The sequence below is a fragment of the Laspinema palackyanum D2c genome (genome assembly GCF_025370875.1).
In the GTDB taxonomy this organism is placed as follows: Bacteria; Cyanobacteriota; Cyanobacteriia; order Cyanobacteriales; family Laspinemataceae; genus Laspinema; species Laspinema palackyanum.
The window spans coordinates 421,889-537,231 of record NZ_JAMXFD010000002.1; the positions used below are offsets into that span (position 1 = coordinate 421,889).

A 115,343-nucleotide genomic window follows, 5' to 3' on the forward strand; every position below is an offset into this window, starting at 1 on the left:
GGATACGGCGGAGGAAGGCTTGGTCTAAGGAACTTTTGAGGTTGGTGGTGAGGATGGCTAATCCTCGATAGGCTTCCATGCGTTGCAGGAGGTAGGCGACTTCGATGTTGGCATGGCGATCGTGGGAGTCTTTGACTTCGCTGCGTTTGCCAAATAAGGCGTCGGCTTCGTCGAAGAGGAGGATGGACCCGCCTGCTTCGGCGGAGTCGAAGACTCGGCGCAGGTTTTTCTCGGTTTCTCCGATATATTTACTGATGATGGAACTGAGGTCGATGCGATACAGATCGAGGTGCAGTTCTTGGGCGATAATATCAGCAGCCATTGTTTTCCCCGTACCGCTGGCACCGGCAAACAGGGCGGTGATGCCTAATCCTCGGCCACTTTTGCCGCCAAATCCCCAGGTTTCGTAAACTTTGGCCCGTTGTCGCACATGGGCGATGATTTCTCGGAGGGTGTCTCGTTGGATGTCGGGGAGTACGAGGTCCTCCCACTGGCTACCGGATTCGATGCGTTGGGCGAGGTCTTCCATGCGCGATCGCGCCTGAATCCGACAAGTCTGCCACAGTTGGCTGCCAAAGTCGTTGCTGTTGTCGGTGGCAATCTGGTTGGTTCCTTTGGTTTTGAGGCAGGCAGCACGGATGGCGGGAGCGCTCAGGCTAAAATGGGAGACTAAGGTTTCAATGTGACCGTTTAACTGGGCAGCGTCTGCACCGAGGGTATTGACCCAGAGTTCCCGTTGTTCCTGGGATGAGGGTTGTTCGACTTCAAAGGTGATTAAGGGACGTTGCCGGGGATGGCGGCGATCGCGGCTGGTAATTAGTAAGGGATTATCGTAGTTTTCGATAATGCGGGCGATCGCACTTTCTCGGGCGACATCATTACTGTCCACTTCATCGCAGTCTAATAGCAAGGCACTGTTATTTAAAAATGCCTCTCTCTCCCATAACCGCATCAACTCGGTGATTTCCCCCAAGGCGATGGGGATGACATCCCCTGCCATGACGTGCAAGTTCCAACCGATCGCACTACAAACTGCCGAGGCGATCGCCCGCTTACTGGCGACATCACTGCCACATAATTGCACAATCGGCACCTTCCCCAACTCTTCACTCACCAGCATTCCCGCCACCTGTTCCGCCAACTGGCGATGGGAACCACATAAACGGTCCATTTCCCCCACTTGGATGGGGATGCGGGTGACTGCTGCAACCAATCGTTCATCGGGATGTTCAATTCCGACTAAATAATGCAACACCCGTTCATCAATTCTCAGGGGACTCTGGGTGAGGGCGTTGCCCGTCCCAATCTCAATCAATCGCCACCGGCGCAATGCTCCCACCGGCGTCAGTGCCATCCAATTCGGTGAAGGTAAGACATCCAAAGCCAGAGTAAAGGTGGGATATTGAGCTTGAGCATCCCCTTGAGCAGTGGCACAGAGGGTTCCCCAAGTGCCATCCAGTTCCATCCCGGCGCATAACAGCAGGATATCTCGCTCAAAAGCTGATAATCCAAAGCGATCGCCCAGTTCATTTAAACTCGGAGGCGTCTCCAAATGCCAACCGATTGCCTGTTCCTTAAGCGAAAAGAATTCGGCTGTATCAAATTCCGCCTCTGGATTCAGGCGTTGGAGGTGAATCTGTAAATAGGAACGAACCCGGGCGATCTCCGCCATCAAATACTCTTGATTGGCGATCAACCAAGTTTTAGTCGGACTCATATTGACTCCAGACATTTAGCCACCAATTTCTTTAATCAAATTTTCAAAATAACTCTGAGCTTCCTGGGGAGTCATCATCAATGCTTCTCCTTTCCGCAAAATTTCATACTTCCCCCCCCGATATCCATGACCCACAATCAACCCCATTTTAACCGCTCGATTCCCTAACTCATTTAACTGATTGATACTCATCATATCAACCTCTTGATTCAGCCGTTTTTTCAACTCTTCTTCATTCATAATGGGAATTTTTTCCGTTGTTTGTAGTGACGACTTCAGTCGTCGTCCGGGCATTTTGTTGATAAGAAACGACTAAAGTCGTTACTACGAACGTTTGTCCTTGGTCATTGGTCATAATCATCTCACCCCATCCAATTCATCCTCCCCCTCTCTTCCGTGAACATCAATGAAATCAGTGGTTCCTAATCCCCTCACCGAATCACCATCTTAGGCTCAGTATAACGATTAAAATTAGGACTGTTTGGATCCGAATCCACATTCAGAATACTTTCCGCCCCATCCACCTGTAACCGCAGCAAATACTCACCCGGTTTCACATTTTTAACGGGAATTGTCACTACCATCCCATCGCGATGACGGTTGGGGGCTTCAAACATATAGGCAGCCGGATTCTGGGTGGATTTTTCATTCAAAACTAATACAATCCGCTGCTGTTTACCCAGAGTCAAATTGACCCGGACCTTAATCTGAGCCGATCGCACATCTTCGTCTTTTCCTTCTAATTTAGAAACCGTCACTTTGGTTACCAGGGGACGTAAAATAAACGGAATGGCATTCGATTCTAAACTTTGGGAGAATACTGTCGGTTTGGATAAGGTTTGGGTCGCAGTTTCTTGAGTGTATTCTCCCCGCCATCCGTTGCCATTGTCTCCCCGAGATTCAGTAGAGACATGATGAATGACTTGTAGACTTTGTACCCCTGCTTTTAACGAATGTTCTGGGGTTAAGGAAAGGGGAACAACTAACTCAGTTTCACTAACGGATTGGGGGGTGATTTCTACCCCACTAATCCGCACCGTTGTCTGTTTATTGTTCAGGTTTTTACCCCGAATTAGGAGGGTACTATTGGCTAGAATAGGCTCAAATTTTCCCGAACGAGAGACCACTTGTTCTACCAAGGGGCGATTAAAAAAGGGAATAACGCCACTGAGGGCGCGTTCGCGCACGGGTAACGCTCGGTAAGCGGATTCTTCTCCTTCAATCATCACCACCGTTGCTTTATATACCAAGGAAATACTATAAGGCGTTTGAAAAAATACCGACCAAACTTTGGATAAATCTTCCAAGGATAAATCCATCGGACTAAAGCATATTTCTTCGGTTTGGTCTGCTAAATTGGAATCGGTTAAATAGGGATAGCTAGAATCAGCGAGAGTTTCGTAAATGGTTTCTCGGGTCAAGGTGGTGCGATCGCTCAAAATTTTCACCACACTGCCTAACAGTCGTTGCGGTTCTAATTCCGTTTCATTGCCGTAGAAACTGAAAATATAATGCAAATCTAATGCGGTCCGGGATTTTTTCGCCCCCGCATCCCGGGTACTCCGCATCCGGACTTCTGCATTCTTTTGCCACACAGGATTGAGAGAGACTTGGTACATATAGAGGTTAACCCCTTTTTCAGGAGTCCCGCTGCCTAAATTATTGGGGCGAACGGTGGTGACTCTTGCACCATCTAAATCTAATTGAACAGAAGACTGTAACATCCGTTGTAAACAGGCAGTCACGGTGGCAATAGCTAGATAATTGCTCATATTATTATGCACTCTGGGCTGATACTAAAATGAGGATTGAGACTAAACCGATTGTAGCTGCCAATTTTCAAGTTCGAGCGGTTTGAGCGCGATTGGGGGAATCAGGCTAAACTCATGAGATTGAGTTTAACACAACCTCTGGGTAGATTTTTGAGGAAAATAAGGCAGGAATTTTCTAAAGATAACCGATTCAGAGGCCGAGGCGGACAAAACTTAAGCAAAGTTTAAATTTTGTCCATCCTGGGAAAATTGAGGTAAACTTTTCAGGGATACGGAGGTGTCAGATCCGCTGAGAAAAATGTGCCAATCGAGAGGCGATCGCCCCGGGGTAGTCTCAGATTAAACCCAGTAAGTTGTTGCAGATTTAATCTATACCTTGACGAGGAGGTAGTTCCTCCAATTTCTGCATTCCCTGGGTAACTCAGGGAACGAAGACTGAATCAGGAACACCCCAGAGGAGGCGATCGCACCCCGTTCACCCGACCGTTGATCCACAGACTTTAAACTTGATAACCCAATGACATCGGCAAATCCAAACCACCCGACTGCTTCAGTGCCAGTGATCACGGACCCTGATGTACTCTTGCAAGCGATGCTGACCAGTTTTAACCAAAGACTGGAAACCGTGGGCGAACTAATTATGCCCGCAGTCCCAGCAATGGGAGAGTATTACCGCCATCGAATTGGTTCCCTATTCGATAGTTTGGCGATTCCGTTCCAAGAAGCGGAACGAAATCAACTCTATCAAATTTTGGACAAAAAGTTAGAAGAGGGATTTGCCTTATCTCCCCATGCGCGCCTCAGACTCAAGTACCATCCGGCAGAACCCCCAAAAACCGGATTAACCTTTGAATTTTCCATCTCTGTCTTATCGGATATGGAGGAATATCAGGAGTGGATGAACCAGAATGAACAGCCCTGGTTTGGCATGACTCCCGATGGGAAAGTTCTGGATATTGCTGAGTTAATAGAAGACCCGAGGACTGCCTCAGTTTTGGATATCGGGGCCGCAACTGGACGGAATACCTTGGCCCTGGCACAACGGGGTCATCCCGTGGATGCCTTGGAATTAGTGCCTCCCTATTGCGATCGCCTCCAACAGATTGCCGAACAAACTGGATTACCCATCACCGTGACTACGGGAGATATCTTCAATCCCCTGGTCCGAATGCCCTTGGGACAGTATCAACTGGCGATCGCCACCGAAACCCTCCCCCTGTTTTGCTTCGATCGCGATCGCCTACGCCTGTTCCTCGTCAAAATCTGTGATGTCCTCCAGACCGGCGGTTCAGTCCTATTTAGCCTCTTTCTCGCAGCCGTTGACTACGAACCCGATTTAGTCACCCGCCAGATGTCGCAAGTCAACTGGTCCTGCCTGTTCACGCGATCGGACCTCGCCAATGCAATGGCCGGATTGCCCCTAGAACTAATCTCCGATGAGTCCTGGGTCAACTATGAACAAACCCATCGCCCCGAAGAAACATGGCCTCCCCATGAATCCTTTGTCAACTGGGCAACCGGACGGGAATTATTACTCACCCCCCCAGACCAAACCGCAATGGAATTGCGCTGGATACTCTGCAAACGCTTGTAACACCCCATCCCATCCTCTATTCTCACCCCATAATAGTTCTTTCCCAACCCAGATCCAGTCCGATGGATACTGTCCAAACCCTTGTAAATCCCCCTGCCATCATGTATTCCAACCCCGTAATAGATTCTTCCACCCCTGAAAACCAACCATTAACCGACCCACCCACCCTGCAACCGGGACCCCTTGCCCAACTCCAGCATCGATTTCAAGGGCGCGGTCAAATCGTCATGCCTTGTATCCCCGCCCTCTTGGAACATTACCTCAACTCCATTGCCCAACTGTTGAACGCCCTCGGGCAAAACCTGGACCATGACGGGGTGACTCACCTCTCCCAAAGTCTGTGGCGTAAACTTCAAGAGGGATTTGAAACCTCCCCTCATGCCAAAATCGTCCTCACCTACGAACCCCAACCATACGACAGTTCCCAGTTAAAATTCCAAGTCTCATTGTTGACCCCTTCCCTAGCGGAAGAATATCAAAAATGGGTCAAAACCAAAGAACCGCCACTGTTTGGGGCCTATCCTGATGCCAAGGCGACTGCCATTGCCGCCCAATTTGACAATCCCGCTAATGCCCCCATCGTAGACATCGGTGCCGGGACGGGTCGCAATAGCATTCCCCTAGCCCAACGGGGTCATCCTGTGGATGCCGTAGAACTCGCCCCCGTCTTTATCCAGGACCTACAGGCAACCGCCCATCACCAAAACTTACCCCTGCGAGTCATCCCGGGGAACATCCTCGATCGCCCCCTGAAACTGCCCCCCGCCTATTACCAACTGGCGATCGTCTCCGAAGTCCTCTCCCATTTTCGCGACCCCTCCGAACTGCGACTCCTACTCGCCAAACTCAGTGATGCCGTACTTCCCGGGGGATTCATCTTATTCAACCTCTTCCTCCCCCTCCAAGACTACCAACCCGATCGCCTCGTCGTAGAACTCTCCCAATCCTCCTGGTGTACCCTCTTTACCCGGGACGAACTGACCACCGCAATGGAAAACCTCCCCCTGCAACTCTTATCCGACGAATCCGCGTTTGAATACGAACGGGACCATCTCCCCGCCTCCGCATGGCCCCCCACCAGTTGGTATCCCACCTGGTCCCAAGGCCGAAATATGTTCCATCTCCCCAACGCCTTTCCCCCCCTAGAATTGCGTTGGATTCTCTGCCGCCGTTTGTAACCCCTCCACCCCCTAACCCTGATGTTCCCTACCAAAACCCCATCTTCTCCCGTTACCCGCGAACCCCTACCCCACCCCCCCATTCACGAGAAACACTTCCAACACCTGCAAAGCCAGTTTCAAGCCCGAGGCGAAATCCTGTTCCCCTGTGTTCCTGAGTTGTTGCAACTGTATCTGCAACAGATCACCGCCTTGTTGAGCAGTTTCAACAGCGTCATCGAACCCTCCACCCTCGCCAAACTGCCGAAAGAACTGGAAAAACAGTTAATCTCTGGATTTGCCACCTCTCCCCATTCCAAATTAATTCTCGCCTATGAACCGAGCCCCCAGGGGGTGACCCTGCAACTCAAACCGTTTATTTCCTCCGTCGCCGATCAGTACCAGGATTGGGTAAAACAACGCGAACCCCCCTTATTTGGCACCCATCCCGATGCCAAAGTCATGGCAATAGCGGCCCAATTTACCGATCCAGCCGATTCCCCGATCTTAGATATCGGGGCTGGAACAGGTCGAAATACCCTACCCTTAGCCCAACAAGGTTATCCTGTGGATGCCGTGGAGTTAACCCCGGCCTTTGTCGAACAAATCCAAGAGGCGGCCCAAAAACAGAAATTGCCGGTCCGAGGGATTCTCGGGGATATCCTCGATCGCCAAGTCAAGCTACAACCCGCCTATTATCAAGGGGTGATACTCTGTGAAGTGATTGCCTCCCATTTTGGGTCCGTCGATCCCCTCCGCCAGTTGTTAGCCCGAATTTGCGATACCTTACGTCCGGGGGGTTTATTATTATTTAGTCTGTTCTTAGCCGTGGATGACTATGAACCGGACAACCTCACCCGAGAACTATCCCAGGTCACCTGGTCCTGTATTTTTACCCGGTCAGAACTCGCCGCAGCGATGGAGAGATTGCCCCTAACGGTCTTATCCGATGAGTCCGTTGTAGAGTACGAACGGGAACATCTCCCGACTGCCGCATGGCCCCCAACCGGATGGTTTATCAAATGGTGTCAGGGTGAAAATTTATTTCCCTTAAACAACCAAGGGAAACCCCCGATGGAGTTGCGGTGGATTTTATGTCAACGGCGGTAATTGTCCGGGAATGCCTATAAACCGGGGGTTAGAAAGTATTTAAAAACCCGAGTTTCTCACCCTATACCTAGCCCAGATTTAGGCAAGAAACCCGGTTTCTGAATTATTCCAGGGGAGATTAACTGGCAACTAAACCGACTTTTAATGCTTTGACAATCGCCTGAGTTCGACTGCTGACACCGAGTTTTTCAAAAATAGCGGTTAAGTGGGCTTTAATTGTTGCAACCGTAACGTAAAGGTGACCTGCGATTTCCTCATTGGAAGCCCCTTTGACTAACCATTCTAACACTTCCCGTTCGCGATCAGTTAAACGGATATTTTTACACCCTTGCAGAGAATGACCGGAATAAAAATGAAAGATGCGGAAAAAACTCGTTGCTACCTCGGGGGCTAAATAGACTTCATCCTTCATCACTGTAGTCATGGCATCCCAGAGTTGTTTCGCCACAGACTCTTTAAACACATACCCCCGCGCCCCCGCTTGCATGGCCCGAAAGACGGCTTCATCTTCATGATGGGCGGATAAGACAATCGCCTTCCCTTGAAAAGATTGTTCTCGCAATCGTAGCAATGCCTCTATACCATCGGTTTGAGCTAATTCTAAATCCAGTAATATTAAAGCGGGATGTTGTTGAGAAGCCACCTTTAAGGCTTGATCGACTGAAGGTGCTTCTCCAACCACATCCATCCTAAATAAACCGTTATTATTGTAAAAACTGATCAGGGTTTTTAATCCCTGACGAAATATCGGATCGTCATCGACGAGTAGAATAGAGACTAACTGAGGGGTGTTCATGGTTTTACGGGGTAGGGTTGAAAAATGATGGACAAAATATTAAAAATAAAGGAATTTACTGGGGGTATCGACAGGCTTTACAATCCTTGGAAAACAGGGTTAACTGAAATGAAAAACCATAGAATAAATCCTCTTTTTTTAAGTTTAAAATGCACCCCAAATTTCGCACCTCTCATCGGATGAAAATGGCTAATCCGATTGAGGATAACGGGGCAGGGTAAAAGAAAAGAGCGCCCCACCTTCGGGATGATTTTGGACCCAAATGCTGCCCTGATGGTCCAGGATAATTTTTTTGGCAATGGGTAACCCCAATCCAGTTCCCCCAGGTCGTCGGGTATAAAAGGGGGTAAATGCCTGTTGCAGGTCTTCTCGGGAAAGGCCCAAACCCTGATCCCTCACGGAGACCAGCACCTCATTATAAAAAACTCGCCACTCGCAAGTAATCCGACTGCCGAGGGGAGTAAAGGCGATCGCATTATTCAAGAGATTCTCAAACACCTGTTTGATTTGCCATCGATCTAGGGGGAGCATCACGGAAGTTTTAGAAGCCTCAACCTTGATATCTTTTTCCTGGAATCTGGGTTGCATGAATTTGAGAGTTTCCTCGACAATCTGGCATAAATCATGGCGATGTTCCGGCAATTTCTGAGCCGGTTTTCCGCAATTGAGTAAGGTGGTTAAGTTAGCACTGAGTTCACTGACCGATTCCCGAATCACTGTAGCTTGTTCTTGAAAGGGACCCGTTGGTAATCCCAGACAAAGGGTTTCAGCATAAAGGCTAATCAGAGCCAGAGAATTCCGCAATTGATGTTCCGCCTTATGGAGAGATTGCCGCAGTAATTGAAGTTCTTCAGATTGGCAGTTCGAGGTAAGAGCACCCCGGAGATAATGGTGGAGCATGGGCATCTGTTGTTCGACAAATTCTACCTGTAAGGGCGACAGAGATTGAGCAGCCCATAACAGGAGATAGGAACAGCTTGGAGCGAGTTCAGAAGAGGGATGATTCTCACCGTGGGCTGTGGTCTCTACAGATTCAGCGCGATCGCCCTGGGGAACAATCCCCGTGGAGAGGCACTCTGATAACCCACCCAAATCGGAGTCTATCTTCCGGAGACACTTGCTGGAAGCCCCATCAACCAAGGGAGGGAGGGGGTAAACATAATAGGCATTGAGTTGAGACAGACGAGCTAACGGCAACTCAGGGGGTAACCAAACCTCAGACTTTAGGTAAGATAACTCCGCCTCATTAAATTCCGGGCGATCGGCCCTCGCTTCACCCACCCAACGTCGAAGTTGTCCCTCCTCAAAATCCGGGTAAACAATCCAGGCACCGACCAAAGGCAGATAGCCGAGGATCTGCTGAATCTGCTGGTGACAGACTGACTCAATGGCTAGGGATTGCGATCGCGAAGGAGTGGGGTTTCTCACGGGTCTGGTCTCTCCCAAGGAGAATTCCGCGATAGCGGAGGTAAAAAGCATTTCAGAGCCAGACAAAAACGTTCCAAGACTCAACGGTTCCATACCTACTCTTCTTTATAGTCGGTTCTTTTTGGGGATAGTCTTATAAATCCCCATAGAAGGACAGTCCAACCTACCTTAACCTCAGATTCTCAAAAATATTAAAATTCCACACAAATTTTAAAATTTCGACCAAAGTCTAATAACCAGACTCCATCAATCTCATTAATCTATAACCTGTAGCTGCCTAATCACCCCGGTTTATGATTCCTGCTGTTGCTCAGACCTTAGCAGAAATCCTGGCAGGCGGGACCTCATCGGTCAGTATGGAGCAAATTGATTTCAATTCTCCAACTCCCGAGCTGAACAATCAGGCTCCGAGGCTCAACCTCTACTGCTACGACGTTCGGGAAAACCCCCAAATGCAACCCTCCCATCAACAGACCGACGCCTCAACCCTTTGGTTTGATGTCTCGTTTCTGCTCACGGCTTGGGATGTGACCGCCCTAGGGGAGCAGCACCTGTTGTCAGAAGCATTGACTGTGCTCATCCAGCACCGTTGTTTACCGTCCGAACGTTTAGCTCCAGCCTTGCGAGGCAAGGGAACTTTACCGATGAGGATTTCTGCGGATAGGCTGAGTGAAATTGCAGCAATTTGGACTGCATTAGGCGTACCACTACGTCCGGGTTTGTATCTAACTGTAACTGTTCCGTTCACCAGCCAAACTGAACCCGCTATGAAGGAAATTGCTTTTACCTCAATTCAATAACAGGCGTTAGCGAACTAACCGTGTTTTGGCGGAGGCTCGAACCGACCCGAAGCACACCTGTTGGCTAACCATTGTAGATCTAACTATCTATTAATTGGAGAACAACCACTCATGCCCTTGGATTATTTTGCTCCTGGCGTCTACGTTGAAGAAGTAGACCGAGGTAGTCGCCCGATCGAAGGCGTCAGTCTCAGCGTTCCTGGCTTTATCGGCTTTACCGAAGATGTCCGTGGTGATGCCGAAGTCTTTCAACCCATGATGGTCACCACCTGGGATCAATACCTAGAGTATTTTGGCAAACCCGGTTCTGATGGGTTTACCGACTTCGATGCGTACCTCCCCTTTGCTGTTTACGGATGGTTCTTGAATGGCGGCGGTCGCTGTTGGGTGAGCAGTATTGGGACCAAACTCCCCGGTTCTGAACCCGCACCGCCGGAAAAAACTGCCACGAAATTGCTCACCTCCTCCGGTCGTCCCGCCCTATTATTCAACCTCAAAGGAGCCGCAGGGGAAACCGAAGATGGGGACGCGCCAGCACTTCCGGCAGCAACCGGACGGGTGACGGTCAAAGTGGAAAGCAGCACCCCGAAGCCCCCAGAAGATGAAGATGCCGAGCCCCCCATTGATGATGGTCAATTCTTCAAGGTTACCGTCAGACGAGGGGATACGGTACTGGAGACCTACGAGAACCTGACCATGAAAGAAGATGTAGAGGCCGAGTTAGGCACCTATGTCTTGACCGCATTGCAGGAATCTGAAGCGATCGATGTCAGCATCCCCGAAGGTCTAGGAGCCATCTCGCCCCTCTCCAAGCGTCCCGGCAATGGCACCTACGAAGTTGCCCCCCCACCCCCCTTCATTCAAGACCCCGATCGCCTACCCCGAGAACTCCAAGGCAAACGCGACGATCGCACCGGCGTCCAAGGGATCTTTGAAATTGACGACGTAGCCATGATCGCCTGTCCTGACCTGATGCGCGTCTATCAAGAAGGACTCATGGACATCGACCAAGTACATGGTGTGATGGAAATGATGGTGAGTATGTGTGAAAACTCTGCTCCCAGTCCCCCGTTCCGCATGGTTGTTCTCGACCCACCCCCGATCAAACCCGGAAAAAATGAGAACCGCGCCGTTGCTCCCGAACAGCAAAAACCCCAAGATGTAGCCAAATGGTTACGCGAAGGATTTAACCGCCGGTCCATGTTTGCCGCCCTTTACTATCCCTGGATCAAAGTCGCCAACCCCCGCAACGGCGGTCGTCCTATCGCCATTCCCCCCTGCGGTCACATGATGGGCGTTTGGTGTCGCACCGATGAAACCCGGGGTCTGTTCAAAGCTCCCGCCAACGATACTCCCCGGGGTGTGATTGGTCTAGCTTACGAAACCAACTTCCGCGAACAAGAACTATTGAACCCCCTGGGGATCAACTGTATCCGTAACTTCTCAAACTACAATCGCGGCATCAAAATCTGGGGCGCACGCACCCTAGCCGAACCCGATAACATCCAATGGCGTTACATTCCCGTGCGTCGGATGATGAGCTATATCGAGAAATCCATTGAAATCGGCACTCAGTGGGTCGTATTTGAACCCAACGATTCCACCCTCTGGGGACGAGTCACCCGCACTGTTTCCAGCTTCCTAGAAGGTCTCTGGCGTCAGGGCGCATTGGTGGGCGGTACTGCAGGAGAATCCTTCTTTGTCAAGTGCGACGGCGAACTCAACACCGCCGACACCATGATGATGGGTCGTCTGTACATCGAAGTCGGAGTCGCTCCTGTGCGACCCGCCGAATTCGTGATCTTCCGCATCAGCCAATGGGCACCGGGCCAATAAATTGGTCATTGGTCTTATGTCATTAGTCATTGGTCGTTAGTCGTTGGTCATTGAGGACTAATGACAAAGGACTAATGACAAAGGACCAACAACAGTCATGGCTAAGGATGACTGAAACCCAACTGTTCTCACTCAGTTTCAAGCTTCAAGGAGTAAAAAAATGGCAGATCTGTTTGTAATTTCCTCGAATAGGTTTTCATTTACTTACGGAGGAAAAGAATTTCCACTACTTAAAATTAGTGGCATTGATGTCCAAGCCAAAACCGCAGGACATAAATCCCCCATCGCCTCGGGGAAAAATGCTCAAATGTCCCGGCAAACTGTTTCAACTGGCTACTATAACAACCAAAATGTTACCATTGAAGCAGTCCTCCAAGATGGCGTTAAAACCCTTTACGACATTTTTAAAAAAGGAATGCCTGCCACTTACGGAGGGGATGGAAAATGGAGCGGTAATTTTTCCGATGCGGCGATTACTATCTTCGATCCCGATGCGAAAGCAGTCTTAACCTATAACCTCAAAAGCTGTCAGATAGTCAGCTATGAAGTCAGTGAATTTAATGTCAGTGGCGATCAATTTCTGACAGAAAAATTTGAACTGAATGTAGAAAGTGTCGAACGGAAGCAGTAGATTTCTAATTTTTGGTAGAATCCAGCCCAATTTTTTTGTAGAAATAGACGCCTTGTTTTGGGAAAGTAATTAGGGAAAGAAAAAAGGAGTAGAACAATGCCAGTCGATAAGGAACCACTTTCTCAGGCTAGATTTGAATTTGCCGCCGATGGGTTGGGCAAAGATCTATTGGTGGAATCGGTTTCGGGAGTGAAAATGACCATTCCCGTGACCAATGCCGATGGTGCATTTGGGGTAAAAACTGGAAGTAAGGTCAATCGTCAAGCTGCACCGTCCGCTGTAGAATCGAGCGATGTCACCGTGACGTTTGTGACCTCTAGTAAAGACCCTAAAGCGGTTTCCAAGTGGTTTTACGATTCCCACTCAACGCCAGACTTGGGCGGTGCGACGGGAACCAAAGGGAAAACCGATCAGGCAACCTTGACGGTGTTCAAGCAAGATGGATCACCCTCCGCAACCTGGACCTTTAAAGGGGTGATGCCGATGACTTATAAAATGTCGGAGTTAGATGCGGCGGGAAATCAGTCCCTCAAAGAAACGATCACGTTTTGTTATGAGTATGTGGAACGCACGAAATAAGCGCGTTTCATGAAAGAGGGATGGACAGTCAACGGAGTGGGATTGCCCCTCCCTCGAAGAGGGAAGACCCCTCCTGACTCCATTGGCGATCGCCCCGAATCAATGCACCCATCGGATCCGCTCACCGCGATGCAACTTGTTTGCCGGAGATTAAACCGTGCCTGAATTTCCTGAATTACTTGCAACTTCGCGATTTTACCTAGAACTTCACCTAGCCGATAGTGTCGATGCGATCGATGCCTACTTTATGGAGTGTAAAGGGTTTAAAACTAGCCAGGAAATCATTGAAATCTGCGAAGTCACCCCCCAAATGTGGGGCAAAGATGGTAAATCCCGAGGGCGGATGATCCGGACTAAAATTCCGGGGAATATCAGCTATACCAATTTAACCCTGCGTCGCGGTCTAACCGTGTCCATGACCGTCTGGAATTGGTTGGAAGCAATTCAAGAAGGATCTTGGGCCGTACAGCGGCGAGATGGCTCCTTAACCCTTTATGATCAAGGAGCACAGGCTCAGGTTAGATTTGAGTTTAAACGGGCATGGCCGGTGAGCTATTCTATTTCTGATGTCAGTGTCAGTAGCGGTGACTTGGAAATAGAAGAACTAGAAGTGGCTGTGGAAGAGTTAAAACGGGTTAAGGTGGTGTAATGGTAGGGCCAAGTCAGGATGATTCAGACCGAGTTTGAGTTTACGTTACCCAAAGGGTATCTCGATAGCTCCGGCAACTTGCACCGCCAAGGGGTGATGCGTTTATCCCGGGCGATCGATGAGATTGCTCCCCTGCGAGACCCTCGGGTCAAATCGAATCCGGCATACGCCACGGTGATTATTTTATCTCGGGTGATTACCCGGTTGGGTGCTTTAGAACAGGTGACTCCCTTGGCGATCGAGAATCTATTTGCCGTAGACTTGAATTATCTTCAAACCTTTTATCGTCAAATTAACGAACTCGAAAATCAGGGGGATCCAAACTCAGAACCCCTGTCACCCCCAGCCCTCCCGGGACCCTCCTACTCATGAGTGAGGTGATGCCATGAATCGGGAAACGATACCTCATACTGAGTTTACATTTACCCTCCCCGTGGGAGTGGTGGATGGGGAGGGCAGTCTGCATCGACAAGGGGGGATGCGAAGGGCGACGGGTCATGATGAAATATGGGTGAGCAAAGACCTTCGGACTCAAGAAAATCCCGCTTATAAAATCATCTTTCTCCTCTCTCGGGTGATTACCCATCTAGGAGGGTTTTCATCGGTGACGCCGGAGTTATTAGAACAACTGTTTTTAACGGATTTTATTTATTTACGAGAGTTTTATACCCAAATAAACCCGTCTGAAGTGGAGGGGATACCTTTGGGGGAGTTCTGGGCTACCCCTTGGAGCAGCTGTACCAAGAGGTAGCGACGATCGCCTTTCACTTTCACTGGTCCTTAGATGAAATTCTCCGTCTCGAACATGGAGAACGACGGCGTTGGATTGCGACGATCGCCCAATTGAAGCGGATGCCGTGACGGGAAGATGGAACAGTAGGGGAAATAACTTGTCAAGGGAGGAGAGGAAGCCGAGTAAAACCGGATGAAACCCAGGGTGATCAAGAATCTAACTAAAAATGACAGCGGTGCGATCATGACTCAAAAAAGCGCGATCGCCCTTTAGTCGCTCAATATTGAGAATCAGTCCCGGAAAATCCGCGTCATTTTCAATTGACACTCCACTGCTTGTTTCACATCACATCCGTTTCTCAGAATTCGGAAGTATGATAGCGGTAGAGCACAATCTGAGCTAAACTGTCAATTTTTCCCGATTCTTTTCCACGTTTATTATCTTGTTTTTACAGGCTCATCCTTCTTCAATTGTTGATGCGGAGGTTTTACTATCATGCGATCGCCCAAACTGATTCACTTAATGAGTATCCTGGCAGTGGTCCTGTCTCCGGCTTTGGTCACCCTTTCGGGATTCTCCCCCGTCCGCGCCCAATCTCAGCCGGGGCAACTCCTCGCCCTCAACTTCCCTTCTGCACCCCGCAACATCGGTGGTCCCCGCAGTAGCGCCGGGGGAGGAGTTCGAGGCAATGGGAATGACACTTGCATCGAGGGTGAATCCCCCTTGACCCCCTTAATGCCCACCCATGATATCGTCAAAACCGTCACGCCCAACCCGGAATTTTTCATGTTTGTCCCCAAAAATAGCGCAGATTCGGGAGAATTTGTGATTGTTGATGGGAATGGCAATGACGTTTATCTCTCTACCTTCCAGCTATCCGAGGCCCCGGGCGTCGTCAAGGTCAGCCTCCCTGCCAATACCGACCTGGAAATTGGCAAAGTCTATGATTGGCAGTTTAGCCTAATCTGCGATCCGGGAGACCGCCAAGCCGATGTATTCGTGCAGGGTCAAATCGAACCCACCGAACTGACCGAGGAAATGCAAGCTCAATTAGACCAGGCACAGCCCCTGGATCAGGTGCAACTGTATGTTGACCAAAGCTTATGGAACGAAGCGGTTAGTCTGCTTGCCCAATTCCGTAATTCTAATCCCACGGAGTGGCAAGGACTGTTAAAATATGTCGGCTTAGAAAGCATTGCTTCGGAACCTCTGCCGATCCAAACTATTGGAACATCGCAGAATTAAATAAATAAGGAATAAGCCGTGATGTGGAATCAATTAAAACGGCAAGTTTGGGAATGGCGCGGGGTCTGGATTGCTGCTCCTTCAGTAACGGTAGCGGTAATCCTCCTGCGTTTTACTGGTGTATTACAGCCTTGGGAATGGGCCGTCTACGATCTGTATATGAGGGCGCGACCCTCGGAACCTCCAGATAACCGAATTGCCATTGTTGGGATTAATGAAGCCGATGTGCGCGAATTAGGACAAGCCATTATTCCCGATCGCGTTTATGCGGCAGTGATCGAAAATCTCAAAGCCATGAATCCTCGGGCGATCGGCTTAGATGTCTATCGGGATCAACCCGTTGAACCCGGTCATGCTGCACTCCGTCAGGTTTTTGAATCTACACCGAATCTGGTGGGAATTCAAAAAGTGATCGGGGACCGCGATCGCGACACCATTGCACCCCCTCCGGGCTTACAATATGCCGGTTCCAATGACATGATTTTGGATGAAGATCAGGTCAAGCGCCGGGGGTTGGTGATGGTGAATGATGAAGCCGGAAACCTCATCTACAGTTTTAGTTTATATCTAGCAGGTCTCTATCTCGATGCCGAAGGAATTGCCCCGGAAGCCATTGACGGGAGCGAATCCTGGAAATTTGGGGACCAAGTTTTCTCTCGCTTTGAACCGAACGATGGGGGCTACGTTGGCGCAGATCATGGGGGCTATCAGGTCCTGTTAAACTATGCCGGTCCCAGCCGACATTTTGAGACGGTTTCCCTGATGGATATCCTCAGAAATCGAGTCCCGCCCGATTGGGGACGCGATCGCATTATCTTGATTGGAGCCGTTGGGGAAAGCTTCCAAGACTTATTTTTCACCCCCTATACCAAAGAAGCGGGCAACCGCATGGCGGGGGTGGAAGTTCACGCCACTCTCGTCAGCCAGATGATTAGTGCGGCCCTCGACGATCGCCCCGTGATTAAAACCATACAAGAACCTTACGAGTGGTTGTGGATTTTCCTCTGGGGCAGTCTGGGGGCATTTCTGATCTGGAAATGGCGCTATGTCGGGGGCGCAGGATGGCTCTCAGTTCAACGCACCGCAGCGGCGGTTTTGTCTGCGGTGGCCCTGGTGGGAATCACTTATGGGGTATTTCTGTTGGGATGGTGGATTCCCGTGGTGCCTCCGGCTTTGGCCTTACTCGGTTCCGCTACGGCGATCGTTGCTTACGTTGCCCGGACTGCCGGAGATATTCGTAAAACCTTTGGTCGCTATCTCACGGATCAAGTCGTCGCCAATTTACTAGAAAATCCGGAAGGATTAAAAATGGGCGGGGAACGACGCAAACTGACGATTTTCACCTCAGATTTACGCGGATTTACGGCGCTTTCTGAGCGATTGCCTCCAGAAGAAGTGGTTAAAATTCTCAACTTTTATCTGGGATACATGGCCGATGTGATTACCTCTTACCAGGGAACCATTGATGAGTTTATGGGAGATGGTATCTTAGTGCTATTTGGTGCACCGACCTCCCGACCGGATGATGCAAAAAGGGCGATCGCCTGCGGAATTTCCATGCAGTTAGCCATGCGTCATGTCAATGCCAAAGTGGTGGAATGGGGACTGCCCGAACTGGAAATGGGAATTGGCATCAATACCGGGGAAGTCGTCGTGGGCAATATCGGTTCGGAAAAACGCACCAAGTACGGAGTCGTCGGCAGTCAGGTCAATTTAACCTACCGCATTGAATCTTATACAACAGGAGGGCAAATTCTGATTTCTGAGCAGACTCTCCTCGATGCCGGAGGTGAGGATGTTGTCGAAATTGAGGGTAAACGTGAGGTGATGCCCAAAGGGGTGAAAGATCCGCTGATGATTTATGATGTGAGCGGGATTAAAGAGCCTTATCATATCTCCCTAACCAGGGAAGAAGAGATGTTTTTGCCTTTGAGCGAACAAATCCCCATTCAATACACCATTTTGGAAGGAAAGCACATCAGCGAAACCCGCCTAATCGGTCATTTAGTCCAGCTTTCGGCTAAAGGGGCTCAAGTGCGAACCGAACCGGGAGCCGGGGATATTATCCCCGTCGGATTGACCAATCTCAAGCTCAATTTATTGGAGGGGAATTTCGAGGGCAGCCGGGAAGATATTTATGCCAAGGTTTTGGAAAAACCCGCCGCTGAACCCCATTGTTTTTACATTAAGTTTACGGCAAAACCCCCGGCAGTGGCGGCTCACCTAGAACAGATGTATAAGTCAATTCTGGCTGTTACTCCGTCCTAAGGGAGGGGTTGATCGACTTCTCCATCGTTGAGGGCGATCGTCCTTGTTTAAATGACATTAGAGGATTAGAGGACTCCTATGAAATTAACCTTTTTAGGTTCTGGCTCGGCTTTCACCGTGGGAGCCAATAATTATCAATCGAATGTTTTGTTAGAGAGCGATCGCGGAACCAAACTCTTGATTGATTGTGGTTCTGATATTCGCTTCTCTCTCCATGAGGCGGGATATTCCCATCTGGATATCACCGATATTTACATCAGCCATTTGCATTCGGATCACGCCGGAGGATTGGAATATATTTCCTTTACCACCAAATTTGACCCCCGATGCCAAAGACCCCGCCTTTATATCAGTAAAGAAATAGCTGGGGACCTCTGGGCCCATACCCTCTCCGGGGGCCTCCGTTCCATCCAAGGCGATGTTACAGAACTAGAGACGTTTTTTGAGGTGGAAAAAGTTCCCCGCAATGGACATTTTATCTGGGAAAATATCCAATTTAATTTGGTCAAAGTCATCCATATTGATAATGGTTACTTTGTCATGCCCAGCTATGGATTGTTCTTTGAACTCGAAGGAAAGCAAATCTTTTTCAGCACCGATACCCAATTATGTCGGGAAGAAATCGGGGAATATTACGAGCAAGCGGACCTGATTTTCCAAGATTGTGAAACCTCTCAATTCCCCACCACTGTTCACGCTCATTACCAGGAATTAGTCGCCTTACCCGACGCCATCAAAAATAAAATGTGGTTGTATGGGTATCAACCCGGACCCCTTCCGGATGCGGAACAAGATGGATTCCTCGGGTTTGTCCAACGGGGACAGCAGTTTGAATTTGCGCTCTCTCCCCTCCAGGCAGAGACCATTGTCACAGTCTGATTCCCTGGAGCAAGATTAAGACGAACTGCATCATTGCAGCGCGGTAAGCGAAGCTATGCCGCAGGCAATCGCCCCTAACCCTCCTTTCTACAAAGGGGGGCTTTTTCAGTTTATGGCCCTTCGTCGATTGTAGCCTTTACCACCCTATTCGGGTCAAGAACCCCGGTTTTTGACCCCGGGATCTCATCCTGTAGCCATCCGGTGAGAATTTGCGGAACATCGAACGATGGACAGCAGACTAAGGAAGGGACTTTCAACACCCTCCGGAATTGTGGCCTAATTCTTGATCACTATAGAAGAATCGGAGCAAAATGGGAGCAAATCAGACTCAGTTCAGGATAGAGATAGCAACAAAGGCTAACCCCTCCCCCAAACCGAACCCTAGGGCGATCGCGCAGTGGATACTTCAGATGATGACGAAGCGCTCAATCCCTCACAGGACATAGAAGCGAGCAAACCCCCGGGTTTGGCCTCTTTCCCCTAACCTATAGTAAACGAGCGATTGTTCGCTCGATCCAGGATCAATGAACGAAGCTTTAAAAAGAATAGCAGCACAATCCCTTTCCTGGTTTACCACTCCAATTCCCCTCGGCAACTATTCAGTGTCAATCAGTGCAATGTTGCAACTGATTATCTGGGTCTGTATTGTTTTGTTCCTATCCCGCGCCCTCAAAAAGTTCCTCAAATATCGGCTGCTCGTTAAGTTAGGAATTGACGAAGGAAACCGCGAAGCAATGGCAACCATTATCAGCTATAGCAGTTCCATGTTAGGGCTGATTATTGTGTTACAAAGTACCGGATTTAACCTCGGTTCCCTACTCGTCATTGCTGGAGGTTTAGGGGTTGGGATTGGTTTTGGACTTCAGGAAGTGACCCGCAACTTTATCAGCGGTCTGACCTTACTCATAGAACGAAAACTCAAGGTTGGGGATTTTATAGAATTTGACGGAATGTCAGGTTATGTCAAAGAAGTTTCCCTGCGATCGACCCTGATCCGGACCCGTGATGGGGGCGATGTCGTCGTTCCGAACAGTAAACTCGTTGAAAATAAAGTTCTGAATTGGAGCTACGACTCTTTTCACGCTCGGATTCAAATTCCTGTGGGAGTTGCCTATAATAGTGACACGGTTTTAGTCACCGAAACCCTCTTAAATGCGGCTTATATGGAACCGGCAGTATTGCACGACCCTCCCCCAAAAGTCCTGTTTAAAAATTTTGGGGATAATGCCCTCAACTTTGAACTGTGGGTTTGGGTAAACCGGATTGACCGCGAACCGTTTATTAGGAGTTCTTTAAATTTTATTATTGAGTACAACCTGCGCCAAAATCATATTACAGTCCCCTTCCCGCAACGGGATTTATGGATTAGAAATGGAGAAGATTTAAGCCGGTTGGGGAGAAAAAAATTCCAACAGAATGGCCACAGTCCGGAGATGATAACCGAGCCTGTAGCAGTTGCTACCTCGAATAAGCCGTTATCACTGAAAGATTTGCTGCGGCAGGTGACTTATTTTCAAAACTTTACGGACCTGGAATTAAGACAACTCATCGAAATTGGTCATCGGAAACGCTTGTATCCCTCCCAGGTTTTATTCCAGGAAGGGGACCCGGGAGATGCCTTTTATATCGTGTTATCCGGTTCCGTGGAGGTATTTGTGGAAAAAATTAATAAGCATCTGACTAACCTAGGGGCAGGCAAGTTTTTTGGGGAATTGTCTTTAATGTTAGGAATTCCTCGAACCGCATCGGTGCGAGCCTTAGAAGAAACCATTTTGTTTACGATTCATCATAATGGCTTTCAAAGCATCTTGCGGGAGCATCCCGAGTTGGCTGAGGAAATCGTTCAGGAATTATGTAAACATCAAGAAGAATTAGCCCAGCGGCAACAGCAATTACGAACAATGGGGTTGTTAGATGCTACGGAAGATGATAAAAATCCGGTGGTTTGGGTGAGAAAGCGGCTGCAAAATTTGTTTCACCTGTAGTTCCACTGTGCTATGGGTGCGATCGCCCTCTCGGGGGGACGCGATCGGGCTGACATAGGGCTACCCACGACCAGTTGGGGCCCTCAAGGGGAACTCTGCCAACCGGAATAGTCTGACAAGATCCAGAGTCTACCCAAAGTGGGAGTTCAAATCTTTACAATAGCTTTATTAAAGGAACAGTACAGGGGGGAGACACCCGTACAGAAATTGCCTATAATTAGAATGGAGTTTACCCGGTTATGGAAGAAAAAATGACTTGGCCCACCTGCCTAAATCCAATGACTAAAAAACAGGAATCCAAGCCGAACGGAACAACGGTGCAATTGGCGGAGCTCGTCCTTGAGCTATATGCTGCGGGATGGACGCAACAGCAAGTGTTCGGCCAATATCCTCACATTACCCCGGATCTCGTAACCCGAGTCTTTTCCTTAGCCGCACTCTTGTGTGTTAGAGAAGAGGTCCTCTCTCAACTTTCCGGAACACCTGAAGCTAGATTATTAAACGTATAAGCAATCCTTAACAGAATAGCTTAAATATTTCTCCCAGACCATTTTTAATAAGGGGTTACTGCTGAACCCTTTCTTTACTCGCAACCCCAAGCAGTAGCTCTTGAGCTAGGTCAAGTGTAACGACCTCCTAGAATGACCGATTCAAGAGTGACAAAAATATAGTGATCCCCCCATAAAAAATAACCAGAGGGGGCTTTCAAGCCCCCCATCATTTTCAATTGGCAGAAACCTTAGCCCGGGGCTGTTGTTCCTGTAGAATCGGAGCGGATAACGCCGATTCTAGCTCCGCACAGCCTAACCGTTCTTCTAAAATTCGCATCACTTCCCGTCCAAAATCATTGGGATTGCGCTGCCATGCCTCCAGACAAACCTCACCGAAGAACGATCCCAGAGGTTCCGGATTCCAGAGTAACTTCCGGGCAGTCCAAGGCATCAAGCTCATCGGGTCATAACCGGGTTTGAGAATATTTTCCTTAAACGCATACTCTTCTAAATGGGTATGGGGTTGTAACCCGATAAAAAAGATCGCCGGTTCCACCTTATCTTCCCCAAAAATTCGTTCTAGTTCGCGATGATAGGCCAGGGTCTGACGAATCGTTTCATAAGTCTCATCAATGACATTAAACGAATAATTCACCGATACCAAATCATTAAAACCCGCTGCCTTCAAGTCGCGACAATTTTGCAGAACCACTCGCAGGTTGTAACCCATCCGCATCTTCCGGACCAGTTCTTGGGAACCGCTGGTAATCCCAATTTCAAAATAATTCATCCCGGTTTTGACCATCAAATCGCACAATTCCGGGTTCAAATTGTCAGCGCGGATATAAGCGGCCCAATGGATATCTTCCATTCCGGCCTCGGAAATTTTCTGGAGTAACTCGATCGCATCATTAATATAGCGCCGCGCCGGAATAAATTGAGCATCGGTAAACCAAAAATTGCGGATGCCGCGATCGTACAGTTGTCGCATTTCGGCGACCACTTCATCGGCTGGATTAATCCGGACCTGCTTCCCTTCAATAACTGTATAAACACAGTAACAACAGTTATGGGGACAACCGCGTTTAGTTTGGACGCCGATATAAAAATCTTGGTCTTGCAAATAATATTGAAACTCAGGCCATAACCGTTCTATGTAGTCGTAGTCGCAAGCGGTTTTTTCAATTTCTGTGGGTTTTTCATGGATCAGGCGATCGCGCGGAGTCGTTTCCCCCACAACATAACAACGCTCATCCCGAAAATCCTGACCCCGCAGATATTTTTCCAGGAGCACCTCCCCTTCCCCCACGGAGATAATCGTCCCCTGGGGTAAACTGCGCCCGAGTTGTTCATAGAACACGCTTACGGCACCTCCCCCCACAATCGCCCTCGCTTCGGGGTGATAGGTTTGAGCGCGTTTCAGTCCCCGCTTGACTAATCCCAGATTGCGCCAGAGTTCGCCATAATAGGCTGTGGTGATTCGCAGTCCCCCTAGGGCCCCCCGGAGTTTAATCAAGGGATTGCGAGCATAGTAAAACTCAAAAGCATTTTGTAGGGGATTGCCTCCGCGTCCCCCGACGGGGGCGTAAATTTGAATATCCCGCCAGGAGAAGACCAGTAAAGTGGGTTGAAAGCGATCGACACAGGCATCGAGGGACTGGGCAAAGTCCAGAGGGGGGACTGTTCCCATATCAAAAATCTGCTGTTCAACCTCGGGAAACAGCTTGTGAACGAAATCGGCTAGGTAAACCACACCGATCGGGAAGATGGGATTGCACGGGAGGCGAACGTAGAGGATGCGATTTTCCATCTCGGTAGCGGGGAATAGATTTTACAAAAAGCGGTTCATATAACTTAACCATATCATCAGCCCTCGGAATTTGCATGATCAAGGGGGCAATTCCGTTACCCGAGGGTTCTAGTGGGGCAGGTCCCTAATTCAGGATGACCGGAACCAGTAACACCCTGGACACCTTGGAAAACCCCTAATGATAAGGGGGATCGATAGGTTTCATCAGCATACCTTAACCCTGCAATTTTCTATTTTTAATGAAAAATTTTACTATATTCTCTTCAGTTGGTAGTCGCGTTTACAGCTTGCGGGGATCGGCTGGTGTTACGGTTAGAGGGTATAAAGTTTTTTTTGGAAAAAACTCCTCATAAAGGTTATGGCTCAAATCCTCGATCCCATTCCGGCTGACCGCCAAGGTCAAATTCTGTGCTGCTATGTCAATGCGACGAGTAAAATCCAGATTGCTCGGGTCAGTAACGTTCCCAACTGGTATTTTGAGCGGGTTGTGTTTCCCGGTCAACGTCTTGTTTTTGAGGCGTTTCCAGAAGCCCTGTTAGAAATTCATACGGGGATGATGGCTAGTGCTATTTTATCGGATAAGATCCCCTGTGGACGCCTCCGAGTCATCGATGAGAGTGATCCCACTCCGTCTGCTCCTGCACCAGCTCGGGAGGAAATGTCCAACCGTCCCCATAGAAATCCCACCATTGATAATAAAGGGATAGTCTTAAGTGATCCATTCTCGATGACGGCTTTAACGTCGGTTTAATAAGATGAAGATAGGTAGGATTTGAGGGGTGACAGTGTTAATAACGCGGCCACCCTCTATCATTTAATAAGTTAGGTCCTTGGGTGAAAAACAAGGAATCAAAAATAAAGGATCAAAAATAATGGGGCTTGCACCTATTCGGATGAACGGGTGTTAAGGTTAAATTTGACTGGGATGAGTATGGTGAAGGGTATTCACTGTAAACAAACCAGTTAGGCCACTATTTAGGATAAAAGTTTGTGGATCTGCCTTCTTTCCTCTGGTTGTGGAAAATCGCAGCCTGGTCAATGGGTTTTTCGATACTGGCCTACAGCTTACTCGCGGTGAGTGGGCTGTGGATGTATGGTGCGCGCCTCGGGCGTAAACCGCGAGGACGAATTTTGGTGCGATCGCTCCACTATGGTTTCGGGATCACGCTCGTGGCCCTAGTCTTGCTGCTCTTGGCGGTCGGGATTGTAGGGACCCTGGGACATTATGGGTCCCTGGGTCATTCGGTCCATTTAGGGGCGGGGTTGTTGGTGGTAGGACTGGTCGTGCTGTCGGCTTGGAGTGCAAATCAGATTGCTCCCGGGCGTCCCTGGGCGCGATCGCTCCACATCACCACCAATGCTATTTTATTTGTGGCATTGGCTTGGGTATCCTGGACGGGTTGGACCGTGGTGCAAAAATATTTACCTTAATCCGTTATGATGCCATCGGGTCTGGGGGACAACTCCTATCAAATCTCGGTAAATTTTCAACGAGTCAATTTTTTTAACAATAAAAAGGGTCGTGTCAATAGAACCAATCGGCGATCGCGCTGAACCTCAAACTGAACTCCAAGATATAGAAGTCCGGGAATTTCGGATTTCCCCCATAATTCGAGTCACCCTGTTGAGCTTATATATTGCCCTGACGGTGCCTTTACCGTTTTTGTCCGAAGCTACCGGCGCACCGATTTCTCCGGGGGTGCTGTGGGTGGGATTGGCAATGGGGGCGGTGGCGGTGTATGGGGCGCTCAGTGAAAGGGCGATCGCCAATGCTGAAGGCATACAAGTTACCTATCCCCAGTGGGTTCCCCGGGGTATCCGTAAGGGCTGGATGTTGCCCTGGAATGAGGTAGCGGCGCTCAAACCGCGCACCACCGGACAGGGGGGGCTAGTGTACTATTTTGTCAGTAAATCCGGCCAAGGGTATCTGCTACCGATGCGGGTGGTCGGGTTTTCCGAGTTGGTCAAAATTGTGGAAGCGAAAACTGGGATTGATACCCGGGATGTGCGTCCATTAGCCCAACCTTGGATGTATTTTATTTTGCTGGGATTTACCCTGATGTTGCTGTTGATGGATGCTTGGACGATCGCCACGGCAATCAACCTCGGCAGTTAAACGGAGGGCCAGGTTCAGTGATTTCTAACCGGGAGAACCGGCATGGAGATAGACTGGAACCGATGGATTCTTCATAAGAAAAAGATTTAAAACCCTTGCCAATAGAACAAAATGCTCAACTGCGGCTGGATCAGGTCAGCCTGAACGCAGCGATCGCAGGGGCGAGGATGGAAAAACCCATCCTGAATGAGATTTGTTTTGACGTTTACCCAGGCGATCGCCTTGCCATTGTGGGTCCCTCTGGAGGGGGAAAAACCTCTCTGTTACGACTGATTGCTCGACTCATCGACCCCAGCCGTGGCACGATCTATCTGGATGGACAAGATTACCGAAAAATTCCGGTCTTGGAACTGCGTCAGCAAGTGACCCTAGTTTTGCAAGAGTCAAAACTCTTAGGCATGACCGTCCAAGCGGCGATCGCCTATCCCCTGAAACTGCGTGGAATGAAATCCCCCCAGATTCAGGAGAGAGTCTCGACTTGGATGGATCGCCTACACCTACCTACCGAATGGCTGGAGCGAACAGAACTGCAGCTATCGGTAGGACAGCGGCAACTGGTGGCCTTATGCCGCGCCTTAGTCATTGAGCCTTCGATATTGTTACTAGATGAACCGACCTCCGCCTTAGACGTGGGTCGCGCTGAGCACCTCCTACAAGTTTTAGCTGAAGTGGCCCTGAACACGGAGACGACTCTGATTATGGTCAATCACCAACTCGACCTCGCCCAGCAGTTTTGCAACCGCTTATTGTATTTGCACAAAGGCACCCTCTTGGAGGACCTGCCCGAGGAGCAGATTGACTCAGCCCGGTTGCGATCGGCGATCGTCCAAGCGGAAGCAGAGGCTGCCTCAGAATGGGAATGAGTTGAGGGAATTAACCTCGGACCTTTTAGGCGTCAAGGGAGTCTAGCCCCGAGAGAGTGGAACCGCGCCGACTGGAGTTAATTGACGCATCAGGGTTTTTTTCCCCGTCGTTTGTTCCGGTTGTTGGGCGGGCGTGGCGTTGAGGATTTCAGTATTCAAGCGATAGCCCACATTGCGGACCGTTTGAATCAGGCTAGGTTGTCGGGGGTCAGTTTCGATTTTTTTCCGCAGGGAGAGAACATGAGTGTCAATCGTGCGGGGATTATCAATGGCATCCGGCCATGCTCGGCGGAGCAGTTCCGGACGGCTCATGGGCAGGCCCCCAGCTTGAGCGAGGACGTACAGCAGACTAAATTCTTGGGGCGTGAGTTCGATCGCGTCCTCTTGATATCGAACCCGGCGCTGGACTAAATCAATTTGCAGGTCGCCATAGTCTAAGCTGGCCGGTGGCGTCATTCGGCGATGACGGCGGACAAGGGATTCGACTCGGGCGAGAAATTCCTGCATCCCAAAGGGTTTTTTCAGGTAGTCATCGGCTCCTGATTTCAAGCCTTCTACAATATCGGATTCGGTATTGCGCGCAGATAAAATTAAAATCAACGTTTCTTGCTGCTGGTAGAGCCAGCGGCAAAATTCCAGACCATCGCCATCGGGTAATTCGTTGTCAAGGATGACTAGCGTTGGATGGCGATTATAGAAGATTTCTCGGGCATGACGGATGTCCGCTGATTGATAAACCCCATATCCTACTTGCTGTAGGTGCCACCCTAACAGCGATCGCAGATGAGGATTGCCTTCCACAATTAAAATGCAAACAGATCCCACAACTGAGTTGTTTCCTTCACGTCGGTGGAATTTAGGTTACCAAACCTTTTGTCAGGGTTTTGTAACTTCCGCTACCCTGAGTCCCCCGCAAATGTTAAGGAATTCCAAATAAACTGACCCTTTAGGTAGAAATTCCGTCAGGCGGGCGATCGCAATGCCACAATCGCCCGACCCTTAGAGAAAATGGCAGTAAAATAGGAGTAGGGCAGTGCGGCGGTGCCACCCCAGGCCAGTTTTCCTGAAGGCTCCCCATGAGAGCCAGAGGGTTCCCTCACCCAGCGCCCAGGCTCCAAGAGGGTCTGAGCGTGAGGGTTCAGACCCGTTGAACACCTTCTTTATCCATCTGGCTCCGGGAGTATCAACCCCCAAGATTGGAACAAAAGGAAATGCTCCGGTTCAAGGAAAATAGATTGGGATCACCCGATTAAGTCCTGACTTTTACACCATGCGAGGTTTTAATTATGCTTCAAGATACTGCAACCATTCGCCATTATCAAAAACTCACGGACTCCTTAGTGGATATGTGGAATCGAGGATATCGCCTGGATGATCTGCGCCTTTATTTAGAGGGGTATATTGCCGCTATGCGACAAACCAATACCATCGAAGCATTTCATATCCACAGGTTTGAGGAAGAGGCGATTCGATTTCTCCATGATCCCTCTAATTTTGAGCTGGTCCCCCAGCCCCAACCGGAAACGGGGTACTATTGACAAGGGCCTTGGGAATTTGACCTTTCATCGGGCAAGAGCAACCAGCATCATAGCGCGATCGCTATTGATGCTTGGGGGTCTTACTCTCAGTATTAATAAATTTTATTCGATTGATTTATGTCAGTTATCCATTAAAAAGGGCTTGGATCATCAAGCCCTTTTTAAATTTAAAATTTAACCGTTTAACCCCACGGGTAAACCAGAGAATTGCACCGATTAGGAAGCCAGAGCGACTTCAACCATCTGTTGCAATTCACCACTTTGATAGAGTTCGATCAGAATATCCGAACCGCCAACAAATTCACCATTAATATAGACTTGGGGAATCGTGGGCCAGTTGGAATAGTCTTTGATGCCCTGACGAATCTCATAATCGTCCAGAACGTTAACCGTGTCGTAAGGAACGCCCAAAGTATTGAGAATCTGCACCACATTGTTGGAAAAACCACATTGAGGCATCAGTTTGGTCCCCTTCATGAAAACAGTAATTTTGTTACGGTTTACGATATTGTCGAGTCGCTCTTTGAGTTCTGGAGTGATAGTCATGATGGGTGTTCGTTAAGGTAAAAGATGGATTGTTACTGTGCAAATAAGGGATACCGGAGTACCCGCAGGCGATCGCCTTCTTAATAGCGGATTGGACGACCCAGCCTAGTTATGAGACGGCCCCAGAGACTTGACTCCAAGCCTCCGGAGTATAAGTCTTCATGGTTAGCGCATGGATCGCCTCTGTGGACATAGCCTCTTGTAGAGAACCATACACCAACTGATGTTGCCGCACTCGGGGTAGTCCTTCAAAGTGGGACGAAACGACGATGACCTGATAGTGATCTCGGGTGCCTGTCAAATCTTCAACCGTCACCTGAGCATCCGCCAATTGTGCCTCGATCATTGCCTTTACCTGATCCGGGCTAACCATTCTTGCTCCTGTTCCTCTTTATCTATCTTAATAGTCTAATTTAATTGTAGAAGGGAGAACATCCAGGCTCAAGGGTCAAACCAGGGCCTAGATTCACTGAAAGCTTCTAAAACATCAGTACAGCATCACAGACAAGGCCCAATCAAGGGGAGTTTTGACCCATTCTTGGCTCCATTCTTAGCAGAAATAGGGGTGAAACAACCCAGGCTGTCTGGCCAATTCTGTACCGGCATCCTCAGCAATCTCGCCGGTTACCGAACCCCCGAAGAACTTTGGCGTCCTCCCGGAAAGGGCGAATCCACAAAACCCAACTCCCACAATTGCTCGTAGGCTTTTTTCCCCAACTCTCGCGTGGGTTGCTGGGACCGGATAATCTGAATCAACAAAGGCACAGCCAAAGCCGGTTGATTCTGCACCCGGTGCACCAGGGCCAGTTCGTAGGTTGCCAAATCACGCATTTCAGCAGTTTCCGCAGCCAGGATCCGATGGGTTTCTGCCGTGGCGTTATCGATGCCCGCAAAACTGGTGAAAAGCTGCTGATAGAAATTAGAAAGCTGATTGAAAATTTCCCGAGAACGTTGCAACTTGCTCACCGCTTGTTCATACTGTTCCGCACTGGCAGATTGTCGAGCTTCTTCCATCAACCCATTTGCCGCCTGTATGCTTAACAGACCCGTCTGTTGCGCTGGGGTGGTGGGTTCTTCCGGGGAGACTTCAGGGGCGGCTTCCGCGTCGGCAGCGATCGGTTCCTGGACGATTTGCACAAAGCCGATGTCACTTAATAACTGATACGCTTGGCGACCCAGTTCTCGGGTGGGCTGTTGAGACCCCACAATCTGAATCAGTAAGGGGACCGCGAGATCGGCTTTATTTTGGGCGCTATGAACCACCGCCAACTCGTAACTCGCCTCGTCCCGCATTTGGGCGGTTTCTGCTGCCAGGGTGCGATGACTGTTGGCAATCCGGTTATCAATCCCGGTAAAGCTGGTGTAAAGCTCTTGGTGGAAATTGGAAAGTTGATTAAAAATCTCTCGGGACTGTTGCAGTTTGGTCACCGCTGGTTCGTACTCTTGAGCAGCAGCCGATTCTTTAGCTTCTTGGACTAAACGCTGCCCTGCCTCCATGCTCAGTAAGGTGCTATCGGCAGCGAGTCGGCGCAAATCCTCCGGGTCTGACGGTGGGGTAACCGCCTCCGGTTGGGGAATGGATTGCGGCGTTGGCTGCGATGGGGATGTGGCCCCCCGCTCCGTTGGCGTTGGCCGGGTTAGGGTTTCGTTTGGCTGACCGGAGGGCTGTAATCCATCTAATCCATCGGGTTGGGACTGTTCTTGCGCCCGAATGGGTAGGGGAGACAACAGGATGAATCCTGCGATCAGGGTTACAGACAATAAACCCGCAAAACCGCGCGGGGGAACTTTTACAGCAGATCCCATAAAGTACCTTTGTGTGTGGGGAGAACACCAGAGCGATAAAAACTTTAGGTATCTTAACATTGCAATGTCCCGGGTTGTGGAGGAAACTGGAAATGGGAATAATCTCAGGGACGATTGTCCTCAGTTAAGGTTAGAAACCGGGTTTCTGCAACAGATTAGTTTCTCTTATGCAGAGATTTTGTCAACCAACCTGGTTTCTTGTCCCTGCGGGGCCATTTACCTCTGGATTCAAGACGGCACCCAGGTCTTAGGCCCCGTCAAGTCGAGGGTCCCAGAGTGGCTGGGGGAAACCCAAGGCCCTGGTGGATCGATTGAACCTATTTTACTCATTCAGCCTTTCCTTTCCCAGTCGGTAAACATTTTCCGGCAGTTGGACCGATCGCCCCCACCCTTGTCTTCAGAAATTCCCAATTACGGACAGCGCTGTACAGGAGCGATCGCCTAACGCCCCCCACCGGCAATCTTACTGATTTATCCGTTAGCTAAATGAATAAAACCCATTAGCGAATAGATCAATCAGCGAAGGAATACATCCAATGACTGGTCCAGTTTATCGGTCAGATGCCTCTGAATCCAATCCCGTCGGAATTGGCGTATCCGATCAAAGTCTCGGAATTCTCCTGCAACGAGGCGGTGAAGAATTACTCCTCTTAAAACTCAGCGATCGCTTTACCGTCCGCCCCCTAGAACCCAATACCCCAAAAGATTGGTTCAGCCAAATTCCCGCCACCCATAAACAACAACTACAAAACACCCAGTTAGAAGAATTTATCGTAGACGAGGCAGGCGACCTCGAAACGGTCATGACAAAGGTGCGAAGCTTACCGGAAGTTGCCTTTGTTAGTCATGTCTATACCGTAGATAATAATCCACAAATGCGGGTTTACCTCACCGATGAGGTCACCATTCAATTTGCCGAAACCGTAGACGAAACCCAACGGCAGGCGATCGCCGATGCCGTACAACTAGACCTCGATAAACCCGTTTACGGCATCCCCAACACCTTTATTAGTTATGTTCAGCGGACTGCTACAGAAAATCCCATCAAAATTGCCAACCGGCTGATGCGAAAATCCGAGGTTCTCACCGCCGAACCCAACATCGTCATCACCACCCAAAACCACTATCTGCCTCGCTCGCCGTTGTATCCGAAACAGTGGTATTTACAGAACAAAGGAGGCCGCGACCTCGCCCCGGGTTCCCATATTGAAGCGGAAAAAGCCTGGGATATTACCCGAGGCATCCGATCGGTCGTGGTTGCCATCACCGATGATGCGATCGACCTCAATCACCCGGATTTCCAAGGTCCCGGTAAAGTCGTCGCCCCCAGAGACTTTAAACGCAAAAACTTTTTACCCCTCCCGGAAGGAGAATCAGACAACCACGGGACCGCCTGTGCAGGAGTCGCCGTTGCCGAAGAAAATGGCGTTGGTATTGTCGGGGTTGCTCCCGGTTGCGCCCTGATGCCGATCCGGACCACGGGCTATCTGGATGACGAATCCATCGAGCAAGTCTTTGATTGGGCCATGACCAAAGGAGCCTCAGTCATTTCCTGTAGTTGGGGGGCTTCTGCGGTCTATTTTCCCCTCTCTTTGCGTCAACGGGCCGCCATTACCCGGGCCGCCACGGAAGGACGCAATGGCAAGGGTTGTGTGATTGTCTTTGCCGCAGGCAATGCCAACCGTCCCACCAGTGGCACGGTGAACGAGAGTGGTTGGCCGAATAACCTACTTAAGGGGTCGGTCAAGTGGCTGAGTGGGTTTGCGGTCCATCCTGATGTGATTACCGTATCTGCTTGCACCAGTCTGGCTAAAAAGGCTGCCTATAGTAACTGGGGTCCCTCTATTTCCGTCTGTGCTCCAAGCAATAATGCACCCCCGGGAATGTGGATTCAAGAAATGGGTGCGGTGAATACGCCTCCAGAGATTAAGGGGTATTTAACCGGGTTGGGCGTTTTCACGACCGATCGCACAGGGTCTCATGGTTACGATTCCGGAGATTATACGGGCTTTTTCGGTGGGACCTCCAGTGCTTGTCCGGTGGTGGCGGGGGTAGCGGCATTGGTCCTCTCGATTAATCCACACTTGACTGCCGGTCAGGTTAAGCAAATTTTGGAGCAAAGTGCGGATAAGATTATCGATCCGGATATCGATATTCAACTGGGTAATCGCTTTGGCACTTACGATAGTAAGGGTCATTCTCAATGGTTTGGCTATGGGAAGGTGAATGCTTATAATGCGGTCCGACGAGCACAGCGGCTGTTGACGATGCCGATGCAGGTCACGCGCCAGATTAAAGGCCAGAATAGCCGTCAGCAGGCGATTCCAGATTTTCAAAAGAATCAAGCGGGTTTATTTCCCTTGAATCTTTTTAGCAGCAGCGATCGCCCGGGATTAATCAGCGAAATTTCCATTGCCGACCCGAGTGCGGTTGCGGATATCCGCGTCACGGTGGATATCCAACACAGCTATCTGGGGGACTTAGAAGTTTATTTAATTGCGCCCACTGGTCAGATGGTGCAATTACAAAGCCGGACTTTGGGCAATCAAACTCGCTTGAATACGACTTACTCCCTACAAACTACTCCCACCCTCCGCCAGCTTTGCAATCAGTCGGCTCAGGGGTCTTGGAAGTTGTGGGTCAGAGATTGTGTTCCCGGAGATACTGGGTCGCTGAATAGCTGGGATTTGACTTTGGCCGTTTAATCTCTGTTGAATAAAAGAGCAAGGGGGAGAAGTGGCGTTTCTGGCTGCTTCTCTCCCTTTTTCATGGGTTGGTGAACTTCCCCAGTCTGAAGTAGGGGCAAGTACCTGAACGGTACTGATCATCTCCCGTTATATCCTCGACCAGGATACGGAAGTTTTAAGGGGGTTGAAAATGGCTCAGAGTGATTCCGGTTGAGGCGATCGCCCAGAAAATTCTCTCCCGGTCGGATTCTTTTAGCAATGATGCCGTTGTTTAAGTGCGATACTGTTAAACTTTACTCACAACTTACAAACATCTTCCGGGAGTCTCTATTGCTTTTCTAGGCATGAGTTAAAGAATGGGTACTTGTGTATCACTTGTCTGTGATCACGATCGCTGATTTACGAGATCCCCATCAATTTCATTTTGCAAATCAAAAATGAATATAAGCAGGGTTTGATAGTTCCCAGCTTTAACAAAGCTTTATATATTTACTATTGACACGCCTGATTTATTCACTTAAAGTAGAAACAAGAGCTACAAAACCGCTCAAAGACACAGGATTTTAGGGAGATGTTTACAGGAATGATAGTTCTCACCGCTCTAGCGTAAAACTAGCGCACAATGGTCGCAACAGTTCCAGCCCACCCGGTGAAAATTAAACCGTAAACCCCGTTGCCATAGAATTTTGGGTTGACATTCCGCACAGATTCCACCGACTCACTCGTTTCCCCCATATCACTTGAGGAACGGGAGCGTTTAGCTTGACCATTTTTTTCCGAACCGACCGGGGTTAAGTTGGCAGATTCATTGCCACTCAACCGTTCCAGGCGGCGGAGAGTGTACACCAGGAGTAGATAGATGACTTCAGCATTTCTCAATCGTGTTGTTGAACTGACCAACGTAGAGCGAGCACAACAGGGTTTAGCCCCCCTCACGTTCAATCCGCAGTTAGCGGCGGCAGCACAAGTCCATAGCGCCAATATGGGAATGCGCGATTTTATGGCCCATAATGATCCTGTGGATGGAACCAAACCAGCCGATCGCGTCACGAATCAAGGGTATAACTACCAGACTGTGGCTGAAAACGTAGCGGGGGGTCAGCTGACACCGGAGCAAGTGGTCATCGAATGGATGAAGAGTCCCTCACACCGGGTCAATATCCTCAATCCCACGGTGACGGAAATTGGGGTGGGCTATCATGTTCAGGAAAATGATACGGGTAATGTCAACTACTCCCATTATTGGGCCCAGGTTTTTGCGACTCCGATGGAGGCCCCGCCATCAGGACCCCGGCCTCAAACCCATACTCCCACCCCGCCTCCAACCGACGGAATTACCCTAATTTCTCAACCCTTAACACCCAACAGTCAGGGATTTTTTGACCTCACAGCCAATGTTGATCGAGTTCAACTGGCTCCAGGGGCGCTGAATGGCTACCAATTGGGATTGCGAGCATTAGATGGAGATGATATCATCATCGGTTCGGCTGAGGGGGAAGCCATCAATGGGAACGGTGGTCGCGATCTCATCTATGGAACCGGCGGAAATAACTCCCTACGGGGTGGGAAAGGCGAGGATAAGCTGTTTGGTGGCACTAACAATGACATCCTCAACGGCAACAATGATAATGATGTTGTCTTTGGCGGGGAGGGCAACGATACCGTCCGGGGAGGTAAAGGCCATGACCATTTATACGGTGAAGGCGGCGATGACGTTTTAATCGGCGATTTTGGTGCGGATGTTCTGAATGGAGGGGCAGGGGCCGATTTGTTTGTTCTCCGTCGTGACACAGTTGTTGGGGTGGTTGACCCGCTAGAAGCCGACTATATTACCGATTTTAACCGGGCCGGGGGCGATCGCATCGGCCTGACCGATGGGTTAACGGTAAACGATATTACCTATCAGCGCTTCGTGGATGTGGATAACAATAGCATTCCTGATGCATTAATTCAAATCAACAGCACGAATGAAATTTTAGGGATTGTTTTAAATACCAATCCCCTGGAGTTAAATGGAATGTTTCAAGCGGTCTCCTCGGACATCTTGACGACGGGCTAAGGGATTCCGCTTAAATCTGAATTACTTGTCTCGGGTGGTTTCTTGGCCACCCGATTTGTCTTGGCCAGAAAAATTGAGGTCTAAGGGTTTCCCGGTTAAATTATGCCATCCAAATAAACCCGAGTTGTTGCGTTAAAATAATTAATTTAATATTTTCTGAATAGAGACTATTGAAAAACGTCAAACCGATGGGTAAAATCTTTATTCCTGTATTGATTGTTACCCAAAGACTTACTCCTTAAGGATTTTTATCGAAAATTTCCGGTAAACTTTGTTCAATTTTATCTGGCAAATTAATAATAGATGGGCGGATTTTAGGTTTACCCGCTTTAATAAATCTTTATATTTTTAGAGTTGACACGCCTGATTCATTCAGTTAGATTAGGAGTGCGATTTACCAAAAAACTGCATCGAAACAGGGTTAGAGAAGGATTGTCAGGGTTATTATCCTTCTGTGCAGGGCTAGATTAAGCAGGGGCAAACTATTCCCCCAGTTCAACGGACATCGAAATCGGTAATTTTTTCAGAGATATTTTCCTGAATACAGCACTTCTGGGTGAAATCTAGTCCAGGTTTAGAAAAACACTCCGACAGCCCTACCAAGGGGTGAACGGGAGTGTTTAACCTGAAAATTATTGTTCCAACTGCTGCAATTTGAGTAGCAATTGGTTGCACCTACCGGGTCTAGGAAACAGAATCATAAACCAGGAGTAATCAGACAGATGAATTCAGAATTTCTTAAGCGTGTTGTCGAACTCACCAATGCAGAACGGGCGCAACGCGGTTTAGACCCCCTCACGTTCAATCCGCAATTAGCAGCGGCAGCACAAGTTCATAGTGCGAATATGGGAATGCGGGATTTTATCGCCCATACCGACCCGGTAGATCGATCTAGTGCAGCCGATCGCGTCATGTCGCAAGGGTATGATTATCGGACCGTTGCTGAAAACGTCGCCGCAGGTGAACCGACACCGGAGCAAACGGTCCAGGGATGGATGGATAGTCCCTCACATCGCGCCAACATTCTTAGTCCCGCTGTCACGGAAATTGGTGTAGGCTATCATTTTCAGGAAAATGATACCGGCAATGTCAACTTCTCTCATTATTGGACCCAGGTTTTTGCAACCCCAATGACGATTGCCACACCCGCGAGTAATCCGGCATCGGCAGGACCCCAAACCTCAACTTCAACACCACCTCTACGAGAGCAAGACGCTCCGATTTCTGACCCTTTACCCCCCAACCCTCAGGTATCTCGACGACCCGAAATCCCGGCTTTTGCACCCCCTCCCACCGTGGGAGTCACCCTGATTTCTGAACCCTTAACCCCAAACAATCAGGGATTTTTTGACCTGGTTGGGAATTCATCGGTGGTTCAACTGGCTCCAGGGGCGCTGAATGGCTATCAATTCGGACTGCGGGGATTAGCGGGAGATGATATCATCATTGGTTCGACCGACGGTGAAGTGATCAATGGGAATCAGGGGCGCGATCGCATCTATGGCACCGGCGGAAATAACTTACTGCGCGGAGGAATGGAGGATGATACAATCGTTGGGGGCGATGGCAATGATACCATCAACGGGAATCAAGGGAATGATGCCATTTTTGGCGGCAATGGTCAGAATCTGCTGCGGGGAGGTCAAGGCAATGACTCTTTATACGGTGGATCTGCAAATGACGTTTTAATTGGTGATTTTGGTACCGATGTTCTCACCGGGGGGACCGGGGCTGATTTATTCGTCCTCCGTCGCGATACCGCTGTTGGGGGGACTAATCCCCTAGAAGCTGACTCTATTACCGATTTTAACGGGGCCGAGGGAGACCGAATCGGCTTAACTAATGGATTGACGGCGAATGACATTACCTATGAGGCGATTATGGATATGGATAACAATGGGATGAATGATACAGTCATTCGCACCATTGACACCAATCAGATTTTAGGGGTGGTTTTAAATATCAATCCGTCAGATTTGAATGGGATGTTTGTATCCGTATCCCCGGAGATTTTAGCAACGGGTTAAGGAGTGTTGTCTCACTTGACGCCACTATCCTAAGTCGGTAAGCATCCTTAAAATGAGGCCAACCGACTGTAAGAATATTAGAGTAGTCCTCTTGGGTGGTTACGGAACCACCCAATTCTTGTCATGAATAAAAGGGTTTTTAGGCGTTTTCAGGAGTCAGGAGAGAAGGTTTTCACCTAGGACCTTGACCGATCGCCCGCAATGCTGTTTCTAAATCGGCGGTCAGTTGATTCCCGCTTTCTTTAGGCCGGTCTAGGCAGTAGTGACACACTTCTAAGGGAGGAGCAATGGTAATTTTCACCTGGCATCGCCACTGGGGGATAGTTGGCTGATATTCCAAATTTATCGGCACAATTTTCACGCCTAAATTAGGATGGAGGGATTCCGCTTGAATCGCCAGTCTTGCTAATCCAGGTTTAAGCGGATGAAGGTCACGATCGTGAAAAATCGCACCTTCGGGAAAAATTGCTAACATTTCACCCGCTTCCAGGAGTTCGACGCCATGCCGCAAACTTCCAATTCCCGGACGTTTTCTATCAATGGGAAATCCACCCAAACGAGGAATTAACCAACCGGCAATTCCTTTAAATTCATCAATAGAGACCATATAACGTAAGTCCCGTCCGGTAATATGTCGCCCTGCGGCATAGGCGACTAAAATCCCATCCCACCGCGATCGATGGGTTGGGGCGAGGATAGTGGGTCCGTTGGTGGGAATATGTTCTTGACCGATGACTTCAATCTCTTTAAAGTAGGCAGGGAGGACGATAAAACGACCTAATGGATACAAAGCACTGGCTAACCAAGGGGAAATTTTAGAATTCACCGATGGATTTTTTTCGGATTGGATAGGGGCTTTAACGAGGGAAGTTTGCATGACTTTGGGTTAAGATTTAAGATAAAAGAGAGAAAAAATTAGGTTCAATTGCGGGTTAATTTGAATTTAATCGGGGAATTTAGAAAACCTGTGCTAAACTCTTATGAGTTGAATTTTTCTATTGTACTGGGATTGTTCCAGGCACAGGGGGAGAGTATGGACAGTTTGTAGATTGTCCTAGGGCGTCGGTATCGTAAAGGTTAGAAACCGGGTTTCTTGAGAAAATCTTCGGCAATGTCCCAGGAATTTGGGCTAGAAACCCGGTTTCTTGTGGTTGGGAGTTCAACCTCTATCCACGACCTCGGGGGAACTTCAGATAGAATCCAGTCTGTATGACGCGGATTTGGTTCAGGTACTTTGAGCTATCCTAATTTAGGATTTTGGGTCGGGAGACTGTCGGCGTTGAGAGAACCAGGATTGTAATTGCTCTCGACAGGGGGATTCCAAGATGCCACCGAGGACGGATAAGCGGTGAAAGGAAGCGGGACTATCGGGGAGGTTGAGGACGGTGCGGATTGCGCCGCTTTTGGGGTCGTCGGCACCATAGACGAGGAGACTGAGACGGGATTGGGCGATCGCACCGGCACACATGGGACAGGGTTCTAGGGTAACATAGAGGGTACAACCATTCAAATGCCAATTTTGTAACACTTGCCCCGCTGCACGCAGGGCGAGGATTTCGGCATGGGCGGTGGGGTCATGGTCTCGTTCTCGACGGTTTTCGGTTCGGGCGACTGCCTTGCCGGAAGGGTCTACAATAATCGCACCAACGGGAACTTCTCCAGCATTTCCGGCAGTTTGGGCAAGGGCGATCGCCTGACTCATCCAGTCCCGATGTATCAGATACTGCGGGTCTTGCACTCCCATGATTAGGTCGGATAATTACAGGTTTCGCAGTCGCCGGGATAGGTGGAGTGATAGATATCGGTGCGTTGTCCAAAGAGTTGATAACGGTTATCGCGGATTTGTTCATAGACGCGATCGCCGGTCCATTTCATCCCGGGAAGTGCGCGATAGGCGCTAACAAATAGACTCCCTCCGGGTAACAAATTCCCCAGTTCTTCTGCGGCATCGCTTCCCTGCCACCGTCGTTCTGGGCGATCGGCATCGATTAAAATCATGCCTTGTTCACAGTCTTTTGGCGTGATGCCTAAGCGGGAGAGACTGTTTTCATCCTGCATGGGAATATAGCGAAAAATATCTCCTTTGTCAAAGGTTTCCAACAGTTGGACTACGCTTACACAGAGATTGCATTTGCCGTCATAAATGAAAAAATAGGTCATGGTTTTTGGGTTTTGGTTAACTTGGAAGACAGATTTTAAATAGAGTTCATCTCGGGATGAATCGAACCCCTTAAATTAATTGGGGGCCAGGATTAAGAGGGGATCTAACTGTGCTTTGGCATCGAGTTCATACAGGTCATCACATCCCCCGATATGGCGATCGTTAATAAAAATCTGGGGAACGCTGCGGCGTCCATTGGCCCGGTCTGCCATTTTCACTCGGGCGGCACCATCTCCATCAATTTTATATTCGGTGAATTTGACCCCCTTCCACATCAGGAGAACTTTAGCCCGAATGCAGTAGGGACAGGTTTGCCAAGTGTAGATTTCCACATGGGCTTTGATGTTTTCCGGGTGACGCCCTAACAGGCGATTCAGGAAGTTTAGCATTGTTTTGAGGGTTTAGATAGGGGAGGGAAACGGTTACAGGGTTAGAAGTATTTGGAGATTATATCATAATTTTTAGACGATAGCCAGATTTTTATTTTAAATCAGTAAATTTTGGTGATAATCTTCACTCCGCAATCTTGGATAATGCAGATTGTGTTGGTGAATAAATAAGAATTGGGGATTAAGATGGTTTTGCCTTCTCCTTGGAGGGTCGTGTAACGTAAATCAATATCAATGACGGTTCCTTCAAAGTTGCCGACAGAAATGCGATCGCGACGGCGGAAGGGACGATAAATTAAAATCAAAGCCCCGGAAACTAGATTCGAGAGGATATCTTTGAGGGCTAATCCCACAGCAAATCCAGTTAAACCTAACCCGGCAATCAAGGCAGAAACATCAATCCCTAGGGTTCCCAGTGCAGTAACAATCCCGACAATCCAAACGGTGCTAATGAGGGTTTGTTCCAGCAATTTTAGCGCATCCAGACTCAAATTACTGGTGGTAGTGAGGCGGCGAATCAGCTTTCGCAACAAGGCAGCGGCAATCCAAAAACTGATGATAATCAGCAGACTGCCAGCGACTCGGGGTACGTGGATAATAATCAGGTTTAATAACGGGTTTAGCATTCTTCTGAGTTCCAATCCGGAGAGTCTTGGCAGGGGGAGAGGGGTAACCTCTTGGCTGCCAAATTGCCCTAAAATATTGACCTGTTTAACAGAGTCAACCGTTTTCTAAAACGTCGGGAGAGTCAGGTTGGGAAACCCGGGTTTTTACCCCAATTTCTGATTAGGAGTAACCTATTTGGAATAAAAATTGAGTTTCTTGTCCTATTGATTTAATACTCTACCTACCCTCTAGTTTACAGCCAATTTCCCACTAAAACATAAGCTGCCCAATAAATTGGATGTTGATATTCGACCTGATTTAACAGGTTGAGTTGGGCTTGGCGCAAGGCTTCGGATTTAGTGAGATTACCTTCATTCAAGGATTTGTAAAAGTCTATCATCACGGGGACCGTTGCGGCATCATCAATGTACCAGAGGGTTGCCAGGGTACTGAGTGCACCGGCGCGAACGGCCATCCCCGCCAATCCCAAGGCGGCGCGATCGTCCCCGGTTGCAGTTTGACAGGCACTCAAAACCAGTAGTTCTAAGGCTTCAGTACCGCTGCGATTTCTCACGCGCAGTAAACTATCTAGTTCATTGACATTGATGCGATCGTCCCAAGCGAGAATAAATGTATCTTCTGCACTAGAACTAAATTGACCGTGGGTGGCGATATGAACGACGGGAAAAGGAGTTTTTAAAAGCTGTTGTTGTAAGGTATCGCGGGTAAATCCGTCATCAATGAGGACGATGCCGGAGAGTGCAGCATTGATTTGTTCAACTTCGATCGCCACATTCGGCAGTTGTGCGAAGCCAAATCGTTCTTCCGTTAAACCGGCAGTTAGGGCTTTTAAACTTTGTCGTTTTAAGGGTTGAGGTTTGTTAAGTTTGAGTCCCGGACTCACGGCGACGCTGTATTTTTCCAACAAAAATTGTTCCCCGTCATATAAGGCAGCCATTGGAATATTTCTAAACAGTCCATCGGGAACAAAGACTAACGTTTTAATGCCACTGTTAGCTAAAGTGTCTTGAATTGGGGCAATTAACCAGTTGTAAACGGTGTTGGCATGAACCCGATATTGCCGAGAAGTGCGAGTTACCAAGCTTCTTCTGAGGGTGATGAGAGTTTGTTCGATTTCTTCTTTGGGTAAGGGGGTGGAATAATGCTGTAACGGTTGATTGGGGAGAGAAACGATCACTTCTAAGCGATCGCCCAAAACGATGGGATAGACGATCGCCGCTGTGAGATCCACCTGTTGTTTATCCAGTTCCACCGCGTTGCTATCCACACAAGCATCGCGAAAAAAGTTATCCAGTTCTGCTAATTTCAAAGATTCGATCGCCTGTAATGCTTTCTGAAGGTTTTCCTGGGAAACCCCCTGACTGGATGTGCGATTAACAGGAGTTGAGGATACGTCTAACAGCAACGCCACTAACTCGCGATAAACAGGTTCGACACTATCGCGAAAAGAAAATTGCACTTCCCGATTGGTGGTGACTAAATCTAGGCGCAAAGACTCCAGAGAGTTAACCGCTTGAGAATAGGCAATCACAGCCCCTGGGCGATCGCCTTGGGCCAGGAGTACGCGCCCCAGTTGCCATTGCCAGCGATAAGCAATATCCACCGCATTGATATATTCCGCCAACTCTAACGCCTGTTGGGTGAGAATTTGGGCTTGCTGCCACTGCCCATCGCGTTCGTATAATTCCCCCAAATTCCCTAATGCATAAGATTCAGCGCGGCGATCGCCTATACTTTTGGCCTGTTGGACCGCTGTTCCTAAGAGTTTAGCCGCTTCGGGTAGGACCGAACTCAGAGATGATTTCCCCTCATGCCATTGTAGCCAAGTTTGTGCGAACTTAATTCGAGCATACACCGCCATCCGACTCGGAGGCAACGCCTCGATTTGGGCTTGGATTTGCGGAATCCAGCTTTGAATCAGGGGTTCAGAGGCAGAATCGCTCAGAATTAGGGGATTTTCAACTAACAGAGAGAGGGCATTGAGACGGGCTTGGACCTGGGTATCTGCTGATTCTGCGTTAGCTGCGGCTTGTTGATACAAGACTAAAGCTGAGTCTACATTTTGGCGGGCGCGAACCGTATTCCCTAACGCGATCGCACTTTCACTCATGGCCCCTGGGGACTGTAACCGTTGGGCAGTCTGTAAACTCTCCCATAAGACCTCCTCAGACTGTTCTAAATCCCCCACCAGGCGTAAGGCATTTCCCAACGCGAGTAAAGCGGTTACTTTGGTATCAGAATCAGTTTCCTGGCCTAACCGGGCTTGGAGTTGTTCTAAGCGAGTCAGCGATCGCCTATACAATCCTAATGCCTGTAAAGCCCGGGCTTGATTAATCATCGCCCGATATTCCCCAGACTTTTCCCCCGCTTGGCGGTAGGCATCTGCCGCTTGTTCCCAAGTTGTCACTGCCGCTTCCGTTTGTCCGAGAGTAAATTCCAATCCGCCTCGGGTATTGAGGACTTGGGCGAGGACCCGCATAGACGAGGGAGAGTCCGACTCACGTTCAATCAAAGCGAGACTTTGAGCGATCGCCGCTTTTGCCTCCTCCCACTCTCCCAATTCCTGCAACGCTGCCGAAAGATTACTCAAAGCAACCGCTTGCTGTAAGCGATTCCCTTCCCCACCGCTGCGATTCGCTGCCGTTTCCCAAATCGCTGCTGCTGCGGAAAACTCCCCGGATTGATAAAGTTGACGCCCTTGTTCAACTAATTCTTCCGCAGTTTGGGCGATCGCACCCAAAGGTAAAGCTAACCAAAACAGACCAACAGATAACAGCAATCCCTGCTTAACGTGCAATAAAGACTTATCTTGGGGGTGTCGCATTTTCATAAACAACTTGGGAGAACTGGACCGTGAAAAATTCTGTATTTTAAATTAGGGGCCTTCAACTCACCAGTTCGTCTATGAACAGGATGACCTATGGACTGGGTTTATTGCCGGTCCATTTTTTTGAGGCCCCCACGAACCACCCCCGAGGGGTTATCCAGAACTTTTCACTGTCCAGTTTACCAGCATGACTTATGGACTGGGTTTATGCCGGTCCATTTTTTTGAGGCCCCCACGAACCACCCCCGAGGGGTTATCCAGAACTTTTCACTGTCCAGGTGCTATTTTAAGTCGTAAAATTCCTCTCCCCCATCAAAACCCCGCAGACCGATTTATTGCCACTACAGCCATTTACTATGAGTTAAACTTAGCTACAGTTGATGCTCAACTTAAAGGCTATTTATGGCTCCAAATACTTAGTTGAGTAAGTCATGAACGGGGCATTTAAAAACCGGGGTTCTTCTCGTAATCTGTCAAAAATTTGGGCAAGAAACATGAGAAACTGGGTTCTTTCCTTGTGAATGGAAGAGATGGCTGCTACCAGCACAATCAATCCAAAAATTATTTAAACCAAGGGTCGCCAGATGTTTTTCCGCAAGCTTTTATATCGACTCGATATGTTGTTCCCTTGTATTTAAATTTTTTTCTTGCTTCCTCAATATCATAATTTCCGCTTGGGGTATAGCCTAAACCCGCCTTGGCTTCTAACCATTTTATTACTTGGTCAATTGCATAATTAAACTCTCCATGTGCGTCATTCTTTAAAGCACTCTTTCCTTCTCTTCTAAGTTTTTCAACAACTTCGATTGCCTCTTTTGCGGTAGGAGGTTTATCATAGTAAAATCCGTTTGCAAAGGCAGATTCTACGGTTTTTTTGCCTGTTTGTAGAGCGCAATTAAAACGATAAGGATTTTCTTCAACTGGTTTTGATGAATTTAATTCTTCTAATTCTTTCTGTATCATAAGTGCATCTTGAGATTTAGTTTTTTTCAAATAAATTTGTTCATATTCTTTTCCTTTTCTATCATTTTTAATCCTTACAGCTTGGGCAGATGTATCCAACATAATATGATAATGGCCTGGTTTGGCCCCAATTTTCTTAAGAATTTGAGAATCTTCTGACAAAAAACGAATTATCCAAGAATTTTTCATGTTTTTAATTATTAACTAATTTCAGGTATTGTTTAGCGTATATTAGTGAAGCATTAACGTATTTTTATTATATTAATGCTTCACAAAGCATTTCCAAGAATTCTTCAATTTCATCCTCAGTTAAGATGTCTTCTAATAAAGCATCAGGATTTTGGCGGAGTTTCATCAGGATTCGCTTGCGGATGTCTAAATCTTCTTTGTTTTTTGTATTTTGAATAACTTGCTCGATTTGGTCTTCGTATTCATCTAATAATTGATTGGATTCTTTTTGACGAAGACTGTCTTTTGATGGTCTTCCTGATGGTTTTGGCAGATCGGGAAGCTTGATTCCTGTACCAAGCAGTAAGTCACCAATCGCAATAAACAGTCCAAATGTTAGCCATGATACGGTAAACATACTCACCCAGGGAAATAAGTACCAATACCACCCAGGATAATACAGTTCTTCTCTACGGATTGAACTTATTGCTACTCCAATTAACCCCCATAAACACATTGCGATTGGCGAAATAAGTAGAATTAGTAAAAAATCTTTTCCTGGATCGGTGCTTCCTGTAGTTACTGTAGCAATATTCAGACCATTCAAAATAGCTGCAATGAAACCCAAGGCGAAACCCTGAGTAATCCAGCTTGTAACAACTCTGGCTGAAAATTTACATCCCTCAGTCAACGGACCAGGAGTGATCCAAGTAAGAATTTTTTCCATTGTTATGACTTAGCTTCAATAAGAATAATCTCAGGCAGCCGTTTGAATAGTTAAACTTGCTGTCATTATTCATTACATAAAAAAGCTTTGTCAAGAACAAAATTGTTCTATTTTGCCGCAAAATTTTACCCCAGGTTACTCAAATTTATCTAAATTTGGACAAAAATGTACCAAAATGTCTAAAAATGTGCTATAGTACACAAAACTCTCCCCGATCCCTAGCCATGAGAAATCTTAAGGAAATTTTAAATCTCGCGGATGAGATAGTCTTTACTCAAACAGGGCAGCACCTCGACGATTTACAAGCAGCGATATTGCAAGGGACTCTGGAACGGAAGGGATATAAAGAAATTGCCAAAGATTTTGGTTATTCTGACAGTAGTGTGAGAAATACGGGAGCAGAATTATGGCGGATACTTTCTGAGGAGTTGGGGGAAGAGATAAATAAGTCCAATTTTTTATCGACTATGGAGAGGTTGCAAAATTCTAATGTTTTTGCACATAATGTTACTGCACATAATGTTACAGATAGTTTTAACATCTGTGGATCAGCGAAATATTCCCCAGAGATTCCCAATTTCTCACAATTTACTAATCAAGAAACATCTAACTCAGAACCATCTCAAACCCCACATCAAGATTTAAGTGAAATGCCAGAGTTAGGTGCTTTTTATAATCGTACTTCTGAACTGGAAACCCTGAAAACCTGGATTTTAGAACAACGTTGTCACCTGATGACAATCACGGGTATTAGCGGCATTGGCAAAACCACCTTAGCGGTGCAACTGGTTCACCAAATCAAAGATGAATTTGAATATGTTTTGTGGTACAGTTTAGCACCATCCCCGACTTTTGCTGAATTTCAAAAACAATTAATTCAGTTTTTCTCTGAGTCAGAAACCGTCGATTTATCTAGGAATAATCGCCAAACCTTATCGCTAATTAAGTATTTGCAAAAATATCGCTGTTTGGTTGTTTTAGATGATGTTCACCACCTTTTCAGTAGTGGTGAATTAGCGGGAAAATATCAACCCGGTTATGAAGAATATCGCTTATTTTTCAAACAAGTCGAACAACTCTCCCATCAAAGTTGTTTGCTGTTAATCGGTTGGGAACCGGCAGTTGTCCTCCCTAAAGTTTCTCCCCAAAAAACGGCCATTTTTGCATTACAACTTACGGGCTTAGATATGACGGCTACAGAAGCAATTCTCAGAGATTACGGATTATCAGAAATGGAGAAATATTCGGCCTTAATTCCCCATTATCAAGGCAACCCTTTGTGGTTACAAAGTGTTGCCCTACAAATTCAGGAGTTGGGGGAATCCGTGACCGATTTATTGCCCGATGATACTATTTTATTGCCGGAAGATTTAAAGGAGGTTTTAGCTCTACAATTTAATCGCCTATCCACCATAGAAAAACAATTGTTATTTTTGCTGGTAAAGGAAAGTACACCCGTTAATTTGGCAAAATTGCTAGAGAATTCCCCCATACCAGCATTGGATTTACGGAATGCCTTACAATCTCTGTTGCGACGTGGTTTAATTGAAAAAATAGATAATCTTTATATGGTTTACCCGGTGCTGAGGCAGTATATAACCCAGAAACCGGGGTTTTCCCAGAAACCCGGTTTCTAAATCTAATAGGATGCCCCAGACCATTTTTTTTGAGGCGCATAGAGTGACACACGAGGGGTTATACAGAACTTTTCACGGTCCAGTTTGGAGAAGCAAAACATGGGAAACCCCTTCATCCAATCCGGGCTAGGAAGCTAGTCCGCACAAGCTACACCCTGCATAGCTGTGGGTTTTTTGGATTAAAACGGGGTAGAGACAATGGAAAAATAAAAGCCTTTTTCTTGCCAGGTTCGATCGCCAGAGGGACTATCTATCAAAGGATACCCCCAATCTAAGCGGGCGCGTAAGCGATCGCCAAAATCAAGCTGTAAACCGAGTCCTGCCGAAGCTAAGGTATTGGGGTCTGGATTGTCTCCATCTCCACTATTCCAAGCGGTTCCCACATCCACAAAGGGGACGACTTGTACCCCAAACCAATTTTGGCGATACAGTGGGATGCGAAGTTCGGCAGAAGCGATCGCCCCATTATCGGTTAAAAGAGCATCTTGGCGATAACCCCGCACACTTTCTAATCCCCCTAACCCAAATTGTTCCAAGGGTAGCAACGACCCCGATGACAATTGGACATCTCCCCGGACTAACAGGGTTGGGGACCGTTGGGGGTCGCTGGTTTCCGAACCGAGAACCCGCAACCATTGTCCCTGTCCCCGCCAACTCAAAAAGCGACTATCTGGGGCGGAAGAATTCACCGTAGCATCAAACCAGCCCACCCCGACATTAAACTGCGATCGGGCCGCTAAGACTTCCCGAGAACTGCGCGCAGTCCATTCTTGAAAGAACCGGAAGGCAGAAATCCGCGTTTCCCCATCGTCATTCGCCCCCGGAGAGAGGGGAAAATTTACCCCTAAAATGGAGGTTTCGCTAGAACGACGGGCGAAGGTCAATCCCATCGCAAATTCCCGGGTGGGACTTTGGATTAAGGGTTGGCGTAAGGTAAATTCAGTATTGCGCGATTTCGCTTCAATATCTACCCGGTCAAAGGGAGGTTCGATAATTTCGCTTTGAGTGCGACCGTGAGAGACACTGAAGGTACCATTGCGGGCATTAATCGGCAGGGTATAGCCCACATCCCACTGATTACTCCCTTCGGTATTGGTGTAGGAGAGATTTAGGGTATCCCCGAACCCGAATAAGTTGCGATGGTAAAGACTCGCTTTCTGGCGGAAGCTGCCAACACTAGGCGATCGCCCGTTATCTAAGACGAACTCGCTGCCAAATGCCGATGCTTCCGTAATCCGTACATCCAGGACATTTTGACCCGGACGAGACCCTGCCGCCAGTTCTGCCGAGATATTTTCAATCCGGGGGTCCAGTTGTAACAAGCGCAAGGCATCGAGGAGTTTGTCAATATTGACGGGTTTTTCCGTGGCGATCGCCAATCGAGAACTAACATAATTGGGACTCAACCGCTGATTCCCCGTCACATTAATTTCTTCTAATCCCCCTTCCACCACCTGAATCCTCACCACCCCATCTTCTAGGGTTTGGGGGGGAATCAACGCCCCGGAAGTAATATATCCCTCCTCGGTGTACCGTTGAGTCACCGCCGTTCTAGCTTGCAACAGTTCCGCAAAGGACAGGGGGCGGTCCGTAAATGGGGCTAAAATCTCCGCCCAGGTTTCGTTGCTGAAGACGGTACTATCGAAAACCTCAAACCGTTGCACCTCAATTGCCCCAGGAATTTCTCCCGTGGGGTCTACTTGCAATGGGGGCGCAGCGGGATCCGTAGTCGGGGGTTGCAGGAGTTCTTCTGGTGGGGGTAGCAACGGAGGGCGTTCCGGTAGCTGGGGGCTACTCGGTGGCAGGGGATTGGGAATTCGCGAGGGATCCGTTAGCGTTCCCGGATTGGTCGTTTGTGCCAAGAGTGCGCCCCCATTCCCACTGAGGAGTAATAACAAGGTTAGGGTTAACCGAAGTAAGCGGGTGGTTTTGCCGGACTCATAAGGGCTCTCACCGGGTTGTAGGGCCAACCCAGATCCGGTGAAAGACGAGGAACTGTTCTGACTTGGGTCGGATCTCGGATGTTGAGGCAGGTTAATGGTTGGCATCGCTAATGAGCTGATGAAATCCAGGTGGATCGAGTTGAGCTTAATGTATCGCAAGATCCGCATTTGTACCTGATGACATAAGCAGGCGGATCCAAAATAGGGGTTTTCAGTCATGACCACTCCCACAAATTCCCTCTCGGTTTCAAGAAAAGGGTGACATCCCGGGTCATGGCAAATCAGGAGAACCGGCAAAGCTATGATGGATATTTTTCCGGTTTCAGTATCGCCTCGGTGATGAGGAGATTCTCCGCTTTCAGATACACCCGCACTCAGATGTACCTGCATTCTACTTGCTCTGCGGTCTTCTGCCAAGGGATTGACGGTTCGATGCAGGCCAATTATTTGGGAATTTATTCTTATTTCGGATATTTTTAAGTAATTTAAGCCAAGTTGCTGCCTGCTACTTGAGCCCTTGACGGGGTTGACTTTCTGAATGCCCCTGGTTCTCAATTTTTTGTAACAAATTAGCCCTAAAAACAGTAAGGGCCTAGTCACAAGACTAGACCCTATTTACGGAATGACTGATTCTTCAAAATATATAGCAAAAAAGACGAAAGGTTTTAGACGATTGACAATTGCTTACTAGGGTTTACAATTTCCGCAGCTTCACCCTTGTGGGCCTCGCCGCACATCGGTTCTCAAGACAGGAGACACGCGGTCATTGGAACCAAGGAATCTTTAAATCTTTCTTCTCCTTAACTTCTTTCTTTTCCGTGTCTAGTATTAAAGTAACATATCCTTTTTGAACCTACAACTAGATTTTACAAAAGTTTACAAAAAAGTCTGGAATCGCGGGTCAAAATCCTGACAACTGAGTAAAAATCGCTGAGGAATCTGCCACTGTCCCCCCCAATGAAGATGAAGGTAAGAGGCATGAATCGCAGGGGTGGCAAGTTGGGGAGAATATCCCCATCCTTCGGGAGTCCCGGGGAAGTTCCGCTGGAATCCCCGGAGTTGAAACAGGGGAGAAGCGGGTTCTGCGGTGAGGTGCGATCGGTGGAACTCATGACCCCAGACTGTTTCCCCAGTCTGGAATAAGGGGGTGTCTTGGAGAGTGGTGGCAAGGCGATATCCCAAACTGAGGCGGGAACCCATGACGGCATTGGTGGGAAAAATACCGACCATTGGCCAGGATTGGTGGTTAAAATCGACTACATTCTGACATAAATACATCAACCCGCCACATTCCGCATAGGTTGGCATTCCCGAGGCGATCGCCTGATAGACCGATCGCAATGCTGAGGTATTTGCGGCAAGGGTTTCGCCGAAGATTTCTGGGAAACCCCCCCCGAGATATAATCCCTGGACTCCCTCTGGCAAGACGGCATCCTTCAGAGGACTCCAGGGGACCCATTCGGCACCGAGGGATTCGAGACTGTCGAGATTATCTGGATAATAGAAATTAAAGGCAGCATCTTGGGCGATCGCCACTGGAATTTTTGATTTAACCCCTTGCCAATTGGGGATGTCCAGGGGTTTGACAGCAGTTGCCGGAGTGGATTTTAGTAAGGGGAATAGCTGTTCCCAATCAAAGCAAGTTTCAGCTAGATGTGCAAGGCGATCGATTAAGGCATCCAGTTGAGGAAGTTCGGCAGTGGGAATCAGTCCGAGATGGCGATCGGGAATGGTAATGTTATCCTGTCGCCGCCACACCCCTAAAATCGGAATTTGAATCGTTGCTAAGGCATCTTGCAGCAGTTCTAAATGGCGATCGCTTCCCACGCGATTGAGGATGACCCCGGCAATGGTTACCCGAGGATCTAGGGTGCGATATCCTTGGGCGATCGCTGCGATCGAACTTGATAACCGACTGCAATCCAAAACTAATATAACCGGCAATTGTAACAATCGGGCAATATGGGCGGTACTGCCAAAATCTCCGAGAGAAAATACCGGAGATTCATCCATCAACAAAGGGGCCGGTTGCACCCCATCAAACAGTCCCATCACCCCTTCAATTAGAGCAAATTCCACAGATTGAGAGTGGCGATTAAAACAGTCTTGAACATAGTCCGGGGAAGTTAAAACTGGATCTAAATTGCGACAAGGGCGACCTGTGACATAGTGATGAAACATCGGGTCAATATAATCTGGTCCAACCTTAAAAGATTGTACCTTCAACCCTTGGTGTTGCAGATAGGCTAAGATGGCTAAAGTTATGGTAGTTTTACCGACCCCGCTTCTTTCTCCGGCAATTATTGTGGTCATTTGTCCTTGGTCAGTGGTCATGGGATAAAATTTACTATACCCTACTTTGCGCTTAATGCTAAGGCGATTTGTCTCCCAAATCAGGATAACCTACAGTGAGGAAGGGATGGGGGAATTTTAATCGACTTAAGTTACAATAAACCTAGCAATTCAATGGAGTAGAGTGCCATGTCTGCCGAGGCGATCGCAGAAACCATTAACCCAGTCCCAGAGGCAGCCGAGTGGGAACCTCCCATGCCTCCTACGGACCTAATTTTTGATGACGGAGAACCCTTGGAAAGTAATCGACACCGCATTGCAATGAATGCCCTGATTGACTCAGTGCCTGCCCTATTCCCGGACCGCACTGATTATTTTATGGGCGGTAATATGTTTATTTATTACAGCAGTAAACAAGCGAAAAATCGAGATTTCAGAGGGCCGGATTTCTTTGCGGTTTTGGATGTAGAACCAGGCGATCGCCTGGGATGGGTCGTCTGGGAGGAAGAGGGGCGTTACCCCGATGTGATTGTAGAACTGACTTCGCCCAGTACCCGAAAAATTGACCTAGGACCCAAAAAAGACCTCTATGAACGGGTATTCCGAACTCGGGATTATTTCGTTTATGACCCCTATAATCCCAATTCTTTGCAAGGTTGGCACTTGGATGGCAATCAAAAGTATCAACCGATTGAACCCGATGAACGGAGATGGTTATGGTGCGAAACTCTAGGGGCATGGCTGGGAAATTGGGAGGGAACTTTAACGCAAGTTTCTATCACTTGGTTACGCTTTTATCATCCCGATGGAACTCTCGTTTTGTTACCCAACGAAGCAGCACAACAGCAAGCTGAGTTGGCTCAACAGCAAGCTGAATTAGCACAACAGCAGGCTGAATTGGCTGAATCCAAAGCCGATCGCCTTGCTGCAAAATTACGAGAAATGGGAGTTGACCCTGAACAGTTGTAGGGAAAAAAAGGGGGGCGATCGCCTCGTGACAAACTGGTGATCGCCCCACTCAAGTAGATTACTGACGTAACTTGAGAATCTCAGTGGTCACTGACAGACTTTCTTCATAAAGCATATCGCGACCCCAGCGCTGTAACTGTTGACCCAGGAGGTATTCCGCCTTTTGGTCCGTTAACGGCGTCACCTGTTCGGTGCGACAATTTTGAGCGCTACCGCCAGACTCCATCCGCATACAGCCGGTGGTTTCAGAACAGAGAATCGTGCAGCAATTGGCCTCACTATTGGTAGAAGTGAGACGCAATCCGACCATATCTCCGTTAATTTCCCCCCAATCTGCGGTGGGAATAGCGGCTAACTCTGCTTCTACCGTGCGATCGCCCGGACCTTTGAAGGAGACCCGGCGAATCTCGTAATCGCCCCCTTCATCCTGGTAAGACAACGGTTGCCAATTGAGGCGAGACGCGAGCCAACCCAGGAACATCAGGGCTTGAGAGGCATTTCCCTTTTCATAGTCAATCGTCACCCGATCGAGTTCCACCAGGGAAGCGCGACGTTCCGGGGGGTCAAAAGCAGCAGCAGCCAACTCTTGCCAAGAAGTGAGGCGGTGCCAGTTCAAGTCCGCCATATAGGTTTCTTCATCGATCAGCTTTTGCATCTTCAGAAACTCGGACTCGGGGTCACTAAAGTAAGACGAGTCCATAATCATGCAATTGCAGGATTGGGAGAGTTTTTGGAACAACTCCTGTTCTGGATTAGGGGTTGCCTTCCACCAAACAAATTTTGGCAGGGACGGAATCATCAGAGACACCACTAAATCCCCGACTCGCTGCAGCGCTTGCTTGGTGCCGCGTAGGGTGATGTACTCACAGCAAATTAATCGGCTGGAGTTGCCTTTTTGGATAGGACAATAGGCGGAAACCTGAGCAGTGACCCCCTCATCTTCACCAAGGACGGGACAGAGGGTGATAATGCGGCAGGGATTTTGAGCGGCGATCGCCTCGCTGATGCTGAACCCTCGGGCATTGGGGTTGGTGACTTTCTTGTGCTCAGGCGGCATTTTATCATACTCTTCCCGCAGCCGAACCAGGGTTTCTGGGTCAATGCGCCCGGTTACTCTGATTCCGTAAGTGATTTGGGCTTCCTGAACCGCTTCCTTGGTCAGGGTTCCGTAAATCCCATCAATGGGCCCTTCGTAAAAGCCTAAAGCCCCCAGCAACTGCTGGAACTCTTCGGGTTCATAAACCACCATGCTAAAGGTTGCCGCACGAGTGGCAATGCTAGAAGCTCTGCCGCCATTTTCCGAGAGCCAGATTCGACCCAATTCTGACTCAATCTCATCCAGGGAAATATCTTTCGGTTGTTGGAGCGCAACAATTGGAGTAGCCATATTAATTTAATTGTTGAGTGTTGAGTAGTGATTGTTGATCAGAAGGATGAGGGATGAAGGATGAGGGATGAGGGTTTTGAGTCTTCTGTTGTTTTACCTCTTCCCGATTGCCTTTTTCTGATTCCCCTTCATCCTTCATCCTTCATCCTTCAAAGGTTACAGCCTGCGCCAGCGGTGATCGTTACGATTGAGCAGCATTTCCGCTTCCACAGGACCCCAGGTCCCGGCCTCATAAAGGGCGATCGCCTTGGGATCGGAAGGAGCATCCCAAACTTGCAGCAGGGGAGTTAGGACTCGCCAAGACTCCTCCACCTCATCCCCCCGGGTAAACAGGGTTTGGTCCCCTAACATACAGTCTATCAACAGCCGACTGTAGGCATCGGTGTTCGCCTGACCGAAGGTGGTATCGTAGCGGAAATCCATATCCACCGATCGCGTCCGCAACGAGTTCCCCGGAGTTTTCACCTCAAAGCGCATGGAAATCCCTTCATTCGGCTGAATCCGCATCGCCAACACATTGGGATTCGCTTGTTTTGCCGCAGACTGGAACATCAAAAAGGGGACTTCCCGGAACTGAATCGCAATTTCAGTCACCTTTTTCGGCATCCGTTTGGCGGTTCTCATGTAAAACGGCACCCCCTTCCAGCGCCAGTTATCGATATAGAGCTTCAGCGCAGCATAAGTCGGCGTCGTTGAGTTTTCGTCAACCCCTTCCTCTTCGCGATAGCCTGGAACCTGCTTCCCTTTCATCCATCCCGAGGTGTACTGACCCCGAGTCGCAGAGAGGTCCAGATTTTCAATATCCGCCAGGTGAGTCGCTTCTAGGACTTTCACTTTCTCATTGCGGATGCTGTCGGCATCGAGGGAGTTTGGCGCTTCCATTGCCGTCAGGGTAAACAGTTGCATCAGGTGGTTTTGCACCATATCCCGCAGCGCACCTGATGACTCATAATACCCAGCGCGGCCTTCCAAACCCACGGTTTCGGCGACGGTGATTTGAACACACTCAACAAACTGACGATTCCACAGGGGTTCAAAAATGGCATTGGCAAAGCGAAACACCAGCAAATTCTGGACGGTTTCCTTGCCTAAGTAATGGTCAATCCGGTAAACCTGCTTTTCTGAGCAGACTTTTTGGACGACTTGGTTGAGGATTTGCGCCGTACCCAGATCGTGCCCGAAGGGTTTTTCAATGACTAGGCGCTGTTTGTCGCGATCGCCTAGCATTCCCGCCTCACCGAGTTGCTCGATCGCTTCAGCAAAAAAGCGCGGTGCCACCGAAAGGTAAAACACGCGGTTCTCGCGAGTGCCGCGTTTTTCATCAAGTTCACTCAGAAAGGCTTTGAGTTTCTGGTAGCTTTCTGATTTGTCTATATCGCCTGGACAATAGAACAGTCCGTTCGCAAAGTCTTCCCAAAGCGCTTCTGAACCAATCCCATTGCCAAATTCTTCGACGCCTTGGCGACAATGATCTCGGAAAAACTCATGACTCCATTTACTGCGGGAGACCCCGACAATCGTCAGTTCCGGAGGCAATTTGCGCTCCAATTTCATCTGATAGATTGCCGGAACGAGTTTTCTCTGGGTGAGGTCCCCGGAGGCCCCGAAAATAATCAAAATCTGCGGTTCGGGAATCCGATCTTGTTGGAGTCCCACGCGCAGGGGGTTTTCTAATAGCGTTACCATCTGGATTTGAAAAGAGGTTACAGGTTAGGACATCAGACATTAAGAACCGAGATTGAACTTGACCGATCAATCGGTTGTGCTCTAGGGCTGCCTCTTGTCCCCTCCCCTTGGCAAGGGGAGGGTTAGGGTGGGGTCCTCTTTATCCCCGGGGATTGGGGACCCCCCCTAGCCCCCCTTAGCAAGGGGGGGGACTGGAATGATTGCTGGAAAGTTATTGTCGCGGCAGAAAAATGGGTAACGCAGTGATGCCGTACCCATTTTCCCATCCTGACTAAACTAGGCGTGAGCCAGTTTTTTAACTTTGGTTTCCAAAGAACTCATCAGGGACTCGAAGGGTTCAATGAATTTATCAATGCCTTCATCTAAGAGTTCGGCCATGATTTGATCCAAGTCGATGCCAAATTCGGGCAGGTTCTCGATCAGGTGGTACGCTTTATCGACATCGGTTTCGATGCGACTGGCGACATCGCAATGATCGGCACAGGCTTCGATGGTAGCTGGGGGTAGGGTGTTGACCGTATCCGGTCCGATCAGTTCATCAACGTAGATGACATCACTGTAGTTGGGATTTTTGCTGCTGGTGGAGGCCCAGAGCAAGCGTTGGACGTTAGCTCCTTTGGCGGCAAGGGCTTGCCAGCGATCGCTTTGAACGATTTCTTTGTATTTTTGGTAAGCAATCTTGGCATTGGCGATCGCCACCTTGCCCTTGATTTGCTCTAGCTGGGCTTTTTTCTGTAGCTCAGTCTCGTGGTGGAGTTTCTCGTCGATCGCTTCATCAACTTTCACATCAATTCGGCTGATAAAGAAACTCGCCACCGAAGAAATCTTACTAATATCTTCACCCGCCTTGACTCGCGCTTCCAGTCCGCGAATATAAGCCCACGCCGTCTCTACATAACTGTCTACAGAAAATAACAACGTAATATTAACGTTGATCCCCTCAGCAATCACTTTTTCAACCGCTTCTAAACCCTGGGAAGTCCCAGGAATCTTCACCATCACATTTTCCCGATCAATTGCCTTGTAGTAGCGCTTGGCTTCGGCAAGAGTTTTTTCTGCCTCCAGAGCGAGGTTCGGCGGCACTTCAATACTGACATAGCCATCTAAACCCTCAGTTTCATCATAGATGGCGCGAAAATGATCGCAGGCATTGCGAATATCTTCAAATACTAAAGATTCATAGATTTCATCAACGGATTTCTTGGCTTTGATGCCTGCTTCGATATCGGCATCATAAATTGCATTTCCGACAATGGCTTTTTCAAAAATTGACGGATTAGAAGTCAGTCCCCGCAATCCTCGGGTTTCAATCAGTGTTTTCAGTTCACCGGACTTGATGAGATCACGGTTCAAATTATCCATCCAGATACTTTGACCATATTCCTGTTCTATTTTTTGGAGTAAGGGATTGATTGCCATAAGTTTTATTTCGTTGGGTTTCTAGGTAACTACAGGGTTTCATTGTGAATGTTTTCAAAGCGGATGATGACTGCCTGTGGTATGAAAGTCGCTCATTTGACGCTTAAGTTTTAGCTTATCTTTGAATCGGCCTAAAATGTAAGGGGAGATTGCCCTAGTGTGTCATCAAATCATCATGAATGCGTGGCGATCGCCGGGTTCTTCTCATGCTTGCGATCGTTAATGAAAGATTTTACCAGGGTCACATCGTCTTTACTGCCAATAATCACCGGGGTACGGGTATGTAGTTGATCCGGCACCACATCTAAGATTTCCTCCGTTCCCGTACTTGCCAATCCCCCCGCTTGCTCAATTAAAAACGCCAGGGGTGCAGTTTCGTACAGCAGGCGCAATTTACCCTCGGGTTTTTTAATGGTTCCAGGATACATGAACACTCCCCCTTCATGGAGGATCCGGTGAAAGTCCCCCACTAAAGCCCCACTATAACGAGCGGTATAGCCTTCATGGCGATGAACATAACGGATATAGTCTCGAATGGGTTCATCCCACTGCCAGAAGTTCCCTTCGTTGACACTGTAAACCGCTCCATGCTCTGGAATCTTGATATTCTGATTGGACAAGATAAACTCGCCCAAACTGGGATCCAGAGTGAAGGAATGAACCCCCCTGCCAATGGAATAAACCAGCATGGTACTGGGTCCATAGAGGATATACCCGGCAGCCAGTTGTTTGCGCCCATTTTGCAGCAAATCTAGGGCTTCCTCATTTTCATCGCTCCCTTCTTGTTGGCGAATCGAGAAAATAGACCCGACAGTCAGGTTACTGTCGATATTCGAGGAGCCATCAATGGGGTCATAAAGCAGGGTATAACGACCAATGGGGCAGTTTTCCGGGATATAGTAGGGTTTCTCCATTTCCTCCGATGCCAAGCGACAAACCAAGCCACTTTGCTTGAAAACGGAGATAAATACCTCATTGGCATAGACATCCATGCGTTTGACGCTTTCTCCCTGAACATTAATGTCGCCACTAAAGCCCAGGACCCCTTCAACTAACCCAGCGCGACTCAACCGGCGCGAAACCAGTTTTGCCGCTAAAGCAATCCGGTTCATCAAGGCGCTAAGGTCCTGAGCGTCGGCAGAAAAGCTCTGCAGTTGCTGCAAAACGTGCCGGGATAGGGTGGTACAGTCGCGATCGAGGGATTGACTCTGCTCAATCGGATTTTGTGTTGTTTCATCCTTCATCGTTCTTGTCTTCCTTTCCTTTGGAGTGGTTCTACATCAGACGACTGGAGAGGTTAGCGGGTGGTTTTGCCCAGTCGCCCTTTCCTTTCCATCTTAAAGAAGCATTTTCAGCAAGGCGGGTTAACTTTAGGGTAACTATAGAAAACGCAACATTTTCTTAAGTATTTCTGCTGTTTTGCAGAGAAAAGTCGGACTTAAGCATAAAATCGACTAAAAGTCAGTCAACCCAGATACAAACTGGATAAAATTTCTAATTGGGTTATTCCCTATCTCAGATAGAAGCCTCGAAACAGTCATTTCCGCCTAGACACAAAATTTAGCAAGACTATAGAATTTCTTCAATGTAAAAACTGAGGAAATTTCAATGTTTGATGATAATTCTAATAGTTAAAAGTTAATAAATTTCCGGATTATTTTATGATTTCAGTTCTTTTTTAAACTTCAAATAACTGGAATTAAACGAAACATTTTTAATGTTAAAAAAGGGACTGTCTCAAAGTTGAGCAGTCCCCGATCCACAAAATCGGCTAGTCAATCGAAATAGATTGAGGGCGGTTGTTGTAACTGCCACTGCCATTATTATTCCCAGTGGAAGAACCCGTGGGGGAGGCTCCTTGTTGTTCCAGCCAACTTTTCACCGGGTCATCAGAGAGATTGAGTTGGAACACCCCGGAGAAAAACCCACCCAAAAAGGCAACCGGATGTTCAGTCATTTCTTTAAAAATTGGACTCAGTTCATCTAAAAACATGGAATGTCTCCTTTTGGCGGCCAATACAGTCAGTGCTAGGATACCCCCCGGATTTCGCTATCCCGGGGAATTGCCTACTTCTGCTGGTATCCTAGCGCGTTTGAGACCGGAGTAGCCGTCGGCATCCCGAACCCCAGGATTGAACCAGGGGACCAGAAACCCGGTTTCTCACCGAGGGTTTAGGTCAGTTGCCATCATTTTTGGCCAGAAACCCGGTTTCTAAGCGTTACCGACTCCGAGACCCTAGGAGGGATTTTTTTCCGGTAAGAGGCACTTATCGGAATCGCAACCGGCAGGTCCTGCTTCCGCTAATTCCCCGAGGTCATAGCGCTGGAGGGCGTTTTTAAAGTCATCAGTTTTGCGACGAACTAAGACCTCGGCGCTGAGGCGATCGTACTCCGCTTTGTCAATGGGTTCAAAGGGGAGACGAGGGAACGATTGGCGATCGTCAAATCGAGCGAGTAAGGCCGCAGAAATATAGCCTTCATCGTTTTGGATGGCCTCATAAATGCGATTACCTAGGGCTTCAATTTCTGACTCCCGAACTTCCACCGTTGCCGAGGTGTTATGGGTGACATAGTGACTCTGAACGTTCATGTAAAAGTCCATTTGAGCCAAGGCACTAAATTGACTAATATCAATTTCATCAGCACCGGGTAAATCGGCCCAACTGACGGCAATGGGAATTTCCACCAACCATTCAGAACAGCGCGGGTCAAACGGATCATTCAGGAGATTTCCGTTTTCATCCTTATCCGATTGGGAGGGAATTACACTGTAACCATAGTCGATACAAGCCAAGGCAACCGGGTCATTTTTACCGAAAGTAATTCGGCGAATAAACCGCTGGGCTTTAGGCGGATGCCAACCGGGAGATGCGCCAGTTAGTAAAGATTTGGTTCCTGAAGGCTGAACGGTAGTGCAACGATTCGGACGGCGCAATCCGTGGCGATCGCAATAATCCCAAACCTGAGTATGAACAACGGTTCGCCAGCGCGTCAAATAGGCTTCTTCTTGACGCTTAAATTCAATGCCTTCCGGGGTTGCCGGACGACCTTGTTCCCACCAGCGCAACCAATCCACACCAAAGGCATGAACGAAGAAATCAAACAATCCGGTAAAGGAAACACCGACAATCGGATCGATTTCCCGGCTGTATTGATAGCGGGGTTCCACGAATTTATGATTGAGCAAGGTTGCTACAGATAAAGCACCCGCAGCAAAAGCATCTTCTTGTTCGCGATCGTTTTGGGGGTCAATTAGATTCAGATGGATCTCAGCTAAATTGCATTGCCCGGTGAGGGTTCCACCGAAAACGCCCTTATGGAATTCGGGTTCGTTAAAGCAGAAGGTATCATGCTGACCCTGAATAGGGACAATCTCGCGAATGATTTGCCATTTGCCTTTATTTGTGGGTTGATGACCGCCCGAGGTATTAACGCGCTGACAAGGAATTGCGGCACAATCGGTGATTTGTAAATACCACAAATCCTTGCTGCAAATGCCCAAATTGGTGCTTTCCCCGGCTCGCGATTGCAAATTAACTGAGGAGCGAATTCCGCATTTGAGCAATAACAGATAGACCCGATAAGCCCGGTCATAATCGGACAAATACAACCGAACGCCACCGCTTGACGTAGCGGAACCATCGGCATCAATTAAGCCCGCGATGAAGTGTAAAATCCCTTCGCGGTTCCAACTGGCCAAGGCTTCCAAAGGTTTGGCATGGGCTTTTAAATCGCGGACTTGTTCGGGGTCGAATTGGTCTTGGAAACCCGTATAAAGCAAGCAAGGGGTTTCGGGATTTTCTGCGTAATAGCGCAATTTTCCTGAAGTCCGACCGGCGATTGCTAATTCCGGATAGCTTTTGGCTCCATATAAGCGCAGTTGGAGTTGAGGCTTGCCATTGGATTGGCAGAGGGAGCCATCCCCTACCAATTGCCCGAGGGTGTAAGCCCACAAGGGGTCCACAAATTTGCCATCTTGATAGTCAATCTGGAATGGCTCAGTGTGCAGGGCGTATTTGTGGGTGGAAAGACGCTCTTGTAGTTGGGCGGTGGTCATTTCCAGATAGGTTTTACCGAAGCGATCGCTGACGAAGAAACGGTGTTTTTCGGTGACATCTAACCAGGTCCCATCGGCAAAAGAGACCCGATAAAGCTGGCGATCGCGTCCCGTCAACATCGGAGTCACGCGACTCCACCGCTGACCATTCCAAATTTCCACCGATTGACCTACGAGCGATCGAATCGGGTGCATTCCATCTCGCGTAACCAGCATCGTATCGCCAGAAACGCAGTGAAAATCTGCACCAATAATTTCACCACATGGATTTAATCCAACTCGGGATAACCGATGTTCTAACTCTGTTTGAGAGATTTCTGGATAGCGATCGCCTATCCATTGCTTCCCATTGCCCTCGTTATAGGCTTTCAGAAAATCCCGTTTAGACTCACGAGTTGGCATTAAATCGCAACTAGCTCGGGCAACAGCTTCACCAGCCCATTGAATAGCTCCTTCCCCAGAATAGTATTGTTGACGCACCGCATCAATACATTCATTGAGGGTCGGTTTATGGTGAAAAACCCTTGTGTGATTTGCCATTCTTAATGCATCTCTTTCCGGGTCAATGCGCCAGTTTCCCGCCTCATCTTGTTGCCATAAATTCATCTTGGCATTGGCAAACAATTCATCATCGCTTGCGCTCTGGCGCATCCCGGCACTGTTAGAAACCAGAATGCCCTCGCAGACAAACTCATGAACTGTCGCCACCTCAATATCGTAGGTAGGACAACGGCGAACATCAAAGTCAACCTGCTCAACTTTGATCGGAACGAGGTCGGTTGCTTCGGGAATGTAACGTTTTAACGTTAGCGGAATCATGTGTTTTTGATTCCCGCCCCAATGATACTGGTAAGTATTGACCAAGGGACGAACCATGTGGACTGGAAAGCCATGTTCCTTAAATGACTTCGGGCGGTTCTTTTTCTGGGTCGCAAATTGAATTGAATAATTAGAAAAGGTAGATTCAACATCGCTAAACGCTTTTTCGCCTACCGTGACTAATTCACCTTCCCATTTTCCTGTTCGTTTGCGAATGGCACTACACATCCGAACAGTAATGCCTAGAGAGGCATAAAGGGCCTGGACCTGCTGTAGAAATTTCTGCTGGGAGGAAGTGACGAGCACCCCTTGGCTATGACAACCATCGGCATCGGCGAGTCCTGCTAAAAAGGAGGCGCGAATATCAATGGTTCCTAAGAGAATACAGTCCGGAATAACCAAGGGTTGAAAAGATTGCTTAAACTGCTTTAGATACAGGTTTAAGGCAGAGGAGTTAAATTGCAGTTCATACGCCTTGGTCTGGCATTGCTCAGGGGTTCGGAGGGTGTAGGTATCCAGACCAAACTCCCGACCAACGGCAGTTAATCGGTCTAAGATAGCCGGACTATCTTCGTGAACTCGGAACCGGACTCGTGAACCATCCGAAGCAACCGAACCATCCCCCTGTAAATATCCTAAAAAGTAGGCTACATCAGTAGTCAAAGCAGGGATTTGGATGGGTTTTGCCGATGAGTGAATTTGCCCTCGAAACTCGGGGAGTTCGGTTGCAGTACCCGGGATAGATTGAGGTACAAAGATGAGCCGATCGCCTTCTTTGAGATCCTTAGCCTTGACCATCTTGTAGTTGCCATAAATATCAGTCAGTACGGCTACTTTATGGTCAGGGGTACAGTCTAAGATGCCATCCTGGGTACGAATGCGACAGAGGGATTGCTCTCCTTGAACAAAAAAGTTGGTAACTGGGTAAAACCCTTTACTGGTTAAAACGCGATCGCCAATCCGCACTTTAGCAATCGGTACTAAGCCCGCTTCTGTATGTACTAGCGCATCTTCCGGCAAACAGCGTCTTATGTTGCCTGCCACTATTGTGCTTGCCGCTTCATCAATAAGCAAGCAGCATTCGACTGAATTTAATTGCCGTCCATTTGCTTTATTTAAAATTAAAGCAACTCGCTTATAAAGGTCAGTTAATTTAACTGGATTAGCAACCCCTCCAAACCCTTTCAGCGGTTCTCCTGCTGGACGAATATCGCACAGATCCACGACAACTTCAACGGTTGAATTAAACCGCTCATCTGTGGAGAGTTCTAGGAGGGTTTGATAGGATTGCACCCATCCAATCCGGGAGTCTCCGACATTCATGAGGACCCGATCGCCATCGTAAGTCACCTCAGTTTCTTGGCGACGCCGATCGCTCGGGGTCAGGCCAATTTCACCTTGCAAGGTGATCTGGAGTGGGTTGCGAATCTTCGGCAACTGATTGATATATTGAGGTTCGAGGACTGCGCCGGTGCCACATCCCATCATGGCAAGGCCCATTAATAATCCAAAGGCTCGCCAATCGTGAATATTTGTCGAGGAACAGTTATAGGCCCCAGAAAAGTTTTCCGGGCGTTCGATCCAGTCCGTTCCTCCCACCCACAACCAACGCCCCGAGGAGAGGGTTTTGAGTTGTTGCTGCATCTGGGTGAGGAGTGCCACCTCGTCGGAGTTGAGATTGCCGAGTTTCTCTAATCCAGCAATGGTGCGATCGCAGACTTGATCCCAAGTTTCGCGCCCGTCATCTTGGCGGCGGCTGTAAGTCCTAAAAAACACCGGATTCGCTGCCGGTGCGGTTTCGGGAAAATCGCTGTGGTGGCGCGTGCGTTCCAATTCTCGAACCATAAGTCAATCTCTTCTCGTATCCGCATATAGCTGTAGATCAAGACTATACGCCATCTTAGATTTAGTGGTCAAAGGTTGTTAAATTTTAAAATTTGCGCTATGTCTAGGGCCAGGGGGGGATGTGGGTAGCATCGGGGAGATGAGGAGCATCGGGGAGATGGGGAGGAGAAATATTAACCTAAATGCGGAATGTGGATAGAATAAACCAAAGCCAGATTTCTGCGTGGGATTCTCCTAATTCCCGAAAGGGAGGCTTAATCAAGGAGAGGCGACGCGGAGGGACTGGTTCAATCTACATAAGGGGCATCACCGCCGAGAATCGCCATGATGTTTCAATCTGCTACGACGCACCAAAGCGCTGCCACGGGTTACGATACCCTCCTCGACGTTGAACTTCGCAAAGTTTTTAAGGTGTTTGAGGGGGAAACTGCGGTCCGGGGTGTCGATCTTGACATTAATCGAGGAGAATTTTTTAGTATCCTTGGTCCTTCCGGCTGTGGCAAAACAACGACCCTAAGATTGATCGGAGGCTTTGAGACGCCTTCTGCGGGAGAGGTCCTGATTCGGGGTAAGTCCATGAATCAGGTTCCGGCTTATCAGCGCCCGGTGAATACGGTGTTTCAAAGTTATGCGCTGTTCAATCATCAGTCTATTGCGGAAAATATTGCGTTTGGGTTGCGAATCAAACGCTGTGGGAAAAGTGAAATTGAGGAGCGGGTCAAAGAAGCGCTCAAATTGGTCAAAATGGAGTCTTACGCCAATCGCTATCCCTCTCAGCTCTCGGGAGGTCAACAACAACGGGTGGCTCTAGCACGGGCGCTGGTGAATCGTCCAGCGGTTGTGTTGTTGGATGAACCGTTAGGGGCGTTGGACCTGAAGTTGAGGAAGCAGATGCAGGTTGAGTTATCAACGTTGCATCGGGATTTGGGGTTGACTTTTGTGATGGTGACTCATGACCAGGAGGAGGCCCTTTCTTTGTCGGACCGGATTGCTGTGATGCATGAGGGCAAGATTGAGCAAATCGGGACCCCGAGTGCCATTTATGAGCGTCCCCGATCGCCGTTTGTGGCAGATTTTATTGGAGAAACCAATTTGTTGCCAGGACGGATTGAAGGGAGCGATCGCACCTCCCTGGCAATTCGCACGGGGACGGGTCTCAAAATTGTGGTGGAACCGACGGAACCCTGGAGTGGTAACGCATCAGGGGCGATCGTTAGTGTTCGACCGGAAAAAATTAATTTGAGTCTCTATCCGCCAGAGGTGGAGGTAAACTGCTTTGAGGGCCGCCTCAAAACGGTCATGTATTTGGGAACCCATGTTCAGTATGTGGTGGAACTGCTCTCGGGGGATGAAATGGCGGTCTTGCAACCGAATACGGGAACGAGCTTACCAGATCCTGAGACGCCGATCTATACCTACTGGCTGCCTACAGATTGTATTGCCTTGGCTGCGGCTTAGGCGGCAACTGCCGGGGTGCGCTACTCCTTCACCTGTACCTGTGGATGCGATCGCTTGTCGTTACCATCTGGACGGACATTGATATGAATCTAGCCAGTGTAAATCAATTTTTAGAGGAGATAGAATCCCACTGTCCCAAGAATGCCATTCTGACCTTTCTCGGTAGTGATGGAGAATCCTTCGTGGTTGACATCCAACGGGAGGGCAGTCAGGTCAATTATGGCTATCAATGGGGGATCAAAGAATTGCTGATTAGCAAGTTGCTGTCTAAAACTGAGCCGGTAGCTTCCCTAATTCTTCGGTCATTTTTACCCGAAATTGACGAACTCACCCATTTGCCGATCAAAGAACTCCGGGGGTATGTTCTGAAACGGCAGGGTTCTGAACTGGACTATGAAAAACTCTCCCCGGAATTAATGTTTGCTTGTCAAAATACCGATGCGGAAACCGGAAATCCCCTCCCGTTAGAAACATCGGTTCGATATTGTTAATTCATCTGAATCTTGGTCATCACACCACTTTGTAAAAATAGTGCGGATTCCGAAACCCCCAAAATATAGAATGAGCAGTGCTACACCGACCCGACGTCAGTTTTTACAACAGTCTGCGGCGGCACTTTCTGGTCTGGCGTTGTCGAGTTGTGGCTGGACCCTGGGTGGGCAACCGAGTCCAGAACTCGATGAGGATGCTTCTAATGTGGCGTTGGACTCAACTGCCGCTAATGAACTGTTTATCTACACTTGGGCTGACTATACCGATGCAGATTTGCTCGAAAGTTTTACTGAGCAAACAGGTATCCGAGTGATTGTCGATATTTATGACTCGAATGAGGCAATGTTGGCAAAGATGCAGGCAGGCGGTGGCAGTTCTTACAGTATTATCTATCCCTCAGATTATATGGTGGGACGGATGGTCCAACTGCAACTGCTTAGACCTTTGGAGCGATCGCAGATTCAAGGACTAGATAATCTATTTGAGAAGTTTCAAGACCCGGAATATGACCGGGGAAATCGCTACAGTGTCCCGTTTACCTGGGGGACAACTGGACTGATTTATAATTCGGCTAAACTCTCAACGCCTCCCGATGATTGGGACTATCTCTGGACTCATCAGAGTGACCTTTCTCGACGGCTAACTTTGATGAATGATGTTCGGGAGGTCATCGGTGCGGGACTGCGATCGCTCGGTTACTCCTATAATTCCACGGACCCCGCTCAACTTCGGGCCGCCTATGAACACTTGGTCAATCTTAAGCCTGCTTTAGCTAATTTTACTACCGATGGCTGGCGGGATTTGATTTTGGCTGGGGATTTGGAAATGGCGATGGGTTTTTCTTTTGATGCGCTTTCCGTCTCGGACGAAAATCCAGACTTGGAATATGTGGTCCCCATGAGTGGCAGTTCATTATGGACTGATACGATGGTCATTCCCAGAAATGCACCGAATGTTCAAGGCGCTTATGCTTGGATTAATTTTATGTTTCAACCCCAAGTAACAGCGGATTTAATTGAACGACTCTATTTTGCTACCCCGAATCGCGCCGCTTATAATTTACTATCCCAGGAACTCCGAGAAAATCCAACGTTATTTCCTCCCGAGTCGGTGTTAGAACGGTGTCAAGGTATTCTCCCCCTCAGCACGGAAAAGGAAAAAGAATATGCTCGGTATTGGATTCGATTAAAAAGTGTTTAAATAGGTTGTGAATTGTACTCCTGGAAACGGGATAAAAACAGTTGGGATTCACTGAATTTTCTGTCAATAGGTTCTGATTGTTCAATTTTATTTTTTGCCAAGCCCTATCCATTGATTCAAGTTTATAAAAACCCGCACCCTCAAGGGTGGGGCTATACGGACGAAGCCCGCCTGCGCGGGCTAAGAGAGAAAACAACTGTTTACAACTGGATTTGTTATGAGTTGTTAGGTTAGCTCAGGTGTCCTGAAAGTGAATCCGCAAAAGCTCTAACCGATCGCGATTGAACTTCTGGTTTATTCCCTTATTACTCCTCCCATGACTGTATCGCCCAGTAAGCCGAAAAACGAATCCAAAATCGGAAAACGCACCCTGCCGGAGTGGCTGGGACCCTTAGCTTTACTCGGTCCTGCCGGAGTTTGGTTATTCCTGTTGTTGGTCCTGCCAACGGTGGTAATTTTTCAACTGAGTTTAGTGCCGGGAATTCAACCCGGCGATCGCGTGATTCCCTCGGGACTGGATAACTTCTGTCTCGTCTTGGGATTTGAAAATTGCCGATTCGCGGACTTTGACCCGGTATTTCTCCAAACTATCGGGCGATCGCTCTTTTTTGCCACCGGCACAACCCTAATTTGTCTATTACTCGGCTTTCCCGTTGCCTATTGGTTAGCCGTGGATACCCCCAAACGCTGGCGAACTTTACTCTTACTCGCCTTTGTTTTGCCCCTGTGGACCTCATCTCTGCTGCGTTCCTACGCCTGGAAAACGATTCTGCGTCCCACAGGTGTTCTCAACTCACTGTTAGGAGTTGTGGGAATCCCTCCCTTAGATTTACTCCACCAAAGTTCCGCCGTATTCATCGGCATGAGTTACAGTTTTCTCCCCTACATGGTGTTAATTCTTTACGCATCATTAGAGAAACTCGATAAACGCTTATTAGAGGCAGCCGCCGATTTAGGGGCCAATCCCATTGAAGTGTTTTGGAAAGTGACAGTCCCCCAAACCTTATCGGGAATTGCTGCCGGTTCTTTGCTAGTCTTTATCAGTGGTTTAGGGGATTTTGTGAATCCTGAATTGCTCGGGGGGGCTTCCAGTATGACCGTTTCCCGGTTAATTTATGATCAATTTTTGGGAGTGGCACGAGACTGGGGGTTTGGTTCGGCCCTAAGTATGGTATTAATTCTAGCGGTGAGTGTGGCGATCGCTGGTTTAATTCGGTTTGGTGAAGCCACTCCTAAAAAATAACAGCGTTAACCCCTCAAAGGGTGCATTAAAAAGTCTAGGTAATGCTTGCGTGGTGAAATGGCATGACAGAAACGAGGCTCAAACAGGAGGAAATTCCGGTAGAAATGTTAAAAAGCCAGAGTCGAATTAATATCTCTTGGCAGATAATATTTGCCGGGTTCATGTTTTTTTTCATGTACCTCCCGATTTTGGTACTAGCATTTTACAGTTTTAATGAGTCTCGCTATAGTGCGAGGTGGCAAGGATTTACCTTAAAATGGTATGTCACCCTATTTCAGGATGAAGCCATTCTAAAAGCCCTAAAAAATAGTTTAATTGTGGGGTTTTCGGCCATTATTATTGCAGCAATTGTCGGAACCTTAATGGCAGTTGGGCTATCCCGATATCGATTTCGAGGGAAGAGTTTGTATTTGGGAGTATCCTATCTGCCGCTGATTATCCCGGATATTGCGATCGCGGTTGCCACTCTGGTCTTTTTAGCCGCCGTCCAAATTAACCTCAGCATTTGGACGATTATCGCCGCCCATATTGTCTTCTGTCTTGCCTATATTGGGTTAGTCGTTTCTACTCGCCTCAGTGACTTAGACCCGCACCTAGAAGAAGCTGCCTTAGATTTGGGGGCGACTCCCATCCAGTCTTTTATCCAAGTGTTACTCCCTCAATTGATGCCGGGAATTGTCTCCGGTTGTCTGTTAGCCTTTGTCCTGAGTTTGGATGATTTATTAATTGCTTCATTCACCTCCGGCGGTGGTGCCGTGACCCTGCCAATGGAAATCTTTGGGCGGATTAGAACCGGGGTGAAGCCGGATATTAATGCCTTGAGTGTCGTGCTGATTTTAACCTCCGGGGCGATCGCCTTTCTAGGAGAGTTCATCCGCTCTCGGAGTGAACAAAGTCAGCGCAAATAACCTTCTGATTAAGCCTCATTAAAACGATATTCAGTCTCTAATCTGATGAGTGATTCTTTACCCGACCCGAATTCTGAACCCAATCCCCTCCCCGGTAAGATTCCCACAGCACCGGATCCGGTCCTGGATGCACCCTCCCTCATAGACTTACGCCGCTATGATCAGTCCTGGTTCGATCGCGGCAAATCCAGTGGGTTTATCTTGCTGTGGTGGTTAGTTCAAGGAGTCGCTTTCCCCTTAAGTCCTCATTTTGCCCACGGGTTTCGCCGGTGGTTGTTGCGGCGATTTGGGGCCAAAATTGGGACGGGAGTGCTGATTCGCCCTACTGCCCGATTTACCTATCCTTGGAAAATTGCAGTCGGGGACTACTCCTGGATTGGGGATGATGTGGTGTTATATAGTCTGGATCACATTCGGATCGGGCAGCATTGCGTCATTTCCCAAAGAAGCTACCTCTGTACTGGCAGTCATCGTATCGACGACCCTACCTTTAACCTAGAGACTGCACCTGTGGAAATTGGCAATGGGGTATGGGTGGCAGCAGATTGTTTTATCGCCCCTGGGGTAAAAATTGGCTCCAATGCGGCGATCGGGGCCCGCAGTAGTGTGTTTGCCAATATGCCCGAGGGTCAGATTTGCTTTGGCAGTCCCTGCCGTCCCCGTTATGCCCGTAAGGTTGAGGAAAAACCCAGTCTGGAATGAGAAACTGGGTTTCTGGTTTACTCATTCATATTCCGATAGGTAGCAACAGCAGAGGGTGAAATGCGGTTCAAATAGCGGAAAATCCAGTATTTAAAAACCGTATCCAGGATGACTGGGAAGGTGGCAATAAATAGATAAATAAAGTCTCGACTTTCCGGCAGTCCCAAATGGCGCGAAATGCCTTCGAGGACGATTTCCCAGCCATGAGGAGAGTGGAATCCGACGAAAATATCGGTAAATAAGATAATGATGAAGGCTTTGGCGCTGTCGCTCAATCCATAAACGATATCATCCAGAAAGGATTTGAGGCTTTCAATTTCACGGCGACTGTTATAAATAACTAAGCCAAAGGCAGCAAAGGAAAATAAATCAGAAAAAATATTTTTAATCGCATCACTACTTCGATAAGTGTAGCGTTTGGCAACTTCTAAGGCTTTGAGTTTGATTTGCTGTTGGACATCTTCTTCGGATAAATGTTGGGGAATTCTGCCGATAAATTTGAGTTCTTCTCGTTCGGGGCCTTCTAAACTTTCGAGTTGAGTTGCTAGGACTTCCTCAAATTCCAGGAGTTCATGGAATTGGGTTAATTCCATTAAGGCTTCTTCTTTCATATCGACATTGAGAAAGATTTCCGCTTGGCTGCCGATGAGGCGATCGTAGATTGGACCTACAACAAAGTTTTTGGCAACTTGTTGGGTGAGTAGGGGAATTAAAATTAACAGTAAAATAAATTTGATGGAAACAATGGTTTTGGTTTTGGACAGCCTAAATTCTTGGACCACTTCATCTTCGGCTTTGGGGTCCAATTCTCGCTTGAGGCGATCGAGGGTTCTTAAAATTGAGCGCGGTAGGAAGCTGGTTTGTCCGGCGAGGGAGCCTATTTCTTTGGTTTCAGGTTCCGGGTCTGGAGTAGTCTCTTCTAGGGCGGGAGATGGGTTTTTCTTGCCCTTTAAACTCCGTGATTTTGGAACGTCTAAGGGATAGGGAGGTATGGATTCCCCTAGGGTGCGAGTTGTGGAAAGATTGGAGGGCGTAGATTGCACTCGGTTGCGGGTATATTTGGCCGTGACTTCATCAATAAAACTGAGTTTATCTAAAATCAAAGATTGAGAAGGTTGAGATAAACTGAACTCCGGGGTTGACAGTCCATCCTCCTCGGAAGAGACGACCCGAACCGGGATGGAGTCATCAAAAGGCCGATCGCCTAATTTAGATTGTTTGTAAATTTCTACAAAGGAGCGACTATTTCTAAATTCTCTCAATCGCAATTTGATAATACTTAAATTTCTTTTTAAGTCGGCTTCATGAACTGAAAAAACATTCTGACCATAACTAGAATTTTCGGGAGAAATCCGTTGACTATTAAAATATTTTTTCTCAATTTCCTGAATATTGACTGCCGCTTGATAGGCCAACTCCAGGGAACGAGTCGGAGTTTCCAGTAGCCATTGTTTAATAGACTTAAAAAACCCTGCTTGATTAGAAGAATATTTGTGTTTTTTCATACCCCTTGTTTACTCGAACCAACCGAGTACAATTTGACTAAGACTGACTCGAACTATTCCGGTGAAAACCCTTTTGCTTCATCCAGTTCAGGCTGGTTTTCCCGGAATCCAAGCGGGAGTTTGCATCAGGCGCGATGGTGTTTGTAGACCCGAGAGTTCACCGATTCTTTTGCCGAGAGGCTTGGCGATCGCCCCAGTCTCTGCAACCCTTGAGGTACTATCCCCTTAGACAAGCAATAATGAAACCAGCGACCTCGCGCAAGCAACCGACAGTGGTCGTATGTTAACAAATTTGGTGGAGGATTAGGGGTGGGTAAAGCATCAATTTGGATCGTTGGATCGACCGGCAGTGGCAAGACAGGTCGTTTGGTTCAGGAGTTGTGCAACTGGGTTGACTCAAATGAGGACCCAAATACCCTTCCCCTGAATCGCAACCAAACTGCTGCTGGATCGCTCAGGTTGGGACAAGATGAACCCCCGTTGCTAGTCTTTGCCGCCACCGGAGACGATCGCATTCCCCTAAACGATCGCATCATCCACGCCACCTCCGGACGTTATCCCATCGACTCCTCTACCCCCCTCGCCTTTTTTCAACGAGAAGTGCTGCTATTTTGGCCCCTGCTGATTCAACAACTCAATCTTAGGGCCGAGTTTCCCCTGCGAGTCCGTCCAGAAACTGAGCAGGAATTGGCGACCCGCTTATGGAGAGACGAATTAGACTCGGGACGCTTGCGCCAAGAAGGAGTTAGCGAATATCGCATGGTTCGCAGGACTTTGGACTTATTGCAACTGGCGGCATCTAGTGGCAGACGCCTCGAAGATGTTCCGGTGATTTTACAGGAAGGGATTGACGATCCGAATGGGAATCTAGACCTCTGGAACTGCATGGGGGACGTATTGCTGAAGTGGCGCAGGTGGTGTCTGCAAAGGGGTCTACTTACTTATGGGATTATCACCGAGTTGTATTGGCGGCATCTACTCCCGAATCCTACCTACCAGGATCAGTTAATCCGCCGCTATCCCGCAGTCTTTGCCGATGATGTGGATGAGTATCCCAAAATTGTCCGGGATTTGTTTGAGGTCCTGCTGGATGCGGGAATTCCCGGCGTCTTTACCTACAATCCCAAGGGCTCTGTGCGTCAGGGATTAGGGGCGGATCCGGATTATCTGGAAGGGTTAGCATTCCGTTGTCACCCACAGCAGTTGGATTCGGTGAGTGGATTGGCGGGGAAGTTAGGGAAAATGGCCTTGCAGGTGATGGAAGACCCGACGGTGTATTTAGAGGAAATGGAGGAGAGTGGATTGTCTCTGCCGGTGGCGTCGATTCAAACCACCGCCCGATCGCAACTGTTGCGGGAGACGGGGGAGGCGATCGCTCATGCAGTCCATACCGGCAAGGTTAACCCCTCAGAAATTGCCGTAATTGCTCCCGGTTTAGATGCGATCGCCCGCTATAGTCTCCAGTCCATCCTCACCAGCAAAGGAATTCCCGTCCAATCCCTCAACGAACAACGTCCCCTCGCCACAGTCCCAGTGATTCGCGCCTTACTTACCCTCCTCGCCTTGGTTTATCCTGGTCTGGGACGCCTGGTAGACCGGGATAGCGTCGCTGAAATGCTCGTCGTCCTCAGTCGTCGTCCCGATTGGGAATCCCTGAAAGAGACAGAGGAAGGCACCAATCTCCTCCATCCGGCATCCTTTTTGATTGACCCAGTACGCGCCGGATTATTGGTGGATCATTGCTATTCTCCCGCCACGGAACAGCCGAAATTGTTACCCGTGACAGCATTTCCTCGCTGGGACCGTTTAGGATATCGGGCAACCACGGTTTATCAGGAGATTTTAGACTGGATTGAAGAGAGGCGATCGCAGCTAACCAGTCCCATCGCCTTGCTAAACTCGGCCATTCAAGAGTTTTTAGGCCGTTCCAGCAGTTTACCCCCAGACCAAATTGCCGCCCTTCGCGAGTTAATGGAAACCGCCCAACATTATTGGGAGGTGGATGCACGATTGCGCCGTTGTGGGGAACAGGATGCGCCGGATTATGTAACCGTGGGTCAATTCATCCAACTGCTTCGCAAAGGCACGATTACCGCCAATCCCTTCCCGGTGAGTGCCTTGGGTGCAAAACCTGATTCGGTCACCCTGGCGACAATTTTCCAATATCGGGCGGCGCGACAGTTTCACCGTTGGCACTTTTGGTTAGATATTGGTTCACCCTTATGGTCTCGTGGGGGTGCAGCGAGTCTGTTTGCAGCGCCGTTATTCTTACAAAGTTGGTCCGGTGACCCTTGGACTCAGGAGGAGGAAATTCGCAATGATGAGGACCGATTGCAGCGGATTGTCCTGGATTTATTGGGACGGGTAGGCGATCGGCTGATTCTCTGTCACAGCGATTTAGCCACCAATGGTCAAGAACAAACCGGGCCCTTATTATCAGTCTTAAATGCTTGGGTCCCATTGGAGGAGTAACTTTCCCCGTTCCCCGTTTGTAGTAACGACTTCAGTCGTTTCCGCGTGTCTGGGAAGAAAGAAGAATGAATATTCCCCGTTTGTAGTAACGACTTCAGTCGTTTCCGGGTTTCTGGGGGAAAGAAGAATGAATATTCCCCGTTTGTAGTAACGACTTCAGTCGTTTCCGGGTTTCTGGGGGGAAGAGAACGACTGAAGTCGTTACTACGAACTAAGAAAGAAACGACTGAAGTCGTTACTACGAACTTAAGAAAGAAAGAAAGAAAGAAAGAAAGAAACGACTGAAGTCGTTACTACGAACTAAGATAAGAGAACGACTGAAGTCGTTACTACGAACTAAGAAAGAAATACTTTCTTTTGTTTGTAGTAACGACTTCAGTCGTTTCCGGATTTCCGGAGTCAAAGGATTAATAAAACAATCCCTGACTTAAAGCATGGACAATTCCCCTAAGACATCGAGACGCTTATAGGGATTGAGGGTGATATGGGTTTCTGAGAGGGTCTCCGCGATCGCAGGGTCGATCCATCCCAATTGTTTCAGCAGGTGAATCGCCACGGCGTGTTTTGCCCGTTTGCTGCCATCCATGACTTTGATGGCTAAACCCATGCCTTCCCCTTCTCGTCCGATGCAGAGAACGCCTTCGGCACCGCCTTTACTCACCAGTTCCCCTTCGCTTAAGCGCATCAGTTCGGTATCGAACTCCCCCGGTCCCGAAATCAAGGCCGGATGATGGGTCATGGCCCGCACAATGCGCTCCATATCGACGTTATCCCCCGAGCACAAATGGGCGTACAGGGAGGCCATTTGCCCTAATTCCATCAGATAGGTGGGTGCGCCACAGTCATCCCGGGCACCGATGAACTCTTCGGCTGGCATTCGCAGCAATTCAGCCACTTTGGTAAGAATTAAGCGCTGCACCGGGTGATTTTTCTGGGTATAGGTTTCCAGGGGAAAATTGCGCTGTTTGCAGACGGCTAACATTCCGGCGTGTTTGCCGGAACAGTTATGGCTGAGGGGACTGTCTTTGCCTTCCGGGGTGGGACAGTGGAGGGCAGTGGTATCGACATCACACCGCCAGAGGACGTTAAAGGCTTGTCGCGCTTGTTCGATGGTTCCTTTGTGGGAACTGCAAATAATGGCGAGGTCGCGATCGTTGAGGCCGAAGCGTTCTAGGGTGCCGGTGGTGGTCACTGCTAGGGCTTGAAAGGGTTTGAGGGCGCTGCGGATGAAGGCGGTGGTTTCTGAGTTACCGGCAACGGACAAAACCCGCCCTCGGTTGTCACAAACAACGGCCTGGACGTGATGGACTGATTCAATAATTCCTTCGCGCAGCAAGCGGACTTCTAGGGCTGCTGCTGCGGTACGTTTTCCCATTGTCATGGGTTAAATATTATGCCTTTATATTGGATAGAATGGGTCAATGTTCAGGGTCAGCGGGTCCCAGGTCTTGGGTAAAACTCGGAACGAACTGCCCTGGTACTGCCTTGTTTATACCAAATTCCACACGATCGCACCGAGGAGGACCAAGATGCCGAGGATGGCAAAGGTTCGATGCAGGCGATCGAGGATGGGTTGGATTTGATGGCTGACAACGAGGCGATCGCGGGTTAAAATTTCCGGGGTTTTGGGCCAGGTTTGACCGTCGTACCAGCCGGATTCTTCATAGAAGATGGTGGCATTGAAGAGGCGATCGCGCACATAGCGCCACCCAAAGTAGAGTCTCAAGAGCAATAAGGTCAAAATCAATCCGCCACCCCCGGTACTCCCGAGGATAAACTGACCCAACGCTTTGGCGGGCGGAAAACTTGCTGCTGCCACGGGGGCACAGACTGCCACGGATACTCCCAAAATCCAGGCCATTTTACTCAAATAGCCTTTGATATCACGGGTCGCCCAGCTAAAAAAACAGGACTCCTGAAGCTCTTGATATTCATTGAGCGGTTGCCAATCGGGAGGTACTGGGCAGGCAGACACAGACGAAACCCTCATCGCTATTTCTTATGGTGTGCCATTGAGTTCGGCACTCAGGTCTAGGCGTTCGCCATGTCCCCAAAATGCCTCTAAATTGTAATACTCCCGTTCGGTAGGCATCAAGATATGTACGATCACGTCGCCATAGTCTTGCACCAGCCAACTGCCATGATACTGTCCTTCGACTCTGCGGGGAGCCCGTTGGCACTCTTGTTCAGCTTGATGGGCAATTGAATCAGAAATGGCCCGGACCTGTACGCGGGAATAGCCGGTGACGATAATAAAATAATCGGCGAGATAGGAGACTTCCGACACCCGCAACACGATCAGATCGCCGCCTTTGCGGTCATCTGCGGCCCTGGCGATCGCAACGGCTAAACGGTAGCTTTCGGAGTCGGTTTCCGTTTGAGCGGTTTCTCGGGTTAAGGCGCTAGTCGATTGAATCGAGGAAGAATCGGTCATTCACTCTCCATTAGGTGTAAAAGTTTTAGGCGGGTTTAGTTGTTTATCTGGGAATTTTTACTCAATTTTTTGCTCAAAAAGCCGATTCTCTCGGGACTGAGAGTCTATATCGGATTTAATGAGATTTTTGAGTTCATGCTAACAAATTTTAGGCGCTAATGCGATCGCTTGCGGATGCTCTTTCGGTCCGATGCTGTTCTTTGCTCTGTTGCATGGCCCAATTGCGGGTTAAAATCGTCCGGGGGTGAATCATCCGTTGGTGTTCGACGAGGTGGCGGATGCAGTAGTCCCCCGTCTGCCACACCGCTGCCACGAGATTTTCAAAGCAAATTTGCCGCAACTGTTCAAGTTCTGGGTTAGTCCCTCGTCCTGGTTCTAAGGTATCCGCCACATAAACCACACAACTGAGTTGGCTCATTTGTGGACTGCCTAGGGTATGATTGCGAATTGCCTCTAAAATTTCTTCGTCTTTTACCCCAAACTCATCTCTGGCAACGATCGCGCTCACATCCGCGTGTAACAGATGGGGTTCCCCGGCTAATATTTCATCCAGTTCTAAGCCCTCAGTTTGAGCCATTTGCAACAATCGCTGAGGTTTGAAATATTTGGCTAAATCATGCATTAAACCCGCTTGTTTGGCTTTTTCCACATCGAGTTGATGATGTTCCGCGAGTTCCCCACAGAAGGTTTCTACGCGCAGAATATGTTGCAGTCGCGGGGGGGTGACGTGATGTTCTAACCAAGTTAAGATGCGATCGCGCATTATGCTTTAAATCTCCTACTTAGGCGCGGATCGTTTATGCTTTCCTTTGCGGCTGGCGATCGCCTCTTCAAACAAGGCTTCATATTTATTTAAAGTCTCCTCAAAGGCATAATGGGCGATCGCATACTCTCGACCTTGCCGACCCAAAGCCTCGGTTTTTTCCGGTTTTTTATACAGATCTAAAATCGCATTCGCCAGGGCTTCCGGGTCTTCCGGAGGGACCACAATTCCCCCTTCACTATTTTTAATCGCTTGCGCTGCGGTCCCTGTGGCTGGCACTGAAGCCACGATCGCCCGCCCACTGGACAATAATACTGGAATTTTTGAGGGCATATTAAACCCAATGACATTATGCTTTTGCAGCACTAGCCCCACATCGATCCCCCCTAACATCTCCGGTAGGGTTTCTCTCGATTGAAACGGCAACAAGGTGACATTATCCGCCCCAAACATTTCACAATATTCTTTCACCCGGCCTAGGGCTTTCTGTTCTCCCACCACCACAAAGGCAATGTCCGGAATATGGGTCAGTTTCCCCGCTGCTTTGATTGCCGTAGGCAAATCCTGGGTTAGGGCAATATTTCCCGAGTACAGCACCACAAATTTCCCATTCAAGTGATGCTGATTCCGAAACTTATTCTCCTCTTTCGGTAAGGGCTTAATGAAATTTGTATCAACCCAATTGGGAATTAAGGCAATTTTCTGAGCTGGCACGGATTTCCCTAACAAATTCTCCACAAATCCCTCAGCAATTACGCTGATTTTATCCGCGCTGTGACAGGCAAATTTTTCTAATTCCGTAAAGGCTCGAATCACCTTTTGATTTTTCAACAACCCAACATGAACTGCCGCTTCATGTTGAATATCCTGAATATTTAAAACCACCGGACAGCCCGTAATTCGCCCTAACAAGGTCGCCGGAATGCAGACCGGCAAAGGGGGAACCGTTGCCAAAATTACATCAGGACGCCACCCCCTTAACGCCTGGGGAAAACTATTCAAGACAAAACTGCCATCAAGTAACACCCGGTCTACTAAGGACGGTTCCGGGCGAATATACACCAAACTGCGTTGAATTTTTACGCCGTTTCTGTCTTCATTAAAATACCATTTCCCCTGATATTCGGGGTAAATGCGGCGTTCTGGATAATTAGGCATCGCCGTGACGACTCGGACTTCATGGCCTCGATTCACCAGTCCTTCTGCCAACTCGGTCATTAAAGGAGCGATACCGATCGGTTCAGGATGATAGTTGTAGGAATAAATCAGAATCCGCATAAAATGAGTGGTAGTCAAGGGAGTGCTGTTTTAATCGTTGGGGAAAATGCCCATCACTCTGAATTTCTGCCGTCTTCAAGATTGCCCTGTGTTAAGACATTTTACCCAGACCCGGGGGCAAGGAAACAGGATAGACAAGAAATACACTTGATCCAGGAGCAACCTGTAAGGGTCATTGTACTCACAATTCTAATTTCAGTCTCCTCAAGGATCCCTGAATGGAGGCCATCCCAGGGGTTCGGTCAAATTGCAGCTCAAACAGGACTTGTTTTTGCAGCGATGATATCCCCGAAAGAAAGATTTGAGATCCATTGAATTGTTTTCCCGCTTACCGGATTGCTCCTGTGGGTGCCCTCTTTTCTATCGCCTCTTTGGTAGTTGCACGCCTCAGTGATTCGGCCCCAGGGCCGAACTCGTTTTGGTTACCCTACAGGTTATTTTATTCTATTATAGTCAAAAAATTACCGAAGCCACACCCACCCAATCATCATAGCCCCACCCGGCTCTATCCTGAAGATGATTGCCCTTGAGGATTTTAAATTTTGTTTAAATTTTGTTTAAATTTCCGTTGACTGCCTCTTGCTTGGGCCTTTTTTTAGCTTCGCAAAATCACCTGGGGGGGTTTTGGCCCTCTATCCTCCCTCCCGAGCCAAAACCCTGAATCCTGATTTAACCTCCCACTCAATCGGTCTAACTTCTCTTGACTTGTAACTTGCCAATTTTAAAGTTAACCACGGTAGAAAATACCGAGACACTGAAGTAAAACAAGCGAATTACCCAACCTCTACCGGCGTATAAATAACCCACTAATTCTGGACTTAATCGAGTAATTCGAGCAAATCTAGCTTTGCTTTTTCTTTCTAATTCTTCTAATTCTACCATTTCTTTTTCTCGGACTGGCAACGAGGGTGATTTAGCGGTATATATATAATATCCAATAAATCCCTCTTGTTGAGGTGTAGATTTTCTCAGAAAAGAATTAGTAATTAACTCGGCTTGATTATAAGAAATATTTTCTTGAGCAGAAAACAGTTGCACCCAGTTATAATATCTAAAAATGGTGCCGGTACTAAAAATTAAGGGAACTAATACCACTAAGGTTAAAGCACTGACTCGGGACGCAAAGTAACGGGGTAACAGAATGGTAGCTACGCCAAATCCCATACCCACAATCCCAAATACAATGATATTTAGAAGTTCCATGATTTCTAGGCTTAAAAGTGCGTCGCCTATGAGGGGGATTTGATAGACGAGGGCATCCCCAAGCAGAATGGAGATAAATTTGATTACTAATGCGATCGCTACGACTGCACAAGTCACTACAAGATACAGCAAGGTGCGGCCCACAAGTTTTAGGTAAAGCATTAGCTCTCCGTAAAAGTCAGAAATACAGGCTGATAATAACATTTTGCACGTTTCCGATTGTTCGGGGCCTCTTTACGGAATGGCCCTCTCTCGGTTTACCCCTCAATTCCCTCCCCCCTCGACAGCACCCTAGGACCACCTTGAAGCCAGAGTGGAGCCTCCCCCTTCGTGGGAAAGATATTTCGTTATAGCAAGTTTACGGTAGAGTGGTCAGCAAATTTCATATCCTTAATTGCCAACGGTTAATTTGTCGCATCCTTGTCAGGATTTTGTAACGAAATGTTGCAGTTCCCCTCACTATGCGTTAAGTTATATTACAGAGACTTGACTAACTAGGAGTTTTCTGAATCATGGATGATACAAAAGCAAAATTCGGATTTACAGAGTTCGCGGAAACCTGGAATGGTCGTCTGGCAATGCTAGGTTTTGTGATTGGTGTGGCAACTGAATTGCTGACGGGACATGGCATTCTGTCTCAGATCGGACTCATGTAACTCTTAAGAATATTTTTCTTTCCTTCCAAGAGAATCAAGCGAACAACCTAATGCCTGAAAGTACCAAGACTACTTTCAGGCAATTTTTGGGTCTAGGGAACAAGGACCCCTGAATCAAATCCGCCTTCTTGGCGTGCGATCGCCCGGGGTGGGACTTAATTACCGTCCGGATGATCCATCCCGGGGTCCTCGGATTCAAAAATTGCCCCTCGCTTAATCAAATCCTCTTTCAGGGATTCAGAAACACCCACCGTCTGAGCAAATCGCGCCCGATCGCAGATGACTCCAGTCCACTCCACTCGACTGACATCGGCACCGGTGAAGTCAGCATCGGTTAAATTCGCCCGACTCAAATCCGCATTTTTAAGCACCGCATCCACCAAGCAGATCCCCGAGAGATTTGCCCCCCGCAGATAAGCGGCACTAAAATTAGTCCGACGGGCGATCGCATTCGTCAGATTAGCCCGATTTAAGTTCGTGCGTAAATCCGCATCACTCAGATTAGCCCCACAGAGGTTAGTCCGGTTGAGATTGGCATTGGTTAACTGGGCGTGAGATAAATTCGCCCCAGCCAAATTTGCACTGGATAGATCCGCCAGTTCCAGATAGGCATTGCTAAAATCGGAATTTGCCAACTCGGCATGACTCAAGTCAGCATAATGGAAATCGAGATTGCTTAGATTACCCCCAACAAAATCCTCTAGGGGATTGAGTCCAAGACTCTGGGCGATCGCGATAAAATCATCGCTTTTGGTTTCAAAAAACAAATCGCGGGCGATCGCCAGTAACCGATCCAGGCAATCGCGCACCCGATCGCCATCGCCAAGATGCCGATAAGACACTTTTAACTGATAGAGGAGGTGACCCTCCAAGGTTTTATCCCCCATTTCAATCGCGATCGCCATCCGACGTTGTTGATAGGCGATCGCCAATTCATACTCTCCCAGAGTCGAATAAGCCGTTCCTAAATTTAACAGGGCATTCCCCTGTCCTTGGAGGTCCTCAAGATCTTCGGCGATCGCCAGATGTTGCTCGTAACAGGCGACTGCCGCTTTTAAATCTCCCAGGGCCTGATAAGCCGCCCCCATATTTCCCAGGGCCGCCCCTTCCCGACCTCCTTCAGCGGTTTCTCGATAAAGGGTCGCCGCCTGACGCCAAGACTCCAGGGCCGCCTCAAACTCCCCCTGTTGATATTGGGCAATTCCTTCTTTGAGCAGTAAATCTCCTTCACTGGTCATCTTCATCACTTAAGCATCAGGTTAACGGGGGAGCCATTCACTTTTGAATCAAACCGTTCAACGATGTTCGGGCAGTATCAAGGCTCAAAAATAGCGCCCCTTGCCTTGAGGTCCCGTTCCATTTCCGCAGATAAACCCGAATCCAGCTTGAAACGAGCTTGATCCACATTAGCCCCAGTCAGGTTCGTATTCGTGAGATTGGTCATGACTAACCCCGCCTGATGCAAGTCAGCCCCTGCTAAATTCGCCCCCGACAAGTCCGCATCGCTGAGATTGGCATTACTTAAATTGGCCTCTTGCAGATTGGCATTTTTCAGGGAAGCACCGCTTAAAGAAGCCAGGGCCAAACTGCATCGATGGAGGTCTGCACCGGATAGATTGACATCGCTCAAGAGTGCACCACTGGCATCAGCCCCGGCTAATTTGGCCCCCGCCAAGTTCGCTTCACTCAAATCAATATCACTCAGGTCAGCACCGCGCAATTTTACCCCAGGAAGTTCGGCTCCGCTGAGGTCTAGTCCCTGTAAGTTACAACCCCAGAGTTTGGCTCCGGCAAAATCCCGGGCGGGATCCATCCCGGCGAGTTTTGCCAATTCGATAAAGTTATCTGTGGTGGCGTCTAAAATTGGGGCGATCGCCTCCACAATCGGGGACAAGTCTCGATGAGGGGGAGCCTCTTCCACCGCCGTTGGTGCTTCCGGGGAGCCAGCATAGTGCAGTGCGGTCCGGGTGAGGTGCGGTTGGAACTGACGTTCCACGAGCGATCGCGTCAGCAGTCGCTCTAGGATGCCATGTTGATTGGGATTGATATCGTGGGGCCACAATCCTTCCGACTCTACCATCAGGATATTAGCCGCACTCACCTGGAATGTGGCTTGTACCCGCACCGGGGTTCCGCTAACTTGCAACCGGGCGAGTTTCAGAAGTCCTAGACTGCCTTTGAGGATGGAGCCATCCCCGGTAATCTCTAAAATCCAATGGGAAGGGGTTGGAGTCCCGGTGGTGACTTGACAGGAAATGGCTTGGGATGGCGAAGAAGCGATGTCTGCTAAGTCCGTGAGCAAACCCACGCCCTCCGGGAGGCTCGCATTTTCCAGATTTAGCATCAGTTTGCCACCCGTCAACCCGAACTTAAAACGACCGCCGAGGACCTCTTGCCAGACTTCCTGAAAGTGTAAAGTCAGGTTCACATCGAGGAACGCGGTCTCAGTGGGGGGATCTAGGATAGGGGTGCCGGTCAATTCAATAGACAGGCAATGGAACTGTGGACGATCAGAAGATGGTTGTTGCATAACCCAGGCGCGAACGATCTGCTTCGGAATTTGCCTAAGCTTTTACCGTATCACGAGCTAGGGCATCCCATCTCAATTTGTCAGAAAACGACTCCCGGGCGATCGCCGATCGGGTTTAACCCCAAAAAAATTTAAGGGCCCTGCTTTTGAATTAAAGCAGGCCCTAATGGGAGGTCGAGGCAATTTAATAGTTAAATTCAACGGGCTAATATTAGCGAGAATCAGAGGCTCTCAGAAGTTTTGTCGCGATCGTCGGCACAGAATCGGATTAACCTTCGCGATTCAGACCGACTGTTTCGGATTAGCTCATTGATGCGCCATTGCTGTTATAAGGCTGACAGCCATTAGACGGGCACTGGTTCGCATTGCTATTCCAGCAATCGTTTTCGTCTAAACCAATTTCTTCCGCACTCCGGGTCAACATCGATTGCTGGCGATTTTTGGCGAGATGTTGATGACGAGTCATTCTGACGCGAGCTAGATCTTCAGACATTGGATTATTCTCCTTTTTTTTATCGGTGAAATTTTACAAAAAAAATGATTGCTACCAGGGACAATTCGATGGACTTAGCTCATCGTAGATTTAGAGCGGTCATAAGACTGACGGAAGTCAGACGGGGGTTTGCCTTGAATGGTACTGGTATAGTCGTCGGGCTCCAATCCGATTTCAGCGGCGCTCCGGAATAACATGGATTGCTGACGGTTTTTGACGAGTTGATGGTGACGCATCATTAACGAGCGAGCTTGATCTTGTGCAGACATTTGAGTAGCCTCCTGGTTTTTTTCGGGAAAGTTTTTTCTCTTGTTTTCACTATAAGGGGAAATTCTGTAAAAAATGCTACAAAACCGCTGAAATTTACAAAAATTTACACAAATCTTTGGGATCACTGGAAAGTCTTGTTATCAGGGGGATTCCAGGGGGGATACGGTAACGCAGTAGGGGAGCCGGTTAACTTGGAGGGTGATCCTTAGAAGATTTTGGGAAATAGGAGAGTGGGCCAGAAACTAGGTTTCTGGTCCTAGGCATTTCATCCCTGTACCGAGGCTGGCCCTAGGGGGAGAGTTGGCTGACTCGTTCTTGAGCGTAGAGGAGATTGGTCTGGTATTCGATCGCCTTTTGCTGGGCGGTGGAATAGTCTCGACTCTCTTCTGGGACCGATTCCATCAGACCGATCGCCTGTTGCCATTCCTGAGCCACCTTAATCCAGTCTTCCTGAGTTTCAGCCCATTGGGTCAAACTGGCAGCACTCATCGCCTGATTCACGGCATAGCGGAAGATTTCTTGGGGTTGGGGAGGGGGAGAAGGGACTTGGGCTGGAGGTGGAGGGGGCGGTAAGGGGGAATTGGTGACCGGCATTGGGAAGAGTGGAGGCGGTGGCGGGGGTGCGTAAGCGATTTGGGTGATTTGGGTACGAGCGTAGGACCAATTGGTTTGGTACTCGACTGCTTTTTGTTCAGCAATTGGGCGATCGCGACTGTGGTCAGGGACCGCTTCCATCAGGGCGATCGCCTTGGACCACCAAGACTCTACCGTTTGCCATTGCGCCTGAGTCCGTGCAGATTGAGTTAGGGTCGCTGCGGTCATCGCTGCATTGACCCCTTGGCGAAAGGCATCTTCGGCTGGAATGACTCCTACTTCATCCCCTGGGGAGGGTGGAGAAAGCATCACCCAGGGAGCAAAATGGGGAGTGAACCCCCCGAATAGATGAAAAGCGGTGAGGGTGACTGTAGCGATCGCCAGGGTCGTTAGGGGGATAGAAAATTTGGAGGGTTCAGGTGCGCTCTCCCGACATTTTTGAGCAGACAGGGCAGAAGACTGACAAAGCCAAACAGGGAGTTCCTTTTTTTCACTCAATTGGGTTGAGAATCTGTTAGAAACTTGAGGAACTGAAGGGGGGTTAACCTGATCTGTTGCCACCTTTGTTGGCCTAAAGGATGGGGAACGAACAGGTTCAGCGGGTTGAAACAGTACATCTTGCCAATCACAATTAGGACAATTAAATTGCTGGGCGCGAGGCTTCAATGGGACCGAAGTACCACAGCGCGGACAGGGAAAATGGTTAAACAGGGAATTGGAATCAGGCATTGATTCGAGGCGATCGCAGCAGGCAACTCGATCTTTTGTAGCACAATTTTTTGCCATTGGCAGAGTAAACCCACATCAACCCGTCCAAAAAAACCGGGTTTCTTAGGAGGAAATAGAGCATTTAATCTACCCTTAATACCCAGAAACCCGGTTTCTATCCGAGAGAAAATCAATTTACAATGCATTGAACTCAAGACAGATTACAAGGGACGATAAACCCGATAATTAATCTCCGGAAAAATATTATCAATCGCCTCAACCTTGGATAACCAACCGGAATCAATTTTGCCGATATTGATATCCTCATAAAGTTTGTGGAGACGCATCAAATGCGATCGCGTCCGCCGGACCGCATAAGGGACCATCGTCCCCGTCCGCATGATAAACGCCCAATCCGAAGACTGTGCCAGGAGCAATTCTCGGGCCGCTTGGTTGAGGGCGCGCCACTCCAGTTCATCTGCCGGGTCCCGATGGCTCAACTCAATCATGCGTTCTGCCGCCTTATGTAAGTGGGGGTAAACCCAGGTATTCGTTTCATTCAGCCAATACTCGTGGAACCCTTTATATCCCCAGCTAGACTGAGACGGACGACAAACCTGCTGAGTGGGATTGTTGCGTAAGTAATCCGCCAGGTGGGTCATCTGGTAAGTACCTTGGTCATACCAAGACTTGCGGAAGAGGTAATCAATGAACCAAGGGCCTTCATACCACCAGTGTCCGAACAGTTCCGCATCATAGGGGGAGACAATAATCGGGGGGCGTTGCATAATGCCGTGGAGGTGTTCCACTTGACGCGCTCGGTTAAACATGAAATTGCCCGCATTTTCGGCGGCCTTTTCCCGCGCCCAATAGGGGTCATAAAGTGCCTTATCTCCTAAACCGAGACCGCGACCTGTTATTTTGTGATATTTAATCCCGACATTCTTGCGTTGACCGTTGGGCATGATATACGGCTTGATATAATCGTATTCAGCTTCCCAACCTAAATCCTTGTAAAATTCGCGATATTCGGGGTCACCGGGATAGCCGACCTCCGAAGACCAAACCTGTTGAGAGGATTCGTGATCGCGACCGAAGACCGCCACCCCAGACTCGGTAAAAATGGGGGCATAAGTGCCGAATCGGGGACGGGGACGAGCATAGAGAATGCCATGACCGTCCGTGAGGAAATAGCGCAGACCGGCATCGGCCAACATTCGCTCCAAGCCTTCATAGTAGGCACATTCCGGGAGCCATATCCCTTTGGGGGGACGACCGAAATTTTGTTCATAATGTTCGCAGGCGACCTGGATTTGTGCCCAGACTGCTTGCGGATACATTTTCATCAAAGGCAGGTAGCCGTGAGTGGCCCCACAGGTGATGATTTCCAGATTGTTGGAGTCTTGGAATTGTTTAAAGGCAGAGACCAAATCGCGATCGTAGCGTTCCCAGATTTGGCGTGTGTCGTTAAACTCATTGGCATAATGTTCGGCTAGATAGCGAATGTGACCATTATGCTTGTTATGCTCGATTTCTAGTTCAGCAAGTTCTTCGAGTTTAGCGAGGTGTTCCTCGTAACGGTCTTGGAGGAGGGGGTCCCGGAGCATTGACACCAAAGGGGGCGTCATACTCATGGTAATTTTGAAATCGATTCCATCCCGCTTTAGACCTTCAAATACTCGGAGTAAGGGGATGTAGGTTTCTGTAATGGCTTCATAGAGCCATTCTTCTTCTAAAACATAATCACTTTCGGGATGGCGGACGAAAGGAAGATGGGCGTGGAGGACGAGAGCAACGTAACCAATAGCCATAGTGTATTGTTTCTAGTGTAAGAGATAAAACTGACGGCAGCTTCAGGCAAGTTTTCTGTATGTGTAAGATTTTAGAATGAAAGAGGAAGCTATCAACCAATTGATTGAGGCAGATGAGAGAAAATTGTGATCTAAGTCTGGGTCAGATCAACCCAGTTAGGTCCACCCAGGGGAAGATTGTTCCTCATCGGAGGCACCATTACCCCTTTGGCTCTCGTCTCTTACATCAAGAATGACGGAAGCGCTGGGGTTCCCTGGTAGAATTCAATCCCATTAAATTTCCCCGGAAGGGACAAGGAAGTTGGACATAATGATCGAAAAAATAGCGTTGGGACTGGTAGGTTTGGCTGTCGGTGTGGTGCCTACGATGGTGTTGCTGATAACTCCAGTCCGGGCTGAATTGGTGGTAGAGGAGCCTGTGAGCCCAGAGAGTGTGATTTTGGCACAGGCAGGGACATGGGCTGATGTCACCTTGAGATTGGAGGACCTGCCACGGGGCTTTACGGCAATGCCACCGGCGGAGTTAGCGAAGCTCAAAGAGGAACTGAGTCAAGATCAGATTGCTGTTGAGAATGTGTTTGCCTTTGTTGCTCAGGAAGAGTTTCAACTGATTATGGGGATAACCACGAGACTGGAAACAGCTCAACAACAGGCGCAATTTGACGAATTACTCCGGGATCCCGAAAAGTTGAAGGCGTTGTTAGCAGAAAACCTTCAAGACACGAACGTGCCTCCCCAGCCGTTAAATAATGTCAGCAATATTGGCGATGAGGCAGCGGGGGTGAGCTTGCCGGTGGATTTGGATAATTTGTTAGCGCGATTGGAAATCTTGGTGTTGCGGAAAAACCAGATGGGCGCATTTGTGTTCGTGTTATATCGCGAGGGTCAAAGACCTTTATATCCGATCGCTGAAGTAGGACGCAAACTTGATCAACGGGTTCGAGAAGTCCGAACTGGGAGTAATTAGTGGCGATCGCTTTGGGCAATTGTGAGTTTGAATACAGACAGGATGACTGGAAGTAAGCTAAGGCGATTTCCCATTAAATGACGGAGTGACCTCCTGGGGCGATCGCCGGGGAAATCAGGGATGAATCAGTTGGGTGTTCCAGTTGGTTGATAGGTCACGGTTTCAGATTGCCTAAAGCATCGAAACCGGAGGGTGAAGAACACCGGGTTTTGTCACCAAACTGCTAGGAATTAGCAACAAATTCCATCAGTGAAACCCGGTTTCTTGTCCAGGCTCTCGAAATCCTCGGCCGATCTCCTAGAATGAGTTACCCCTAACCCAAACTTTGGCCCAGACACAATCCACCCCAGGGCGATGGGCTGAAAATTGCCGTCATTCCCCCAGCAATGGTAGATTTTAAAACAACTTTAGCCATCACATCCCGAATGATGACCGTAATAGAGTGCAACCGGAATCTAATATTGAAAAAATTGTCGAACGGATCTTCCTCACACACCGCATCACGCGGGCCGATCAAAAAATCTTTATGATGACACTGTTATCTAAGGATTCCCTGACCCCGAAAGAGCAAATGTTGATCGACCGAGTATTTGAGGCCCTCCGTCAGGGATTGTTAAGGGTTGTCGATTAGACCCCGGGCAAAATCTTGAGTAGCCCACCGAGCCCTTTTCCAGTGGCTATCCGAACATCAAGGAACCCTGACAAGACCGGGGGCGGTTAGGGAATTATCCCAGGAGTCTCGGAGTTAAGTCAAGCTCAAGGGAGCGGATTGTGGAGTTCCCCCGGTGGCGATCGCCCGTTTGGGGTTTATTATATCCAGACCCCAGCACTGGCGGATATCCAACTCGGCTTGGAGAGTGTTGAGCACAAGGCGATCGCCAGGGTGACCCACCCCCGCCCCGATCTCCGGGCCTTTCCGCACCAGCCTAACCGAGGGCCTCAGTACAGCAGAGGGATGAAAAACCGGGTTTCTTGAGAAAATTCCTACTCAGCCGCCCCAAATTAGGGCCAGAAATCCGGTTACTTGCCCGTTTTATGCGATCGCTGAACTGATGTACTAGAGAAAGTCAAAGTTTGAGGTAAAATCCGATCTACCGACTAAGCTAAAGTTTCCCGTGGGTATTCTCGACAGTAAGATGATTTCAGAATCTACCTACCTCCTCCCATGCCCTTATTTAATGCACCGAAAGACCAAAAAGAACTCGCCAGAAAGGGCCAACCCGAGGCGATCGCTGCTGTAGTCAATCACGCGATTCAATCTCAAGGGATAACTGCAAAAGCCGTTCTCAAAGACGGTTCTTTGCTCCTGTTGCTGGAATCGGCAACAGTCCCGGATCCCACGGCCCTGGTTCCTTTCATTAAGAATGGTCTAACCGAGTTGGGGATTGAGTCAGTTCCTACCTTGAAGATTTACGGACGCAAAATCGGCGATCGCCTTCCGGCGTGGCAAGAAGAAATAGACATCGAACCCCCAGAAGAAGCATTCCCCGAAGATGAGGATATGTTCGCCACCGATGAGGATATGTTCGCCACCGATGAGGATATGCTCGCCGAAGATGAGGATATGCTCGCTGATGATGAGGACCTCCTCCCAGACGACGAAGAAAATCTAATGCCCAACGATGATTTAGAGGGGTCGGATGAATACGAGGAAGGGGAATACCTCGACGACGAGGACGAAAACGAGGAAGAAATCGCCTCGGTCAAACCCCAGGGCAAAAAATGGTATCAGAATAAAGTCCTGCTGATCGTTCCTCTGGTTGTTTTAATCGCCGCTCTAGGCGGAGGTGCTTTCTACTGGTTCCTGATGAGAGCTCAACAGACCCCAACTCCAGCCGCTGACTCTGCGGACCCGGCAGCAGAAGCTCCGGCCCCAGCCCCGGACCAGGCAGCCCCCGCACCGGCACCAGCCCCGGCCCCGGCCCCCGCACCGGCACCCGCGGCCAATTCCTTTGCGGAAGCGGTGAGACGAGCAAGCCAAGCGGCAGAGCAATCCCAAACAGCTCAAACCCAGGCGGAATGGAATCAGATCGCAGTTTTGTGGCAGGAAGCCAGCGATTTGATGGGCCAAGTCCCCGCAAACAGCCCCAATTACTCAGCGGCTCAACCCCGAGTGGGGCAGTATCAGCAAAATGCTGATTTGGCTCGACAACGGGCTGCCAATGCGTTTGAGTAAAGGGAAGTGGGTTTTAGATCAAGGAAGGAATTGGGGTGATTGAACAGAGCAAACACCCCATACAACCCGAGGCGTTGAGAGGTCGTTACACCCGATCCTTGATCCTGATGCTGATCGGTATTCGCGCTTTTTCCTAATCATCCCCCAGTGCCAGCTATGACACAGACTGAGCTTTTGGAACTTGCTAAACAGGGCCGCCCCACAGCGATCGCCGCCCTGATCAATCGGTCCCTAGAACCCAAAGGGATCACGGCGAAAGCTGCCCTCAAGGGTCGGTGCTTGCAGATTACCCTGGCAGCCCCCAAGGTTCCCAATCAAAAAGTTTTAGCTGGGTTTATTTATCAAGGGGTGATGAAATTGGCACCCGAGGCGATCGCCTCCCTGAAAGTTTTAGGTCTTCAGACCGGACAGACGGCCCCCGCCTGGTCCCAGGAGTTTAAGCTCTCTCCCCAGGCTGAATTTTCTGATGATCTCTCGGCGATGGTGCCTTTAGAGGCTCCGATTTCGCGGACGGGAAGCTCCCGCAAGTCCCCAACCGCCACCCCACCCCCCTCGGTCAATGGGGGAAAAACCCCGGGCAGAACCCGCGAATCCCGGAAGGGCGATCGCCTCCAAAAATTCCCCCAATCCGTCGATAATTCGGCCTCAGTTCCTGACGGTTCAGAACAACTGGCTGAAAGTGAAGGGCGATCGCCTCTCACCGCCCTTGACTATGAGGACTTACTTCGAGACATCGGTCGGTTTCCCCAAAAAGGAAAATTCAGCGTGGATTACTACTACGCCATTCCTAAAATTGCGGATGCCCTCGCCGAATTGATGCCCTCAAACCGTCAAATTCTTGACGTTGTTGGGGTGCGATTTCAAGGCCAATTAGCCTGTCTGGTCCTGACTGAGCGGGGTTTAGCTTGTTTTTCCTGTCCAGATTTTTCTCGACAAGCCCTTAAAACTTTTGGGGTGAATTTTAATAAAATTAGTCACCTCAGCGCCGGAAAACGGGGGCTGAGTATTTATCAACCGAAAGGTCTCAAAAACCATTTTTATTTCTATAATAAAAGACTAGGAAAAATTTTTATAGAGGGGAAACTTTCCGAGTTTATTTCCGTAGAAAAAACTCGATTTATTCCCGATGATCGCCATGAAATTACTCTAACGCTGTTTGGGTATTTTGCCTTGTTTTTATCTCTGGTGGTCAACCTTGCCGGATTGGGAGCGGGGGTCTGGTTTTTAATTCAAAGAATGATGGGAAATCCCTTTTAATCTCCTCCAGTTCCTTCTATTCATTCCTGAATTTCTGGTATTTTCACCCCCTCCAGTTAACAATTAACACAGGAGAGATTTTCTCCAACAAGTGAGCTTAAATCAAACATGAAATTTCGGCTAGGCGGTTTAGCTCAATGGTAAATTGGATCATCAAGCAGACACAACATCTCTTAACCGTCTTCGGTGAGATTTTTACCAAAGATTTGTTTAAGGTAGGAGGGAATGAGTTTTCCCTGAATCGTCTTGCTCAACTGCTATTACTCAGTGCGATCGCCTATTTTATCTCCCGCAGCTTGAACGAATGGATTAAGCGCCGGTTATTAGGGCGCTTAAAATTTCACATCGGGACCCGAGAAGCGATCGCCTCCGTCCTAGGGTATCTTCTGAGCGCCCTCTCCTTTCTCATCGTCCTCGAAAGCGCAGGAATTGACCTAAGTTCCCTCACCGTCGTTGCCGGGGTTTTAGGAATTGGGATCGGGTTTGGGTTGCAAAATCTCGCCAGTAACTTTATCAGCGGTATTACCTTATTATTTGAACAACCCATTAAAGTCGGCGACTATATCCAAGTCGATGATCTATTTGGAACCGTCGAAAAAATCTCCATTCGTTCTACCATTGTTCGGAGTCGCGATGGAGTATTTGTGATTGTTCCTAATATCCGATTTGTCGAAACTAATATTATTAACTGGAGTTATCAAGACCCGAAATGTCGCCTGCATATTCCCATTGGCATCGCCTACGGGACTGATCCAGCTTCAGTCACCGAAGCACTCCTCACCGCAGCGCGTAAAGAACCGCAAGTGTTATCTGACCCACCGCCTAAAGTCTGGTTTCAAGCTTTTGGAGACAGTGCCTTAGACTTTAAACTGTTAGTCTGGATTGATGAACCGGAAAATAGTGAACCGATTAAAAGTGCTTTGAATTTTCGGATTGAATGTGAATTGCGTCAGCGAGGCATTGAAATTCCGTTTCCTCAACGAGATTTACATATCCGCAATCTGGACTCCTTCAAGACTCTGTTTAAACATGAGATTCCCACAGTCCCCAGTCAGGAGACGCTTCCCCCTTCAGAAACCCCTCCCCCCAAGCTCGAACCAGCCATTCCCAAATCCCCGAATAACTGGACCTTGCGGGATTTGTTGCGCCGAATGCCCTATTTTGAGACCTGTAGTGATATGGAATTGCTGCATTTAATTGAGTATGGATATCGGCAATTGTTTCCAGGCGATCGCTTAATTTGTCGGGAAAATGACCCGGGGGATTCTTTTTATATTATTCTGTCGGGTTCCGTCGAAGTGTTTTCCCAACGCCTGCAAAAATATATTGCTAGTCTGCACGCGGGTGAGTTTTTTGGAGAAATTTCTTTACTGATGGGAATTCCCCGTTCGGCCAGTGTCAGAACCTTGGAAGATACGATTTTATTTGTAATTGATCGCAATGATTTACAACGGTTGTTAGTCACCCATCGGAATTTAGCCGATCGCATTGCCGAAAAATTATCCGAAAGACAACAATCCCTCAAAAGTTTAGGATTGCTGGTGGATGAAGAAATTGAAGGGGAAGAAAAACCCTTGATTTGGATTCGCAAGCGGTTAAATACTCTATTTGGAATTTAACCCGTCCAATAATTCCGAGCCAGTTTTATCAACATGACAGCAGACAAGGGGAATTTTCCAGGTAAAACCGTCCCGCTGTTTAAGTCAGCGTGGCTAGGTTGTTTCAGATCACCGGACTTGAATTCCCCAGTCCAAGCTATGAATTAGAGCTGTTCTTGACGTAGGCGATCGCCTTGAGCTTGGGCATCCTCGCTGTTACTGCGATAGAGTTCCGTGCGGTTTTGAGCGATTTTGTATCGGGGATGATCCGCCGGGACTGAAGCCATCAACACCGAAGCCTGTTCCCACTTGGCGGCAATTACCAACCATTCCGCAGAAGTTTCAGCAACTTTCCCCTCAGCAGAAGCTTGTTCAGCTAATCGCACCGCTTGTGCAAAGGGATCGCGATCAGTAACTGCCTCAGAGGGCTCTTCAGAATTGCCAGAAGTCAGAGAAAATTGACCTGACTGGAATCCAGCCTGTATTTGGGGCCAGTTATAAATCAGTAAACCCAGAGTCACCAGTACCAGACTCACCCCGAGACCATTGAGGATCCCCCGGCGAAATTGGCGTTCTTCTCGGACTTGACGGGAATAGGGGGATTTAGGGAAAGCGGGGTCAGTGCGGGGTTTTGGACGGCTGAAATCTTGGCCCATTTGTTTGAAGATATTGGGTTTTTTCAGAGTAATTAGTTGGGACCAGAGGAGTTGATTTTCGGGGTCCCGATTAATTTCCTCCAACCACAACAACTGCTGTTCTCGCACCAGGCGGCTGTTGATATGGACTCGCCGAATATTGCGCGGTGCCAAAGACTCTAAAATCTGTCGAATGCGATCGACCAAAGTAGATTGGTCCAGGAGTTCGGGACTCCCCGCCTCGCATAGCAGTTGCAACACGCCATCAGCAAACACGGCGCGGGTTCTGACGCCGGAAGGAGCCAGTTTTTCATTCAGGACTTGAATAATCGCCGATACGCTGCCCTGGCGAGCTTGATTGGCGATATCATCCATCGGATGTACCATGCTTGGGTTTAGCAATTGATTGTTTGTCAACTCTATAAAAGCGGTAATAGTTTGCATTTAGAGATATAGCCTATCAGTTTTTTCAGCAGGTCAACCTTCATGGACCGGGGAAAACAAAAAGCCGCCAATTTAGGCTCCTATTTAGGGCCCAGGGAATCTGTTGCCACAGCAGGCTGACCCGCTCAACGGGACTGACGGGCTTCCGTCGGGATGTTATCGGATCCTAGGACTTACGCTTTACCCCTAAATAATGTAGAGGGGAGCAAGCGAATCGCCTCTACATTATTTAGGACTCGCTCATAAAATATGCGTAAGTTCAGCTTTCATCTCCAGCCCCTATTATCTACAGCATAAGTTCTGTAAGTCCTGAGCCAGTTTGAGATTGGCATTAATGGCTTTTGGAGTCAATTGAGCCCTTTGCTGAAAGGGATTGCTCTAAAATTGATGGAGACAGGACAGATGGGGCGCTTGAAACAGGCGATCGCTTTTGTCCTGCCGCCACTATATTATCCCCTGGGGGAATTAAAAAAAAACGATGCCTACCTATACTGGAATTTCTAGCGAAGCCTTTCGCCATCCCTTGGATCGGGAAGCCGAGCAAACCTTACGTCGGGTCCCTGGGTTTGATTTGGTGGCCCGGAAGTTTGTAGAATTTCTCGTGGAGCGTCCCCAGTATGTCTATATGATGGGCAATAGCATCCAAGTGGGTCCTCGGCAATATTCAACCTTGTATGGAATCTTTCGAGAATGTATTCGGGATTTAGATATTTATCCCGAGCCCACTTTGTTTGTCTCTCAGGCCCCCGTGGTCAATGCCTACGCCCTGGGACAAGATCTGCCTTACATTGTCTTAAATACGGGATTAATTGACTTGATGAGTGAGGACGAAATTCGCTCGGTGGTCGCCCATGAACTGGGACATATCAAATGTGGTCACACCACGTTGATTCAGATGGCAAGTTGGGCGATTATGGCGGTTTTCAGTCTGGCAGATTTGACGATGGGGTTTAGCCGCATCCTCAGTACCGGCTTGATTTTGGCCTTTTATGAATGGTTGCGAAAAGCGGAACTCTCGGCCGATCGCGCGGCGATGTTGGTTATGGATGATACCAGGCCGGTGATGCAGACGATGATGAAAATGGCCGGGGGGTCTACACGCTATGCCCATGAATGCAGCTTAGACGAGTTTACCCGCCAAGCCCAGCGCTATCAAGAACTGGATGAGGATGGACTCAATCAAGTTTATAAGTTTTTTCTCTATAACAACGTTGGACAGGGGGTTTTTCTGACCCATCCCTTTACCGTGGAACGAATCAGCTATTTACAAGCTTGGGCGTCTTCGCCGGAGTATCGGGAGATTAAGCGGGGAAATTATCCGCGAGGGGGCGCTCAAGGGTCGGTGGAGGTGAAACCGGAGTCTTCCCCAGAACAGGAAGCCGATCGCTTGCGGCGTCAAATTGAGGAGTTGCAGCAGGAAATTAATCGGATCAAGGGGGAGTAGGTGCAGGCGATCGCTCACTCAGCTACTCCCGCGATCCGGATCGAACTTTTACATCGAATTCATGCCTAGATTTCAGTGGTTTCTCAAGTTTATTCCGGCAGTCTCGCTTCTGGTCCTAATGGGGGGCTGTTCCCAAAGGGTCTCGCCAACTTCTACAGAGTCTTTCGATTCACCCTCAGCAGTTGCCCAAGTCCCAGTCGCCCAAGGGGCAATTGATCCGTTTGCCGAGGGGATTAAATACGCCACGAGTGCCGCGAACCTCGCTCAAACTGCCCGTTCTCCGGCGCAGTGGGATGAAGTGTCAAAACAGTGGCTGCAAGCAATCTACTGGATGCAGTCCGTTCCCCCGACGAATCCCCGCAGGGCGTTTGCTCAGAAAAAGGTGGCGGAATATATGCGCTATCTGATTTACACCCAGCAACAAGCGACGGTGAGTTCGCGCCTGAACTATCCCACGTTTAATAGTGATATCCTCGATGAGCAATTGGGACTCTATTTATCCTACATTGAGGCGATGGGACGTCCTGATATTTTGATTGTCGGCAGTTCTCGGGCGGTCCAGGGAGTAGATCCGCGGATCCTTCGCCAAGGGTTAGCAGCGAGGGGGTTGTCGGGACTGCGGGTGTTTAATTTTGGGATTCATGGGGCCACAGCCCAGGTGGTGCGGTTTCAGTTACAGCAACTGTTGGGTCCCGAGCATTTGCCCCGAATGATTTTATGGGCGGATGGGGTGCGGGCGTTTAATAGTGGCCGGGTCGATCGCACCTATACCGAAATTGTCCAGTCTCCGGGATATCAGCGGTTAGCTTCTGGGGTGCGTCCTCAGTTGAGTTCGGGGACTCCCCTAGAGGAGGCGATCGCCTCTTCCTCTCCAGGAGAATATCAGTTTCAACCCCTGAGTGTTTCCCCTTTCTCTGATTCGAGGGAGGTGAAGGATTTATCCTTACAATATCTCACCGGGTCCGGAGACAGGAACTCATCGACAATTGCGACGACGGTCCGCAGATTGAGTGCTTTGGGTTTAGCCATTGATGCCTACGGGTTCCACCCGGTTGCGACTCGCTTCAATCCCAGTCGCTACTATCAGCAACGGTCTCGGGTTGCCGGTCGCTATGATGGGGATTATGCCAATTTTCAATTGGGCGGCGTTCAGGGTTCGGCGTTGCAGTCTGTGGCAGCGTTTGCGCGATCGCGTCAAATTCCATTGGTGATTGTTAATTTACCCCTGACTGATGATTATTTAGATGCTACCCGCAGCGCTAGGGAGGTGGAGTTCCGCCAGTATATGCGCCGCATCAGCGCTCAAGCATTTCTGTGGCGAGATCTGTCCACGGTGCGGGGGCTGAATCGGAATGAGTATTTTGAGGATCCGAGTCATTTGAATGAGTTAGGTGCGGCTGCGGTAGCTCGTTCCCTGGCTGCGGATCCGAATATTCCCTGGCCGAGACGTCGCTAGTGCGGGGATGGGGAGGATGGGGATGAGGGGGAGGATGGGGATGAGGGGGAGGATGGGGAGGATGGGGAGGATGGGGAGAAGTGAGGCCAGGTTCCCCCTCAAGTGAGGTGAGCGGTTTGGGAGTCTAGGGGAGTGTAATGGGTTCAAAGGCTTCCTAATGAAAAGTGATGCCCCTTTTACCAAGGACATCACTTAAGTTTACCGTTTATAATTGAACCGTTCTAACTTATAATATGCACCACTGAATTTTACTTACCAAAGTGCGCGCACAGGTTGCTGAATGTTGGAGACCATGTTGCGATCATCAATGTCGAATTCAATCCGACGACCGGGAGTCATAACAGCTTGAGTACAAACATCCGGACCTACCATATAAGTGCGGATTCCGCCATCGGGAAGACGAACCTGTAAGGTGGTGTCTTCACAAGAAACGACATCACCAGCAACCCGGATGGTGCGGGCGGTGGTTGTCGTCGTCGGGGCGGTGGTTGTCGTCGTCGAGGTGGTGGTGGTGGTTACGCGATTATCTGGATTGAGAACCGTAACTTCTGTCCCCATCATCCCGGTATCATCTAACACCACTTGGATTTCCATTCCGGGGAGCAACCCGAGACGGTTTCTTTCATCTTCGGAAATCTCGACGATCTGAGTTTCGCCATTGGGGAGACGAATGCTCACTTGATTGTTACGAATACTTTGAATTGTACCTCGGACCATACTGGGGTTAGTTTGGCTAATAAACTGGCCCTCCCCAACTGGAGCGACTGGCCGAGACAATGCTGGAGAGACTGATACTCCCGAGAGTAACAGGGTCAACATTGTACCTGTTAAGACTTTCATGTTTTTCATCCGCATGACATCCTCACTTCAACACGATTTAATTAACGAGATTTTGATGGAGATCTCGCGATCGGATCTACACACAACTTGCTGCTATTACCGGAACCCTGGCATGATTTTACCAGTCCGGTCCTGAATCTGTCATCTACCAATAGGTAGAGGTTGGCCCCCTAGGATCAATATAGATGGTTTTTTTTAGATCCGAGGAATTGATGCAAGAGCTCAAATCAAGTCAAGCTATAGAATAAAATAATATCAGTTTTTCTGGAAATGTGTAGTCCGGGTTTGTTAGGAATTAAAGATAAAGGAATGGTGCAAGGAGAAGTTCTATTGTTAAAGTTTATGCGCCTTACCGTCAGTGCCGCAGTTTTACTCCTGTCGATGCCATCCCTCGCGTGGGGAACGGGTGTACCGGCAGAAATTTCCGTGGGAAATCTGCCAATTCCTGATTTAGAATGGTTGCCGGTTCTAGACCCTGAGTTACCTCCGTTAGGAGAATATTCTAAATTTATTCCCTTTGAGCAGGAAGTGTATCCTGAAAGGGTGGCTGAGGGAGTTCATTTAGTGATTCGCTTGAGTGAACGTCGCGTTTATGTCTATCGCAACGATCGCGTCCAAACCAGTTATCCGATCGCCGTTGGTAAGGAAGGGTGGGAAACGCCAACCGGCCAATATGAAGTCATGCAAATGCAACGGAATCCCATTTGGGAGCATCCTTGGACGGGTGAGTTGGTTTATCCAGGGCCGGATAATCCTTTAGGGCCTAGATGGATTGGGTTTTGGACAGACGGAAAGGATTTAATTGGGTTTCATGGTACTCCCAATGAAGAACTCATTGGAGAGGCGGTGTCACACGGTTGCGTCCGAATGCGAAATCAGGATATTTTGTCCTTGTATGCCCTGGTAGACATAGGAACCCCGGTGACGGTAGAACCGTAATCTCTTCTGAGAGAAACACAGATGAGAAAACGAGTCAAGACTGCCCCAATCTCAAAAATCGGAAGAGGAAGTGCGAAGAGACTGCCTTCGCACTTTCTCTGGCTTTTTCAATCCGAGTCCAATTCCCAGTGGGATGGACGATTAGAGACGAGATCTAAAAGATATAAAATGGATTGAACTAAGCAATTATTCCAGCGATCGCTGATACTCTTCTAACAACTGAAAAATATGATCGTATCCATCGACGCCGATCGCCGGTATAATTCGGGGGCGATGTTGTTCTAGCAATCCATGAAAGGCTTCTGCACCGATTTGACCTTGGATAATCGAGAGCAATCCCGCACTTTGACGCCATTCTTGGGCCTCAATTTGCTCCAGGAGATACATTCCCAACCCGCCAAAATAAAGGGTCGATTCCAGATTTTGTTGACGATAGTGAGCTTGGGCTAAATAGGCTAAGTTCAACCCCTGAAGGTAAAGGTCCCCGGAAATTTGGGCCGATTCCCATCCCTTCAATAAATTGGCGATCGCCTTGGGATACTCGCCGATCGCCACATAAGCAATCCCCAAACTACTGCGACATAAGGCTTGACTTTGGCGATCGGCTAACTTGTCCGAAAGCTGCAATCCTTGTTCCAAATAATGAATCGCCCCCTCATACACCTCCGGTTCCAATTCTCCCTGTTCCCGGGCTTGAAACACCTCGCTAAACCCCAGATTTGCTAAAGCATTAGCCTCTCCTAGCCGTTCCCCCTCTTGCCGGGACCCGATTAAGGCGCGCTGGCTACAATCAATGGCTAAAGCGTAATTTTTCTGCCCCACATAACTGCGGCTGATATGATTGAGATTGGCAATTTCACAGCGGCGATCGCCTGCTTCCCGGGCAATATCCAAGGCTTGTTGATGAAAGGCGATCGACCGCTCAAAATTTCCCATTGCTCGCATAGAATAACCCAGCAAGGTCAAAATCCGCGCCTTTTCCTGAGTCCCCTCCACCCGTCGCAAGGGTTCATCCAGATATTGCAAGGCACCGCGCAGATACTCCCCAGTAAAGGCCGCAAATATCCCCCCATACAAAGGAAAATACTCTCGCTGCGAAAATGCTCGTAAAATCTGTAACGTCACCTGAAAACAAGCATTAGTCAAGCGTTCCCGAGTATTGGGATTGAAGCGGGTGCTCCGATGGACCGCATTGGCGAGTTGAGACCAAATCAGGGCAAAGGTTAGATAGGTTGAAATCGAAAGCTTTGCTCCAACTTTGGAATCATAGACCATTTTATCAAACCAAACCACTAACCCCCGTTGTAAACCCTGCAAAATTACGGTGAGTTCCACCCAATCGCTCACATCGGCATGAGGTTGGCGATCGAGAAAGTCGAGGAAAGAGTGATTGAACGAAAGCGTGGTAAACAGTCCTTGGGGAAAGGGCCGATTCACTTGTTTGGCCCATAATGCCCAGGGTCCGTTCTGTCCGGGAATTCCCGCAAATCCCAGTTGTCCTCTGCCTTGTTCGTAGATCCAACTAACCAGGTGAGGTTCAATCTGCTGCCAGGATTGTAAGCCTTGTTGCAGTCCGTTAGCTAGGGGTGAAACTTCTAGGTGCAGTTCGGGATTGGCTATGCCATCGAGTTTATTCGTGAGAGTTTTGGCGAGTTGTCGCTGTTGGTCGAGGGTGAGAACTTCCGGTTGGTTGGGGTCAATCTCGCGCAGGAGTGCAAACAGGCGAGTATTAGGTTCGGCTTGGATGATGCGATCGGCAGCAGAGGCGATCGCATCTTTGACGCGATTTTCCTTTTGCCAGCGTTCCCATTGTTTTTCGATGGTTTGTAATGCGCGGTGAATGCGAGTAGCTTTGGCGGATTTCAACTCATCGGTTTCATGATCGAGTTGATATTGAGTGGTACTGAGGCGATCGCTGAGGCATCGCTCAAAAATTTCTCCAGTCCCACTGTCAATCTCTTGGACCAGCATTTGATAGACCTGCTCAACGGAGCGAATTTTGCCCTTGAGGGTCGTGTCTACGATGGTATCGATAAATTGGAAGTAGCGATCGCGCAAGGAAGTAGAATCTGACATTGTAAATATAAGCTCTATCAAGGATTCGGCAGTTTCCCTTGTTTATTCTACTTCTGCGGCTTTCCCTTCATCAGAGCAAGACCGCTTGCCGGTGGAAAGCGGTCTTGCTCTACGGAAGGCTGCGGTAGGCCCCTATCCATCCTGCTCCCCCTAGAATTTGAGGAGTGGGAGCATTTTGCTTCCTTCTACAAAGAGGGAGCAATCTGCTCCCACTCCTTTAGACAATTGTCCTAATTCCTACAAAAGTGGCACTATCTGAGCTTTAATTCATCAACACCCTTTACCACAATGCTCGAACAGGCTGCTGAGGGGCAGTTTCCACCTGGATCCGCTGAGGGGCCGGTTGCATCGGTTGTGGTGCAGCTGTGGGTGTCGTGGTTACAGAGGGGCGGGGTTCCGGTGTGATGGTGGTGGTAGTTTCCTGGCGGCTGTTAATTGATTCAAAGACGCGGCGAATTTCATCAAGGGTATCGGAAGAGGCGGTTTCCTCGGACTCGATCTCGGTGGTGTAAGCCGTCACAGTCCCATTGGGGTAAAGCAGGACCTCCACTCCCGGACGCATCCCTAGTTTTTCTTGTTCGAGTACAGGGAGGGCAACTTGGGTGGTCTCTCCATTCTCCATTTCCAAGGTGACGATATTGTTACGAATCATCGTGACTCGGCCCATCATCGGCTCCCCCATCGGCTGATTCATCATGGTTTGCGCGATCGCCTCTGGAATAATCCCGGATTCGGGAGTCGTTTCGGCGATCGCCTGGGATACATTTCCCCAACTGATCGTTACTGATAAAATTGTACCTGTCAAAAGGCTGATATTTTTTAGGTTCATTTAAGGTTCTCCTTATTCACAATTCAGTTCAAGGATTTAAAGGAAATTATAACAGGATTGAGTTGATTTGTAAAAGATGGAGTAAATTTCAGATTCCTCACCCTCCTGTGTTCCCAATCCCCTAGCGGGTGAGAAATTTACATTGGACCCAATCTGTAGACTAGCCTGCATTGCATGGGATGCAGCCAGGTGTGGGTGTTAAGAGTTCGACATCCTTAAGAAGGAAGTGTTAGGCATTTGAGCGAGAATGCGATCGGTTGGATTACTCTTGTAATGTCTGAAAGCCCCTACGCTCTAAACGAAATGTAAGTTTGGGAAATAGTATAGGGATTCCTGGCCCAATGACATTCACAAAAAGAAAAGGTTGCCGCCCAGATTGTCCGGTTTAACTTGTTCTCCCCGCATTCTGGAGAATTTTCATCCGGCTGCTCCCCCGATACTAGGGCGGTGCTTGTGAAAATCTCGCTTTTTTATAATGGGCTCACCTTATTTTCGGCGACTGCCGGTTTTGTGTACTCAAAAGGTGGCTACTGAGGGGATTGTTCGATGATGTGTGACCACGATTCCTGAGTGGGGGATAAAAAATTTCAAGACCCTCTAAATTGTTGTTCAACAGGTGTCAACCCTTGCGGTGAGAACAATCGAGGCGATCGGTTAATTCAAAAAAATTGGGACCTAGTTGAGCAGAAATACCCGAAATGGGGCGTTGTGGGTATTATCTCTATCCTTAGATAGCAATAGCAGTCGGTTCAACTTATTCCCTTCGATAGATGAGAAATGATGGATGTAATTGTTAATCTATTTACATAAGACAAAAAGCAACGAATTCAAAAAAGGAGATTATCTCATGTTGGTTAGTATTTTAACTTGGATTGTTTTAGGACTGATTGCTGGTGCTTTAGCAAAATTAATTTATCCCGGAAGACAAGGCGGTGGTATTTTTGCCACGATTGGACTAGGGATTCTGGGTGCAATTGTCGGGGGATGGGTCGCGCAAGCCATCTTTGGAATTACAACAGTGGGTCTGAGTTGGCAGGGTATTCTGTTTGCCGTGATCGGTGCCATGATCCTGATCTTCATCTGGGGTCTCTTGACTCAGCGTGCAGCCTAAATTTTTCCAGTTTTCTCCCTAGAATGATCTAACTCTTTTTTAATAAACTGGTATTAGGGGTAGGGTAGCAAGCCTTTACCCCTTGCTTCATGGGACCACACTTAGGAAATCACTGCAATCCAGTCTCTAAGGGCCGGTTTAAAAGAAGGTTCATCACAATTATCAATCTGGGGCTAAGAAACGGTCTATACTACAAAGCAGTCTTCAGGGATATCACGATCATCCCTGAAGACTGCTTAATTTTATGAAGGGTTTTGAGAGAGTTTCCCCCTCGGTTGCCAAACTCCGAAGGGCCTATTCTCTTAAATCCCGAAGGGGCTTTGTCAGCAAAATGGCAGAACTCTATTTCCTGAAACGGATCCCAATCCTATTTATTTTTCTGCCAAATTTGCCAAGTGGCTCCGAATGCAGCGCTCGCCCCAGCAATTAATCCAAAAGTCATCCCTTCAAGGGTGTTAAGAACGGGATCTTGGGTAAGGCATTGATTCGTCGGAACAGCAGCATCTAAACAGCGATTAAGGTCTGCGCTGTAGGCAGTGCCTCCAACCAGAACACCGATAGTGCTACAAGCAACAATATAAATAAGAAATCGACTATTTTTTCTAACCATAGATAGATGGCAAGGGAATATGGAAGACTCTCCTTTATTGTGCCGCTTATTACTCAATCTGGCAAGGGTTTTATGATTAATTTTAATGTTTAAAGTTTAGATTGCACCCTCATTCTCTAAGGGATAGGGATGGAATCCTTTAACGGCCACCTAGGAATAAAAATACTACCCTGCAAATTTAATGTAAATTAAAATCTGGTTTTTAAAGAAAAAACGACTACATCCTTGAGGATATAGCCGTTTAGGGTCATGGTAGGGGGCAAAATTCACCCTAGTTCAGGAGGCGAGAAAGCCTTTGGATGCTTTCTTTTTCCCCTTAGATTTGGATTTGGATTTGTTGACTTCCACTAGGGCCTCTTCAAAGAGTTGGTTTAAGTGCAGGGGAATCGAGGCAGTTTCCGGCAGATGAGGTTCTAACGGTTTATTAAATTCCTGCAAAAGTGGCCCTAAATCGCGATCCAGTTGAAAATTGGGTCGTTCTAACACCAGTTGCAGGAGGTTTTCTAATGGCGTGGGATACTCTGCGGCGAGTTGCTGCCAGACATAAAAATTAATAATCGGGTCTTCGAGGTAATGGCGGACCAGAGGTTCGGCTTCGATTAAACTAGGGTCTTCCCGGTTGAGGAGTGCTACAAATTTACTGTAAGTGGGAATCAACATTTGACCCCATCGCGGATGAGAAAAACAGGTGACCTCTTCGGCTTTTTTGAGGTCATCGGGCAAATGGACTTTCGGCATGACCATTTTATTGTTTTTATTGCGATCGAAGAGTTGAGCCGCTTCTTTGGGGTCCATACCGGCTTCTTCCGCTGCCGCGATCAGTTCCTCCATATCAACGCCCGCTTCGTCAGCTACTTCTTGGAGAGACTTGTTTTCGTCAATCCCTGCCTCGGCAAGACGTTTTTTCGTCATGCTTTCTTGCAGTTCACCAATTTTTTTGTTGAGTTGATATCCGGGTAAGGTAAAATTATCACTACCAAAAAATCCGGTAAATTCTTCATGATATTTCACCACGGATTCCCAGGCTTCTTCTAATAATTCAGGGGCATCACCATACAAGTGATTTTTGTAATTATCTTTAAAATTGCCGATCGCCACCGCCAGTTTTGGTTTACCCAGATTCCCCAGGGCCATATAACTGCCAAAGAACATATACTGAGAATTGTCCACTGGGGCGATGCGAGTCAGTAAAATGTCTCCGGGTTTAATCCGCTGGAGTTGTGCCTGTTGCACAGCAGAATTGGCGTTAACCTGATAATGTTTAGCGGTCAGCCAGTTCATCAACTCTAAGCCATCGGGTAAACTTTGGATGACTTCAAAGACCCCCATGAAGCTACGTTGCCAACTTTGAATTAAGGCGCGATCGCCTTCTGGTAAGTCCGGTTGGGTTTCTAAAAATAAATCAATGGGAGTTTTGTTCCCAACTTTCCCCTCCACCGCAAACGAATCAATCCGCATATTGCGTTGACTGATATCGGACCGATCGCGAGAAGCGTGTTCAGCAGCGTAGGTTTCCAAGGCGATCGCCAACTCTCCCTCGGCATCCATCACAAAATCAATTAATTCCTGCTTGAGTTCCCAAGCGCGATCCACAGTTGCGTCCACAGTTTCTCTCTCCAAGTTACACTGTTCTAACGTATCCGGACATGAAAGGCGATCGCATCTGCCCTCAGACTGGCTTTTCCCAAAAAATCTGGCCCCTCCACCCCAATCCCCTGAAAAAAAGATAAAAGCACCCGTTCGTAGTAACGACTTCAGTCGTTCTTAATTGTTCGTAGTAACGACTTCAGTCGTTCTTAATTGTTCGTAGTAACGACTTCAGTCGTTTCTTAAGTTCATACCCCCCTAATCGCCCCAATCCTTAAGGCGATACAGGTTGTGCCACTGCTGGCGGGGGTGCAGATGGTGTCATCGTGCGATCGCCAATTTCTTTCGGCACAAAATCCCTATCCTTCGCCCCAGGAATTTTAGCCCAATAACAATCCCTCACCGCCAACAAAAAGCCTTTAATCGCATCCGGTGCAACGGATTGATCATCAGCCGTTTTAAAGAAATCTTGCCCTCGCTAAGAGTCACTTTTATACAAATCCACCCAATACAAACCCGCTAAATATTCCGCCACCGGGTCCAAAGCAAACCACAGGTTTTCTTGACCAACCCCAACAGTTTGCAGCAGACGCAAGTTGGATTCCAGATAATGCAGAGGTTGGTCCGCATCCGGTGCCGGTAAAGCGGCGATCGCATCTTTAATGCCAGCACTCGCGGGATGATAGCGTTCTTATGGGAATGGGTGAGATGGGGAGCGATCCGATGTTGGGGTGTTTCTTTGATGGCCCAAAGTGCGATTTGACAGGCGCTGCTGGTTTTGCCGGAACCGCCTTGTGCGACAATCAGCAGACAGGCGCGTTGGCGATCAAACAGGGGACGCAGACTCTCCGAGGGGAGGTTCGGGAGGGTATTGCCATCGAGGATAACGGGGATACGGATATAGGTGCGATGTTCCTGGACCGTTTCTAGGGTTTTAAATTCCTCTCGGACGGTGCTGATGTGAGCAGTCACCCAGGCATCCAGGACCCGAGGGCGATCGTAAAACAGATAGTCCTAAATATGTAATGATTCGTGATCAGGGTGAATAAAATACCATAAGGCTCCTTTATGATTTTCTAATTTTTTATAAACCGATAAAGGGTTTCAAAATAGCGACATGATCCGCTGTTTTAACGTCTGTTAAAATCGTTCACTAATACTATTTCTTGCTATTCTTACTCACATACTTATACCGTTTTTTTAGGCAATGCACATTCGTATTTTTGCCCAAATTCAGTATAAAAAAAGCACGTTGGAGATAAATATCTGGTAAGTAATTCCATGATTTTTGCGTGATTCATGTAATTATTTTTACTCTTTTTTTACAGAGTTGCTAAGTTTATAGCAAAAACTTGAACGAGAAATCCCCCACAGGGTCACTCGGCCCTCTCTTGCTAGTATGGGTTTGGCAATCCGGCTCAATTGACGTACATTCGTGGCCCCGAAGACTGGGCTAATGCATTGTAAAAGTGGTAAGATGTCTTTCTTATGCTAATGTAGATGTCTTATGTAGTTGTGGTAACCAACAAGTGTACTACGTTAGCTCTCCCGTGAGTTGGCGAAGGTATTGTTTACCCAATCTTCAGTCTTTAACCACAGATTAGGGCCAGAAAGCCCCTGGGTGGTGCGATTTATCTAATCCTGAACGGACCTTCTAGGCAAACCAACGGCTTGAAACCCCCGCCTGAGCTAATTTACCCAACCGATCCCCGCCTTTGGGGGTGAAGAGTTAGGCTTCGGAAGAGTGCCTCTATAATAGTGCATAACGCCTTGCCTTCTAGTCCTCGCAATTCTCTATTTTAGAACAGGCACGAGAGATCCATGAGATCAATTCAGATGCTGACTCGGCAACTCGAACAATGGGGGAGAGATTGCGCCAACATTTACTCGCGCAATCTTTCCAAAAGCAATCGGCTGAAGAGAGGGACCCTACCTCAAGGGTCCCCTCCGTCTTTGCCCCGCGAGTTACCCGCCCCTCCCGGTCCAGGTTCGACTAAACCGACGGATTGGACAAAGGGACTCCAATCTCGGATGAATAGCACAGTCCATTCACCTGTAGCGGTTCTGCTGGCGGTGACTTGCCTCACCGCAACCATCGGACAGCGCTTTTACAATCAGCCGCAACTGGATGTAGGGACCATTGCCCCACAAACCTTTATCGCCCCGTTCGATGCTAGGGTAGAGGATACCAAAACCACCGAAGACAATCGCAGGGCGGCCCGCATTGGGTCCAGTCCGGTTTTAATGATCGATCGCCCCGTCTCTCAGCAGATTGAGAAAGTCCTCCAACGAGTGTTGGACGAAGGGACCCAATTGCGCCAAGTTGGGGGGCAATTTCCCTTTGTGGATACCACCATCTTGTCTACTTCTACCCAGCTTTATCTAAGACAGGCGCAAGAGTGGGAATATAATGCGGTGGTGAGGGCAGCCGGAGAAGATGCGCCAATGGTGGATATCCCCAGCAATTCAGACCAGAACCCCAATAACTCGTCGGCGGCAGATTGGGCGGTGGAACGGGGTCTGTTAACGGACTCCGGACAGCAAGCGGTGATGGAACTGCAAACGTACCGCAAACGCGGGGGGTCGGTGCCCTTTTCGGGATTGGTTGAGCAAATTTCCCAGGCGCGTCAAACTTACCGATTAGCGGTGGCGGCGATCGCCGATACAACCAGTGTCGCCTCAACCCATATTTACGGTCTCAATTTATTTGAACTCTCCGATGAAGAGTGGATTCAAACTCAATTGGGTCTCCAGAATGCCTTAAAGCGGATGTTGTCCCAAGGGATTCCAGGGGGACTGCCGAAAAATGTTCTGCAAATGGCGGTGATGATCCAGTTGGAGGGTCAGGTGCCACAGGGGGCAGTGGAACTCTCTCAGAATTTGTTGTTAGAGGTCCTACAGCCTAATTTAATCAAAGATTTAGAACGCACCCGAGTCCGCGCTGAACAAGCGGCCCTGGAAGTCAAGCCGGTTTTTGTCAGCGTTGAACAAGGGGAGGTGATTATTGAACAGGGTGAAGCGATTTCTCAGTCGCAATTTGTGCTGCTCGATCGCTTTGATTTGAGTCGCCGCGAAATTAATTGGGTGGGACTCTTTGGGTTTGGCGGAACGGTGACGATCGCTGTGGGAATTTTTTGGCTGACGGAACGGAGGGTGCATCCGAAGTTACGACGGCGCGATCGCACTCTGGTGTTACTCCTCTCCTTGACGGCCCCACTGCTGATTTCTCTGGGGATTCCTTACACCACCTTACCGGCAGTCGGGTTATTACTCGGCAGTTTCTACGGGTCCATCCTCTCGGGGACTGTTGTGGGACTCCTGAGTTTCCTCTTACCCCTAGGCATGGAAATTGAGTGGACTTATTTGCTGGCGAATGCGGCAGCGGGTTTAATCAGTGGTATCCTCGCCGGACGAACGCGATCGCGAGAAGAACTGGCAATGGTTGGGGGTGTGGCCGGTTTAACCCAAGGTGGAGTTTACCTAATTGGCAGCCTGATTCCCAGTGCCACTGCCGGGACGATTTGGTACACCATTCTCGGGGCCGCTGGGATTCAGGCGATCGCTGGGGTCTCCTGGAGTATTGTCGCCCTCGGTTTGAGTCCCTACCTCGAACATCTGTTTGACCTGGTAACCCCCATCCGTCTGGCAGAACTGGCGAACCCCAATCGTCCTCTGTTAAAACGTTTGGCTTCCGAAGCGCCGGGGACCTTCCAACATACCCTGTTTGTCGCCACCCTCGCCGAAGCTGCGGCGAAGGAACTCGGCTGTAATGTGGAATTGATTCGGACGGGTACACTGTATCATGATATCGGAAAAATGCACGACCCCCAAGGGTTTATCGAAAACCAAATGGGGGGACCGAACAAACATGATGAAATTGATGACCCTTGGGAAAGTGCGGCCATTATTAAAAAGCACGTCACCGAAGGGCTGGTGATGGCGCGAAAATTCCGTTTACCTAAAGCCATTCAAGCCTTTATTCCCGAACATCAAGGCACGATGTTGATTGCTTATTTTTATCATCAAGCACAACAACGTGCTCAACAAGAGGGGCGAGAAGTCCGGGATGAAGATTTCCGCTATGATGGTCCGATTCCCCAATCTCGGGAAACGGCGATCGTCATGTTGGCGGACTCTTGTGAGGCAGCCTTACGCAGTCTCAAGGATGTCAGCGAAGAGGAAGCCCTGAATATGGTGAATAAAATTCTCAAAGCCCGCTGGCACGACAATCAACTGGGTGAGTCCGGTCTGAAACGGGAAGAAATGCCGAAAATTGCCGAAATCTTTGTGAGGGTTTGGCAACAGTTCAATCACAAACGGATTGCCTATCCCAAAGCGGCCCTTTCTCTCCAGTCGAAGTAGGGGGAGGGGGAAATTAACCCCCTGCTTATACTTACCCTTTGACTCCGGTCCCGGCATCCGTGGGGACAATGTACTGCTGCAATAGGAGAAATAAGAGTAAGACTGGGGCGATGGCGATCGTTGACCCCGCCGCAATCAGCCGCCAATCTAAAGAAAATGTCCCTTCTAATCGCGCCACCCCTAGGGGCAATGTATAAAATTCTGGACGATCAATTACCAGTAACGGCCACAGAAAATCACTCCAAGACCCGATAAAGACAAACAGAGCTAACGTCACTAGCGCCGGTCTCACTGCCGGAATCATCACATTCCACCAAATCCCTAATTCTGAACAGCCATCCATTCGTCCTGCTTCTTCTAACTCTTTCGGAACGCCTTGAAAGGCTTGGCGCAATAAAAAGATGCCAAAGGCTGAGGCGAGAGAGGGGAAGATAATCCCTAAATAAGTGTTTTTTAATCCCAATTGGACGGTTAAAATATACAAGGGAATCATCACGATTTGAAAGGGAATCATAATCGTAGAGACTATCCCGGAAAAAATTAGATTCCTCCCAGGAAATTCTAATCGGGCCAGGGGATAAGCCGCTAAGGCACAAAATATCACATTAAAGCTCACCGTTAGGACCGCAACCAGGGTGCTATTAAACAGATATTGTCCGAAGGGACTCGCTTGCCATACCCGGACAAAGTTCTGGAAGGTAGGTTCTGCGGGGAGGAATTGCGGAGGAACTTGAAAGATGTTTTCAGTCGGGGATTTGAAGGCGGTACTAATCAGCCAAATTAGGGGGAGTAGGGTGAGGAAGGCGATCGCACTCAACAGGGCATAAAGGCCCAACCGTCTCCATCGGGATTGGGTTTGACGCGAAGCGGTCAGTTTGAGGGAATCTTTCATAAAGGTTAGCCTTGAAAGTTGAGAATAAAGACAATCCAAGGGATTTAAACAGGAATAGGAATAGCGTACCATAACCCCCCTATTTTAGGCTAAAATATTTAGGATAATTTGAGGATAATCCATAAAAATCAAAATCACAAAGAGTGACTTAAATTAATCCGGCATCTGCTAAAATAATTTTATCAAAAACAAATAAATCATTTCCAGGTTTTCCCAATAAAAGTGAGTGCTAACATGACCAAACAACTTGAGGAAACGAAAATTGCAAATATTATTAAAAAATGGCTCAAGACCATTAAAGAAATTCAGGAAGACAGTGGAACAAACTGTCTTCAAGTTACCCGACTTACCAGTATTAAAAGTTTGTGTAAAGATCGTCAACCCGCAAAACATTTCGCCGTGCATATCGCTAAACGGGTCTGGGAATCAATGGAGAGCACCCGGGACGATCACTTTGATCAGAGCGAATGGCAAGCGCACAAAGCCATTGTAAGTCAGGCGATCGCCCAAATGGAAGCAGCGATCGAGGAAGTAAGTCCCCAACACGAACAATCGATAGAAGCCCTCCGGGAGGAAATTAAAATCTACCAAGGGAACGATTATCGCCGAACGGAATGGGCAACTGTCCATTTTATTCGCAGTGGTAACTTACTCAAAATTGATTATGCTCTTTGTTGTTTTATTAATCAAGAATATCTATATTATACATACCAATTAGCCCGAGAATATGCGGAAAACTATGACATAAATTATGGTAATGGATTGAATCCCAATTCTCTCTCTATGTTGTTAGATATTGCTGAGTTTTGGTGTCAGTATTATTTTAATCAATCTCTAAAAGATCGCTTTCCTAAACTACTTTCTAATTCAGTACCTTAAATACATTCTCTTCAAGAGTCGAAAAGCGATTGGCATAGAAAAAAGGGGGTTTTATGTGGGTTTCATAAGTGCGAAGTAGGGAGAGTAGGGAGTCAGAAAATTTATTCTGCCTAAAGTCTACATCCCGGTTGGTTAAGATGGGAAAAATTATAATAAAACCTTAAATTTACATAAAAAAACTGCGCTTTTCTCTCCAGTCCCCTCCCACTCATTTTGATGGGATTTGTCTCAATCCAAGTTCGGTACAAACTCCCTGCAAGGGTTTATCCCAGGAAGCGATTGGTAGTTGGAGTAAATCGCCAAAGTCGAACAAAATCCCCACGGTGGGTTTAGACTGCCATTGGGGAAGGGACAGTAGGCGATCGTAAAATCCACCCCCATATCCGAGGCGATACCCCTGGCGATCGCATCCCACCGATGGGACTAAAATTAAATCAACTTCCTCCGGTTGCAAGATTGGCGCATCCGGTAGCGGTTCTAAAATGCCATACTTACCCGGTTGTAGCGGATCCCCAATACTGTAGCGATGCCACACTAACTGCTTCTTTACACAACGAGGCAGTCCCCATTGATGATTGGTATCCGTGAATAAAAAACTTAAATCCGGTTCTTGGCGAAAACTAATATAGGCTAAAATAGTTCGGGAACGCTGATATAAATCTGAGGATTTTAGATGGTGACAAAGGCGATCACTTTTCTCCTGCCATTCTGCTGGAAAAAAAGCGTTTCGCTTTTGGAGTAACTTCAGTCTGAGTTGGGCTTTCTCTAGTTGAGGGTCGAGAGACATTTGGGAATTGTCAATCATAAAATTGTGACCTGAATCGCACAGATTTTAACATTAAATCCTAAAAAATGTAGAGGCAATTTGCGATTCGCCTCTACATTTAAGGGGTATTCTAAAAACAGGATAATCCGCTATCATTAGCCGTTTCTAGTCACAAAATTTGCTACCTAAGCCGCATTTTCCCGATACCAGGCGATAGTTTTTTGCAATCCTTCTTTAAACCCAACCTCTGCCGTAAATCCAAACTCTTTTTTAGCCAGTTCCGTATCTAAACAGCGGCGAGGTTGACCATTAGGTTTCTCCGTATCCCAAACCAATTTACCCTCAAATCCCATCAATTCGCAAATCAGTTCAATTAAATCGCGAATGGTGATTTCATAGCCGGTTCCCAAATTAACCGGGTCCGATTTATGGTAAGATTGAGTTGCCATCACAATCCCTCGGGCGGCATCGGTGGAGTAGAGAAATTCCCGAGAAGGGGTACCATCTCCCCACACCACTAATTCTTTATCTCCCCGTTCTTGGGCTTCATGAACTTTGCGAATTAAGGCGGGGATGACGTGAGAACTGCTGGTGTCGAAGTTATCTTCCGGTCCATATAAGTTAACAGGCAGTAAATAAATGCCGTTAAAATTATATTGTTGTCGATAGGATTGCAGTTGGACTAATAAGGCTTTTTTGGCAATCCCATAAGGCGCATTGGTTTCTTCTGGATATCCATTCCAAAGGTCATCTTCTTTGAAGGGGACGGGGGTGAATTTGGGATAGGCGCAGATGGTACCGACACAGACAAATTTCTGCACACCGGCTTGATAGGCGGCATGAATGAGTTGCGTCCCCATCATCAAATTATCATAGAAGAGTTCGGCGGGTTTTTCGCGATTTAAGCCGATTCCACCGACATGGGCGGCGAGGTGAATGATAATATCTTGTTGTTGGACAACCTGCTGACAAACTTCCATGATTCTCAGGTCAGAATCACGCGATCGCGGGACGGTGATTTTATCGCGATCGGCCCCATTTTGGGTTAATTGGTCGATGACTTGCCGACCTAAAAATCCGGCCCCTCCGGTGACGAGAATGCGTTTGTCTTTTAAGTCTAATGATTCCATTTAGCTTGACCTCTGATACTTAATACTTGAACGAGGCGGCGATCGCACTTTCCCTTGACAGGACTTCCGCACTATTTAAGACTAGACACTAAATGTAGGGTTGATTCGCGAATCAACCCTACAAGATATGGGGTTGATGCGTAAGTCCTGTTTGGTTGAAGAACAGGCCCCCTCCCTAGAGTCTTGGGGAGGGGACTGGATTGAGTGGCGAATTAGTCCACCATGTGACCACTGTCTTGGCGGATGAAGGCGCGATCGATAATCGGTTGTCCTGTGGGAGATTCTACCCCGATCGCCTTGAGGTCAGAATCCACCATTAAGGCAACCAATTGTTCAAAGGTAATGGAGGGTTCCCATCCTAATTTTTCCTTCGCTTTACTGGGGTCGCCAATTAATAAATCAACTTCCGCAGGACGGAGATAGCGGGGGTCGAATTCGACGTAATCTTCCCAATTCAGGTTAACGAAATTAAAGGCTAAATCCAAAAACTTGCGGATGGTATGGGTTTCATTGGTGGCAACGACATAATCATCCGGTTCTTCTTGTTGCAGCATCAACCACATGGCGCGAACATAGTCTTTGGCATAGCCCCAGTCCCGCTTAGAATCCAGGTTACCAAGGAAGAGTTTCTTCTGCTTTCCGGCGACGATGCGGGCGACGGCGCGGGTAATTTTGCGGGTGACGAAGGTTTCGCCTCGGCGCGGGGAGTTATGGATCCAACCCTGGCCGACTCCAGCATGGAAGGTGCCACTGGTGGTTGCTAAGTCAAATAACCATCCTTGATAGTTGATGGGTTCAGCGGTGACAACTTGGGCGCGGTTGGTGCCTTGGGGTGGGGTGGCGTTGATGTGAATTTGATACTGGAACCCGTCGCCTTGGGATTCGGTGGCAATCCAGGCGGGTTGTTCCAGGGTAGTGACGGACATCCAGTAGAGTCCGGCAGCGAGGAGGGCGGAGGGAGTTTGGACGGTGAAAGTGTCTCCAGCTAGGGGAGAAACGGCTTTAAATCCGTCTAAAAAGGCTAACCGTTCCCGATCGCCTGCGTTGAGAATCCGCTTGGGAATGCGTTTGTCTTGGGATTTGCTGTACAGTTCCGATCGCAAGTAGTCACTGTAGGCCGGGTTGCCGGATAACTGGAGACGGGATGCGGCGAGGCGATCGCAATTTCCACCGGAGACTTTTCGCCAAGAGGCGGCGAGGCGATCGCCTACAGCGGTGTCCGGAATTGTCAAGATGACTTGACTTTGACTATCAATTTCTGCGGCAGCAACGAGTACCCCAAGCAACCATGCCTCAGTTTCGGTGAGGTCAAGTTGTTCAGGCGATCGCGGCAAGTCAATCAACGCCAAGGAATCCCCGACTTTGACCTCACCGGCAGGTTTTTCTACTGCCGATTCGCCCTGTTGCACAAATACAACATGATCGCTGGTGGCATGATAAACCGCACCCTCTGCCGCAATCCGATGTACGGTTTTATTGGGTTGTTCTGTGGCCCCATTCCAGGTGGCCGTCATGCAAGTCACTTGCACCCACCCTTGGGCATCCCAGACTTCCAACCCGTTACCGTCCCTAATGTCCGTGGTATATCGATTTTTATGGCCTGGATCCTGGTCATGGGGGACAATTTCCGCAATGGACACCAGGTCAATTAATCCATCCTGACGAATGAACACCGGGGTATTGTCAATCACGCATTCATGGTTAAACAGGATGCCATTACAGGCAAATAAATCATAAGATTCGCGATAATTGACCGTTTGCCAATGGGCGTAAACCTTGGCGCAGGAATAGGGACTGCGGGGATAAAACGGGGTCGTTTCCTTTTGGGGGACTTCCAAGACCTTGCCAAACATTTCCGAGGAACCCGCTTGATAAAAGCGGACTTGGATCCCGGTGCGATGTTGGTAGTCGCGGATCGCTTCTAAGAGGCGCAGGGTTCCCATTGCCACCGTATCCACGGTGTATTCTGGGGAGTCAAAGCTGACGCGGACATGGGATTGAGCGCCCAGGTTGTAAATTTCAACAGGTTTGACTTCTTCGAGAATTCGACGGAGAGTGACCCCATCGGTTAAGTCCCCGTAATGGAGAAATAACCGGGCGGCTTCACTATGGGGGTCCACATAAAGATGGTCGATCCGGTCGGTATTAAAGGTGGAAGTCCGGCGGATAATCCCGTGGACTTCATAGCCTTTTTCTAGTAATAATTCGCTTAAGTAAGAACCGTCTTGGCCGGTGATGCCGGTGATTAATGCCCGCTTACGTTGCTGCGTCATTGTTTGATTTTTCCTCTCAACCTCTAGTTAAGTCTTTGGACTCTCAGTGGCGATCGCCTGAGTCTGTACTGAACCGCACCCTAATGATTCTTTGCCTTGACCCCCATCCTGGGAATGTTTCGCGCAGGATGGGATTTATCAAATCAGTCTTTCACTTTATCGTGAATTTTGGCAGTTAATGTGAAGGAATCCTATAGTTTTGGCGTAGTTTTGGCGAACTTTTTGTAAATCGAGTCGTCCGGTTTGCGTTACCGGATGTTAATGGATTGTACTTCCTTAGGGTATCAACTGTCACCGTTTTCTTGAATTTTCCCCGGGTTTGGGGTGGAAATGCAAAAAATTTGCTGAAGCCTTGCGTCCTCAGCATAATTCCCGATCGCAGTCGGTGGGTTAAAGGGGGTGAACTGCACCAGCCCAGCACTGATGCAGTTCAGAGCAACAAGGCCCGTTAATACGCCCCATTATTTTTAGGGAACAGCACCACTTTAAGGGTTTTTAAGACAATCCACAGGTCCATCCACAAGTTTTTAAAATTGACATAATAAACGTCAATTTGGATGCGCTTGGGATAGGGAATGTCATTTCGACCGGAGACCTGCCATAATCCGGTAATTCCGGGCTTAATGGTAAGGACTTTATCGATATATCGACCATATTTGGGCAATTCTTCAACCACTAAAGGTCGAGGGCCGACAACGCTCATTTCACCTTTCAAAACGTTCCAAAATTGGGGAAATTCATCCAGGCTAGTGATTCTTAGAAAATGGCCGATCCAAGTAATTCTCGGGTCTTGCTTGAGTTTGAAATTATCCTCAAATTCTTGACGCAGATGAGGGGAAGTTTCCATGATATCCAGCAAAACTTCGTCGGCATTGAGCACCATTGTCCTGAATTTAATGCATCCGAATTTTTGGCGGTTCTTGCCAACGCGCTCCTGCACATAAAAAATTGGGCCGGGGGAGCTAATGTAAATCAGCAGACCCAAAATCGCGTAAACCGGGGAAAACACGATTAGAACGCACAGGGAAAACACAACGTCGAACAGCCGCTTGGAAAATTCTCCGTTGATCCCACTCAGGACGAAAGGCCAAAAAGTCCGTCTGGCAACCGCCCGAATCACTTTGCCGGAGATGAGTTGGCTATCGGCAGTCATCTTACTCCTTTAATTCACACCACACACAGTCCTGATTGTAAAGCCTTCAGACGTTTTGCACCGCGTCTGGAGAGTTCAGGTCACAGACACCCAGACAAAACCGACTCTTTCAAAGTGCCTGTCTTTCTGAGTCTGAGCGATTCATGCCGATTTACTTCCCG

General features: G+C 48.5%; 99 protein-coding genes and 2 pseudogenes (1 of these 101 cut by a window edge). 45 read left to right on the plus strand and 56 right to left on the minus strand.

Annotation, left to right across the window (positions count from 1 at the left end):
* The 4 genes from NG795_RS04455 to NG795_RS04470 all read right to left on the minus strand — a co-directional run.
* Positions 1–1,717: the 5' portion of an ATP-binding protein gene (locus NG795_RS04455; RefSeq protein ID WP_367287463.1), read on the minus strand. 281 nt of this gene lie to the left of the window's left edge; only the first 1,717 of its 1,998 coding nucleotides appear in the window; the start codon lies at positions 1,715–1,717; its stop codon lies off the left edge, out of view.
* A 15-nt stretch (positions 1,718–1,732) separates the two neighbouring features.
* Complete coding sequence (locus NG795_RS04460; protein WP_367287464.1) at positions 1,733–1,957, minus strand: hypothetical protein; 225 nt, start codon at positions 1,955–1,957, stop codon at positions 1,733–1,735.
* On the minus strand, positions 1,950–2,072 hold the full coding sequence (locus tag NG795_RS04465; protein WP_367287465.1) for a hypothetical protein: 123 nt from the start codon (positions 2,070–2,072) through the stop codon (positions 1,950–1,952). Before NG795_RS04465 ends, NG795_RS04460 begins: the two co-directional genes overlap by 8 nt.
* A 76-nt stretch (positions 2,073–2,148) precedes the next feature.
* Complete coding sequence (locus NG795_RS04470; RefSeq protein ID WP_367287466.1) at positions 2,149–3,489, minus strand: Pvc16 family protein; 1,341 nt, start codon at positions 3,487–3,489, stop codon at positions 2,149–2,151.
* Positions 3,490–4,006: 517 nt separating this feature from the next.
* Here NG795_RS04470 and NG795_RS04475 point away from each other — a divergent pair.
* From NG795_RS04475 to NG795_RS04485, 3 genes are all read left to right on the plus strand, one after another.
* Entirely contained in the window at positions 4,007–5,083 is a 1,077-nt protein-coding gene (locus NG795_RS04475; RefSeq protein WP_367287467.1) for a class I SAM-dependent methyltransferase, read from the plus strand.
* 101 nt (positions 5,084–5,184) lie between these two features.
* Positions 5,185–6,261 (plus strand): class I SAM-dependent methyltransferase, encoded by a 1,077-nt coding sequence (locus NG795_RS04480; RefSeq protein WP_367287468.1) that lies wholly within the window; start codon positions 5,185–5,187, stop codon positions 6,259–6,261.
* Between the two features lie 21 nt (positions 6,262–6,282).
* Positions 6,283–7,350 carry a class I SAM-dependent methyltransferase gene (locus NG795_RS04485; protein WP_367287469.1) on the plus strand — a complete coding sequence of 356 codons (1,068 nt, stop codon included), beginning with the start codon at positions 6,283–6,285 and terminating at the stop codon, positions 7,348–7,350.
* A 118-nt stretch (positions 7,351–7,468) separates the two neighbouring features.
* On the opposite strand, the gene NG795_RS04490 is transcribed toward NG795_RS04485, so the two are convergent.
* Both NG795_RS04490 and NG795_RS04495 read right to left on the minus strand, forming a co-directional pair.
* Positions 7,469–8,146, minus strand: coding sequence for a response regulator (locus NG795_RS04490; protein ID WP_367287470.1), 678 nt, complete (start codon positions 8,144–8,146; stop codon positions 7,469–7,471).
* Positions 8,147–8,335: 189 nt separating this feature from the next.
* The gene (locus NG795_RS04495; RefSeq protein ID WP_367287471.1) at positions 8,336–9,574 is read right to left on the minus strand and encodes a sensor histidine kinase; all 1,239 of its coding nucleotides are present in this window, start codon (positions 9,572–9,574) and stop codon (positions 8,336–8,338) included.
* A gap of 293 nt (positions 9,575–9,867) precedes the next feature.
* Between NG795_RS04495 and NG795_RS04500 the strand changes: the two genes are divergently transcribed.
* The 13 genes from NG795_RS04500 to NG795_RS04560 all read left to right on the plus strand — a co-directional run bounded on the left by NG795_RS04500 (position 9,868) and on the right by NG795_RS04560 (position 21,688).
* Complete coding sequence (locus NG795_RS04500) at positions 9,868–10,374, plus strand: Pvc16 family protein (RefSeq protein WP_367287472.1); 507 nt, start codon at positions 9,868–9,870, stop codon at positions 10,372–10,374.
* 111 nt (positions 10,375–10,485) lie between these two features.
* Positions 10,486–12,210, plus strand: a complete 1,725-nt coding sequence (locus NG795_RS04505) for a phage tail sheath family protein (protein WP_367287473.1) — start codon at positions 10,486–10,488, stop codon at positions 12,208–12,210.
* A 160-nt stretch (positions 12,211–12,370) separates the two neighbouring features.
* Complete coding sequence (locus tag NG795_RS04510; protein WP_367287474.1) at positions 12,371–12,841, plus strand: phage tail protein; 471 nt, start codon at positions 12,371–12,373, stop codon at positions 12,839–12,841.
* A 96-nt stretch (positions 12,842–12,937) separates the two neighbouring features.
* Complete coding sequence (locus NG795_RS04515; RefSeq protein ID WP_367287475.1) at positions 12,938–13,420, plus strand: phage tail protein; 483 nt, start codon at positions 12,938–12,940, stop codon at positions 13,418–13,420.
* Between the two features lie 157 nt (positions 13,421–13,577).
* Positions 13,578–14,069 carry a phage tail protein gene (locus NG795_RS04520; RefSeq protein WP_367287476.1) on the plus strand — a complete coding sequence of 164 codons (492 nt, stop codon included), beginning with the start codon at positions 13,578–13,580 and terminating at the stop codon, positions 14,067–14,069.
* An 18-nt stretch (positions 14,070–14,087) separates the two neighbouring features.
* Entirely contained in the window at positions 14,088–14,441 is a 354-nt protein-coding gene (locus NG795_RS04525) for a hypothetical protein (protein ID WP_367287477.1), read from the plus strand.
* A 13-nt stretch (positions 14,442–14,454) separates the two neighbouring features.
* On the plus strand, positions 14,455–14,820 hold the full coding sequence (locus NG795_RS04530; RefSeq protein WP_367287478.1) for a hypothetical protein: 366 nt from the start codon (positions 14,455–14,457) through the stop codon (positions 14,818–14,820).
* Positions 14,796–14,930, plus strand: a complete 135-nt coding sequence (locus NG795_RS04535; RefSeq protein WP_256556194.1) for a DUF6760 family protein — start codon at positions 14,796–14,798, stop codon at positions 14,928–14,930. Before NG795_RS04530 ends, NG795_RS04535 begins: the two co-directional genes overlap by 25 nt.
* A 367-nt stretch (positions 14,931–15,297) precedes the next feature.
* A complete protein-coding gene (locus NG795_RS04540; protein WP_367287479.1) occupies positions 15,298–16,047 on the plus strand; it encodes a DUF928 domain-containing protein in 750 nt (249 codons plus the stop codon).
* Positions 16,048–16,068: 21 nt separating this feature from the next.
* The gene (locus NG795_RS04545) at positions 16,069–18,315 is read left to right on the plus strand and encodes a CHASE2 domain-containing protein (protein WP_367287596.1); all 2,247 of its coding nucleotides are present in this window, start codon (positions 16,069–16,071) and stop codon (positions 18,313–18,315) included.
* 78 nt (positions 18,316–18,393) lie between these two features.
* Complete coding sequence (locus NG795_RS04550) at positions 18,394–19,194, plus strand: MBL fold metallo-hydrolase (RefSeq protein ID WP_367287480.1); 801 nt, start codon at positions 18,394–18,396, stop codon at positions 19,192–19,194.
* A gap of 524 nt (positions 19,195–19,718) precedes the next feature.
* A complete protein-coding gene (locus NG795_RS04555; protein ID WP_367287481.1) occupies positions 19,719–21,179 on the plus strand; it encodes a mechanosensitive ion channel domain-containing protein in 1,461 nt (486 codons plus the stop codon).
* 278 nt (positions 21,180–21,457) lie between these two features.
* The gene (locus NG795_RS04560; protein WP_367287482.1) at positions 21,458–21,688 is read left to right on the plus strand and encodes a DUF433 domain-containing protein; all 231 of its coding nucleotides are present in this window, start codon (positions 21,458–21,460) and stop codon (positions 21,686–21,688) included.
* Positions 21,689–21,902: 214 nt separating this feature from the next.
* Here the strand turns inward: NG795_RS04560 and NG795_RS04565 are convergent, their stop codons facing one another.
* Positions 21,903–23,480 (minus strand): photosystem II high light acclimation radical SAM protein, encoded by a 1,578-nt coding sequence (locus tag NG795_RS04565; protein ID WP_367287483.1) that lies wholly within the window; start codon positions 23,478–23,480, stop codon positions 21,903–21,905.
* Between the two features lie 358 nt (positions 23,481–23,838).
* Here NG795_RS04565 and NG795_RS04570 point away from each other — a divergent pair, with 358 nt between their 5' ends.
* From NG795_RS04570 to NG795_RS04585, 4 genes are all read left to right on the plus strand, one after another.
* Entirely contained in the window at positions 23,839–24,231 is a 393-nt protein-coding gene (locus NG795_RS04570) for a DUF1830 domain-containing protein (RefSeq protein WP_367287484.1), read from the plus strand.
* A 239-nt stretch (positions 24,232–24,470) separates the two neighbouring features.
* Positions 24,471–24,911, plus strand: coding sequence for a DUF4079 domain-containing protein (locus NG795_RS04575; RefSeq protein WP_367287485.1), 441 nt, complete (start codon positions 24,471–24,473; stop codon positions 24,909–24,911).
* 106 nt (positions 24,912–25,017) lie between these two features.
* The gene (locus NG795_RS04580) at positions 25,018–25,596 is read left to right on the plus strand and encodes a hypothetical protein (protein ID WP_367287597.1); all 579 of its coding nucleotides are present in this window, start codon (positions 25,018–25,020) and stop codon (positions 25,594–25,596) included.
* A 95-nt stretch (positions 25,597–25,691) separates the two neighbouring features.
* A complete protein-coding gene (locus NG795_RS04585) occupies positions 25,692–26,459 on the plus strand; it encodes an ABC transporter ATP-binding protein (RefSeq protein ID WP_367287486.1) in 768 nt (255 codons plus the stop codon).
* 42 nt (positions 26,460–26,501) lie between these two features.
* On the opposite strand, the gene NG795_RS04590 is transcribed toward NG795_RS04585, so the two are convergent.
* On the minus strand, positions 26,502–27,284 hold the full coding sequence (locus tag NG795_RS04590; RefSeq protein WP_367287487.1) for a response regulator transcription factor: 783 nt from the start codon (positions 27,282–27,284) through the stop codon (positions 26,502–26,504).
* Between the two features lie 137 nt (positions 27,285–27,421).
* Complete coding sequence (locus tag NG795_RS04595; RefSeq protein ID WP_367287488.1) at positions 27,422–27,559, minus strand: hypothetical protein; 138 nt, start codon at positions 27,557–27,559, stop codon at positions 27,422–27,424.
* Positions 27,560–27,745: 186 nt separating this feature from the next.
* Between NG795_RS04595 and NG795_RS04600 the strand changes: the two genes are divergently transcribed.
* Complete coding sequence (locus tag NG795_RS04600) at positions 27,746–27,997, plus strand: DUF6761 family protein (protein WP_367287489.1); 252 nt, start codon at positions 27,746–27,748, stop codon at positions 27,995–27,997.
* Positions 27,998–28,213: 216 nt separating this feature from the next.
* On the opposite strand, the gene grxD is transcribed toward NG795_RS04600, so the two are convergent.
* The 3 genes from grxD to NG795_RS04615 all read right to left on the minus strand — a co-directional run bounded on the left by grxD (position 28,214) and on the right by NG795_RS04615 (position 30,349).
* The gene (gene grxD, locus NG795_RS04605) at positions 28,214–28,543 is read right to left on the minus strand and encodes a Grx4 family monothiol glutaredoxin (RefSeq protein ID WP_436836029.1); all 330 of its coding nucleotides are present in this window, start codon (positions 28,541–28,543) and stop codon (positions 28,214–28,216) included.
* A gap of 109 nt (positions 28,544–28,652) precedes the next feature.
* The gene (locus tag NG795_RS04610; RefSeq protein ID WP_367287490.1) at positions 28,653–28,916 is read right to left on the minus strand and encodes a BolA family protein; all 264 of its coding nucleotides are present in this window, start codon (positions 28,914–28,916) and stop codon (positions 28,653–28,655) included.
* 251 nt (positions 28,917–29,167) lie between these two features.
* Complete coding sequence (locus NG795_RS04615) at positions 29,168–30,349, minus strand: hypothetical protein (protein WP_367287491.1); 1,182 nt, start codon at positions 30,347–30,349, stop codon at positions 29,168–29,170.
* Between the two features lie 64 nt (positions 30,350–30,413).
* On the opposite strand from NG795_RS04615, the gene NG795_RS04620 reads away from it, so the two are divergent.
* Both NG795_RS04620 and NG795_RS04625 read left to right on the plus strand, forming a co-directional pair.
* The gene (locus NG795_RS04620; RefSeq protein WP_367287492.1) at positions 30,414–30,794 is read left to right on the plus strand and encodes a hypothetical protein; all 381 of its coding nucleotides are present in this window, start codon (positions 30,414–30,416) and stop codon (positions 30,792–30,794) included.
* 91 nt (positions 30,795–30,885) lie between these two features.
* Positions 30,886–33,054, plus strand: coding sequence for a S8 family serine peptidase (locus NG795_RS04625; protein ID WP_367287493.1), 2,169 nt, complete (start codon positions 30,886–30,888; stop codon positions 33,052–33,054).
* Between the two features lie 594 nt (positions 33,055–33,648).
* Here NG795_RS04625 and NG795_RS04630 read toward each other — a convergent pair.
* A complete protein-coding gene (locus NG795_RS04630; RefSeq protein ID WP_367287494.1) occupies positions 33,649–33,882 on the minus strand; it encodes a hypothetical protein in 234 nt (77 codons plus the stop codon).
* A gap of 13 nt (positions 33,883–33,895) precedes the next feature.
* On the opposite strand from NG795_RS04630, the gene NG795_RS04635 reads away from it, so the two are divergent.
* Positions 33,896–35,095 (plus strand): CAP domain-containing protein, encoded by a 1,200-nt coding sequence (locus tag NG795_RS04635; protein ID WP_367287495.1) that lies wholly within the window; start codon positions 33,896–33,898, stop codon positions 35,093–35,095.
* A 722-nt stretch (positions 35,096–35,817) separates the two neighbouring features.
* A complete protein-coding gene (locus NG795_RS04640) occupies positions 35,818–37,122 on the plus strand; it encodes a CAP domain-containing protein (RefSeq protein WP_367287496.1) in 1,305 nt (434 codons plus the stop codon).
* Positions 37,123–37,294: 172 nt separating this feature from the next.
* On the opposite strand, the gene NG795_RS04645 is transcribed toward NG795_RS04640, so the two are convergent.
* The 8 genes from NG795_RS04645 to NG795_RS04680 form a co-directional block, all read right to left on the minus strand.
* Entirely contained in the window at positions 37,295–37,999 is a 705-nt protein-coding gene (locus tag NG795_RS04645; protein WP_367287497.1) for a lysophospholipid acyltransferase family protein, read from the minus strand.
* Positions 38,000–38,371: 372 nt separating this feature from the next.
* The gene (gene tadA / locus NG795_RS04650; protein WP_367287498.1) at positions 38,372–38,866 is read right to left on the minus strand and encodes a tRNA adenosine(34) deaminase TadA; all 495 of its coding nucleotides are present in this window, start codon (positions 38,864–38,866) and stop codon (positions 38,372–38,374) included.
* Positions 38,867–38,868: 2 nt separating this feature from the next.
* Positions 38,869–39,282: a thiol-disulfide oxidoreductase DCC family protein gene (locus NG795_RS04655; RefSeq protein ID WP_367287499.1), complete on the minus strand. Its 414-nt coding sequence runs from the start codon at positions 39,280–39,282 to the stop codon at positions 38,869–38,871.
* Between the two features lie 75 nt (positions 39,283–39,357).
* Positions 39,358–39,672, minus strand: a complete 315-nt coding sequence (gene grxC / locus NG795_RS04660; protein WP_367287500.1) for a glutaredoxin 3 — start codon at positions 39,670–39,672, stop codon at positions 39,358–39,360.
* Between the two features lie 101 nt (positions 39,673–39,773).
* Positions 39,774–40,298, minus strand: a complete 525-nt coding sequence (locus tag NG795_RS04665; RefSeq protein ID WP_367287501.1) for a mechanosensitive ion channel family protein — start codon at positions 40,296–40,298, stop codon at positions 39,774–39,776.
* A gap of 233 nt (positions 40,299–40,531) precedes the next feature.
* A complete protein-coding gene (locus tag NG795_RS04670) occupies positions 40,532–43,129 on the minus strand; it encodes a CHAT domain-containing protein (RefSeq protein ID WP_367287502.1) in 2,598 nt (865 codons plus the stop codon).
* Between the two features lie 558 nt (positions 43,130–43,687).
* A complete protein-coding gene (locus tag NG795_RS04675; RefSeq protein WP_367287503.1) occupies positions 43,688–44,278 on the minus strand; it encodes a hypothetical protein in 591 nt (196 codons plus the stop codon).
* 67 nt (positions 44,279–44,345) lie between these two features.
* On the minus strand, positions 44,346–44,984 hold the full coding sequence (locus NG795_RS04680) for a hypothetical protein (protein ID WP_367287504.1): 639 nt from the start codon (positions 44,982–44,984) through the stop codon (positions 44,346–44,348).
* A 224-nt stretch (positions 44,985–45,208) separates the two neighbouring features.
* Here NG795_RS04680 and NG795_RS04685 point away from each other — a divergent pair, with 224 nt between their 5' ends.
* A complete protein-coding gene (locus NG795_RS04685; protein ID WP_367287505.1) occupies positions 45,209–46,621 on the plus strand; it encodes a helix-turn-helix domain-containing protein in 1,413 nt (470 codons plus the stop codon).
* A gap of 179 nt (positions 46,622–46,800) precedes the next feature.
* On the opposite strand, the gene NG795_RS04690 is transcribed toward NG795_RS04685, so the two are convergent.
* Positions 46,801–48,669, minus strand: coding sequence for a ShlB/FhaC/HecB family hemolysin secretion/activation protein (locus NG795_RS04690; RefSeq protein WP_367287506.1), 1,869 nt, complete (start codon positions 48,667–48,669; stop codon positions 46,801–46,803).
* 771 nt (positions 48,670–49,440) lie between these two features.
* On the minus strand, positions 49,441–50,877 hold the full coding sequence (locus tag NG795_RS04695; RefSeq protein WP_367287599.1) for a cobyrinic acid a,c-diamide synthase CobB: 1,437 nt from the start codon (positions 50,875–50,877) through the stop codon (positions 49,441–49,443).
* Positions 50,878–51,045: 168 nt separating this feature from the next.
* On the opposite strand from NG795_RS04695, the gene NG795_RS04700 reads away from it, so the two are divergent.
* Positions 51,046–51,825, plus strand: coding sequence for a Uma2 family endonuclease (locus NG795_RS04700; protein WP_367287507.1), 780 nt, complete (start codon positions 51,046–51,048; stop codon positions 51,823–51,825).
* Between the two features lie 58 nt (positions 51,826–51,883).
* On the opposite strand, the gene opcA is transcribed toward NG795_RS04700, so the two are convergent.
* From opcA to nrdJ, 6 genes are all read right to left on the minus strand, one after another.
* The gene (gene opcA / locus NG795_RS04705; RefSeq protein WP_367287508.1) at positions 51,884–53,212 is read right to left on the minus strand and encodes a glucose-6-phosphate dehydrogenase assembly protein OpcA; all 1,329 of its coding nucleotides are present in this window, start codon (positions 53,210–53,212) and stop codon (positions 51,884–51,886) included.
* A 156-nt stretch (positions 53,213–53,368) separates the two neighbouring features.
* Positions 53,369–54,898 carry a glucose-6-phosphate dehydrogenase gene (gene zwf / locus NG795_RS04710; RefSeq protein ID WP_367287509.1) on the minus strand — a complete coding sequence of 510 codons (1,530 nt, stop codon included), beginning with the start codon at positions 54,896–54,898 and terminating at the stop codon, positions 53,369–53,371.
* Positions 54,899–55,174: 276 nt separating this feature from the next.
* On the minus strand, positions 55,175–56,317 hold the full coding sequence (gene tal / locus NG795_RS04715) for a transaldolase (protein WP_367287510.1): 1,143 nt from the start codon (positions 56,315–56,317) through the stop codon (positions 55,175–55,177).
* Between the two features lie 173 nt (positions 56,318–56,490).
* Positions 56,491–57,561, minus strand: a complete 1,071-nt coding sequence (fbp, locus tag NG795_RS04720; protein WP_367287511.1) for a class 1 fructose-bisphosphatase — start codon at positions 57,559–57,561, stop codon at positions 56,491–56,493.
* A 527-nt stretch (positions 57,562–58,088) separates the two neighbouring features.
* On the minus strand, positions 58,089–58,310 hold the full coding sequence (locus NG795_RS04725) for a ssl0294 family protein (RefSeq protein ID WP_254567736.1): 222 nt from the start codon (positions 58,308–58,310) through the stop codon (positions 58,089–58,091).
* Between the two features lie 243 nt (positions 58,311–58,553).
* Positions 58,554–63,038 carry a ribonucleoside-triphosphate reductase, adenosylcobalamin-dependent gene (gene nrdJ / locus NG795_RS04730; protein ID WP_367287512.1) on the minus strand — a complete coding sequence of 1,495 codons (4,485 nt, stop codon included), beginning with the start codon at positions 63,036–63,038 and terminating at the stop codon, positions 58,554–58,556.
* A gap of 327 nt (positions 63,039–63,365) precedes the next feature.
* Between nrdJ and NG795_RS04735 the strand changes: the two genes are divergently transcribed.
* The 6 genes from NG795_RS04735 (at position 63,366) to hpsU (ending at position 69,041) form a co-directional block, all read left to right on the plus strand.
* Positions 63,366–64,496 carry an ABC transporter ATP-binding protein gene (locus NG795_RS04735; RefSeq protein ID WP_367287600.1) on the plus strand — a complete coding sequence of 377 codons (1,131 nt, stop codon included), beginning with the start codon at positions 63,366–63,368 and terminating at the stop codon, positions 64,494–64,496.
* An 83-nt stretch (positions 64,497–64,579) separates the two neighbouring features.
* Positions 64,580–64,987 carry a hypothetical protein gene (locus NG795_RS04740; protein ID WP_367287513.1) on the plus strand — a complete coding sequence of 136 codons (408 nt, stop codon included), beginning with the start codon at positions 64,580–64,582 and terminating at the stop codon, positions 64,985–64,987.
* A 70-nt stretch (positions 64,988–65,057) separates the two neighbouring features.
* Positions 65,058–66,188: an ABC transporter substrate-binding protein gene (locus NG795_RS04745; protein WP_367287514.1), complete on the plus strand. Its 1,131-nt coding sequence runs from the start codon at positions 65,058–65,060 to the stop codon at positions 66,186–66,188.
* A 316-nt stretch (positions 66,189–66,504) separates the two neighbouring features.
* Positions 66,505–67,431, plus strand: a complete 927-nt coding sequence (locus NG795_RS04750) for an ABC transporter permease (protein WP_367287515.1) — start codon at positions 66,505–66,507, stop codon at positions 67,429–67,431.
* A 62-nt stretch (positions 67,432–67,493) separates the two neighbouring features.
* Entirely contained in the window at positions 67,494–68,339 is an 846-nt protein-coding gene (locus tag NG795_RS04755) for an ABC transporter permease (RefSeq protein ID WP_367287516.1), read from the plus strand.
* 45 nt (positions 68,340–68,384) lie between these two features.
* Positions 68,385–69,041, plus strand: a complete 657-nt coding sequence (gene hpsU, locus NG795_RS04760) for a hormogonium polysaccharide biosynthesis acetyltransferase HpsU (RefSeq protein WP_367287517.1) — start codon at positions 68,385–68,387, stop codon at positions 69,039–69,041.
* Between the two features lie 17 nt (positions 69,042–69,058).
* On the opposite strand, the gene NG795_RS04765 is transcribed toward hpsU, so the two are convergent.
* Positions 69,059–70,546, minus strand: a complete 1,488-nt coding sequence (locus NG795_RS04765; RefSeq protein ID WP_367287518.1) for a proton extrusion protein PcxA — start codon at positions 70,544–70,546, stop codon at positions 69,059–69,061.
* A gap of 309 nt (positions 70,547–70,855) precedes the next feature.
* Between NG795_RS04765 and NG795_RS04770 the strand changes: the two genes are divergently transcribed.
* Positions 70,856–73,018, plus strand: coding sequence for a recombinase family protein (locus NG795_RS04770; RefSeq protein ID WP_367287519.1), 2,163 nt, complete (start codon positions 70,856–70,858; stop codon positions 73,016–73,018).
* A 427-nt stretch (positions 73,019–73,445) separates the two neighbouring features.
* Here the strand turns inward: NG795_RS04770 and NG795_RS04775 are convergent, their stop codons facing one another.
* The 6 genes from NG795_RS04775 to NG795_RS04800 form a co-directional block, all read right to left on the minus strand.
* Positions 73,446–74,399, minus strand: coding sequence for an asparaginase (locus NG795_RS04775; protein WP_367287520.1), 954 nt, complete (start codon positions 74,397–74,399; stop codon positions 73,446–73,448).
* Between the two features lie 108 nt (positions 74,400–74,507).
* Complete coding sequence (locus tag NG795_RS04780; protein WP_367287521.1) at positions 74,508–75,008, minus strand: CGLD27 family protein; 501 nt, start codon at positions 75,006–75,008, stop codon at positions 74,508–74,510.
* A 9-nt stretch (positions 75,009–75,017) separates the two neighbouring features.
* A complete protein-coding gene (gene rsfS, locus NG795_RS04785) occupies positions 75,018–75,452 on the minus strand; it encodes a ribosome silencing factor (protein ID WP_367287522.1) in 435 nt (144 codons plus the stop codon).
* 148 nt (positions 75,453–75,600) lie between these two features.
* Positions 75,601–76,215 carry a bis(5'-nucleosyl)-tetraphosphatase (symmetrical) YqeK gene (gene yqeK / locus NG795_RS04790; RefSeq protein ID WP_367287523.1) on the minus strand — a complete coding sequence of 205 codons (615 nt, stop codon included), beginning with the start codon at positions 76,213–76,215 and terminating at the stop codon, positions 75,601–75,603.
* A gap of 15 nt (positions 76,216–76,230) precedes the next feature.
* Positions 76,231–77,493, minus strand: a complete 1,263-nt coding sequence (locus NG795_RS04795) for a WcaI family glycosyltransferase (RefSeq protein WP_367287524.1) — start codon at positions 77,491–77,493, stop codon at positions 76,231–76,233.
* A gap of 690 nt (positions 77,494–78,183) precedes the next feature.
* Positions 78,184–78,858 carry a hypothetical protein gene (locus NG795_RS04800; RefSeq protein ID WP_367287525.1) on the minus strand — a complete coding sequence of 225 codons (675 nt, stop codon included), beginning with the start codon at positions 78,856–78,858 and terminating at the stop codon, positions 78,184–78,186.
* 350 nt (positions 78,859–79,208) lie between these two features.
* Between NG795_RS04800 and NG795_RS04805 the strand changes: the two genes are divergently transcribed.
* Positions 79,209–79,352, plus strand: coding sequence for a CAB/ELIP/HLIP family chlorophyll-binding protein (locus NG795_RS04805; RefSeq protein ID WP_015147362.1), 144 nt, complete (start codon positions 79,209–79,211; stop codon positions 79,350–79,352).
* Between the two features lie 155 nt (positions 79,353–79,507).
* Here the strand turns inward: NG795_RS04805 and NG795_RS04810 are convergent, their stop codons facing one another.
* From NG795_RS04810 to NG795_RS04835, 6 genes are all read right to left on the minus strand, one after another.
* Positions 79,508–80,596, minus strand: a complete 1,089-nt coding sequence (locus tag NG795_RS04810; protein ID WP_367287526.1) for a pentapeptide repeat-containing protein — start codon at positions 80,594–80,596, stop codon at positions 79,508–79,510.
* A 71-nt stretch (positions 80,597–80,667) separates the two neighbouring features.
* Positions 80,668–81,780 carry a pentapeptide repeat-containing protein gene (locus NG795_RS04815; protein ID WP_367287527.1) on the minus strand — a complete coding sequence of 371 codons (1,113 nt, stop codon included), beginning with the start codon at positions 81,778–81,780 and terminating at the stop codon, positions 80,668–80,670.
* A gap of 403 nt (positions 81,781–82,183) precedes the next feature.
* Complete coding sequence (locus tag NG795_RS04820; protein WP_367287528.1) at positions 82,184–82,375, minus strand: hypothetical protein; 192 nt, start codon at positions 82,373–82,375, stop codon at positions 82,184–82,186.
* Between the two features lie 74 nt (positions 82,376–82,449).
* Positions 82,450–82,644, minus strand: a complete 195-nt coding sequence (gene gifA, locus NG795_RS04825; protein ID WP_367287529.1) for a glutamine synthetase inactivation factor IF7A — start codon at positions 82,642–82,644, stop codon at positions 82,450–82,452.
* 289 nt (positions 82,645–82,933) lie between these two features.
* Entirely contained in the window at positions 82,934–83,737 is an 804-nt protein-coding gene (locus tag NG795_RS04830; RefSeq protein WP_367287530.1) for a hypothetical protein, read from the minus strand.
* Positions 83,738–84,168: 431 nt separating this feature from the next.
* Positions 84,169–85,758, minus strand: a complete 1,590-nt coding sequence (locus tag NG795_RS04835; protein ID WP_367287531.1) for a glycoside hydrolase family 57 protein — start codon at positions 85,756–85,758, stop codon at positions 84,169–84,171.
* A gap of 310 nt (positions 85,759–86,068) precedes the next feature.
* On the opposite strand from NG795_RS04835, the gene NG795_RS04840 reads away from it, so the two are divergent.
* A complete protein-coding gene (locus tag NG795_RS04840; protein WP_367287532.1) occupies positions 86,069–86,725 on the plus strand; it encodes a hypothetical protein in 657 nt (218 codons plus the stop codon).
* A gap of 745 nt (positions 86,726–87,470) precedes the next feature.
* Here the strand turns inward: NG795_RS04840 and NG795_RS04845 are convergent.
* Complete coding sequence (locus NG795_RS04845; protein WP_367287533.1) at positions 87,471–87,617, minus strand: hypothetical protein; 147 nt, start codon at positions 87,615–87,617, stop codon at positions 87,471–87,473.
* Between the two features lie 273 nt (positions 87,618–87,890).
* Between NG795_RS04845 and NG795_RS04850 the strand changes: the two genes are divergently transcribed.
* The 3 genes from NG795_RS04850 to NG795_RS04860 all read left to right on the plus strand — a co-directional run bounded on the left by NG795_RS04850 (position 87,891) and on the right by NG795_RS04860 (position 91,777).
* On the plus strand, positions 87,891–88,901 hold the full coding sequence (locus tag NG795_RS04850; protein ID WP_367287534.1) for a hypothetical protein: 1,011 nt from the start codon (positions 87,891–87,893) through the stop codon (positions 88,899–88,901).
* A 156-nt stretch (positions 88,902–89,057) separates the two neighbouring features.
* Positions 89,058–90,158, plus strand: coding sequence for a hypothetical protein (locus tag NG795_RS04855; protein ID WP_367287535.1), 1,101 nt, complete (start codon positions 89,058–89,060; stop codon positions 90,156–90,158).
* 137 nt (positions 90,159–90,295) lie between these two features.
* On the plus strand, positions 90,296–91,777 hold the full coding sequence (locus tag NG795_RS04860; protein WP_367287536.1) for a mechanosensitive ion channel domain-containing protein: 1,482 nt from the start codon (positions 90,296–90,298) through the stop codon (positions 91,775–91,777).
* Positions 91,778–91,920: 143 nt separating this feature from the next.
* Here the strand turns inward: NG795_RS04860 and NG795_RS04865 are convergent, their stop codons facing one another.
* Positions 91,921–92,835: a hypothetical protein gene (locus NG795_RS04865; RefSeq protein ID WP_367287537.1), complete on the minus strand. Its 915-nt coding sequence runs from the start codon at positions 92,833–92,835 to the stop codon at positions 91,921–91,923.
* A gap of 478 nt (positions 92,836–93,313) precedes the next feature.
* On the opposite strand from NG795_RS04865, the gene NG795_RS04870 reads away from it, so the two are divergent.
* Together NG795_RS04870 and NG795_RS04875 are read left to right on the plus strand one after the other, a co-directional pair.
* A complete protein-coding gene (locus tag NG795_RS04870) occupies positions 93,314–94,279 on the plus strand; it encodes a M48 family metallopeptidase (protein WP_367287538.1) in 966 nt (321 codons plus the stop codon).
* 61 nt (positions 94,280–94,340) lie between these two features.
* Complete coding sequence (locus NG795_RS04875) at positions 94,341–95,735, plus strand: hypothetical protein (RefSeq protein WP_367287539.1); 1,395 nt, start codon at positions 94,341–94,343, stop codon at positions 95,733–95,735.
* 252 nt (positions 95,736–95,987) lie between these two features.
* On the opposite strand, the gene NG795_RS04880 is transcribed toward NG795_RS04875, so the two are convergent.
* Complete coding sequence (locus NG795_RS04880) at positions 95,988–96,584, minus strand: hypothetical protein (protein WP_367287540.1); 597 nt, start codon at positions 96,582–96,584, stop codon at positions 95,988–95,990.
* Positions 96,585–96,845: 261 nt separating this feature from the next.
* On the opposite strand from NG795_RS04880, the gene NG795_RS04885 reads away from it, so the two are divergent.
* Positions 96,846–97,514, plus strand: coding sequence for a L,D-transpeptidase (locus tag NG795_RS04885; protein ID WP_367287541.1), 669 nt, complete (start codon positions 96,846–96,848; stop codon positions 97,512–97,514).
* Positions 97,515–97,700: 186 nt separating this feature from the next.
* Here NG795_RS04885 and NG795_RS04890 read toward each other — a convergent pair whose 3' ends face one another.
* Positions 97,701–99,590, minus strand: coding sequence for a tetratricopeptide repeat protein (locus NG795_RS04890; RefSeq protein ID WP_367287542.1), 1,890 nt, complete (start codon positions 99,588–99,590; stop codon positions 97,701–97,703).
* A 280-nt stretch (positions 99,591–99,870) separates the two neighbouring features.
* Positions 99,871–100,419, minus strand: a complete 549-nt coding sequence (locus NG795_RS04895) for a hypothetical protein (protein WP_367287543.1) — start codon at positions 100,417–100,419, stop codon at positions 99,871–99,873.
* An 847-nt stretch (positions 100,420–101,266) separates the two neighbouring features.
* Here NG795_RS04895 and NG795_RS04900 point away from each other — a divergent pair.
* On the plus strand, positions 101,267–101,530 hold the full coding sequence (locus NG795_RS04900) for a GlsB/YeaQ/YmgE family stress response membrane protein (protein ID WP_367287544.1): 264 nt from the start codon (positions 101,267–101,269) through the stop codon (positions 101,528–101,530).
* Between the two features lie 886 nt (positions 101,531–102,416).
* Here the strand turns inward: NG795_RS04900 and NG795_RS04905 are convergent.
* The 3 genes and pseudogenes from NG795_RS04905 to NG795_RS04915 form a co-directional block, all read right to left on the minus strand.
* Positions 102,417–103,745: a hypothetical protein gene (locus NG795_RS04905; RefSeq protein WP_367287545.1), complete on the minus strand. Its 1,329-nt coding sequence runs from the start codon at positions 103,743–103,745 to the stop codon at positions 102,417–102,419.
* 256 nt (positions 103,746–104,001) lie between these two features.
* Positions 104,002–104,160: pseudogene (locus tag NG795_RS04910) on the minus strand (hypothetical protein); the annotation flags it as partial.
* 86 nt (positions 104,161–104,246) lie between these two features.
* A complete protein-coding gene (locus NG795_RS04915) occupies positions 104,247–104,699 on the minus strand; it encodes a hypothetical protein (protein WP_367287547.1) in 453 nt (150 codons plus the stop codon).
* An 849-nt stretch (positions 104,700–105,548) separates the two neighbouring features.
* On the opposite strand from NG795_RS04915, the gene NG795_RS04920 reads away from it, so the two are divergent.
* Complete coding sequence (locus NG795_RS04920) at positions 105,549–108,089, plus strand: HD family phosphohydrolase (RefSeq protein ID WP_367287548.1); 2,541 nt, start codon at positions 105,549–105,551, stop codon at positions 108,087–108,089.
* Between the two features lie 31 nt (positions 108,090–108,120).
* On the opposite strand, the gene NG795_RS04925 is transcribed toward NG795_RS04920, so the two are convergent.
* Positions 108,121–108,981 (minus strand): carbohydrate ABC transporter permease, encoded by an 861-nt coding sequence (locus NG795_RS04925; protein ID WP_367287549.1) that lies wholly within the window; start codon positions 108,979–108,981, stop codon positions 108,121–108,123.
* Between the two features lie 234 nt (positions 108,982–109,215).
* Between NG795_RS04925 and NG795_RS04930 the strand changes: the two genes are divergently transcribed.
* Positions 109,216–109,860: a hypothetical protein gene (locus tag NG795_RS04930; protein WP_367287550.1), complete on the plus strand. Its 645-nt coding sequence runs from the start codon at positions 109,216–109,218 to the stop codon at positions 109,858–109,860.
* 208 nt (positions 109,861–110,068) lie between these two features.
* On the opposite strand, the gene NG795_RS04935 is transcribed toward NG795_RS04930, so the two are convergent.
* The 5 genes and pseudogenes from NG795_RS04935 to NG795_RS04955 form a co-directional block, all read right to left on the minus strand.
* The gene (locus NG795_RS04935) at positions 110,069–110,665 is read right to left on the minus strand and encodes a 5-formyltetrahydrofolate cyclo-ligase (protein ID WP_367287551.1); all 597 of its coding nucleotides are present in this window, start codon (positions 110,663–110,665) and stop codon (positions 110,069–110,071) included.
* Positions 110,666–110,811: 146 nt separating this feature from the next.
* A complete protein-coding gene (locus NG795_RS04940; protein WP_367287552.1) occupies positions 110,812–111,756 on the minus strand; it encodes a GDP-L-fucose synthase family protein in 945 nt (314 codons plus the stop codon).
* 212 nt (positions 111,757–111,968) lie between these two features.
* Complete coding sequence (locus NG795_RS04945) at positions 111,969–113,270, minus strand: GDP-mannose 4,6-dehydratase (protein WP_367287601.1); 1,302 nt, start codon at positions 113,268–113,270, stop codon at positions 111,969–111,971.
* 180 nt (positions 113,271–113,450) lie between these two features.
* Positions 113,451–114,029 (minus strand): annotated as a pseudogene (locus NG795_RS04950) (GDP-mannose 4,6-dehydratase); the annotation flags it as partial.
* A gap of 448 nt (positions 114,030–114,477) precedes the next feature.
* Positions 114,478–115,182 (minus strand): undecaprenyl-phosphate galactose phosphotransferase family protein, encoded by a 705-nt coding sequence (locus NG795_RS04955; protein WP_207087562.1) that lies wholly within the window; start codon positions 115,180–115,182, stop codon positions 114,478–114,480.
* Between the last annotated feature and the right edge of the window lie 161 nt (positions 115,183–115,343).

Excerpts from the sequence above, each read along its gene's own strand:
- NG795_RS04460 (WP_367287464.1), bottom strand. The coding sequence starts at position 1,957 with ATGAATGAAGAAGAGTTGAAAAAACGGCTGAATCAAGAGGTTGATATG.
- NG795_RS04465 (WP_367287465.1), bottom strand. The coding sequence starts at position 2,072 with ATGACCAATGACCAAGGACAAACGTTCGTAGTAACGACTTTAGTCGTT.
- NG795_RS04470 (WP_367287466.1), bottom strand. The coding sequence starts at position 3,489 with ATGAGCAATTATCTAGCTATTGCCACCGTGACTGCCTGTTTACAACGG.
- NG795_RS04475 (WP_367287467.1), top strand. The coding sequence starts at position 4,007 with ATGACATCGGCAAATCCAAACCACCCGACTGCTTCAGTGCCAGTGATC.
- NG795_RS04480 (WP_367287468.1), top strand. The coding sequence starts at position 5,185 with ATGTATTCCAACCCCGTAATAGATTCTTCCACCCCTGAAAACCAACCA.
- NG795_RS04485 (WP_367287469.1), top strand. The coding sequence starts at position 6,283 with ATGTTCCCTACCAAAACCCCATCTTCTCCCGTTACCCGCGAACCCCTA.
- NG795_RS04490 (WP_367287470.1), bottom strand. The coding sequence starts at position 8,146 with ATGAACACCCCTCAGTTAGTCTCTATTCTACTCGTCGATGACGATCCG.
- NG795_RS04500 (WP_367287472.1), top strand. The coding sequence starts at position 9,868 with ATGATTCCTGCTGTTGCTCAGACCTTAGCAGAAATCCTGGCAGGCGGG.
- NG795_RS04505 (WP_367287473.1), top strand. The coding sequence starts at position 10,486 with ATGCCCTTGGATTATTTTGCTCCTGGCGTCTACGTTGAAGAAGTAGAC.
- NG795_RS04510 (WP_367287474.1), top strand. The coding sequence starts at position 12,371 with ATGGCAGATCTGTTTGTAATTTCCTCGAATAGGTTTTCATTTACTTAC.
- NG795_RS04515 (WP_367287475.1), top strand. The coding sequence starts at position 12,938 with ATGCCAGTCGATAAGGAACCACTTTCTCAGGCTAGATTTGAATTTGCC.
- NG795_RS04525 (WP_367287477.1), top strand. The coding sequence starts at position 14,088 with ATGATTCAGACCGAGTTTGAGTTTACGTTACCCAAAGGGTATCTCGAT.
- NG795_RS04530 (WP_367287478.1), top strand. The coding sequence starts at position 14,455 with ATGAATCGGGAAACGATACCTCATACTGAGTTTACATTTACCCTCCCC.
- NG795_RS04540 (WP_367287479.1), top strand. The coding sequence starts at position 15,298 with ATGCGATCGCCCAAACTGATTCACTTAATGAGTATCCTGGCAGTGGTC.
- NG795_RS04545 (WP_367287596.1), top strand. The coding sequence starts at position 16,069 with ATGTGGAATCAATTAAAACGGCAAGTTTGGGAATGGCGCGGGGTCTGG.
- NG795_RS04550 (WP_367287480.1), top strand. The coding sequence starts at position 18,394 with ATGAAATTAACCTTTTTAGGTTCTGGCTCGGCTTTCACCGTGGGAGCC.
- NG795_RS04555 (WP_367287481.1), top strand. The coding sequence starts at position 19,719 with ATGAACGAAGCTTTAAAAAGAATAGCAGCACAATCCCTTTCCTGGTTT.
- NG795_RS04560 (WP_367287482.1), top strand. The coding sequence starts at position 21,458 with ATGACTAAAAAACAGGAATCCAAGCCGAACGGAACAACGGTGCAATTG.
- NG795_RS04565 (WP_367287483.1), bottom strand. The coding sequence starts at position 23,480 with ATGGAAAATCGCATCCTCTACGTTCGCCTCCCGTGCAATCCCATCTTC.
- NG795_RS04570 (WP_367287484.1), top strand. The coding sequence starts at position 23,839 with ATGGCTCAAATCCTCGATCCCATTCCGGCTGACCGCCAAGGTCAAATT.
- NG795_RS04600 (WP_367287489.1), top strand. The coding sequence starts at position 27,746 with ATGCTTCAAGATACTGCAACCATTCGCCATTATCAAAAACTCACGGAC.
- grxD (WP_436836029.1), bottom strand. The coding sequence starts at position 28,543 with ATGACTATCACTCCAGAACTCAAAGAGCGACTCGACAATATCGTAAAC.
- NG795_RS04610 (WP_367287490.1), bottom strand. The coding sequence starts at position 28,916 with ATGGTTAGCCCGGATCAGGTAAAGGCAATGATCGAGGCACAATTGGCG.
- NG795_RS04615 (WP_367287491.1), bottom strand. The coding sequence starts at position 30,349 with ATGGGATCTGCTGTAAAAGTTCCCCCGCGCGGTTTTGCGGGTTTATTG.
- NG795_RS04620 (WP_367287492.1), top strand. The coding sequence starts at position 30,414 with ATGTCCCGGGTTGTGGAGGAAACTGGAAATGGGAATAATCTCAGGGAC.
- NG795_RS04625 (WP_367287493.1), top strand. The coding sequence starts at position 30,886 with ATGACTGGTCCAGTTTATCGGTCAGATGCCTCTGAATCCAATCCCGTC.
- NG795_RS04635 (WP_367287495.1), top strand. The coding sequence starts at position 33,896 with ATGACTTCAGCATTTCTCAATCGTGTTGTTGAACTGACCAACGTAGAG.
- NG795_RS04640 (WP_367287496.1), top strand. The coding sequence starts at position 35,818 with ATGAATTCAGAATTTCTTAAGCGTGTTGTCGAACTCACCAATGCAGAA.
- NG795_RS04645 (WP_367287497.1), bottom strand. The coding sequence starts at position 37,999 with ATGCAAACTTCCCTCGTTAAAGCCCCTATCCAATCCGAAAAAAATCCA.
- tadA (WP_367287498.1), bottom strand. The coding sequence starts at position 38,866 with ATGGGAGTGCAAGACCCGCAGTATCTGATACATCGGGACTGGATGAGT.
- NG795_RS04655 (WP_367287499.1), bottom strand. The coding sequence starts at position 39,282 with ATGACCTATTTTTTCATTTATGACGGCAAATGCAATCTCTGTGTAAGC.
- grxC (WP_367287500.1), bottom strand. The coding sequence starts at position 39,672 with ATGCTAAACTTCCTGAATCGCCTGTTAGGGCGTCACCCGGAAAACATC.
- NG795_RS04665 (WP_367287501.1), bottom strand. The coding sequence starts at position 40,298 with ATGCTAAACCCGTTATTAAACCTGATTATTATCCACGTACCCCGAGTC.
- NG795_RS04670 (WP_367287502.1), bottom strand. The coding sequence starts at position 43,129 with ATGAAAATGCGACACCCCCAAGATAAGTCTTTATTGCACGTTAAGCAG.
- NG795_RS04675 (WP_367287503.1), bottom strand. The coding sequence starts at position 44,278 with ATGAAAAATTCTTGGATAATTCGTTTTTTGTCAGAAGATTCTCAAATT.
- NG795_RS04680 (WP_367287504.1), bottom strand. The coding sequence starts at position 44,984 with ATGGAAAAAATTCTTACTTGGATCACTCCTGGTCCGTTGACTGAGGGA.
- NG795_RS04685 (WP_367287505.1), top strand. The coding sequence starts at position 45,209 with ATGAGAAATCTTAAGGAAATTTTAAATCTCGCGGATGAGATAGTCTTT.
- NG795_RS04690 (WP_367287506.1), bottom strand. The coding sequence starts at position 48,669 with ATGCCAACCATTAACCTGCCTCAACATCCGAGATCCGACCCAAGTCAG.
- NG795_RS04695 (WP_367287599.1), bottom strand. The coding sequence starts at position 50,877 with ATGACCACAATAATTGCCGGAGAAAGAAGCGGGGTCGGTAAAACTACC.
- NG795_RS04700 (WP_367287507.1), top strand. The coding sequence starts at position 51,046 with ATGTCTGCCGAGGCGATCGCAGAAACCATTAACCCAGTCCCAGAGGCA.
- opcA (WP_367287508.1), bottom strand. The coding sequence starts at position 53,212 with ATGGCTACTCCAATTGTTGCGCTCCAACAACCGAAAGATATTTCCCTG.
- zwf (WP_367287509.1), bottom strand. The coding sequence starts at position 54,898 with ATGGTAACGCTATTAGAAAACCCCCTGCGCGTGGGACTCCAACAAGAT.
- tal (WP_367287510.1), bottom strand. The coding sequence starts at position 56,317 with ATGGCAATCAATCCCTTACTCCAAAAAATAGAACAGGAATATGGTCAA.
- fbp (WP_367287511.1), bottom strand. The coding sequence starts at position 57,561 with ATGAAGGATGAAACAACACAAAATCCGATTGAGCAGAGTCAATCCCTC.
- NG795_RS04725 (WP_254567736.1), bottom strand. The coding sequence starts at position 58,310 with ATGTTTTTAGATGAACTGAGTCCAATTTTTAAAGAAATGACTGAACAT.
- nrdJ (WP_367287512.1), bottom strand. The coding sequence starts at position 63,038 with ATGGTTCGAGAATTGGAACGCACGCGCCACCACAGCGATTTTCCCGAA.
- NG795_RS04735 (WP_367287600.1), top strand. The coding sequence starts at position 63,366 with ATGTTTCAATCTGCTACGACGCACCAAAGCGCTGCCACGGGTTACGAT.
- NG795_RS04740 (WP_367287513.1), top strand. The coding sequence starts at position 64,580 with ATGAATCTAGCCAGTGTAAATCAATTTTTAGAGGAGATAGAATCCCAC.
- NG795_RS04745 (WP_367287514.1), top strand. The coding sequence starts at position 65,058 with ATGAGCAGTGCTACACCGACCCGACGTCAGTTTTTACAACAGTCTGCG.
- NG795_RS04750 (WP_367287515.1), top strand. The coding sequence starts at position 66,505 with ATGACTGTATCGCCCAGTAAGCCGAAAAACGAATCCAAAATCGGAAAA.
- NG795_RS04755 (WP_367287516.1), top strand. The coding sequence starts at position 67,494 with ATGACAGAAACGAGGCTCAAACAGGAGGAAATTCCGGTAGAAATGTTA.
- hpsU (WP_367287517.1), top strand. The coding sequence starts at position 68,385 with ATGAGTGATTCTTTACCCGACCCGAATTCTGAACCCAATCCCCTCCCC.
- NG795_RS04765 (WP_367287518.1), bottom strand. The coding sequence starts at position 70,546 with ATGAAAAAACACAAATATTCTTCTAATCAAGCAGGGTTTTTTAAGTCT.
- NG795_RS04775 (WP_367287520.1), bottom strand. The coding sequence starts at position 74,399 with ATGACAATGGGAAAACGTACCGCAGCAGCAGCCCTAGAAGTCCGCTTG.
- NG795_RS04780 (WP_367287521.1), bottom strand. The coding sequence starts at position 75,008 with ATGAGGGTTTCGTCTGTGTCTGCCTGCCCAGTACCTCCCGATTGGCAA.
- rsfS (WP_367287522.1), bottom strand. The coding sequence starts at position 75,452 with ATGACCGATTCTTCCTCGATTCAATCGACTAGCGCCTTAACCCGAGAA.
- yqeK (WP_367287523.1), bottom strand. The coding sequence starts at position 76,215 with ATGCGCGATCGCATCTTAACTTGGTTAGAACATCACGTCACCCCCCCG.
- NG795_RS04795 (WP_367287524.1), bottom strand. The coding sequence starts at position 77,493 with ATGCGGATTCTGATTTATTCCTACAACTATCATCCTGAACCGATCGGT.
- NG795_RS04800 (WP_367287525.1), bottom strand. The coding sequence starts at position 78,858 with ATGCTTTACCTAAAACTTGTGGGCCGCACCTTGCTGTATCTTGTAGTG.
- NG795_RS04805 (WP_015147362.1), top strand. The coding sequence starts at position 79,209 with ATGGATGATACAAAAGCAAAATTCGGATTTACAGAGTTCGCGGAAACC.
- NG795_RS04810 (WP_367287526.1), bottom strand. The coding sequence starts at position 80,596 with ATGAAGATGACCAGTGAAGGAGATTTACTGCTCAAAGAAGGAATTGCC.
- NG795_RS04820 (WP_367287528.1), bottom strand. The coding sequence starts at position 82,375 with ATGTCTGAAGATCTAGCTCGCGTCAGAATGACTCGTCATCAACATCTC.
- gifA (WP_367287529.1), bottom strand. The coding sequence starts at position 82,644 with ATGTCTGCACAAGATCAAGCTCGCTCGTTAATGATGCGTCACCATCAA.
- NG795_RS04835 (WP_367287531.1), bottom strand. The coding sequence starts at position 85,758 with ATGGCTATTGGTTACGTTGCTCTCGTCCTCCACGCCCATCTTCCTTTC.
- NG795_RS04840 (WP_367287532.1), top strand. The coding sequence starts at position 86,069 with ATGATCGAAAAAATAGCGTTGGGACTGGTAGGTTTGGCTGTCGGTGTG.
- NG795_RS04850 (WP_367287534.1), top strand. The coding sequence starts at position 87,891 with ATGCCCTTATTTAATGCACCGAAAGACCAAAAAGAACTCGCCAGAAAG.
- NG795_RS04855 (WP_367287535.1), top strand. The coding sequence starts at position 89,058 with ATGACACAGACTGAGCTTTTGGAACTTGCTAAACAGGGCCGCCCCACA.
- NG795_RS04860 (WP_367287536.1), top strand. The coding sequence starts at position 90,296 with ATGGTAAATTGGATCATCAAGCAGACACAACATCTCTTAACCGTCTTC.
- NG795_RS04865 (WP_367287537.1), bottom strand. The coding sequence starts at position 92,835 with ATGCAAACTATTACCGCTTTTATAGAGTTGACAAACAATCAATTGCTA.
- NG795_RS04870 (WP_367287538.1), top strand. The coding sequence starts at position 93,314 with ATGCCTACCTATACTGGAATTTCTAGCGAAGCCTTTCGCCATCCCTTG.
- NG795_RS04875 (WP_367287539.1), top strand. The coding sequence starts at position 94,341 with ATGCCTAGATTTCAGTGGTTTCTCAAGTTTATTCCGGCAGTCTCGCTT.
- NG795_RS04880 (WP_367287540.1), bottom strand. The coding sequence starts at position 96,584 with ATGAAAAACATGAAAGTCTTAACAGGTACAATGTTGACCCTGTTACTC.
- NG795_RS04885 (WP_367287541.1), top strand. The coding sequence starts at position 96,846 with ATGTGTAGTCCGGGTTTGTTAGGAATTAAAGATAAAGGAATGGTGCAA.
- NG795_RS04890 (WP_367287542.1), bottom strand. The coding sequence starts at position 99,590 with ATGTCAGATTCTACTTCCTTGCGCGATCGCTACTTCCAATTTATCGAT.
- NG795_RS04895 (WP_367287543.1), bottom strand. The coding sequence starts at position 100,419 with ATGAACCTAAAAAATATCAGCCTTTTGACAGGTACAATTTTATCAGTA.
- NG795_RS04900 (WP_367287544.1), top strand. The coding sequence starts at position 101,267 with ATGTTGGTTAGTATTTTAACTTGGATTGTTTTAGGACTGATTGCTGGT.
- NG795_RS04920 (WP_367287548.1), top strand. The coding sequence starts at position 105,549 with ATGAGATCAATTCAGATGCTGACTCGGCAACTCGAACAATGGGGGAGA.
- NG795_RS04925 (WP_367287549.1), bottom strand. The coding sequence starts at position 108,981 with ATGAAAGATTCCCTCAAACTGACCGCTTCGCGTCAAACCCAATCCCGA.
- NG795_RS04930 (WP_367287550.1), top strand. The coding sequence starts at position 109,216 with ATGACCAAACAACTTGAGGAAACGAAAATTGCAAATATTATTAAAAAA.
- NG795_RS04935 (WP_367287551.1), bottom strand. The coding sequence starts at position 110,665 with ATGATTGACAATTCCCAAATGTCTCTCGACCCTCAACTAGAGAAAGCC.
- NG795_RS04940 (WP_367287552.1), bottom strand. The coding sequence starts at position 111,756 with ATGGAATCATTAGACTTAAAAGACAAACGCATTCTCGTCACCGGAGGG.
- NG795_RS04945 (WP_367287601.1), bottom strand. The coding sequence starts at position 113,270 with ATGACGGCCACCTGGAATGGGGCCACAGAACAACCCAATAAAACCGTA.
- NG795_RS04955 (WP_207087562.1), bottom strand. The coding sequence starts at position 115,182 with ATGACTGCCGATAGCCAACTCATCTCCGGCAAAGTGATTCGGGCGGTT.